We start from the raw sequence: 113,314 nt of genomic DNA, 5'->3' as shown, positions 1-113,314 counted from the left end.
ACACCGCCTTTACGCACGGGCTGCAGCAAATTGGCACGGGTGTTGCTAATACTGCCCCGCGCACCGAACGACGGTTGGCTCACGGTGTGCCAGCGACGCGGCGAAGCATCACGCGCCGTTCGCCGGGCGCCCGTTGCAGAAGCAGACAAAGGAATGAAGCAAACCACAGCGAGGACTACATGAAACTCATTACAGCAATCATCAAGCCGTTCAAGCTCGATGAGGCGCGCGAAGCCCTTTCGGCGATCGGCGTTTCGGGGATCACGGTGACGGAGGTGAAAGGCTTCGGTCGCCAGAAGGGGCACACCGAGCTGTACCGCGGCGCGGAGTACGTCGTCGACTTCCTGCCGAAGGTGAAGATCGAAGCCGCCGTGGCCGACGACATCGTCGAGCAGGCCATCGAGGCGGTCGAACGCGCGGCCCGCACGGGCAAGATCGGCGACGGCAAGATTTTCGTCACCCCGATCGAACAAGTGATCCGCATCCGCACCGGCGAGACCGGCGCCGACGCGCTGTAAAGCCTAAAGAGACCGAGACAAGAGGAAAGAGGAAACCGAGATGCGCAAACTTTTGATGTCCCTGATGATGGCCGGCTCGCTGCTGGCCGGCGGCGTCGGCGCCGCGCTGGCGGACGACGCATCCGCGCCCGCCGCGGCGTCCGCGCCGGCCACCACCGCTTCGGCGCCCGATGCGTCCGCAGCCGCTCCGGCTTCGGCGCCCGCAGCCGACGCGGCTTCGGCCCCGGCAGCAGCAGCCAGCGCACCGGCCGCCGCCGCAAGCGCCCCGGCCGACGCATCGGCTGCCGCAGCCGCCGCGGCGCCCGCCGCACCGACCGCGCCGTTCTCGGTCGATTCGTCGAAGATCAACTCCGGCGACACCGCGTGGATGCTGACCTCCACCGCGCTCGTGCTGTTCATGACGATCCCGGGCCTCGCGCTCTTCTACGGCGGCATGGTCCGCAAGAAGAACGTGCTCGCGACGCTCATGCAGAGCTTCGCGATCACCTGCGTGGTCACGGTGATCTGGACGGTGGTCGGCTACTCGATCGCGTTCACGCCGGGCGGCTCGTTCATCGGCGGCTTCTCGCGCATCTTCCTTGAGGGCATGAACTACATCAAGGGCGACAAGGCGACGACGCTCACCGTGAGCCACCTCGCGCCGACCATCCCGGAGACCGTGTACTTCGTCTACCAGATGACGTTCGCGATCATCACACCGGCGCTCATCACCGGTGCGTTTGCCGACCGCATGAAGTTCTCGGCGATGCTCGTGTTCATGTCGCTGTGGTCGATCATCGTCTACTCGCCGATCGCGCACATGGTGTGGGAGCCGACCGGCTGGCTCGCCAGCGCCGGCATCCTCGACTTCGCGGGCGGCACGGTCGTGCACATCAACGCCGGTGTCGCGGGCCTCGTGTGCTGTATCGTCCTCGGCAAGCGTGTGGGTTACGGCCGCGAAGTGATGGCGCCGCACAACCTCGTGCTCACGCTGATGGGCGCGGCGATGCTGTGGGTGGGCTGGTTCGGCTTCAACGCGGGTTCGGCAGTCGCGGCCGACGGCCGTGCGGGCTTCGCGATGCTCACGACGCAAGTCGCTACCGCCTGCGCCGCACTCGGCTGGATGTTCGCGGAGTGGATCGCCAAGGGCAAGCCGTCGGTGCTCGGCATCGCCTCGGGCGCCGTGGCGGGTCTCGTGGCCGTGACGCCGGCATCGGGCTTCGTCGGCGTGCTGGGCGCGATCGTGATCGGCGTGGTGGCCGGCGTGGTCTGCTTCTGGTCGGCGACGTGGCTCAAGCACAAGTTCAACTATGACGACTCGCTCGACGCGTTCGGCGTGCACGGCATCGGCGGCATCATCGGCGCGCTGCTGACCGGCGTGTTCGCGGTGAAGGACATCGGCGGCGCGGATGGCAGCCTCATCCTGCAAGCCAAGGGCGTGCTCACGACCCTCATCTACAGCGGCGTGGTGAGCTTCGTCCTGCTGAAGGTGATCGACATGGTGATGGGCCTGCGCGTTTCGGAAGAAGAAGAGCGCGAAGGTCTCGACGTGGTTCTGCATGGCGAGCGCGTGGAATAAGCGCGCCGCGTTCGATGGTTTGATCTAGCAGGGCAGCAAGCAGCGACCTGGGCCCGCCGTTTCGGCGGGCCCTTTTCTTTTGCGCGCCCGGGCGGCGGGTGTGGGCCTTGCTCTCGCGCCAGGGAGGGGGCCAGGGCGGAATAAGCACCTCGCCGGCGCGTTCGCATAGTGCCCCTTCAGTGCGTGGGCCCAATTGCGCCCGGCGCCGCGGGCGGTCCAGAATGGATATCCGGCGTGAATATCCGTGCGCGGCACGCTCGATTGACCCTACCGCGCTCAAGGGATTTCACGACCCAGATTCATGAGGGCAATCCCGTCTTGCAACTGGCGCAATCGTCCCCAGATAAACGACCGGTTTCCCTACAATCAAAGCATTTCGTCCGCGAGTCACCCCTTATGGTCCCGCATCTGGTTACGGCGTTGAATGGCCCGCTCCTCGAACTGGAGCAGCGCATCCTCGATGCGACGCCGGCCATCGAGCGCTGGTTCCGCCTCGAATGGCAGGAGCACACGCCGCCGTTCTACGCCTCGGTGGACCTGCGCAACGCCGGCTTCAAGCTCGCGCCGGTCGACACCAACCTGTTTCCCGGCGCCTTTCACTGCCTGCCGCAGGAAGTGCTGCCGCTCGCCGTGCAGGCGGCCATGGCCGCCATCGAAAAGATCTGCCCGGACGCCAAGAACCTGCTGGTGATTCCGGAGATGCACACGCGCAACGCGTTCTATCTGGAGAATGTCGTGCGCCTCGCCACGATCATGCGCCAGGCGGGCCTGAACGTGCGCTTCGGCACGCTCGACGAAACGATCGCCGGGCCGGTGACGATCTCGCTCGCCGACGGCCAGAAGATCGTGCTCGAACCGCTCGAGCGCTCGCAGCGGCGCCTGGGCCTGAAGAACTTCGACCCCTGTTCGGTCCTGCTGAACAACGACCTTTCGGGCGGCATTCCGCCCGTGCTCGAAAACCTGCACGAGCAGTACGTGCTGCCGCCGCTGCACGCGGGCTGGGCGGTGCGCCGCAAGTCCACGCACTTCTCCTGCTACGACGACGTGGCGAAGAAGTTTGCGAAGATGGTGGGCGTGGACCCGTGGATGATCAATCCGTACTTCGCGCACGTGGAAGGCGTGGACTTCGAGGCGCGCACGGGCGAGGAGCAAGTCGCGACCGCCATCGACGCCGTGCTCAAGAAGATCGCGAAGAAGTACCGCGAGTACGGCATCACCGAAAAGCCCTATGTCGTCATCAAGTCCGATGCCGGCACGGACGGCCGCGGCGTGATGACGGTGCACGACGCCTCGGAGGTCGCCGCACTCACGAAGCGCGAACGTGCGAAGATGTCGGCCACGAAGGACGGGCTCGAAGTGCACGACGTGATCGTGCAGGAAGGCGTCTACACGTTCGAGCACATCGGCGACGAAGTGGCCGAGCCGGTCGTGTACATGATCGACCGCTATGTGGTGGGCGGCTTCTACCGCGCGCACGGCAGCCGCGAGCGCGACCAGAACCTGAACGCGCCGGGCATGCACTTCGTGCCGCTCGGCTTCGAGCACACGGCGCTGCCCGACACGCGCGCAAAAGCGGGTGCGGCGCCGCCGAACCGCTTTTACATGTACGGCGTGGTGGCGCGGCTCGGCTTGCTGGCGGCCTCGGTCGAGCTGGAGAAGACCGATCCCGAGGCGATCCAGGTCTGATCCGGCCGTCATCATTCACACAATCGAACGCAGCGCCCGCCACCGTGCGGGCGTTGCCGTCATGAAAGCAGGCGCGCCACCAGGCGCCACGCAGCGACAGGACAGGGACAAGGCAGAGACGATATGGACATTCTCTTCATCGCCGATCCGCTCGAGCGGTTCAAGATCTACAAGGACTCGACCTACGCGATGATGGCCGAGGCCGCGAAGCGCGGCCACCAGCTCTTCGCATGCGAGCCCCAGCACCTCGCATGGGTGAACGGCCAGGTGGAGGCCGACGTGCGGCGCTTCACGATCATCGGCGATACGGCTGACCTGCATCGCGAAACGTGGTTCGAAGCCACGGCCGATTCGCGCGCGCTCACCGGCTTCGATGCCGTCGTCATGCGCAAGGACCCGCCGTTCGACATGGAGTACGTCACCTCGACGTGGCTGCTGGAGATCGCCGAGCGCGCGGGCGCGAAGATCTTCAACAAGCCGCAGTCGATTCGCGATCACTCGGAGAAGCTCGCCATCGGCGAGTTTCCGCAGTTCGTCGCGCCGACGCTCGTGACGCGCAGCGCCGCGCGCCTGCGCCAGTTCCATGAAGAGCACCAGGACGTGATCCTCAAGCCGCTCGACGGCATGGGCGGCATGGGCGTGTTCCGCGTGAAGGCGGACGGCATGAACCTCGGCTCGATCATCGAGATGCTGAGTCACGACGGGGCGCGCAGCGTGATGGCGCAGAAGTTCATCCCCGAAATCAAGGCCGGCGACAAGCGCATTCTGCTGATCGGCGGCGAGCCGGTGCCGTTTTCGCTCGCGCGTATTCCTCAGGGCAATGAAGTGCGCGGCAATCTGGCGGCGGGTGGGCTCGGCGTCGCGCAGCCGCTCACCGGGCGCGACATGGAGATCGCCAAAGCGCTCGGCCCGACGCTCGCGGCACGCGGCCTGCTGCTTGTCGGGCTCGACGCCATCGGCGACTGGCTCACGGAGGTCAATGTCACGAGTCCGACGTGTTTCCGCGAAATCATGGAGCAGACGGGCTTCGACGTGGCCTCGATGTTCATCGACGCGCTGGAGCGCGCGGCGGCCTGAATCCGGCCGGCGTCCGGCTTCGAAACGGCGACCGGGTGCATTTGAAGCCCGCACCTGGAGCGCGGACTTGAAAGCCGCGTGTATGGCGGCATTTGCGGGATGTGGGGGCCTTGCAGGGTGGGCGCCCCATCGAGACCTTGACTGGCGGGCAGTTGCGGACCACGAAAGGTCGAGCGCGAGCGCGGAGCCTGTAAATCGCGCGCGACATCTGTCGCCGCTGTGAGCAGAACCGCCTCGCGTGCGCGAAAATGACCCTGCTACAATGCCGCGAGCCCGCGTTCCGGGCTGGCAGGCGGGCGTCGACAAGACGTTCCGGCTGCTGCGCGGCGCGTGTTCCGACCCTGCGAGCTCACGGCTGGCTGCGGGATCGGCGCTGCAGGACGCGATCTACGGGTCGTCCGAGCATCAACCGGAGCCGTTTTTTGCAGTCAAGCTGACATGGCAGGGATTCTGATCATTGCGCACGCACCGCTCGCCACCGCGCTACGCGAGTGCATCGCGCATATCTATGGCGGTTGTCCGGCGCGCATCGGCGCGCTCGACGTGCTCCCCGACAGCGACCCGGCTGAAGTGGTCGCCAAGGCGAATTCGGAGATCGAGCGCCTGCGCGAAGACAACGGCGCGCTCGTGTTGACCGACATGTTCGGCGCCACGCCTTCGAACATCGCGGCGCGCCTCGCCACGGTGCCCGAGGTGCGCGTGCTGGCCGGCGTGAATCTGCCGATGCTGGTGCGGGCCGTGTGCTACCGCGCAACGCCGCTCGACACGCTGGTCGAAAAGGCGCTGGCCGGCGCGAGCAAGGGCGTCCAGACCATCGGTCCGACCATGCCGCCCGTTGCGCCCGCGAGCGAATGCGCTTGCCCGCCCACGCCCTGCACCGAAGCCACCGCCGACGCGGCAAAGCAGGCCGCGAATCCGGTAGCGGGCCAGAGCGCGAGCCAGCCTGCCGCCGCGACGCGGGGCGCGGCTTGCACCGGCGGCGTAGCGGCCGGCGTATTCAGGCCGGCTGGCAGCACCTGAACCGGCGGCGCGCCAGCGAAAGCCAACAACAAGGCAAAGCGAAACAACCCAGTCACACTTCCACACACCGCGTCCGGATCGACCTATGCTGCAACAAGAAACGACCATCGTGAACAAACTCGGCCTGCACGCGCGGGCGTCGGCGAAGCTGACACAGCTCGCAGGCAACTATCAGTCGGAAATCTGGATGAGCCGCAACGGCCGCCGCATCAACGCCAAGAGCATCATGGGGGTCATGATGCTGGCCGCAGGCATCGGCAGCACGGTGATGATCGAAACCGAAGGCCCGGACGAGGCCGACGCCATGAGCGCGCTGCTCAAGCTGATCGCCGATAAGTTCGGCGAAGGCCAGTAAGACGCGCGCAGTCAACGCGCCTTGCCCGGAACGCCGCGGTTTGCCGCGGCGTTTTTATTTGTGGGCGGCGACTGCTGCACAAGGCCGCAGTCATGCACGGACAGGTGCGCATGGCTACATTCCGCCGCGCTGGAATTTATAATCATCGCCGGGGTCTGAGAGAGCGCATTGCAGCGGTTTGCCGCAGCATCAAATAACCAGAGGAGGTGCGCGTGCCGTTCACGCTGCATGGAATTCCCGTATCACGCGGTATAGCCATCGGGCGAGCGTATCTGATCGCCCCGGCTGCACTCGACGTCGACCACTACCTCATCGAGCACGCGCAGATCGAAGACGAAATCGTGCGTTTTCGCGCGGCGCTGCAGGCCGTGGAGCACGAGCTCGACGCGCTGCGCGCCGACCTCGCCGCCGACGCCCCTTCCGAAATGGGCGCATTCATCGGCGTACACCTCATGATCCTGAACGACGTGATGCTCGTGCAGGAGACCATCGACCTCATCCGCACGCGCCGCTTCAATGTGGAGTGGGCGCTTACCGAACAGCTCGAACGCCTCTCGCGTCACTTCGACGACGTCGAGGACGAGTACCTGCGCGAGCGCAAGGCCGATATCGAGCAGGTCGTGGAGCGCGTGCTGAAGTCGCTCGCGGGCGCCATGCCGCCTTCGCTGCACGGCGGCTGCGACGAGATGATCGTCGTCGCGCACGACATCGCGCCGGCCGACATGCTGCAGTTCAAGGGGCAAACCTTCCAGGGTTTCGTCACCGATCTGGGCGGGCGCACCTCGCACACGGCGATCGTCGCGCGCAGCCTCGGCATTCCGGCGGCGGTGGGCGTGCAGCAGGCGAGCGCGCTGATCCGCCAGGACGATCTCATCATCGTCGACGGCGACCATGGCGTCGTGATCGTCGATCCCGCGCCGATCGTGCTCGAGGAGTACACCTACCGCCAAAGCGAGATGGCGCTCGAGCGGCGCAAGCTGCAGCGCCTGAAGTTCTCGCCCACGCAAACGCTGTGCGGCGCGAAGATCCAGCTCTACGCGAACATCGAGCTGCCCGACGACGCGCAGGCCGCGCTCGACTCGGGCGCGACGGGCGTGGGCCTCTTTCGCACAGAGTTCCTGTTCATGAACCACAAGAACCACTTGCCGGAGGAGGACGAGCAGTTCGCCGCCTACCGCCGCGCGGTGGAGCTCATGAACGGGCTGCCCGTGACGATCCGCACGATCGACGTGGGCGCGGACAAGCCGCTCGACGCCATGAATGCGGGCGACGGTTACGAGACGGCCGCGAACCCGGCGCTCGGCCTGCGCGCGATCCGCTGGAGCCTGTCCGAGCCGCAGATGTTCCTCACGCAGCTGCGGGCAATCCTGCGCGCCTCGGCGTTCGGTTCGGTCAAGATCCTGATTCCGATGCTCGCGCACGCGCAACAGATCGACCAGACGCTTGACCTGATCCGCGAGGCGAAGCGTCAGCTCGACGACGCCGGTCTCGCCTACGATCCCAACATCCAGGTCGGCGCGATGATCGAGATTCCGGCGGCCGCGCTCGCGTTGCCGATGTTCCTGCGCCGGCTCGACTTCCTCTCGATCGGCACCAACGACCTGATTCAGTACGCGCTCGCCATCGACCGCGCCGACAATGCGGTGGCCGACCTGTACGATCCGCTGCATCCGGCCGTGCTGCAGCTGATCGCGCATACGCTGCGCGAGGCGAAGCGCGCGGGCGTGCCGGTTTCGGTGTGCGGGGAGATGGCGGGCGACCCGTCGTTCACGCGTTTGCTGCTCGGCATGGGTCTCACCGAGTTCTCGATGCACCCGAGCCAGTTGCTCGTGGTGAAGCAGGAAATCCTGCGCTCGCAGCTCAAGACGCTGGAGAAGCCGGTGGCGGAGGTGCTGGCCGCTTACGAGCCCGAGGAGCTGCAGGCCGCGCTGCAGCGTGTGGCCCAGGCCTGAGCGGCCGCCCGTGCAGACGCGAAAATGCAAAAAGCCCCGGCATGTCCGGGGCTTTTTTTCTTGCCCTGGCTCGCGCGGGCTTCAGGCGTGCCGGTGACGCTCGCCGCACACCGGGCAATCCGGCTGCCGCGCCACGCGCATCGTGTTCCATTCCATGCGCAGCGCGTCGAGCATCATGAGCCGCCCGACGAGCGGCGCGCCGATGCCGCCGATCACGCGCAGCGCCTCGGCCGCCTGCATCGCGCCGATGATGCCCACCGTGGGCGCGAACACGCCCATCGTCGAGCACGCCACTTCCTCGAATGGCTGGTCTTCGGGAAACACGCAGGCGTAGCAGGGCGAGGCGTCGTCGCGGAAATCGAACGTGCTGATCTGTCCGTCGAAGCGCAACGCGGCGCCCGAGACGAGCGGCACGCCGTGCTTCACGCACGCGCGGTTGATGGCGTGGCGCGTGGCGAAGTTGTCGGTGCAGTCGAGCACGACCGTCGCGCCCGGCACCTGCGCGTCGAGCCACGCATCGTCGATGCGTACTTGCAGCGCGTTCACCTTCACCTCGGGATTCAGGCGCGCGATGGCGTCGCGGCCCGACTCGGCCTTCGCGCGGCCGACCGACGCCGTCTCGTGCATGATCTGCCGCTGCAGATTGGTGAGGTCGACGGTGTCGTTGTCGACGAGCGTGAGCGTGCCCACGCCCGAGGCCGCGAGATACATCGCCGCTGGAGACCCCAGGCCGCCCGCGCCCACGACGATCGCATGCGCGTCGAGAAAGCGCTGCTGCGCCTCGATGCCGATCTCGTCGACGAGGATATGGCGGGAATAGCGGAGGAGTTGGTCGTCGTTCATCGCGATGCGCTGGTTCGATGGCGCTGCGATGGACCTCGAGAGCCTGAATGGCCCTGAATGGGGGAGCGCGCGCCGGGGAAATACCGTGCCGTTATTGTAACGACGCCAGCGGCTGGAGGAGGGGCGGCCTCGCGACCGGCGCACGAGGCGCGCGAGTCGCGAGGCGGGTCGGCGTGTTACTTCGCCGGTGCCGGAGCGGAGGCCGGCGCGGCCGCGGAGCCCGGAGCCGGCGCCATGATGAGCGCGCCCGGCTTCACGGCGATCGGCGCGGAAGCCGAGGTAGGCGGCTTCTGCTGCGCGAGGCGGCGCTCCATCGGCGACTTCGATTCGGCCACCGGCTTGCCCTGGAGCTTGTTCAGCGCCTGCTGGAGCATGTAGTCGTCGGTGGAGCCGAAGTCGACCGGCTTGCGCTCACGATCCTTCTGGCGCTGCTCCGGCGTCTTCTTGTCGTTCTGCTCCTCGAGCTGACGCAGCATGTCCATGCGCTCCTGCTCGCGCACTTCCTGCTCCTTCTTCTCGTCCGGATCCTGCGTGTTGGCTAGGTGGTTCTGATAGTCCACTTCGCGCGTGACGAGTGCGTCATCCGGATCGCCGTCGGCGTACTGGTCGACCGCGATATCAGGACGGATGCCCTTGTTCTGGATCGAGCGGCCGCTCGGCGTGTAGTAGTACGCCGTGGTCAGGCGCAGCGCCGTGTCGGCCGTCATCGGGCGCACGGTCTGCACCGAGCCCTTGCCGAACGTCGTCTTGCCGACGATCAGCGCACGCCTGGAGTCCTGCAGCGCGCCCGCGACGATTTCCGAGGCCGACGCCGAGTAGGCGTTGGTCAGCACGACCATCGGCACGGTCTTGAACTCGGCCGCCTCGCCCTTGAGCGGGTCGCCGTCGAACGACGGCAGGCGGTAGTTCTCGTAGGTGTCGCGGTAGACCTGCTTCGAGTCCGGGATCTGGCCGTTCGTCGAGACGACGACCGAATCCGGCGGCAGGAACGCGCCCGCCACGCCCACGGCGCTTTGCAGCAGGCCGCCGCCGTTGTTGCGCAGGTCGAGGATGATGCCCTTGAGGTTCGGCTCCTGGCGCGCGATATCCTGCAGCTTCTGCGCGAGGTCGGGGACCGTGCGCTCCTGGAAGCTCGTGATGCGGATATACGCGTAGCCCGGCTGCAGGATCTTCGACTTCACGCTCTGCACCTTGATGATGGCGCGCGTGATGGTGAGCGGGAAGGTGCGGTCGTCGGTCTTGCGGAAGATCGTGAGCGTGACCTTGGTGCCCGGGTCGCCGCGCATCTGCTTGACGGCCTGGTCGAGCGTCATGCCGCGCACCGGCTTGTCGTTGATGCGCGTGATGAGGTCGCCCGGACGGATGCCGGCACGGTACGCGGGCGTGTCTTCGATCGGCGAGATCACCTTGATCAGGCCGTCTTCCGACGAGATTTCGATGCCGAGGCCCGCGAAGCGACCCTTGGTCTGCTCCTGGAGCTCCTGGTAATCGGTCTTGTCGAGATACGACGAGTGCGGGTCGAGGCTCGACACCATGCCCTTGATGGCGGCGGTGAGGAGCTTCTTGTCGTCCACCGGCACGACATACTCATGCTTGATTTGACCGAACACTTCGGCGAAGAGCCTCAGCTGGTCGAGCGGCAGCGGTTCTACGACCGTCTGCTGGGTTTGCTGCGCCTCGGCGGATATCTGCAGGGTGGCAAATACGCCGGTCGCGAGGCCAGCGGCGATCAGGCCGATGTTTTTCAGGTTCTTTCGCATAGAGTATGTTGCGTGCGGTCGAAAAGGCGCGTGGCAGCGTCTATTGGAAAAGCGACGGACAAGTATAACTGCACACCCGCCGTGGCTGTGTATATGGCGCGTACGATGGGACTAAGACAGTGCTGCAGCCGCCTGGTTCGCAAACCGTGTGCCGCAATTTCACTCTGGCACGGTGCTGGCAGGGCGCTGGCAATCCTGCCAGCCAGGCCCGGAAAAAGGCAGAAAAGGGGAATGTGCAACGAATTTCCAGGGCGGCCAGGGCGGCCAGGGCGAACCCGCACGGCGCCCGCGTGGCCGCAGGGCTGGCCCGCGCACATGCCGCCGGCCCGACGGACCGGCGGCTGCCTGAATCGACAAGGCACGGCCACGTGGCAGCCGATGCCGGGCGGCGCTAAGCGTCAGCCCGCCTTCTTGCCCTGGTTCGCCACGGCGGCCTGCGCCTTCGCGATGGCTTCGGCGTCGCCCAGATAGTAGTGCTTGATGGGCTTGAGGCTCTCGTCCAGCTCATAGACGAGCGGCACGCCGTTCGGGATGTTCAGGCCGACGATGTCGTCATCCGAAATGTTGTCGAGGTACTTCACGAGCGCGCGGATCGAGTTCCCGTGCGCGGCGATCACCACCTTCTTGCCCGCCTTGATGGCCGGCGCGATCGACTCGTTCCAGATCGGCATCACGCGCGCGACCGTGTCCTTCAGGCACTCGGTAAGCGGCAGTTCCTCGCGCGGCACCTTCGCGTAACGCGGGTCGTTGTACGCCGTGCGCGAGTCGGTCGGCTCGAGCGCCGGCGGCGGCGTGTCATAGCTGCGGCGCCAGACCAGCACCTGCTCGTCGCCGAATTTGGCCGCCGTTTCGGCCTTGTTCAGGCCCGAAAGCGCACCGTAGTGACGCTCGTTCAGGCGCCACGAGTGGACCACGGGCAGGTACATCTGGTCCATCTGGTCCTGCACGTGCCAGAGCGTGCGGATCGCGCGCTTGAGCACGGAGGTGTAGGCGATGTCGAACGTGTAGCCGGACTCCTTGAGCAGCTGGCCTGCCTGCTGCGCTTCGCGGTTGCCCTGCTCGGTGAGGTCGACGTCCACCCAGCCGGTGAAGCGGTTTTCCTTGTTCCAGGTCGATTCGCCGTGGCGGATGAGTACGAGTTTGTACATGAGGATGCCGGTCGGTAGTGAAGGAAGCGGTAATCGGGGACGGAGGACGCAACACGGCAGCAGCGCCATGGCGGCGGTCCAGGCCCGGAGGGCGGCACGCCCGGGCTGGGGGGCGGTAACCCTGCGACAAACGGTTATTTTATAATGAGCGGATTGTCCGAATCCGATTTCGCACGATTTCTCCGACTTTCCCTTTTTCCGGCGGACCCTCCGTGACGTTCTTCACCAACTACATCAACCTTGTACTCATCGCGATCGTCCTCATCTCAGGAGGGTTGCTCCTGTGGCCGACGCTCAAGCGCGGCGGCCGCGGCGGGGTTTCCACCGCCGAGGCGACGCAGCTCATCAACCGCCGCAACGCGGTGGTGGTCGACCTGCGTCCCGCGGGTGAATTCGCGAAGGGTCATCTGCCCTCGGCGCGCCAGGTCGAATTTGGCGAACTCGAGACGAAGATCGGCCAGCTCGTGAAGAACAAGAGCAACCCGGTGTTGCTGGTCTGCCAGACGGGCCAGCAGTCGCACAAGGCGCTGCGCCTCGTGAAGGACGCCGGTTTTGCCGAAGTCCACGTGCTGGACGGCGGCGTGAACGCCTGGCAGCAGGCCGGCATGCCGGTCGTGAAACAAGGAGGTTCGAAGTGAGCAAAGTGGTCATGTACAGCACCCAGGTGTGCCCGTATTGCCAGATGGCCGAGCGTCTTTTAAAGTCGCGCGGCGTCGAACACATCGAGAAAGTGCTGATCGACCGGGACCCGGCGCGGCGCGAAGAGATGATGACGCGCACCGGCCGGCGTACCGTGCCGCAGGTTTTCATCGGCGAGACGCACGTGGGCGGTTACGATGACCTCTCCGCGCTCGACCGTGCGGGCGGCTTGATGCCGCTGCTCGAAGCCGCCTGAGGTTACTCGGGCGGATTCAAGGCCTGATTCGCAGCCCGATAGCCGTGCGGCCTCGGTCCGCAGGCGGGCTGCGCAGCGTGACGTAGCGACGCAGGGTTTCGGCCCGCGCGAGCCAGTGAGGCTCGCGCGGGCCTGTTGCCGTTCATTGCCGTAGCGCGGCGCATTTTCGGGACTTCGAGACGTCACGACGATGCCGCCGCGATCCATTCAATCAGGGAAGCCATACACCATGTCTGACGAGAACAACCAGCCGTTCTTCAATATCCAGCGCATCTACCTCAAGGACATGTCGCTCGAGCAGCCGAATTCGCCGGCCATCTTCCTTGAGCAGGACATGCCTTCGGTCGAAGTGGAAGTCGACGTCAAGGCCGAGCGCCTCGCCGAATCGGTGTTCGAGATCATCGTCACCGGCACCGTCACGGCCAAGGTCAAGGACAAGGTTGCGTTCCTGATCGAAGCCAAGCAAGCCGGCATTTTCGACATCCGCAACATCCCGGCCGAACAGGTCGATCCGCTCGTCGGCATCGCATGCCCGACCATCCTGTTCCCGTACCTGCGCTCGAACATCGCCGACGCGATCACGCGCGCGGGCTTCCCGCCGATCCACCTGGCCGAGATCAACTTCCAGGCGCTCTACGAGCAACGCCTGCAGCAACTCGCCCAGCAAGACGGCGCAAGCAGCGCAACGCACTAAAGCGTACGTTGATCGTTTCCACGAACTACCGGTGCGGAGTATCGGAATGAACATCGCCGTTCTCGGCGCCGGAGCGTGGGGCACCGCGCTGGCGGGGCATCTCGCCCAGGCGCATCACACGCTGTTGTGGGCGCGCGATGGCGCGCTCGTCGACACCTTGCGCAAGACGCACGAAAACGCCCGCTATCTCGCAGGCGTCGCGCTGCCTGAAACTCTCCAATACGAAACGGATCTCGCCGCCGCGCTCGACCATGCGTCGGGCGAGGCGGATCTCGTCGTGCTCGCCACGCCCGTGGCGGGCCTGCGCGGCATGCTTTGCACGCTGCGCGACATGGGCCGCGTGCCCGCGCACTTCGTCTGGCTCTGCAAGGGCTTCGAAGCCGAAACGCAGTTGATGCCGCATCAGGTCGTGGCGGCCGAACTGCCGGGCCACGCGAGCAACGGCGTGCTGTCGGGGCCGAGCTTCGCGCGCGAAGTGGGCGAGGGCCTGCCCGTCGCGTTGACGGTGGCGAGCGCCTCCGCCGCTTGCCGCGAGCGCACGCTCGCGGCGTTCCATCACCGCGCGATGCGCATTTATACCGGCGACGACGTGGTCGGCGTGGAGGTGGGCGGCGCGGTCAAGAACGTGCTCGCGATCGCGACCGGCATCGCCGATGGCCTGGGCCTCGGCCTGAACGCACGCGCGGCGCTCATCACGCGCGGCCTCGCCGAGATGACGCGCCTTGGCGTCACACTCGGCGGGCGCGCCGAGACCTTCACGGGACTGACCGGCCTCGGCGACCTCATCCTCACCGCCACGGGCGACCTCTCGCGCAACCGCACCGTGGGCAAGCAGCTCGCGAGCGGCCGCACGCTCGACGACATCCTCGGCGCACTCGGCCACGTTGCCGAAGGCGTACGCTGCGCGCAGGCCGTGCTGGCGCTCGCGCGCGCGCATGGCATCGACATGCCGATCACCCAGGCGGTATGCGCCGTGCTGTTCGACGGTGTCACGCCGCGCGACGCCGTGAGCGCGCTGCTCCGGCGCGACGCGAAGGCGGAGTAGGGCGCTTCGGTCCTGCTGCGCCTGGCTTGAAGCTCGCACGCTTTGCGTGCGACCGGAGCGCAAAGGAGGACCGTATGCTGACCATCGGAAACTGCCGCATCGAAGCGCAGGCCGTCGACATCACCACGTTGAAGGTCGATGCGATCGTCAACGCCGCGAACGAATCGCTGCTCGGCGGCGGCGGCGTGGACGGCGCGATTCATCGCGCCGCCGGGCCGGACCTGCTGCGCGAATGCGAGACGCTGAACGGCTGCCCGACCGGCGACGCCAAAATCACCGGCGGCTATCGCCTGCCCGCCAAACACGTCATCCATACCGTGGGGCCCGTCTGGTACGGCGGCGGCCGTGACGAAGCGCATCTGCTCGCTTCCTGCTACCGGCGCTCGCTCGAGTGCGCGCGCGAGGCGGGCGTGACGAGCATCGCGTTTCCGGCAATCAGTTGCGGCGTCTACCGTTTTCCTGCCGACGATGCCGTGACGATCGCCGTCGCGACCGTGACCGACGAGCTATCGAAATACCCGACGCTCGAGCGCGTGATTTTCGCGTGCTTCGACAATGCGATGCTCACGCGCTATGAGCGTGAGCTGGCGGCGCGCGGCAACGCGTAGGGCAAGGCGTGACAACGCACTCGCCTCATTCGCCACCTTCGAACCCCGCCTGACGCCACGCTTCGAACACCACGACCGCGACCGTGTTCGAGAGATTCAGGCTGCGATTGCCGGGCCGCATCGGCAGGCGCACGCGCTGTGGCGTCTCGAAACGCTCGAGCACCGCGTCGGGCAGGCCGCGCGTTTCCGCGCCGAACACGAACCAGTCGCCCGGCTGGAACGCATGCGCATGAAAGCGGCCCGATCCGCGCGTCGTGAACGCGAACATGCGCGACGGGTCCGGGGCTTCTTTGGCGATGAAGGCATCCCAGTCGGCGTGCACGTGCATCTGCGCGTACTCGTGGTAGTCGAGCCCCGCGCGGCGCATTTTCGCGTCGTCGAGGGGAAAGCCGAGCGGTTCGATCAGATGAAGCCGCGCACCGGTGTTCGCGCACAGGCGGATCACGTTGCCGGTGTTCGGCGGGATTTCGGGTTCGACGAGAACGACGTTGAACATGACGATGAAACTCTCTCGATGTCTTGAACAGGGTGAGGCCGATCAGTCCTTCGGCGTGCGCAGCGCGACGAAATTCGTCACGCGCCTTGCGCCAGCGGCCTTGAGCGTATGCGCGAGCGCGTCGAGCGTGGCGCCCGAGGTCATCACGTCGTCGACCACACCCACGTGCTGGCCGGCAAGCGGCCGCGTGAGCGCGAAGGCCCGGCCGACGTTGCGGCGGCGCGTCTCGCGATCGAGCTTCGATTGCGGCGCCGTATGCAGGATGCGTCGTACGAGCGTGGCGTCCGCTTGCGTGCCCAACCGGCGCGCGAGCGGCCGCGCGATCTGCCAGGCCTGGTTGTAGCCGCGCTCGATGAGGCGCTCGCGCGAGAGCGGCACCGCCACGACGAGCTCCGGCATGCCGTGCTCATCGCACAGATCTTGTGCGGCCAGCGCGAGGCGTCGCGCAAATTCCTCGCCGAGTGCGAGGCGCGCGCGAAACTTCAGGCCGCGCGCGAGCAGGTCGAGCGGCGCGCGATAATCGGCGAGCGCGAGCGTGGCGTCGAATGCGGGCGGTGCGTCGGTGCAGGCCTCGCAGCGGTAGCGCGCGTGTCCCGCCGCACCGCGTCTGTGCGTGAGCGGCATCGCGCAGACCGTGCAGCGCAGGCGCGGCTCATTCCAGTACGCGGCGTCGCAGCACACACAGAGCGTGGCTCGCGACAAATTGCCGCATAATGGGCACAGATTGGGCAGCACGAAGTGGGCAAGCCGTGACGGCAGCGCCCGCGCTTTTCGACAGACGCGCGCAACGCCCGCAAGACGAGTGCGGTGCGAAGCGGGCGGTGTGACGCGCGCTGCATTGCGTGCATCACGTGAAGAAGGGCGCGGCGGCATCGAAGGACGGCCCGGGCAGCGGGCTCGCGTGACTGAAAGGAAAGGAGTGAGCGAGTATACTTCGCAGACTTCGCCAATACGACCGACATGTCCCCGTCTTCCGCAAGAACTGGCCGTCCGGATTATGACACCCGGCACCTTCGGCGCATCTTCGATCGCCGTGCGGCGACTTTCGACGACGTTGCCTTCCTGCCGCGTGAAATCGCGCAACGCATGCGCGAGCGCCTCGAGTACATCAAGGTGAAACCTGCGGCCGTGCTCGACATCGCGTGCGGCCAGGGCGACGACCTGCCCAGCTTGCGCGAGCGCTTTCCCGAAGCGCCCGTGTTCGGCACCGATCTCTCCCTCGCCATGCTGCGCCGTGCCCGCGAGCACGACGCCCCCGACACGAGCTGGCGGCGTTTTCTGCCCGCATCGGTTGGCCGCGCGCTCGGTTCGCGCGGTCCGCGGGTTGCGCAAGCCGACTTCGCCGAACTGCCGTTCGCGCACGGCGCGTTCGAGCTGCTGTGGTCGAATCTCGCACTGCACTGGCATCCGCGCCCCGACCTCGTGTTCGGCGAGTGGCAGCGCGTGCTTAAAGTCAACGGCCTGCTGATGTTCAGCACGCTCGGTCCCGACACGCTCAAGGAGCTGCGCGGCGCGTTCGCCGAAGTCGAGGCCGCGCACGGCGTACCGTCGCGCGCGCACGTCATCGATTTCGTCGACATGCACGATCTGGGCGACATGCTCGTCGAGAACGGTTTCGAGATTCCGGTGATGGACCAGGAAACGCTCACCATCACCTACAAGACGCCGGAGAAGCTGCTCGCCGACGTGCGCCGCTGGGGCGCATATCCGTTCGAGCGCAACGGCGATGGCGAGGGCGAGAACGGCGGCACCGCGCGGCGCCTGCACCGTGCGCTCGTGGCCGCGCTCGAGGCGCGCCGCTGCACGGACGGTCCGCACGCGGGCACGATCCCGCTGACCTTCGAGATCATCTACGGCCACGCGTGGAAGGCCGTGCCGCGTACGACCGCCGAAGGCCATGGCATCGTGCGCATCGAAGACATCGGCCGGGGTCCTGCAAGGAATCGGTAACGTGGTAAGGGGGCTTTCGTTATGCCTGAAATTAGCGCCTGAAAAGCCCCGGGGAAATGCCTGATAAATCGCTGCAAGGCCCGTCTGATATGGGTTTGCGGGCGATTGGGCCTTGCTTGTGAGGGCAGGGGATCGCGCCTATAATGCGTCAGTTTGCTGCACGGAAGGGTCCCCAAAATCCATTGTGGCAAGTCCAGATGTTCCCGTAGTTGTGCGAGGCGCGACGCGGCGATAGTCTGGCGAGGTTGCAAGTGGGGGAAGCGAGCGATGCAGGCGTCTGATCTGCTGGCGAGTCCGGAACCGGTCCTGAAAGACTGGACCATGAAGCGCAACTGTTCGGTTTCGCCCAGGCAATTCGTGTTCTTCTATGTTTCGCTGGCGCTGGTTTCCATCGCGATCGCCGTTCTGTTGTTGATCCACGGCGCCTGGCTGGTTTTGCCGTTTACCGGTATCGATCTGTTGGTAGTAGGCGGCGCTTTTGTCATCTATGCGCGCCATGCTGTCGATTACGAACGTATCAGGCTTTATCCGAACCGGCTGGTGATCGAACAGATGAGCGCCGACGCGCTCACGCAGTTCGAATTCAATCCCCGCTGGGTCCGGGTCGAGCCGGGCGCGACCCCACGCGACCCGGTGCGTCTCGTGTCCCGCGGTCAGGCGGTCGCTGTCGGGTTGCATCTGCCGCAATATCGGCGTGCGCAGTTCGCGCGGGAACTGCGTGCCTGGCTTGCGCGCGCGCCTTGATGCGCGGCGCGTGAGTTTGCCGGTTGGCGGTACGAGCGTCCCAGGGGGCGCCCTGGTTGCAAAACCTTCCTGCGGGGTCGAGGGTTTGAATGGAAATTATGGGTAAGGAAGCTATGAAAACAATCAAGCGAGCCCTCCAGGGCGTGCTGGCGTGCAGCGGATTCCTCGTCGCCGGCGCGGCACTCGCAGTCGGAGACAGCCCAGGCGGCCCTGCGGTGAACGAGATCAATTTCCAGCCGCCCGTCACGCGCATCGCCGAAGAGCTTTACAGCCTCCATATGATGATGCTGCTCTTGTGCGTCGTGATTTTCGCCGGCGTGTTCGGCGTCATGTTCTATTCGATCTACGCGCACCGTAAGGCGAAGGGCCACAAGGCCGCTCACTTTCATGAGAGCACCACGGTCGAAATCATCTGGACGGTGGTGCCGTTCATCATCGTCGTGCTGATGGCGCTGCCCGCCACCAAAGCGGTCGTCGCGATGAAGGACACCTCCAACGCCGACCTCACCGTGAAGGTCACGGGCTACCAGTGGAAATGGGGCTACGACTACGTGAAGGGCCCGGGCGAGGGCATCAACTTCCTCTCCACGCTCAGCACGCCGCGCTCCGAGGTGAACAACCGCGTGCCGATCACCGATACGTACCTGCAGGAAGTCGACAATCCGCTCGTCGTGCCGGTCAACAAGAAGATCCGCATCATCACCACGGCCAACGACGTCGTGCACTCGTGGTACGTGCCCGCGTTCGGCGTGAAGCAGGACGCGATTCCGGGCTTCGTGCGCGACACGTGGTTCAGGGCCGACAAGGTCGGCACCTATCGCGGCTTCTGTACCGAGCTATGCGGCAAGGAGCACGCGTTCATGCCGGTCGTCGTCGAGGTGCTCTCCGACGAGGACTACGCAAAGTGGGTCGATACGCAAAAGGCGAAGATGGCCGCCGCCAACGACGACCCGAACAAGACCTACACGCTGGCCGAGCTCAAGGAGCGCGGCGAGAAGGTCTACAACTCGAACTGCGCGGTGTGCCACCAGCCCACCGGCAAGGGCGCGGGCGCGTTCCCGGCGCTCGACGGCAGCAAGGTCGTTCAGGGTCCGCTCGCCGGGCACGTGAGCATCGTCCTGCACGGCAAGAACGCCATGCCTTCGTGGGCGCCCACGCTCAATGACGTCGAGATCGCTTCGGTCATCACGTTCGAGCGCAACTCGTGGGGCAACCACACCGGCGACATTCTGCAGCCGCGTCAGGTGGCCGACGCGCGTAACGGCAAGATGCCCGAGGGCGGCGGCACGACGGCGGCAGCGGGCGAGGGCGGCGCGAGCGGCGCGGCCGCGGCAAGCGGCGCGGAAGCCGCCAGCGGCGCGGCCGAAGCGAGTGCGGCAAGCGGTGCGGCGCCCGCAAGCGGCGCGGAGCAGGCGTCGGGCGCAGCGGCGCCGAGCGCAGCAGCTGCGCTGCCGGCAAGCGTCTACTTCGAAGTGGGCAAAAGCACGCTGCCCGCCGACGCGAAGGACGCCATCCAGGCGGCAGCCGACTACGCGAAGGCGCATCCGGATGCGAAGTTCACGCTCTCGGGCTACACCGATTCGAGCGGCAACGCCAGCACCAACGCCGACCTTGCCAAGCGCCGCGCGCAAGCGGTGCGCGACGCGATGAAGGCGGCAGGCATTGCCGAAGACCACATCATTCTGAAGAAGCCGGAAACGATCACGGGCGGCGCGAACGCGAAAGAAGCGCGCCGGGTGGAGATCAGCGCGGCGGCCTGAGCGGGCCCGCGCCATAAGAACAAGCAGCAAGAGACGCAAAAGCGATTCGCTTCAGCATTTCAATTGCATGGGGCTGGAGTCAGGCGCCAACGCGCCAACTCCGGACCGACAGGAGATAAGACATGTCTAGCATCGGACACGATGTAGCTGGCGGGCACGGTCACGTGCATGGCGACCACGCGCACGCCACGCCCCACGGCTGGCGCCGCTGGCTGCTCGCGACGAACCACAAGGACATCGGAACGCTGTATCTGCTGTTCTCGTTCGTGATGTTCCTCTCGGGCGGCGTCATGGCGCTCGCCATTCGTGCGGAGTTGTTCGAGCCGGGCATGCAGATCATGCGCCCCGAGTTCTTTAACCAGCTCACCACGATGCACGGTCTCATCATGGTGTTCGGCGCGATCATGCCGGCGTTCGTGGGCTTCGCGAACTGGATGATTCCGCTGCAGGTCGGCGCCTCGGACATGGCGTTCGCGCGCATGAACAACTTCAGCTTCTGGCTGCTGCCCGCCGCCGGGTGCCTGCTGGTCGGCTCGTTCTTCTCGCCGGGCGGCGCGACCGCCGCGGGCTGGACGCTCTACGCGCCGCTTTCCACGCAGATGGGCCCGGGCATGGACTTCGCGATCTTCGCGCTGCACATGATGGGCGCCTCGTCGATCATGGGCGGCATCAACATCGTCGTGACGATCCTGAACCTGCGCGCGCCCGGCATGACGCTCATGAAGATGCCGATGTTCGTGTGGACGTGGCTCATCACCGCCTACCTGCTGATCGCCGTGATGCCGGTGCTCGCGGGCGCCATCACGATGCTGCTGTTCGACCGTCACTTCGGCACGAGCTTCTTCAACGCTGCCGGCGGCGGCGACCCGGTGATGTACCAGCACATCTTCTGGTTCTTCGGGCACCCCGAGGTCTACATCATGATCTTGCCGGCGTTCGGGATCGTTTCGCAGGTGATTCCGGCGTTCTCGCGCAAGCCGCTGTTCGGCTATAGCTCGATGGTGTACGCCACGGCGTCGATCGCGATTCTCTCGTTCATGGTCTGGGCGCACCACATGTTCGCCACCGGCATGCCGGTCACGGGCCAGCTGTTCTTCATGTACGCGACGATGCTGATCGCCGTGCCGACAGGCGTGAAGGTGTTCAACTGGGTCGCCACGATGTGGCGCGGCTCGCTCTCGTTCGAAACGCCGATGCTGTGGGCCGTGGGCTTCCTGATCGTGTTCACGTTCGGCGGTCTCTCGGGCCTGATGCTCGCCATGGCGCCGCTCGACATCCAGTATCACGGCACTTACTTCGTGGTGGCGCACTTCCACTACGTGCTGGTGGCGGGGTCATTATTCGCGTTGTTCTCAGGGTGGTACTACTGGGCGCCCAAATGGACCGGCTGGATGTACAACGAGACGCGCGGCAAGATCCACTTCTGGTGCTCGCTTATCTTCTTCAACCTCGCGTTCCTGCCGATGCACTTCGTCGGTCTCGCCGGAATGCCGCGACGCTATGCCGACTATCCGGCCCAGTTCACCGACTGGAACCAGGTGATCACGATCGGCGCCTTCGGCTTCGGGCTTTCTCAGGTGTACTTCCTGTTCTTTGTCGCGCTGCCCGCGTATCGCGGCGGCGGCGAGCTGGAAAAGGCCGGCGACAAGCCGTGGGACGGCGCAACGGGCCTCGAGTGGACCGTGCCGAGCCCGGCGCCGTTCCACACGTTCGAGAATCCGCCGACGGTCGAGTGAGCCGTTGAGTCTGTGGCGTCCGGCTGTGCGCAGCCGGACGCGAGCGAAGTCCGCGGTCTTCACGCAGTCTTCATCGGAGCACGTACGAGAGGCGATTGACGATGCAAGGAGAAGCCGCGGCCAGCCGCGCTGAACGCATGACCCGGGATCCACAAAAAAGACGCACGCCCGAGCAGATCCGCGCGGGCAATCTACGGCTCGGCCTCATCTTGCTGGCCGTCGTAGTCGGTTTCTTTGTGGCTGCCGTCGTCAAGCAGGTGTATTTCCCCGGTCACTGACGCGCAGGGCGTTTGCCGGAAGATCGTTCGAGGAAGTTCGATGTCCACGCAAGCTGGAAATGATCGCGCGTTCAACCGGTCGATGCTCATCAAGCTCGTCGTCGTGGCGCTGCTGATGTTCGGGTTCGGCTTTGCGCTCATACCGATGTATCGCGCGATCTGCCAGGTCACGGGCATCAACAACCTGGTGCAGCGCGACGCCACGGAGCGCGAGGCGCGCAACACGCAGGTGGACATGACGCGCACGATCTCGGTCGAGTTCGACGCGAACGCACGCGGGCTGCTCGGCTTCAGGCCGGAGCAGACGAGCCTCGACGTGCATCCGGGCGAAGTCATGACGGTGATGTACGACATTTCGAACAACGAAGGACGCACGATCGACGCGCAGGCCATTCCGAGCTACGCGCCGAAGCAGGCGACGGAGTACTTCCGCAAGATCGAGTGCTTCTGCTTCACGCAGCAAACCTTGAAGGCGAACGAGACGAAGCGCATGCCGGTGGTGTTCGTGATCGACCCGAAGCTGCCGAAGGACGTGAAGACGATCACGCTGTCGTACACGTTCTTCGAGCTGAACAAGCCGGCCGTGCCGCCGCCGCCGAAACAATCGGCGGGCGCGTGAGGCTTCAGCGCCGGAGTCAACGATGCCAGGAGGCGAAAGGCGCATGAGCGACGAACGTGGCGGAGCGGGGCCGGCGAAGAAGAAAGGCGGCATCCTGCAGTTGATGAAAGCGGTGGCGTGGTCCTTTCTCGGCGTGCGCAAGCGCGCAGACCTCGAAGACGACGCCGCGAACCTGCACCCCGTGCAGTTGATCATCGCGGGCATCATCGGCGCGGTGCTGTTCATCGTCGTGCTGCTGTTGATCGTGCACGCGGTGGTGGGATGAGCGAGTGCGCGCAACGCTGCGCGCGAAGCAGTGAATAACGAGGACACACTCGGACAAATGCAGCCGGCGATGTCCGGTGCAACTGGAAACTGGAGAAACAGGCATGAGCGGCCAAAACGATAGCCCGTACTACTTCGTACCGCACCCGTCGCGGCATCCGATCAGCGCGTCCATTGGGCTTGTGGTCATGCTCGGGTCGCTCGCCTCGTGGATCAACGGCGAGTCGTGGGGGCCGATCGGCGTGCTCGTCGGCCTTCTGTGGCTGCTCTTCACGCTCTGGCACTGGTTCGGCGACGCCATCGCCGAATCCGAGGGCGGCATGTACGGCAAGCGCGTCGACGTGTCGTATCGCTGGAGCATGAGCTGGTTCATCTTCTCCGAAGTGATGTTCTTCGGCGCGTTCTTCGGTGCGCTCTTCTACGCGCGCGCGATCGCCCTGCATCAGCTCGGCAGCCTCGACTACAAGCTGATCTGGCCGGACTTCTCTGCGGTGTGGCCGAACAACGGTCCCGCAGCGCTGGTCTCGCACTTCCGCTCGATGACGCCGTGGCCCGTGCCGACCATCAACACGGCGCTGCTGCTTTCTTCGGGCGCGACGCTCACCGTTTCGCACCACGCGCTGCGCGACAACCATCGCTCGAAGGCCATCGCGTGGCTCGCCGCGACGATCGTGCTGGGCGTGTGCTTCCTCTTCCTGCAGGCGTTCGAATACATCCACGCGTACGGCGAACTGAACCTCACGCTCGCTTCGGGCATCTACGGTTCGACGTTCTTCCTGCTCACGGGCTTCCACGGCTTCCACGTGTTCCTGGGCGGCACGATGCTGACCGTCGTGATGATCCGGCTCATTCGTGGCCACTTCACCGCGGAGCATCACTTCGCCTTCGAAGGCGCGGCATGGTACTGGCACTTCGTCGACGTGGTGTGGCTCGGCCTCTACGTCGTCGTGTACTGGCTGTGATGCGTGGTGCGCCGCGCGGGCCGCGGCGCGGGAGACGGGAATGCAACAAGGCGCCGCCCGACCTCGTCGGCGCGGCGCCTTGTGTTTTCCGGAATGCGGTTTGCGCGGCGGTGTTCGGTGATGGTCAGCGGCGCTCAGCGACCGTAAGGAATCCCGGTGGACTGGATCCAGCCCATCCAGTGCGCGAACAGGATGAACAGAAAGAGCGAGATGGAAAGGCCCACGCGCGTGGCGAGCGACCAGACCATCCGCTTGGTGCGGCCCCGGTCGTGCATCATGAAGTAGAGCGCGGAGATCATGCTCGCGATGATCAGCGCGAACGCAACGGGGACGAGTATGTGCATGAAGTTCACGGAATTTGGCATGCCTGAAAACGTCTGTCTCATTATCGCACCACGCTGCGTGGCGCGGGGTTCGATCACCGGTATCTCTCGCATCGGTCGTGCCCAATGAAAATCCGGCTCGTCCCCACGCTGCTGATCCTGATCGTGATGGCCGTGACGATCCGGCTCGGCTTCTGGCAGCGCGACCGCGCGCATCAGAAGGAGGCGCTGCAGGCGCAAATCACGCAGTACGAATCGTCTGCGCCGCAACCGGTGGGCGCCGCGCCGCTCGCGCTGAAGGAGATCGAGTTCCATCGCGTGCGGGCGACGGGCACCTTGCTGCCCGAGCGCGTGGTGTATCTCGACAATCGTCCGTATAACGACCAGCCGGGTTTTTATGTCGTGATGCCGCTTAAACTCGAAGGCGGCGGCTACGTGCTGGTCAATCGCGGCTGGCTGCCGCGCAACATCGCGGACCGCACCGCGATCGCGCCCTATGTCACGCCGCCCGGGCCGGTCGTCGTGGAAGGCATCGCGCGCGCCAACGCCTCGCGCGCGTTCGAACTCGGTGCGGGTGGCTCTGCAGCGCATCAGAAGATACGGCAGAATCTCGGCGTCGCTTCCTACGCAGCGGAAACCGGGTTGCCGCTGCAACCGTTCGTGATCCAGCAGACCGGCTTCGTGCCGGCCTTCAAGGACGGGCTCGTGCGCGACTGGCCGGTGCCGGATACCGATGTCGAGCGCAACTACGGCTACATGCTCCAGTGGTGGGGTATGGCGCTCGCGGCCCTCGGTTTCGGTCTGTTTGCGGCCCGTAAAGCGGCGAAAAGCGCTGCGAAAAGCGCTGCGACAAAAGCGCGCACCGAAGGCGAAGCCGGGCGGCACGCCGAAGAGCCCGAAGGGCAAGACGCAGGCAGCGCGAAGGACGCCTGATGATCCGTCGGACGAATCAATGCGATCCCGACATGATCCGGACAACGGCGCTGCGCATGCAGCACATGGACAAACGAAAGCGACAGAAGCGAGGTTCCACGAGAGTGTCGACGCAATCCCCCCGTTCCGCCCAGGTCGCACAGCCGGCCGCCACCCCCGCGCAGCAACACGCGAAGCGGCGTGGCCGCTGGACGCTGCTCATCATCATGCTCATCTGCGGCGCACCGATCGCGATCTCGTACTTCACGTACTACGTGATCAAGCCGAAGGGCGGCACGACGAGCTATGGCACGCTCATCGAGCCGCAGCGGCCCATTCCCGGCGCGCTGATGGTGACGGGCGACGACGGTCATGAAGTGCCGCTCGCCTCGCTCAAGGGCCGCTGGCTGATGATCTCGGTGAATCGCGGCGCCTGCGACGAAGCCTGCGCCACGAAGCTCTATTTCATGCGCCAGGTGCGCGCGACCCAGGGCCAGGAGCGCGAGCGCATCGTCACGCTCTGGCTGCGCACCGACGACACGAGCGTCCCGGCGAAAGTGAAGGGCGCCTATGCGGATACGCGCATGCTGCGCGCCGATCCGGTCGCCGTCGCCGCGTGGCTGCCGGCCACGCAGACGACGAACGACACCGACCACATCTATCTGGTCGATCCGAACGGCAACCTGATGATGCGATTCCCGGCGCAAGCCGATCCGTCGAAAATCAAACAAGACGTCACTAAACTGCTCAAGTGGTCCCGCATCGGTTAAGGTGCGCAGCGCGAGTCTGACAGAGAAGAGTAAGAGAGATGTTTATCCTGGAGCTGGGTCTGATCGGCCTGTGCATCGCGTTGCTGCCGCTCTCGTGGGTCTGGGTCAAGGCCGACGACAACAAGTTTCGCAAGCTCGTGTGGCTCACGACGTTCATGACGCTCGACCTCGTGATGTTCGGCGGCTTTACGCGTCTGACCGACTCGGGCCTCGGCTGTCCTGACTGGCCGGGCTGCTATGGCACGTCGTCGCCGTTCATCGCGCATGTGCAGATTGCCGCGGCGCATCTCGCCATGCCGAGCGGCCCCGTGAGCATGACGAAGGCATGGATCGAGATGATCCACCGCTATTTCGCCATGGCGATCGGTGTCCTGATCATCGCGCAGATGGCGATTGCCTGGCGCGCGCGCATCAAGCGCCTGCCGCTGCATGTGTCGCCGTGGTGGCCCACCGCGCTGCTCGGGCTGATCCTCGTGCAGGGCGTGTTCGGCGCATGGACGGTGACGATGAAACTGCAGCCCATCATCGTCACCACGCACCTGCTGCTCGGCCTCACGCTGCTCGGCTCGCTCGCGTGGCTCGCCGCGCGCATGACGCCGCTGCCCGCATACGAGCCCGACGCCGCGCGCTGGCGCGTGGCCGCGTTGGCGGCGCTCGTGCTGCTCGTCGTGCAGATCGCGCTGGGCGGCTGGGTGAGCACGAACTATGCAGTGCTGGCTTGCACCGACTTCCCGACCTGCAACGGCGCGTGGATTCCGCCGATGGATTTCCATCACGGCTTTCACCTCTGGCGCGCGCTCGGCATGGACGGCAACGGCGACGTGATCACGCAGGACGCGCTCGTCGCGATCCACTGGACGCACCGCACGTTCGCGTTCGTCGTGATCGCTTATCTGGTATGGTTCGCCCTCAAGTTGCGACGCTATGCCTCGCTGCGACGCCCGGCAAACTGGATCATGATCGTGATCTTTATCCAATTTCTGACCGGGCTATCCAACATCGTGCTGCAGTGGCCGCTGCCCGTGGCAGTGGCGCACAACGGTGGCGCGGCGATCCTGTTGCTTTTGGTCGTCGTGCTAAACTTTCGAATCGCTTGTAGCCGCCCCGGCCGCGCCGTTCTCCCTGCGCGCGACACCGCTGCGGTGTGATCCCGCCCTATGGAAAGTACAACCCTATCCCAGACGCCCGGTAGCCGGATTTCCCAATATCTCGCGCTCACCAAGCCGCGCGTCACGCAACTCGCCGTGTTTTGCGCCGTCATCGGCATGTTCCTCGCCGTGCCGGGCATGGTGCCCTGGAAGCCGCTGATCGGTGGCACCGTCGGCATCTGGCTCACGGCTGGCGCGGCCTTCGCGATCAACTGTCTCGTCGAGCAAAAGGTCGATGCGCGCATGCGTCGCACTGCCTGGCGTCCTTCGGCGCGCGGCGAGATCACGAGCACGCAGATCCTGATCTTCTCGGCGGTGATCGGCGGCCTCGGCATGTGGGTGCTGTACACGTTCACCAATCCGCTCACCATGTGGCTCACGGTCGCGACCTTCATTGGCTACGCGATCATCTACACGCTGCTGCTCAAGCCGGCCACACCGCAGAACATCGTGATCGGCGGCGCCTCGGGCGCCATGCCGCCGGCGCTCGGCTGGGCCGCGGTGACGGGCCACGTGCCCGGCGACGCCTGGATTCTCGTGCTGATCATTTTCGTGTGGACGCCGCCGCACTTCTGGGCGCTCGCGCTCTACCGCCGCAAGGACTACGAAAACGCCGGCCTGCCGATGCTGCCCAACACGCACGGCGAGAAGTACACGCGTCTGCATATCCTGCTCTACACCGTGATCCTGTTCGCGGTCACGCTGATGCCGTACATCTCGGGCATGAGCGGCGTGCTGTATCTGGCTTCGGCCGTGCTGCTCGGCGCCGTGTTCCTCGCCTACGCGTGGAAGATCTACGTCGAGTATTCCGACGCACTGGCGCGCAAGACCTTCCGCTATTCGATCGTCTACCTCTCGTTGCTGTTCGTGGCGCTGCTCGTCGACCATTACGTGCATGCGCTCATCGCGGCGTAACGACATGGCCCACCGCACGCTTGCGCGCTTCGTGCGCGCCACGGTCGTCGCGCTTGCCGCTGCAGGCGCACTCGGCGGCACGCTGGTTCTCGAGGGCTGTGGCCAGCAGCCGCCCGCGTTCTCGAACCTCGACATCACCGGCAATACCCAGTTCGGCAAGGACTTCGCACTGCCCGACACCAGCGGCAAGACGCGCACGCTCGCCGACTTCAAGGACAAGGTGGTCGTGCTGTTCTTCGGCTACACGCACTGTCCGGACGTTTGCCCGACCACCATGGCCGAGCTTTCGCAGGCGCTCCAGCAGCTGGGGCCCGATGCGGCGAAGCGCGTGCAGGTGCTGTTCGTCACCGTCGATCCCGAGCGCGACACGGCGCAGATCCTGGGCCAGTACACAGCCGCGTTCAATCCGACCTTCATTGGGCTGCGTCCGGCCAGTGAGGACCAGCTCAAGCAGGTGGCGAAGGATTTCCGCGTGTACTACGCGAAGGTGCCCGGCAACACGCCGGATAGCTACACGATGGACCACACCGCCGCGAGCTACGTGTTCGACACGACCGGCAAGCTGCGCCTCTTCGCGCGCGACGGGCAGGGCGTCACGCCCTGGCTGCACGATCTGAAGATCCTCCTCGGCTCGAATCCCGACTAAGGGAAGCCCGGCGTGTTCGCCTCGAGAGGCGAACACGCGCCGCGCGCTTCAGGGCCGCGCGGGCATACCAGTATGCGAATTCATTATTTCCCGCAACCGGTTCCATATGAGACGATTTATATCGTCCGGCAGATGGCGCACAACGCCGCGGAACCGGAGCAATACCAAAACCACGCAGGAACATCATCTCCATGCAGCGCAGAAATCTGATTAAAGCACTCCTCGCCGGCGTCGCCGCCACCACGCTCGCAGCCAGCTTCTGCGCACGCGCCGACGACCAGGTCATCAAGGTCGGCACCGTTTCGGGTCCGGACGCGCAAGTCTGGGCCGTCGTCCAGAAGGTCGCCAAGCGCGAAGGCCTGAACGTCAAGGTCGTCGAATTCAACGACTACGTGCAGCCGAACGCCGCGCTCGACGCCGGCGACCTCGACGCCAACAGTTTCCAGACCGGCCCGTATCTCGACAGCCAGATCAAGCAGCGCGGCTACAAGCTCGTGAACGCCGGCCTCACGTACATCTCGCCCATCGGCGTGTACTCGAAGAAGCTCAAATCGCTGAACGATCTGCCGCAAGGCGCGAAAGTCGCCGTGCCGAATGACCCGTCGAACGAAAACCGCGCGCTGCTGCTCCTGCAAAGCAAGGGCCTGATCAAGCTGCGGGCTGGCGCTGGCGTCAACGGCAACAACGCGACGCCGCTCGACCTCGCCGAAAACTCGAAGAAGATCAAGCTCGTCGAACTCGACGCTGCGCAGCTTCCGCGCGCGCTCGGCGACGTGGACGCCGCCGTGATCAACACGAACTACGCGCTCGCGGCCGGCCTGCAGCCGACCAAAGACGCGATCGCCATCGAGGACATCCATAGCCCGTACGCGAACCTGATCGCCGTTCGCACCCAGGACAAGGACAAGCCGTGGGTGAAGAAGCTGGTGGCCGCCTACCAGTCGGAAGACGTGCGCCAGTTCATCAAGAACGAGTTCAAGGGCTCGATGGTTCCGTCGTTCTAAGGGAACCTTCGAGAAGCGGCTGTCTGCGTCCAATTGACGCGGGAGCCCGGCAGGACCCGAACGCCGTGGCGATCGCCACGGCGTTTTTTTTGCGCGTGCACTCTCGGAGCCGCGCGCTCTTCCTGCCGAAGTCGCGAGCTGGTCCTACGGCGGTACTACGGTGGGCTATGTCAGATAACCTGTTGATGCCACTCTGGTCCCATTGTGGGGCCCCCGGATACCGCGCCAGGGTAAATCCTGATGCCAGGCTGCGCCCCGTTTGAGCCTTATGTGTTCGTGCAATGCATTGATTTTTAACGATAATTTTCGATGTGCCGCGGCGAGGCTGCATCTGTTGACTGGTCTTATTGTGGTTATATAATGGGCTCGCTTTCACACCGGACCAGTCTGCACCACCGGCACTGCCACGCAGCGTGCCCGTCCGGCCCCCCACGATCGTCCAACCGCTGGCGCCAAGTCCATGGAAACCCGTTGGTCTGCCCTGATGCCCGATGCGCGCAATGTGACGCCGCTCTATCTGCAGCTGGCGCGCAACCTTGCCACGGCCATTCACTGCGGCGTGTGGTCGGCCGGCGAGGCGCTGCCCTCGGAGCGCACGCTGTCGGACGCCATCGGCGTGTCGCGCATCACCGCGCGCAAGGCGATCGAGCTGCTCGTGGAGCAGGGGCTGATCCGGCGCGCACGCGGCGCGGGCAGCTTCATCACGCCGCGCGTGGAAGATCCGCTTTCGCGCCTCACGGGTTTCACGAAGAAAATGGAGCAGCGCGGCTTCACGCCCGACTCGGTGTGGCTCGCGCGCGAGGTCCGGCCGGCGCACCGCGAGGAGATCGTGCAGCTCGGCCTCTCGCCGGGCGCCTCGGTCGCGAGCCTGCGCCGCCTGCGCCGCGCCGACGGCACCGTGATGGCTGTCGAGCATTCGGCGCTGCCCGTGTCGATCGTGCCGGACCCGGAAGCCATCGAGGGCTCGCTGTATGCGTATCTGGAGCAGCACCGCGTGCCCGTGGTACGCGCCCTGCAGCACTTTCGCGCGGTCAACGCGACGGGCGAGATCGCCGCGCTGATGGGCGTCGAGCCGCGCGCGGCGCTGCTCGTCATCACGCGGGTGGGCTTTTCCGCCGATCAGCGCGCCATCGAGCTGACCGACACCTATTGCCGCGACGGCTATTACGACTTCGTTGCGGAGCTGCGCCAGTGAACGCCGCCGCAGTCTCTCTCATGCACGTCACCGAAACGTCCTACCGCGCTTCGATGCGCCTCATCGGAAAACTCTCATGCTGAGCGGAAACATACTCACCCCTGAAGGCTGGATCCACGGCACGCTGTCGTTCGAGAACGGACGCATCACCGCGATCACGGGCGAGGCCACCGATCCGGCGAACAACGACGCGCCCTACATCCTGCCGGGCTTCATCGACCTGCACGTGCACGGCGGCGGCGGCGCCGACGTGATGGAAGCCGGCGACGCGATCGAAACCATCGCGCGCACCCACGCCCGCTACGGCACCACGAGCCTGCTGGCCACCACCATGACCGCCCCGCGCGAGGAGCTGATGAACGTCGTCGCGGGCCTCGGCAACGTCACGCGCAATCGCACGGCGGGCGGCGCGCGCGTGCTGGGCGTGCACCTCGAAGGCCCGTACATCAACCCGGGCAAGCTCGGCGCGCAGCCCGACGCCGCCGTTTCGGCCGTGCTCGACGAAGTGCTCAAGTACCTCTCGATCGCGCCGATTCGCGTGGTGACGGTGGCGCCCGAGATCGCGGGCCATATCGAGATCATCGGCGAGATGGCGGCGCGCGGCGTGCGCGTGCAGATCGGCCACTCGCTCGCGACCTACGACGACGCCGTGGCCGCGCTCAAGCACGGCGCCTGCGGCTTCACGCACCTCTTCAACGCGATGTCGCCGCTGCATCATCGCAACCCGGGCGTGGTCGGCGCGGCGCTCGCGCATGCCGAGTACGCGGAGATCATTCCCGACCTGCTGCACGTGCATCCCGGCGCGATCCGCGCCGCGCTGCGCGCCATTCCGCGCCTCTATGTGGTGACCGACAGCACCTCGGCCACCGGCATGCCCGACGGCGAATACCGCCTCGGCAGCCAGCACGTGACGAAGTGCCTTGGCGGCGTGCGTCTCGCCGACGGCACGCTCGCGGGCAGTACCCTCACCATGGACCAGGCGCTGCGCAACCTCGTCTCGATCGGCCTGCCGATCGCGGACGTGTCCGCGCGCCTGTCGCGCTATGCCGCAGACTACCTCGGCATCGAAGACCGTGGCCGCCTCGCGCGCGGCGCATGGGCCGATGTCAACGTGTTCGATCGCGAACTGGCGCTCACCGCGACCTACGTCGAAGGAGAATCGATTGTCGAATATGCTTAAGGAAGCGCTGGCCTCGGCCAGCGTCGTCGCCGCGCAGCTCGCGGACACCTCGCGCGTCGAGGTGCTCGCCCGCGCGCTGGAGGCCGAACCGCGCCACGTCGCACTCACCGTCGCGCGCGGCAGTTCGGACCACGCGGCGAGCTACTTCGCTGCGCTCACCATGAGCCGCATCGGCATCCCGGTGGCCACGCTGCCGATGTCGATCGCGACGCTCCAGCAGGCGCCCTTACGTGTACGTGGCCAGTTTGCCCTTGCTTTCTCCCAATCGGGTAGGAGTCCTGATCTGGTCGCGACGATCAAGGCGCTGCGCGAAGCCGGCGCGCTGACGGCGGCGATGGTCAACGTCGCGGGCTCGCCGCTCGCCGAGGCCGCCGGCACGGAGCTGCCGCTCCTCGCCGGTCCCGAGTTGAGCGTGGCGGCCACCAAGAGCTATATCGCGATGCTCGCGATGTCGGCGCAGCTCGTCGGTTTCTGGCAGCGCGACGCCGCGTTCCTCGACGCCGTGCGCGCGCTGCCCGACGCGCTCGATCGCGCAGGCACGCTCGACTGGTCGAAGGCCGTCGAAGAATTGCGCGACGTGAAACAGATGATTGTGATCGGCCGCGGTCCGGGCCTCGCCGTTGCGCAGGAGGCTGCGCTCAAGCTCAAGGAAACCTCGGGCATTCAGGCCGAAGCGTTTTCGAGCGCCGAAGTGCGCCATGGCCCGATGGAGCTGATCGACCGCGATTACCCGCTGCTCGTGTTCGCCCCGCGCGGGCCGGAGCAGGCAGGCCTGATCGAGTTCGCCCGCGACATGGAAAAGCGCGGTGCGCGCGTGCTGCTCGCGGCGCCCGCCCACGTGGCCGGCGCGGCGCTGCCGCTCGAAACGGCTGCCGATGCGGCACTCGATCCCATCGCGGCCATTTTGTCGTTCTACGTGATGGCGGCGGGCCTTGCCGCCGCGCGCGGCCGCAATCCTGACGAGCCGCGTTACCTGAACAAAGTCACCGAAACCCACTAGATTGGAAAGCGAATGGAACGCATCGAGGAGTCTCGCCTGATGGATCCGCATACTCGCGTCGAGGGGCACATCGTACTGGTCTCTCCGCTCACCGGGCCGGTCGTGCCGCTCGCGTCGGTGCCCGATCCGGTGTTCTCGGAAGGGTTGTTCGGCGACGGCATCGGCGTCGATCCGCTCGTCGGCCGCGTCGTCGCGCCGTGCGACGGCATCGTCGTGCATCTCGCGCGCACCGGCCACGCGGTCACGCTGCAATCGGCCGAAGGCGCACAGGTGCTCGTGCACGTCGGCATCGACACCGTCGGGCTCAACGGCAAGGGCTTCACGCCGAAGGTTGCGCAGGGCGCCCAGGTGCGGCTCGGCGAGACGTTGATCGAGTTCGATCTCGACGTGGTGGCGTGCAATGCACCGAGCCTCGTTTCGGTCGTCGCGATCGCCAATTCGGATGCCTTCGAAGTGATCGAGCGCGCGGGCGCGGGTCACGTCGAAGCGGGCAAGTCCGCGCTGCTCGTGCTGCGCGTGCGCGACGGCGCGGAGATCGCGGCCGCCCACGAATTGATTGCGAACGAAGTGCGCCGCAACGTCACGCTCACGCATGCGGGCGGTCTACATGCGCGGCCCGCGGCGCGGGCGCGCGAAGCGGTGCGCGGCGTCGACGCGCGCGTCGAGGTCCGCTTTGGCGAGCGCAAGTCCGCCATCGAGAGCGTCGTTGGCCTGCTCGCCCTCGGCGCGGGCGAGGGCGCGACCATCGAACTCGTCGGCATCGGCCTTGAGGCGCAGCGCGCCGTGGACGCCGTCGCGAACGAGCTCCTGCGCGAAGCGCCCGGCGAGGGCGGCGAAGCGCCGGCGCGGCAGCAGTCGCCCGCGCCCGTGATGCAGGAAGCCGCGGCCGCCGTGGCGTCGTCCGCCGAGCCGGGCGTGCTCGCGGGCGTGTGCGCGGCGCCGGGCGTCGCGGTGGGCAAGCTGGTGCGCTGGGACGAAGCCGAACTGACGCCGCCTGAACTCGCGAGCGGCCCGTCGGCCGCGGAAAGCCGCGCGCTCGACAAGGCGATCGCCGCTGTCGACGCCGAGCTGAACCAGAGCGTGCGCACGGCTTCGCAGCGCGGCGCGATCGGCGAGGCGGGCATCTTCACGATGCACCGCGTGCTGCTCGAAGACCCGACGCTCGTCGACGCCGCGCGCGACGCGATCAGCCTCGGCAAGAGCGCGGGCTACGCGTGGCGCGAAGCGATCCGCGCGCAGATCGTGGTGCTCGGCAAGGTGGACGATCCGCTGCTCGCGGAGCGCGCCGCCGACCTGCGCGACCTCGAAAAGCGCGTGCTGCGCGCGCTCGGTCTGTCGAACGCGGCCGCGCGCACGCTGCCCGAAGAAGCCGTGCTCGCCGCCGACGAATTCACGCCTTCCGATCTCGCCTCGCTCGACCGCAAGCGCGTGATGGCGCTCGTGATGGCGCGCGGCGGTGCGACCTCGCACGCCGCGATCATCGCGCGCCAGGCCGGCATTCCCGCGCTCGTCGCGCTCGGCGACGCGCTGCATGCGGTGCCGGAGGGCACCGAAGTCGTCATCGATGCGAGCGCCGGCCGCTTTGCGTACACGCCGAGCGCGCTCGACATCGAACGCGCGCGCAGCGAAAAGCAGCGCCAGGCCGGCGTGCGCGAAGCGAACCGCCGCACCTCGCACGAAGCTGCAGCCACGCGCGACGGCCACGCGGTGGAAGTCGCCGCGAACATCGCGACGCTGGAGGACGCCAACACGGCCGTGGATAACGGCGCGGACGCCGTGGGCCTGCTGCGCACGGAGCTGCTCTTCATCCATCGCCAGGCCGCGCCGACGGTGGAAGAACATCTTCAGAGCTACCAGGCCATCACGGACGCCCTCGCGGGCCGCACGGCGATTATCCGCACGCTCGACGTCGGCGCGGACAAGGAAGTCGACTATCTCACGCTGCCGCCCGAGCCGAATCCGGCGCTGGGTCTGCGCGGCATCCGCCTCGCGCAGGTGCGGCCCGATCTGCTGGACGACCAGCTGCGCGGACTCGTCGCCGTGAAGCCGGCGGGCAAGGTGCGCATCCTGCTGCCGATGGTGACCGACGTGGGCGAACTCGTGCGTCTGCGCGAGCGCATTGACACGTTCGCACGCGAAGCGGGCCGCACGGAGCCGATCGAGGTGGGCGTGATGATCGAGGTGCCCTCGGCGGCGCTGCTCGCGGACCAGCTCGCGCGCCATGCCGATTTCCTCTCGATCGGCACCAACGACCTCACGCAGTACACGCTCGCGATGGACCGTTGCCAGCCCGACCTCGCGGCGCAGGCCGACGGTCTGCACCCGGCCGTGCTGCGTCTCGTGGCGGCGACGGTCGAGGGCGCGAACAAGCACGGCAAGTGGGTCGGCGTGTGTGGCGCGCTGGCGGGCGATCCGCTCGCGGTGCCGCTGCTCGTCGGCCTCGGCGTGACGGAGCTTTCCGTCGATCCGGTTTCGGTGCCCTCGATCAAGGCGCGCGTGCGCAAGCTCGATTACAACGACTGTTGCCAGCGCGCGCAGAACGCCCTCGCACTCGAATCGGCGCAAGCCGTGCGTGCGGCAAGCCGCGAAAGCTGGCCGCTCGATTGACGATTTCTGTTTCACGCACCCTGAGTAATCCTTAGAAACACGCCGGCGTGCGCAGCGATCGCGCGCCGGCTTCTCTCACCCACACACGTCAAGCAAGAGATAGAGACTGGAGGCAGTTCAATGGATGGCAATCCGTTTCTCAAGATTCAAAGCCTCGGCCGCGCGCTGATGCTTCCCATCGCAGTGCTGCCGGTCGCCGGCATCCTGCTTCGTTTCGGCCAGGCCGACATGCTCAACATCAAGATCATCGCCGACGCGGGCGGCGCGATCTTCGATAACCTGCCGTTGCTGTTCGCGATCGGCATTGCGGTGGGCTTCGCGAAAGACAACAACGGCGTCGCCGGCCTCGCGGGCGCGCTGGGCTATCTGGTCCAGATCGCCGTGATGAAGGACATCAACGACAAGCTCAACATGGGCGTGCTGTCGGGCGTGGTGGCCGGTGTCGTCGCGGGCATGCTGTACAACCGCTTCAAGGACATCAAGCTGCCCGAGTTCCTCGCGTTCTTCGGCGGCAAACGCTTCGTGCCGATCGTCACGGGGCTCACGTGTCTCGTGCTGGGTATCGTATTCGGCTACGTCTGGGGGCCGGTGCAGGGCGTGATCGACACCGCCGGCCACTGGCTCACCACGGCGGGCGCGATCGGCACCTTCGTGTACGGCTTGCTCAACCGGCTCCTGCTCGTCACGGGTCTGCACCACATCCTCAACTCGCTCGTGTGGTTCGTGTTCGGCTCGTTCACGCCGGCAGCCGGCGGCGCGGCCGTCACGGGCGACCTGCACCGCTTCTTCGCGGGCGACCCCACGGCAGGCAGCTTCATGGCCGGCTTCTTCCCGGTGATGATGTTCGGCCTGCCGGCAGCGTGTCTCGCGATGCTGCACGAAGCCCCGAAGGACAAGCGCGCAATGGTGGGCGGCCTGCTGTTTTCGATGGCGCTCACCTCGTTCCTCACGGGCGTGACCGAGCCGATCGAGTTCACGTTCATGTTCCTCGCTCCCGTGCTCTACGCGATCCACGCGGTGCTCACGGGGCTGTCGCTCGCGATCTGCTCGCTGCTAGGCATCAAGCTCGGCTTCACCTTCTCGGCGGGCGCGATCGACTACGTGCTGAACTACGGGCTCTCCACGCACGGCTGGTATGCGATTCCGCTCGGCGCGGTCTATGCGGTCGTGTACTACGGGCTGTTCCGCTTCTTCATCCGCCGCTTCAATCTGCCCACGCCGGGCCGTGAAGCCTCGGCGGGCGATACGGCAATCGCCTCGTCGATGTCGGGCGTTGCGGTGGCGGCCGGCGGCGCGGCCGCGGCATCGCTCTCGCGTGCTGCGCGTTACATCGATGCACTGGGCGGCGCGGCCAACCTCAAGGTGGTCGATGCCTGCACGACGCGTCTGCGTCTCACGGTGGCCGACCCGGCGCATGTTTCCGAGCCGGCCTTGAAGGCGATCGGCGCGCGCGGCGTGCTCAAGCGCGGCGGCGAAAGCGTGCAGGTGGTCATCGGGCCGGAGGCGGACATCATCGCCGATGAGATTCGCGGTGAGATCGCACGCGGCGGCGCGGCGGCTGGCAAGGCGACACCCGCGGCGCAGCCTGCGGTTCAGGCCGTCCAGGCTGCTCAGGCGAGCGCGAGCGCGGATGTCGCGCAGGGTCCGCTCGATCCGAATCCGTCGCGCTGGCTCGCGGTGTTCGGCGGCGTTGCCAACATCGTCTCGCTCGACGCGGTGGCGGCCACGCGCCTGCGCGTGATCGTGCGCGACCCGGCGGCCGTTGATCGCGAGAAGCTCGGCGCGCTCGACGTGGTGTGGACTTCGGCGGATACGCTGCACATCGTGGTCGGCGACGCCGCGCCGCGCTATGCACGCGAGCTGGCGCTCCAGCCGGCCTAACCGATTCGCTTTATGCCTGTGAAAAACGCCGCGGCATTTGCCGCGGTGTTTTTGTTTCCAGCGCCGCTAAATCGCCTGGGCGCTCAGTACAGCGTATGGTGGTTGTCCTGTATCGCGCTGGCGGTGATCTTGCCGCGCATCACGCGATAGACCCACGCGGTGTAGCCGAGCACGATCGGCAGAAAAATGATGACGGCCACCAGCATGATCTCGAGCGTCATCTTGCTCGAGGTCGCGTCCCAGACCGTGAGGCTCGAACGCGGGTCGAGCGAGGAGGGCATGATGAATGGGAACATCGAGAAGCCCGCAGTCAGAATCACGCCGACGATCTGCAGCCCCGTGCTCAAGAACGCGAGCCGCTCGAAGCGCGAGCCCGCAAGTGCGAACGCGAGCACGCCGCCGAGCACGCCCAGGGCGGGGGCGAGCGCCATCCACGGATACAGCCCGTAATTCGCGAGCCAGAGCCCGGGCCCCGAATCGACGCTTTTCAGGAGTGGATTGGCCACCGTGTCCAAAGGCGCCGGCGACGTGATCGTATAGCCGCCGATGAGTGTCGCCACGAGCGCGCCCGCCACGAGGAACAACACGATCGTGAGCGCCGAGAAAAGCCGCAGCGCCTTCGAAGCGCGCATGGCGACGACGCCATCGGTCTTCCTCTTCAGGAACGCCGCGCCGTGCGCGGTGAGCATGCAGAGGCTCACCAGCCCGCAAACCAGCGCGAACGGATTGAGGAGTGCGAAGAAGCTGCCGTGATACGTCACGCGCAGATCCGTGTCGTAGGCGAACGGCACGCCCTGGAGCAGATTGCCGAACGCCACGCCGAACACGAGCGCGGGCACGAAGCCGCCGATGAAAAGACCGCAGTCCCACCCCTGGCGCCATCTCACATCGACGCGCTTGCCGCGATAGTCGAAGCCCACGGGACGGAAAAACAGCGAAAACAGCACGAGCAGCATCGCGAAGTAGAAGCCCGAGAACGACGCCGCATAGGCGAGCGGCCACGCGGCGAACATCGCTCCGCCCGCCGTGATGAACCAGACCTGGTTGCCTTCCCACGTCGCGCCGACCGCGTTGATGACGATGCGGCGCTCCTCGTCGGTCTTGCCGACGAAGGGCAGCAGCACGGCCGCACCCATGTCGAAGCCGTCGGTGAGCGCAAAGCCGATCAGCAGCACGCCGATCAGCACCCACCAGATCAACTTGAGCGTTGCGTAGTCCATGGCCTGTTTCCTCGCGTCTTTCGGTGTCGTGCAGCGATCACGAGACCTTGCCGCCGGTGGCCAGCGCGGCCGTCTGCTCGTGGAAGTAGCGGCCGGTATGCAGCGACGAGGGCCCGAGGCGCGCGTACTTGAACATCAGCGTGATCTCGATGATGAAGAGCAGCGTGTAGAAGATCACGAAGCCCGCGATGCTCAGCATCACGTCGCCGGGTGCGAGGCTCGAAGCCGAAAGACGCGTGGGCAGCACTTCCGCGATGGTCCACGGCTGGCGGCCGGTTTCCGCGACGACCCAGCCGAACTCGGCGGCGAGCCACGGCAGCGGGATCGCCACCAGCGCCCAGCCGAGGAACCAGCGGCGGCTGTCCTTGAGCAGCGAGCGCTGCGCACAGAACCAGAAGGCGAGTACGAAGGTCACGAGAAAGAGGATGCCGAGACCCACCATCACGCGGAACGACCAGAACACCGGCGCGACGGCCGGAATCGCCGTTCGCGACGCAGCCCTGATCTGCTCGGAAGTCGCGTCGACCACGTTCGGCGTGAACCGCTTCAAGAGCAGGCCGTAGCCGAGATCGGCCTTGTGTGCCTCGAACACGTCGCGCGTTTCGGTGTCGGCGGTGCCTTCCTTCATCTTTTGCAGCGCGGCGTAGGCGAGCATGCCATTGCGGATGCGCACTTCGGCGCGGCCCATCAGGTCTTTCAGGCCGATCACGGGCGTGTCGATCGAGCGCGTGGCGATGATGCCCATCAGCCAGGGAATGCGGATCGCGTAGTCGGTGCGTTCTTCCTTCTGGTTAGGCAGACCGAATAGCGTGAAGGGCGCGGGGGCGGGCGCGGTCTCCCATTCAGACTCGATGGCGGCGAGCTTGACCTGCTGCACCACGCCGTCGGTGTAGCCCGATTCGTCGCCGAGGATCAGCACGCATAGCGTGGACGCAAGGCCGAAGCCCGCGGCGATCGCGTACGAGCGCAGGGCGAACTCGACGTCGCGCCGGCGCAGCAGGTACCACGACGAAATGCCGAGCACGAACATCGACGCCGTCACATAGCCGGCCGAAACCGTGTGCACGAACTTCACCTGCGCGACGGGGTTGAAGATCACCGCGAACAGGCTGGTGAGTTCCATGCGCATGGTTTCGTAGTTGAACGACGCGCCCACGGGGTTCTGCATCCAGCCGTTGGCAATGAGAATCCACAGCGCCGAGAGGTTCGAGCCGAGCGCGACGAGAAACGTGGTGAAGAGGTGCGCGCCTTTCGACAGCCGATTCCAGCCGAAGAAGAACACCCCGACAAAGGTCGATTCGAGGAAGAACGCCGCGAGCCCTTCCACGGCGAGCGGCACGCCGAAAATGTCGCCCACGTAGTGCGAGTAGTACGACCAGTTGGTGCCGAACTGGAACTCCATCGTGAGGCCGGTGGTGACGCCCATCGCGAAATTGATGGCGAAGAGCTTGCCCCAGAACTGCGTCATGTCCTTGTAGATCTCCTTGCCGGTCATCACATAGACCGACTCCATGATGACGAGCAGCCACGAGAGGCCGAGCGTGAGGGGCACGAACAGGAAGTGGTAGAGCGCGGTGATGGCGAACTGAAGACGCGAGAGTTCCACCGATTCAATCGTGGGCATGACGGTCTCCTCGCGGGGGCGACATGGTCTGGGATTGGGACGCGGACGGCTTGAGCGCCGTAGACTCGGGCACGGCCAGAATGGCCTGCGCGACAGCGGCAGGCGGCATGTGCATGTCTTCTGCCTGCGGGTGATTGAAGAACGCGTATTTGAGCGCCATCAAGAGGACGAGCTTGACGGCGAGAACGAGGGCAATATCGCGCGCGAAGGTGGGGCCGCGCATCCACTGCAGGATGCGCGTGCGCAGCAGCGACGGTGCGCGCTGGCGTTGACCGGATGCCGGGATCATGACGACGGGTGCCCTCGAACGCGTTACGAGGCCAGACCGCGGCGCGGCGTCTGGCTCACCACCTCGAAATCATCTTAGGGTGGAATCAGCGAGGCCGGTACGAAGGTGCGCAGCTTGCGGGGCGCGCAAAAGAAAAACCCCGTTCGCGGGAACGGGGTTTTCGGTGTGGCGTGAAGACCTGGCGACGCTTACGCGTAGTCGGCGAGCGCGGTGCGCATCTTCTTCATGGCGCTCGCCTCGATCTGGCGAATGCGCTCGGCCGAAACGCCGAACTCGTCGGCCAGTTCGTGCAGGGTCGAGCCGCCCGAACCGTCGTCGTCCACGTTGAGCCAGCGCGCCTCGATGATGCGGCGGCTGCGTGCGTCGAGCGCTTCCAGCGCGCTCGCAATGCCGTCCGACTGCAGGCGGTCGCGCGAACGTGCGGCGAGCACGGCGCTCGGCTCGCTGTGCGAGTCGGCGAGCCAGGCGATCGGGGCGAACGACTCCTCGCCGTCTTCGGTCTGGCCTTCGAGCGCGATGTCGGCGCCCGAGAGGCGCGTTTCCATTTCCACGACCTCTTCGCGCTTCACGTTCAGTTCCTGCGCGAGGCCGTCGATTTCTTCCGGCGTGAACGACTGCAGGCCCTGCTTGTGGCTGCGCAGGTTGAAGAACAGCTTGCGCTGCGCCTTGGTTGTGGCGACCTTCACCATGCGCCAGTTGCGCAGGATGTACTCGTGGATCTCGGCCTTGATCCAGTGCATGGCGTACGACACGAGGCGCACGTTCTGCTCGGGGTCGAAGCGCTTCACGGCCTTCATCAGGCCGATGTTGCCTTCCTGGATCAGGTCGGCGTGCGGCAGGCCGTAACCGAGATAATTGCGCGCGATCGACACCACGAGGCGCAGGTGCGACAGCACCAGGCGGCGCGCGCCTTCAAGATTGTTCTGCTCGCGAAACTCGGTCGCGAACTGACGCTCTTCTTGTGGCGTCAGCATCGGGATCCGGTTCACGGCCTGAATATAAGCGTCGATGTTGCCCAACTGGCCGGGCAACAGGGAAGCATTCGCGAGCGCCAATGAGCCCCCGGCCTTGGCCGACGACGGGCTCAGCGTACTCGGAAGGGTCATGGTCATTGCGTTGCTCACGTAGCGAACTCCTCAGGAATCTTGCAAAAGTCAGACACCGACTCCACGGTGGATGTTAGCACTCTGAATCCCCGAGTGCTAATACTTGGAGTCTGTAGGGGCTTCAAGGTTCCTTGATTCCTATCGAAATGGTTGTATCGATAGATTACACTAAACGCCGGCCGTCAAGCAGGGGCGGGGCCTGGCGCCCGGCGCAGGCCCGCACAGGGCCAGGCCGAAGGAACACTCTAGAACAGGGCAGTAGTCCAGAGCGAGGGCGCAGGAAATAAAGGGTGGAATCAGCGACGCTCGAAGGACCGCGGAGCGCCTGGACCTTGCCACGGAATCTGACAAATAGACATCGGACAAAGACGAAAGTGCTGCGCTGCGACATCCGGGCGCGGCCGCCGGGATGTCGCTGACGCCACGCGCGGTTTTCACCGGGCGCGTGGCGTGTGCCCCATACATGGAGGCGATGTCTTTGATCGCAAGTATCCTTGCGCCAAAACCTGGTATAAATTTCAGCCAGACGTATGCAGAAAATCTTCGGCGTAGATCTGCGCTCAGGCGCGGACCGACGCGCAAGGGGCTCGAGCGATGGCGGCAAAACTAATCGATGCGATTCGCGGACTTGAGCGCGAGCGCTTTCGCGCGATGGTCGACGGCGACGGCACGTCGCTGGACCAGTTGCTGTCCGATCACGCGACCTTCGTGCACACCAACGGCAAACGCGAGACCAAGCAGCAGTTCATCGAGGCGATCACGGCGGGCCGCCGCCGCTACCGCCAGATCGAGATCCAGTCGCAGGATGTGCTGCACGCGAGCAACGAGGCCTGCGTGGTCTCCGGCCGCGTGCTCATCGAGATGGAAGCGAACAACGGTGCGCTGCTCTTTCCGATTGCCTATACGGCGATCCAGACGCAGGAAGGGGGCCACTGGCGTCTGCTCGCATGGCAGGCGACGCGTTGCGCGATCGAGTGACGACCGGTAAGTCCACTCGCTGAAACGCCGCGTAGGCGCTTCAGGCGCACGCCGGCGGCCCGTTTTGCCGCCGGCGCTCAACAATGCCGCCGATTTCCCTGCTCAAACTCAAACTGCTTCGCGCACCGCGCGCGGAAGGTGTCAGGCCGCTGCGCGCCGATCCACTTGCGGCCAGACTGCGCGATTCACCGCGCTGACGACTGCCGCGACGCACGCGTGGGCCGCGTCTTCGCCCACGCCAACACCGTGGCGCAGCGGCTGGCCGCCTACGCGTGCGCCGACGAACACTGCTGTGCCGCCCTGCGACGTGCGCTCGGTCTCGAACGACGTGATTTCAATGTGCTCACTGGCCATTGCCGCGATGGCGGCGGCGACGGCTTGCGCATGCGCCTCGTCGATGCTCGCGGCAGCCGGCATGGCCACTTCACGGCCTTCCCAGCGCACACGACCCGAACCGGCGTTGACAGCCGGCCCGCGCGTTTCTAAGTACTCACGCGCGAAGAGTGCGCAGACCGCGTCGCCCGTGATCTCTTCACCCGACGTATCGGCGACGGTCTGCACGGCGTGGCTGAACTCGATCTGCACGCGGCGCGGCGGCGTGAAGCCCATGCCGCGCTCGAGCAGATAGGTCGCACCACCCTTGCCCGACTGGCTGTTCACGCGGATCACCGCGTCATAGCTGCGGCCAAGATCGGCGGGATCGATCGGGAGATAGGGCACTTCCCAGACGGCGTCGGGCTGCTGCTGCGCGAAGCCCTTGCGGATCGCGTCCTGGTGGGAGCCCGAAAACGCGGTGAACACGAGGTCGCCCGCGTACGGATGGCGCGGATGCACGGGCAACTGGTTGCAGCGCTCGACCACGCGGCGCACGGCGTCGATGTCGGAGAAGTCGAGGCCCGGGTCGATGCCCTGGGTGTAGAGGTTCATCGCGAGCGTGACGAGATCGACGTTGCCGGTGCGCTCGCCGTTGCCGAAGAGGCAGCCTTCGATCCGGTCCGCGCCCGCGAGCAGCGCCATTTCGGCGGCGGCCACCGCCGTGCCGCGGTCGTTGTGCGGATGCACCGACAGCACGATGCTGTCGCGGTACGCGAGATTGCGGTCCATCCACTCGATCTGGTCGGCGTAGACGTTGGGCATCGCCGCTTCGACGGTCGCCGGGAGATTCACGATCATCTTGTGATCGCGCGTCGGGCGCCACGTCTGGGCCACGGCGTCGCAGACTTCGCGCGCGAAAGTCAGCTCGGTCATGCTGAAGGTTTCCGGCGAATACTGGTAAGTCCAGTGCGTTTGCGGGTTTTTATCGGCATGTTCGCGGATGATGCGCGTGCCTTCGACTGCGAGTGCTTTTACTTCCTCCTTCGACTGGCCGAACACGATCTTGCGGAACGACGGGCAGATCGCGTTGTAGAGGTGGACGATGGCGCGCGGCACGCCTTCGAGCGCTTCGAACGTGCGCGCGATCAATTCTTCGCGCGACTGCACGAGCACTTCGATCGTCACGTCGTCGGGAATGCGCTTTTCGTCGATCAGCTTGCGCACGAAATCGAAGTCGGTCTGCGAAGCGGACGGAAAGCCGACTTCGATTTCCTTGAAGCCGATCGCGACGAGCATTTCGAAGAATTCGGTCTTCTGCTCGATGCTCATCGGCTCGATCAACGACTGGTTGCCGTCGCGCAGGTCGGTGCTCATCCAGATCGGCGCGCGCTCGACGGTGCGCGTCGGCCATTTGCGGCCGTTCAAACGGATGGCGGGGAAGGGGCGGTACTTCTCGGCGGGATTACGCAACATGACGAGCCTCGTTCTTCATGGTGTCGTTTGCGATGGCGGTCGGCAGCGGGCGGTTGGCGGGCTGGCGACGGAGCACGATGGGCGAAACTTCACGCGTACGGGCGGCAACCTCGGACGCGAAGAAGACGGCCACGGTGACGGCGGTAACCGGCGCGGCGAAAGCGGACGTGAACGATGCCCATGCAACGTGCATTTTGACCTCGCGACTCGTCCGAACGGTAAGCGGACGAATGCAGACGACAAGTTGTAGAGATACAGCGGATTTGGGGTACTGCGAGAACTGCTTTGGGAGGACCGCGGTGACCGGAGGAGGAGGTCGTTGCGGCGCTACACCAGCTTTAGGCCAGGCGTAGCGATAGGGCCGATAGTCGGCCGAGGGTAATTCGGAGGGTGTTCGGGTAGGAACGCATTCGTCCAATGTAAATCAGGGCGGATGCGTGTGTCAACAGCGAATTTGCAGATTGACCGCGTGAAGATGCGTGGAGATGGCCGACGAAGCGTGCCGATGCGCTTGTGGCGGAGCGCGCGGGTCGCCCCCCCGCATGGCTTTCAGCGGCTTGCGCGACGTGTTTCAGGTTCGATCGTCAGCGCTTCGCGATGCGCTTGATCGTCTCGATCTGGCGCGTGATCGCCTCAGGCACCGGCGCTTCGCCGCGCAACACGGCGTCGATCCAGGCGGCCGTCGTGGGCGCGTCGCGGCCTTCAGGGAGATCGATTTCGGGCGCGCCGGGCGACGAGCGCTCCGGTTCGACCAGCGTTTCGCAGATGCCGTCGTGCAGCCAGTCGACCTGCACCTGGCGGCGGGTATCGGCGACGGCTTCGCCCTCGGTGCCGCGCGCGAGCAACGCGCCGCCCACTGCCGCTTCCGGATGCGCCGCGAAGAGGGCGCTCAGGCTTTCGCGGTACGGCGGGTGCGTGTAGTTCACGAGACGCAGGCCGGGCTCGGCGAACGGCTGCAGCAGCTTCACGAGCGTATGCGTGGAGTTGCGCACGCCCATGCGCCGGCGCATCGAGAGCAGGCGCGCGAGTTTGGGCGCGAGCGTTTCGATCGACGAAAACGCCACGCAGCCCACCGCCAGTTGCGCCTCGATTTCGGCGTGATCGCGTGCCTCGGGTCGATTCAGCGCCGCGAAGATTTCCGCGCTCGTGACGCGGCCCGGATCGGTGACGACGCCGTGCACGAGCGTCGGCACGCCTTCGCGCGCGAGCAGCAGCGCGAGTAGCGGCACGAGATTCGGCTGCTTGCGCGCGCCGTTGTAGCTTGGGATCGACACAGGCCGAAAGTCGCCTCGCGGCACCGCGAGCGGCGCGAACGAGGCGTGCGCCGCGCAGAGCATGGCGGCCAGCTCATCCGCGGTTTCGCCCTTGAGGCGGTAGGCGAGCAGCACCGCGCCTAGCTCCAGCTCGGGCACGCGGCCGTCGAGCATGGCGGCGTAAAGGGCGTGCGTGTCTTCGGACGAGAGCGAGCGGGCGCCGTGCGGTCCGCGGCCGATCTCCTTGATGAAGCGGGCGCACGGGAAGATGTCGGTGGAGTCGGCGGTGGTCATGGGCGGGCGCGGTTCGTTCGACGGCGTGCGGCGGGCCGCCGTCGTATTGAAATGGGGATGCGGGAAGTATCGCACGAGCACGCGGTGCCTCGCCGGGCACGCATCGCCGGCCGGCCGCGCCTCGCCGGCCACGCCTTGCCGGCCGCGTGAAGGCGCCGCCGCGCACGCCCACCGCCGCGCGTTACACTCGCGATTGTTCCGGCGGCGCAAGCCGCGCGATCGACAGGCCCGCGTGCTTCGTGCACGCCCCATCACAAAGACGGAGAACTCCATGACGTACGTATTCGAACCGGCGGCGCTCGCCTCGGTGCCGGTGGCCGGCAGCGACACGCGTTTCCCGGTGCGGCGCATCTACTGCGTTGGCCGCAACTACGAAGCGCATGCGCGCGAGATGGGCCACGATCCGAACCGCGAACCGCCGTTCTTCTTCTCCAAGCCAGCCGACGCCGTGCTCTACGTTGCGCCCGGCTCGACCGCCGAATTTCCGTATCCCGCGCAATCGCAGAACGTGCACTTCGAGATGGAACTCGTCGCGGCCATCGGCAAGGGCGGCAAGGACATTCCGGTCGCGAGCGCGCTCGACCACGTGTATGGCTACGCGCTGGGCCTCGACATGACGCGCCGCGACTTGCAGGGCGAGGCGAAGAAGCTCGGTCGTCCGTGGGATACGGCCAAGGGCTTCGACCATTCGGCGCCGATCGGCCCGATCCATCCGGTGTCGAAGATCGGCCAGCTCGAGAAGGGCGAAATCTGGCTCGCGGTCAACGGCGAAGACAAGCAGCGCTCCGATATCTCGCAGATGATCTGGCCGGTTGCCGACACGATCGCGTTCCTTTCGACGCTGTTCGAGCTCAAGGCCGGCGACCTGATCTACACGGGCACGCCCGAAGGCGTGGGCGCCGTGGTCAAGGGCGACCTGATGACGGGCGGTGTGGCAGGAATCGGCGAATTCGCCGTGCGGGTCGTCTGAGGGGCGCGGCCCGCATCAGGATAAGAGGAGCAAGAGAGGAGCATGAAGCTTTACAGCTATTTCCGCAGTTCGGCGTCGTATCGGGTGCGCATTGCGCTGAATCTGAAGAACCTGTCGTACGAGTACGTGCCGGTTCACCTCGTTCGCGACGGCGGCGAGCAGCTCAAGCCCGCCTACCGCCAGGTGAATCCCGACGCGATCGTGCCGTCGTTCGTCGATGACCAAGGGCACACGCTCCAGCAGTCGCTCGCGATCATCGAGTATCTCGAAGAGACGCATCCCGAGCCGCCGCTGCTGCCGAAGTCGCCCGTCGATCGCGCTCACGTGCGCTCGCTCGCGCTGCAGGTGGCGTGCGAGATTCATCCAGTGGACAACCTGCGCGTGCTCAAGTACCTGAAGCACACCGTGGGCGCGGACGACGCGACGAAAGACGCGTGGTACCGCCACTGGATCGAGGCGGGTTTCGCGACGCTCGAACAGCGGCTCGCCAGCGATCCGCGCACCGGCAAGCTTGCTTTCGGCGACACGCCGACCGTCGCCGATCTTTGCATCGTGCCGCAGGTCTACAACGCGAACCGCTTCAAGATCGACACGACGCGTTACCCGACCATTCAGCGCATCAACGACTACGCGCTCACGCTCGACGCGTTCGCGCGCGCCGCGCCGGGCGTGCAGCCGGATACGGAGTGAGTGTTTGACCGGCTAACGCCGGCCACACCAATGAAAAAGGGCGTCGTTCGCGAGAGCGACGCCCTTCGTGCATCTAAATTCGGGTAAAGCGCGCTTTCAGCTGCCAAGCAGCGCGTCGGCGAATTCTTCGGCCACGAACGGCTGCAGGTCTTCGACCTTTTCGCCCACGCCGATGAAATACACGGGAATCGGCCGCTGCCGCGCGATCGCGGCGAGAATGCCGCCCTTGGCGGTGCCGTCGAGCTTCGTGACGATCAGGCCTGTGAGGCCGAGCGCGTCGTCGAAGGCCTTGACCTGGGCGAGCGCGTTCTGGCCCGTGTTCGCGTCGATCACGAGCAGCACCTCGTGCGGCGCGCCGTCGAACGCCTTGCCGATCACGCGCTTGACCTTCTTCAGCTCGTCCATCAGGTGCAATTGCGTGGGCAGGCGGCCCGCGGTGTCGGCCATCACCACGTCGATGCGGCGTGCGCGCGCGGCGCTCACGGCGTCGAAGATCACCGCCGCCGGGTCGCCGCTTTCCTGCTGCACGACCGTCACGTTGTTGCGCTGGCCCCAGATGGCGAGTTGTTCGCGCGCGGCGGCGCGGAACGTGTCGCCGGCGGCGAGCAGCACGCTCTGGTCGAAGCTTTGCAGATGCTTGGCGAGCTTGCCGATGCTCGTGGTCTTGCCCGCGCCGTTCACGCCCGCGATCATCATGACGAGCGGCTGGGCGCGGCCGAGCATGAGCGACTTTTCGAGCGGCTTGAGCAGGCCGATGAGCAGCTCGCGCAGGGCGTTCTTGACCTGCTGCGCGTCGGTCAGGCGCTCGGCGCGCACCTTCTGGCGCAGCGTTTCGAGCAGATATTCGGTCGCGTCGACGCCCGCATCCGACATCAGCAGCGCGGTTTCGAGCTCTTCGTAGAGATCGTCGTCGATCTTCGCGTTGACGAAGATGCTCTGGATGTTCGAGCCGGTTTTCGAGAGCCCCGACCTCAGGCGCTTGAGCCACGATTGCCTGGCTTCGGGCTCGAGCGCGGGTGGCGGGACGATTTCGACGGCTTCCGGTTCGTCGTCGTTGTCGTTGGCGGCTTGCTGCGGCGTGATCGGAGCGGTCACGGCCGGTCGAGCGGACGGCGCAGGCGGTATTTCGCGCACCGTGCTGGTGGGCTCATCAACGGCCTCGTCCGGCGCCTCGAGGGTGGCTTCGTCCTGCGCGTTCTCGGCCGGCGCGTTCTCGGCGTCCTTCGAGCCGCGGAATCGTTTGAAGAAACTGAACATGGTCTGGGGTGGGTCAGGCGCGCTGCGGGTCGGACCGAGGGGCGGTCAGCGACGGCATGGGAAGAGGTAACGCGCGGAAAACATGGCATTTTATCAGGCGCGTTAGCCGGAGTCGCTGCGGCATTGCCGTGGGAGCGTTGCGGCGCGCACGCGGCACCTGCGCGGCCCTGTGGTAACGTGCGCGCATTGGAGGGCGCGATGCGAAAGCGTCGAACCCCACAGTCGAGTTCCGCCGGCAGGTTGACTGCCGGCGGTCAAATGCACGCAGAAGTACGACCCAACGCATGAGCCGTTCCTCACCTTCACGTGGCCAAGCCGGCCGCACCCATCAGCCCGATCCCCGCGCACGTGGCGGTGGCGGTGCGCACACGATCCGCATCATCGGCGGCGACTGGAAGCGCACGCCGCTGCCGGTGCTCGACCTCGATGGTCTGCGCCCGACGCCCGACCGCGTGCGCGAAACGCTCTTCAACTGGCTCGGCCAGCGTCTCGACGGCCTGCGTTGCCTCGACCTGTTCGCGGGCAGCGGCGGCCTCGGCTTCGAGGCGGCCTCGCGCGGCGCCGCACGCGTCGTGATGGTGGAGCGCAGCGCGCGCGCCGCCGCGCAACTGCGCTCGAACCAGGCGCGCCTTGGTGCGCGCACGATCGAAATCGCGGAAGCCGATGCATTGCGCCTCGCGGCTAATCTGGCGCCAGGCTCGTTCGATGTGGTGTTCCTCGATCCGCCGTTCGGCGATACCGCGCTGCTCGAGCGCTCGCTCGAGCTGGCTGCGCCGCTCGTCGCTCCGGACGGCTGGCTTTACGTCGAATCGGGCGAGCGCATCGAGCCCGCTGCGCGGCCCGCGTTGACGGGCTGGAGCGTCGTGCGCGAGGGCCGGGCGGGTGCGGTTCACTATCATTTGCTGCAGCGCGAAAATGAGGAATAATGCGCGTTCGATAAGAAGCGGCGGGCGGCCTGGCCGTCACGCACGCACGTGTGCATGCGTCGCCACGGCACCGCATTGCGCCCCATTTCCGTTGAGAGGAGAAGCCTCATGGTAGTCGCCGTGTACCCCGGTACCTTCGACCCGCTCACGCGCGGCCACGAAGATCTCGTGCGGCGCGCGTCGAGCATTTTCGACACGCTGGTAGTCGGCGTTGCGGACAGCCGCAACAAGAAGCCTTTCTTCTCGCTCGACGAGCGGCTCGAGATTGCCCACGAGGTGCTCGGCCACTATCCGAACGTGCAGGTCATGAGCTTCAAGGGGCTGCTGAAGGACTTCGTGCGCACCAACAACGCACGCGTGATCGTGCGCGGGCTGCGCGCGGTGTCGGACTTCGAGTACGAATTTCAGATGGCGGGCATGAACCGCTACCTGCTGCCTGACGTCGAGACGATGTTCATGACGCCTTCGGACCAGTATCAGTTCATTTCGGGCACGATTGTGCGCGAAATCGCCCAGTTGGGCGGCGATGTGAGCAAATTCGTGTTTCCGTCCGTGGAAAAGCGCTTGCAGGACAAGGTGGCCTCGATGGGCGGCCCGGTTTAGAAGGCGTGAACGCGCGGCGAAAGCAGCGTAAACTATAGGGCTAAGCAACGTGTGAGCCGGCCCTCGTGCCGGCAGGAAGTGAGACCAGCATGGCCCTGATGATTACCGACGAGTGCATCAATTGCGACGTGTGCGAGCCCGAGTGCCCGAACGACGCGATCTCGATGGGCCCGGAAATCTACGTGATCGACCCGAAGAAATGCACCGAGTGCGTCGGCCATTTCGATGAGCCGCAATGCATCCAGGTGTGTCCGGTGGAGTGCATTCCCAAGAATCCGGAGCACGTCGAGTCGCCCGAGCAATTGATGCAGAAGTACCACGCGCTGACCGCGGCGAAGAACAACGCCTGAATCGCGCAACGCAATCCTCCGGAAAATAAAAAAAACGCGCCAACTGGCGCGTTTTTTATTTCATCTCGCCGTCTTCTTACGCGACGATGGCCTTCAACGCATCGACGAGCGTGTCGCACTCGGCATCGGTACCGATCGAGATGCGCAGATGCTGGTTCACGCGCGGCGCGTTGAAATGGCGCACGAAGATCTCTTTTTCGCGCAGCTTGGCCGCAATTGCCGCCGCGTCGTGCGCAGGATGCTTCGTGAACACGAAATTCGCCGCCGAGGGCACCACTTCGAAGCCGAGCGCCGTGAGCGCGGCCGTCAGGCGCTCGCGGCTGGCGATCACGCGCGCGCTCGTCGTCTTGAGCCACTCGCCGTCTTCGTAAGCGGCGGTCGCCGCGGCTTGCGCCAGGCGGTCGAGCGGGTACGAGTTGAAGCTGTCCTTCACGCGGTTCAGCGCATCGATGAGATCGGGGTGACCGAACGCGAAGCCCACGCGCATGCCCGCGAGCGAGCGCGATTTCGAAGTCGTGTGCACGACCAGCAGGTTCGGATAGCGGTCGATCAGCGCGATCGCCGATTCGGCGCCGAAATCCACATACGCTTCGTCGATCACCACCACGGATTCCGTGTTCGCCGCGACGAGCCGCTCGATTTCCGCGAGCGGCAGCGCGTGACCCGTGGGCGCATTCGGATTCGGGAAGATCACGCCGCCATTGGGCTGGCGGTAGTCATCGATACGAATCGTGAACTGCTCCGTGAGCGGCACGGTGCGGTACTCGACCTCGTAAAGCCGCGCGTAGGTCGGGTAGAAGCTATAGGTGATGTCGGGAAAGAGGATCGGCTGGTCGTGCTTGAGCAGCGCCTGGAATGCGTGAGCGAGCACCTCGTCCGAGCCGTTGCCGACGAACACCTGCTCCGCGCGAATGCTGTGATGCGCGGCCACGGCGGCGCGCAGACGCTTCGCGACGGGGTCGGGATAGCGGCGCAGCGATTCGCCCGTCTCGCCCAGCTCGTGGCGGATCGCCTCGAGCACGCGCGGGGAGGGCGCATACGGATTCTCGTTGGTGTTGAGCTTGACCGGCTTCGCGAGCGCGGGCTGTTCGCCCGGCACGTAGGGCACGAGCCGGTTGACGATGTCACTCCAGTAACGACTCAAGACGCTCTCCTTGTTTCAACCGTTGCGATGCAGCTGCATCACCGCGCGTTCGGCCTCGCCCTTCACGAACGTCGGCATCACGGCGAGCGCGCGTTCGATCGAGGCGTCGATCACTTCCTGCTCCTCGCGGCGCGGCGGCTTGAGCACGAAGTTCGCGACATCGGGCTTCGCACCGGCGCGCGCGCCTTCGGGAATCAGGTCGCGTGGATGGCCGATGCCGATGCGCAAACGCCAGTACTGCTGCGTCGACAGATGCGCGGAGATGTCCTTCAGGCCGTTGTGGCCACCGCTGCCGCCGCCGAGCTTGAGCTTGACGGCGCCGGGCGGCAGATCGAGCTCGTCGTGCGCGACGAGGATCTGGTCGGGCAGGATCTTGAAGAACGCCGCGAGGGCGACGACCGATTGCCCCGAGCGGTTCATATAGGTCTGCGGTTCGAGCAGATGCACTTCCTCGCCGTAGAGGCGCGCCTTCGCATAGTGGCCATGGAAGCGCCGCTCGTCGCGCAGCGTCGTGCCGGCTTCGCGCGCGAGCTGGTCCACGAGCCAGAAGCCCGCGTTGTGGCGCGTCGCCGTGTATTCGGCGCCCGGATTGCCGAGCCCGACGATCAACCTGATCATTGTGGTGTTCCGCCTGCGTAAATCGATGAACTGACCCGCAAGTGTACGAAAAAGTGCGAAAAAAAACCCGCCGGGGCGAACCGCGGCGGGTCACGTCGTCCGTTTCAGGGAAACGGATCGAGAGGATCGGCTCTTTGAAGCCGCTGCGATTACTCTGCAGCCGGTGTTTCTTCGCCTTCAGCTGCCGCCTGGGCGCCAGCCGGCACGGGTGCCGACACGATGACCGGGTTTTCCGTTTCAACGTGCTGAACCAGCGTCACGCCTGCGGGCAGGGTGATGTCCTTGGCATGCAGCGATTGACCGGCTTCGATCTTCGCGAGGTCGACTTCGAGGAATTCCGGCAGTTGACCCGGCAGGCACTGGACTTCGATTTCAGCCAGAACGTGCGAGATGATCGCGCCACCCGTCTTCACAGCCGGGTTGGTTTCCTGGTTCATGAAGTGCAGCGGCACCTTCGTGTGGATCTTCTTGTTCGGATCCACGCGCTGGAAGTCCACGTGCAGCACGAGCTGACGGAACGGGTGGTATTGCACGTCGCGCAGCAGCACTTGCTGCGACTTGCCGGCCACTTCGAGGTCGAGGATCGACGAGTGGAAGGCTTCCTTCTTGAGGGCGTGCCACAGCGCGTTGTGATCGACTTCGATCAGTTGCGGCTCGGCGCCGACACCGTAAACGATGCCAGGGGTCTTGCCAGCAATGCGCAGGCGGCGGCTCGCACCCGTACCTTGCAGGTTACGCTCGAAAGCGATGACTTTCATTTGATTCTCCAATGCACTGCCCGCGACCAGGCAGTAAAACGGGGCCTTTTCAGCACAATGCCTGCCTTCGGGGCCCCCAGCGATGCAGCGCGAACCATCGTCCGTTCGCGCCGATTACGTGCAAAAGCGCGGCGTCCTTGCGAACACCGCGCCTTGCGCGTCAATTCTTGTTAGCTTTCCGCGAACAGCGACATGACCGAGTCGCCGCGACGGATACGCGAAAACGTTTCGGCGAGAAGGCCTGCGCTCGTGAGCGAGCGGATCTTCGCGCACGAACGCGCTTCGGCGCCCAGCGGAATCGTGTCGGTCACGACGAGTTCGTCCAGAGCCGAAGCGGCGATACGCTCGCCTGCGCCACCCGAGAGAACCGGGTGCGTGGCGTAAGCGAACACCTTCTTCGCGCCGCGTTCCTTCAGCACTTGCGCTGCCTTGCAGAGCGTGCCGGCGGTGTCGACCATGTCGTCCATGATCACGCAGGTGCGGCCTTCGACTTCACCAATGATGTTCATCACTTCGGCGACGTTCGCCTTCGGACGACGCTTGTCGATGATGGCGAGATCGCAGTTCAGCTGCTTGGCGAGCGCACGGGCGCGCACCACGCCGCCGACGTCCGGCGAAACGACCAGCAGGTTCTCGTGATTCTGCTTGCGCAGATCGCCGAGCAGCACGGGCGTTGCGTAGATGTTGTCGACGGGAATATCGAAGAAGCCCTGAATCTGGTCGGCGTGCAGATCCATCGTGATGATCCGCTCGACACCGGCGATTTCCAGCATGTTCGCCACGACCTTCGCCGAGATGGCGACGCGCGCCGAACGGGGGCGGCGGTCTTGACGGGCATAGCCGAAGTAGGGGATAGCTGCGGTGATCCGGCCTGCGGATGCGCGCTTGAGCGCATCGACCATGATCATCAGTTCCATCAGGTTGTCGTTGGTCGGCGCGCAAGTCGACTGAAGGACGAAGACGTCCTTGCCGCGCACGTTTTCCTGGATTTCGACCTGGATTTCACCGTCGGAAAAGCGGCTAACCATAGCCTTACCGAGGGGAATACCGAGGATCTTGACGACTTCCTGGGCAAGCGCGGGATTTGCGTTGCCAGTAAAAACCATCAGGCCGTCATGGCTGCTCATCATGCACCTGCTGCGGACTTTGAGGGGGCGAGAGGAACTACTTAGGCGAACTGCCCTGGGTAACCCACAGAGCGAACTGCCTGGAATTTTTGGCAGGGGAGGAAGGACTCGAACCCTCGCATGCCGGAATCAAAATCCGGTGCCTTAACCAACTTGGCGACTCCCCTACACTCAACTTTGAGCCTGACTGACCGGTAGGACGATCAGCCACGCAAAACTATGCCGCGAAAGCGAAGAGTGGATGCTTGTTCAGACTCGAGGCTACCGCGCTTCTCCAGTCCGGTTGTTCCGCAAGCAGTCTGGCGCGTGCCGATTCTGCTTCGGACCGACTGGCGAATGCTGCAAAAACGCTGGCACCCGATCCGGTCATCCGCGCTGGTGCGATGCTGTTCGAAACACTTTCAAACCATCGAAGCACCTGCGCTACTTCCGCGTATTTTCCTGCGACAACCGCTTGCATATCGTTATGACCGAAGCTGTCTGGCCATTCCTGATGCGTTGCTTGCTGTGCAAGAAAGACTGCTATTGTGCAGGTCTTTGTGTCCCTTGTCAATGACTTTTCCGAAAAAATCTCGGCAGTAGGAACATGAACCCGCGGCGTCACGACCAAAAAATGACGCGGGGGCAATTGTACAGCCTCGAGAGCTTCGCCAACACCCTCCGCGAACGCATTTTTTCCGAACACGAAGAAGGGCACGTCCGCGCCCAGCTTGAGTGCGAGCGCCTGCAATTCCTCGCGCTGCAGGTTGAGCTTCCAGAGGCGGTTGAGCGCGAGCAGCGTCGTGGCGGCGTCGGAACTGCCGCCGCCGAGACCCGCGCCCATCGGTAGACGCTTTTCGATATCGATCTCGACACCCTCGCTCGTGCCCGTGTGTTCCTTGAGCAGCGTCGCGGCGCGCACGGTGAGGTCGTGCTCGGCAGGTACGCCTTCCACCTCTACGGTGCGCGTGATGCGGCCATCGTGGCGGCGCGTGAAATGCAGCGTGTCGCCCCAGTCGAGCAACTGGAACACGGTCTGCAGATCGTGATAGCCATTGGGACGGCGGCCCGTGATGTGCAGGAAGAGATTGAGTTTCGCGGGCGCGAGGCAGTCGCGCAGCGAGTCCTGGGTTTCGATCATGATGCTCTTGGGATGATGCCTGGATTCTGGCCGGCGCGTGCCGGCCAGATATTGCTGATGTGGGACCGCAACCGGCCCGCTTACTGGTCGAGTACGAGCTTGATCTGAAGCGGCGGGACATCGCGCGTGAGATTGACGCGCTTCACGCCATTGGCCGGCGCGTCCGCGTAGGCGACGTAATCGATGGTCCAGCCGTCCTGCTCGATCTGCGAAAGCCGCTGCGGATTCTGCGCGTCGGGCGTGGTGCGCGCGTGCGAGGTGGGCGCAACCGATGGCTGCAGCCAGTAGCGCAGCCCTTCCACGGGCAGTGCGAAGCCGAGCGCCTGCTGCATGAGCGTACTCACGTTGTCGGCCGTGAGCGGCTGGCGGTTGGGCAGTTCCAGCGTGGCTTGCGATGGTGCGGAGGTGACGAGCGCGAGCGTCTGGCCGAGCGGATTGAGCAGTTGCAGCGTCACCGTCGAATCGGTCTCGTGCCAGTCGAAGTTGCCGTACGCATTGCGCTGCTGGCCGTTCTGGTCGACGTACTGCACGGCGAAGCGGCCATGATAGGCGCGGTTCGTCTGCGTACTGAGCGAGGTCGTGGCGTTCGAGGTGGACGGCTGGCGCGGCGGCTGTTGCGTCGCGCAGCCCGCGAGCACGAGGAGCGCGGCCGCCGCTGCGCCAAGCGACGCGCGCCGTACAAGGCGGGCGGCGCGCGCAACGGGGAGGGCCTTGGGGGAAACCGAAGTGAAAAAATCTGCCATCAGAGATCGTTGACCTGGAGGCGCTTGAGCGTCTTCAGGAGCGTGTCGTTGTCGGGTTCGAGCTTGCGGGCCTCGCGCCAGGCAGCGCGTGCGCCGTCCTGGTCGCCGTTTTTCCAGAGCACTTCGCCGAGGTGCGCGCCAATTTCCGCGTTCGGCTGGAGGCTGTAGGCCTTGCGCAAGAGCTTGATCGCGTCGGCATTGTCGCCCATGCGGTACTTCACCCAGCCCACGCTGTCCATGATGAACGCGTCGTCCGGTGCGAGCGACGAGGCTTTTTCGACCAGTTTGTCGGCTTCCTGCAGGCGCTGGTTGCGGTCCGCGAGCGAGTATCCGAGCGCGTTGTAGGCCTGCGGATTATCGGGCTGCGTCTTGATCAGCTTGCGCAACTGCGCTTCCATGACGTCGTAATGGCCGGTTTTCTCCGCTGCCATTGCGTAGTCATAGGTGAGATCCGGGTCGTCCGGGAAGTCGGTGGTCGCCTTCGCAAGGCGTGCCTCGGCTTCCGGGTAGCGCTTCGCGTCGAACAGGATCGCGGCGTCGGTGCGCGCGATCAGCGCCTGGTCGCGCGGATCGTCGGCCTGGATGCTCGCGAGCTGGCGGCGCGCGTCGTCGGTCTTGCCTTCCTTGTCGAGGATCTGCGCGCGCGTGATCTGGGCCGGCACGTACTGCTGGCTGCTGGGCTGGATCTTGTCGAGCCACTTCTGCGCACCGGCGTCGTCCTTCTGCTCGACCGACAGTTGCGCGAGGTAGATATAGGCCTGACCGGGGTCGGCGGCCGGATTCTTCTCGGCAATCTGCGCGTATTGCGTCAGATACTTCTGCGCCGCGTCGAGCTTCTTCTGCTGCACGCTGATGAGCGCGAGCGCCATGAGCGGCATCAGGTCGGTCGCGTTGTCCTTGTGCAAGGTCTCGAACTGCTTCTGCGCGTCGTCGAGGCGGTCGGCAGCGAGATAGGTCTGTGCGAGCGCAAGCCGGCCTTCGCGCGACTTGGGGTTCTGCTGGACGTACTTTTCGATCGATGCAATGCCTTCGGCGCGCTCCTCCGGGCCCATCTGCGCGAGCATCAGCGCGGCGGGAAGGTAGTCGGGCTTGAGCGCGAGCGCCTGCTCGAACGACTTGCGCGCGCCGGGCGCGTCGTCGGCGAGCAGTTGCTGGCGGCCGATCGCGAGCTGCGCCTCGGGACGGTTCATGTCGTCCTTGAGCAGCGCTTTGAGCACATTCAGGCCGCCCACGCGATTGGGGCCGCGCGAAAGCAGAAGCTGCAGCGAGAGGATGGCCTGACCGCGGCTGTCGGCCGGTACCTTCGCCAGTTCGCGCGCGAGCAGCGGCTGGGCGTCGTCGGGCTTGCCGGCGAGCACGAGCAGCGACGCGTCGAGTTGCGCGGCGCGCTCGGAATCGGGTGCGTACTGCTGCCAGAGCTGGACCGCAGTCAGGGCGTCGGACGGGCTTTGCGCCGAGAGCGCGATTTCGGTCGCGCGCTGCGCCATGCGCGGGTCGTGCGTGTCGCGCGCGAGCGCGAGATACGTTTGAAAGGCCGGTGCTGGCTGGTCGCGCTGCAGCGCGATCTCCGCGGCGAGCACCTGGAAGACGATCTGGCTCGACAGCGGAACGCCCGGCAGAGCCTTCTTCTCGTCGGGCGAGGCGGGACCGAAAGCGTCCGGCATGGTGACGGAAGTGTCGTCCGTGTCGGGGGACGGATCCTGCGCATACGCGCTCGACGTGGTCAATGCCCAGGCGGCGAGAACCGCGGCGCCAACGAGGCGACGCGCGAAGGCTGCAGGCACGCGGGGCGTCGCGGGACGCTTCGCGAACAGCTTAACGAAAGACAGTTCCATGGAATTCCGTCGAATGTTTCGGTCGATTGTAACGCGCTGGCTACAATACGCGCACAACGCGCACACACGTTTACGCAAGTTGCAGACCAACCCGGACCAGCATCCGAATCAGGCCGTCAGATATGCCAGAGTTGCCAGAAGTTGAGGTTACCCGAAGGGGGATCGAACCGTGGGTCGCCGGCCGCCGCGTCGAGCGTGTGGAGGTGCGCAACCCCGCATTGCGCTGGCCCGTGCCGGCTACGCTCGCCCGTACGCTGCGCGGCCGCACGATACGTTCGGTCGGGCGGCGCGGCAAATATTTGCTGTTCGAGGTCGACGAGGGCTGGTTCATCGTGCATCTCGGCATGACCGGCACGCTGCGCGTGCTGCGCAATCTGCCGAAGCCGCCGGCCGCGGAAAAGCATGATCACGTCGACTGGTTCTTCGACGACTTCACGCTGCGCTTTCGCGACCCGCGCCGTTTCGGCGCCGTGCTCTGGCACCCGCGCGAGGCCGGCGACGTGCTCGGCCATCCGCTGCTGGCGGCCCTCGGCATCGAGCCGTTCACGCCGGCCTTCGACGGCGCGCTGCTGTTTCGAGAGACCCGCGGCCGCAAGGTCGCCGTCAAGCAGGCGCTGCTCGCGGGCGATATCGTGGTGGGCGTTGGCAATATCTACGCGTCGGAAAGCTTGTTCCGCGCCGGCATCCGGCCGACGACCGCGGCGGGCCGCGTTTCGCTTGCGCGCTACGAACTGCTCGCGGACGCCGTGCGCGCCGTGCTCGCCTCGGCCATCGAGAAGGGCGGCAGCACGCTGCGCGACTTCGTCGGCAGCAACGGCCAAAGCGGCTATTTCCAGCTCGAATACTTCGTTTATGACCGCGCGGGCCAACCCTGCCGCGTGTGCGGCACGCCGATCAAACAGATCGTGCAGGGCCAGCGTTCCACTTATTTCTGTCCGCGCTGCCAGCGCTGAGCGCCAAGTATTTCCATGTACCGAACTTCGTCTACTTCCGCGCCGCTACCGGCTGGCGCGTATCCCACTGAACTGCTCACCGGTTTCGCGCCGCGCCTGATCGCCTGGCAGCGCGAGCATGGCCGTCACGACCTGCCGTGGCAGAACACGCGCGACCCGTACCGCATCTGGCTCTCTGAAATCATGCTGCAGCAGACCCAGGTCTCGACCGTGATTCCGTACTACGCGCGTTTTCTCGAGCGCTTTCCCACGGTCGAAGCGCTTGCCGCGGCGCCCGACGACGACGTGATGGCGCTCTGGGCCGGCCTCGGCTATTACTCGCGCGCGCGCAATCTGCACCGCTGTGCGCAGGTCGTGGCCGATACCCACGGCGGCAAGTTTCCGTCGACGGTCGAGGCGCTCGCGGAGTTGCCCGGCATCGGCCGTTCGACGGCGGCGGCGATCGCGTCGTTCGCGTTCGGCGCGCGCGAGACGATCCTGGACGGCAACGTGAAGCGCGTGCTCGCGCGCGTGTTCGGCGTGGAAGGCTTTCCTGGCGAAAAGCGCGTGGAGAACGCGATGTGGACGCTCGCCGAAACGCTCGTGCCGGGTGCCGAAGCGAGCGACGCCGACGTGAGCGCGTACACGCAGGGTTTGATGGATCTTGGCGCGACGCTGTGCGGGCGCGGCAAGCCCGACTGCGCGCGCTGCCCGTTCGCGGACGACTGCGTGGCGAAGACGACGGGACGTCAGCGCGAACTGCCGGCCGCGCGTCCGAAGAAGGCCGTGCCCACGCGGCGCACATGGATGCTCGTGCTGCTCGACGGCGATGCGGTCATGCTGGAGAAGCGTCCGCCATCGGGTATCTGGGGCGGCTTGTGGAGCTTGCCCGAAGCCGCGGACGAACCCGCGCTCGCCGAGCGCGCGAGAGATTTCGGCGTGACGCCGGAGGGCGCGGCGTCGAGCTTCGCACTCATGCCGCTCGCGCATACGTTCACGCATTTCAAGCTCGACATCGAGCCGCGCGTGATCGAACTCAAGCGCGATGCCGCGCCGCTCGAAGCCAACGATGGACAGACCGCGTGGGTGTCGCTCGGCAATATCGACGCGTATGGCGTACCCGCGCCGGTACGCAAGCTGCTCGACGGTTTGCGTGGACCGCTGGTCTGAGTCAGCAAGAGAGCCGCATCAGCGCCTCAAAGCAACTGATGCTGCTGCATGTAGTGATGGACGATTTCGATACGTGCGCCCGCGTCGTTCAACTCCATGAGCTTCTGACGCGCGCGCAGCGCGATCGGCAGCACCTCGGCCAGACGGTTCGATACCCACGAGGGATCGTCGAAGCGGAACGGCTCCGCAAACGGCAGGCTCGCGGGGTCGCGCTCGCGGATCGTCGCGATGATGCGCTCGAGTACTTCCGCACACGCGCCGAATTGCGCGAGCTGTTTACCGCCTTCCAGCGGAATATCTTCGGGGATCAGTTCGGCCATGCCCACGAGCAGGCCGTCGGCTTCCACGCGATGCGAGAGTAGATGAAAGCGCTGCGTGCCGTGAGCCTGGATGTGCAGCATGCCGACGGTCTCGACATCGCATTGCTCGATGAGCGCGAGGCAGCCCACGGGTTCGGGCACGGCAGTCGTCTCGTCGGGCTGCGCGACTTCCGCGCCGCTTTTGAGCAGACACACGCCGAACGGCGTGTGCTCGCGCAGGCACTCGCTCGCCATGTCCAGGTATCGCGCTTCGAAGATCTTGAGCGGCAGCAGGCCGCCGGGGAACAGCACCGTATGTAGCGGGAACAACGGCAAATCGGCAAGCACGGCAGGAGACGAGGACATGGCGCAACGCTTTCGGTTAAGGGCCGCGCGATGCGCAGCCGGTTAGGCGATCAGCCGTGACGACTCTCCGACATCGAGAGGCGCGTCGCGGTGACGCACGATAACGTTCGACTCGCCCGCAAAGCGCGTGGCGAGCGTCTGGGCGATATACACCGATCGATGTTGTCCGCCCGTGCAGCCGATCGCAACGGTGAGATAGCTGCGGTTGTCGGCGCGAAAATGCGGCAGCCACTTCGCGACGAACGCGTAGACATCGTCGATCATTTCGTGGACGGCCGACTGCGCATTCAGAAAATCGATCACGGGCTGATCGAGCCCGGTGAGCGGCCGCAGGCGCGCGTCGTAATGCGGGTTCGGCAGCGTGCGCACGTCGAACACGAGGTCCGCGTCGAGCGGCACGCCGCGCTTGAAGCCGAACGATTCGAACGTGAGCATGAGCGAGCCTCGCTCGCCTTCGACGAACACCTTCACCCACTGGCGCAGCGCGTTGGAACTCAGGTTGCTCGTGTCGACCTGATGGCCGAACTCGGCGAGGTTCGAAACGAGTTCACGCTCGTGCTCGATCGCTTCTTCGAGTGACTTGAGCATGCCCACGTTCGCGTCGTGCGCAGCAGAGCCCGACAGTGGATGGCGGCGCCGCGTTTCCGAGAAGCGCTGGATCAGCGACTGCGTACTCGCGTTGAGGAAGAGCACGCGCACGTCGTGGCGAAGAGCCAGGTCGCGGATCATCTCCGGCATGTCGTCGAACGACGAACTCGAGCGCGCATCGATAGCGACGGCGAGGCGTTCGTAGCCGTCGTCGCTGAGATATTGGGCGAGTTGCGGTAGAAAGCGCGGCGGCAGATTGTCGACGCAATAGTAGCCGACGTCTTCGAGCGCGTTGAGCGCCACTGACTTGCCGGAACCCGAAATGCCGGTGATCAGGATGATACGCATGGGAGAGTCGATGAACCCGATTGGGTCATCATAGCATCCGATCCGCGCGCCTGTATTGGCTCTCCGGGCCGCAGGCGCCCGTTTCGAAGCCGCGCGCCTCGCCGGCCGCGCCTCGCCGGCCGCGCGGCTACGAGCGTCAGATCAGCTTGCCGGGAAACTGGCTGTCGGGGTCCTGCATGGCGAGACGCTGGCGGTCCATGAAGTCGCGCAGGGTGTCGATACCGCGCAATTGCAGGATCGTGTTGCGCACGGCGGCCTCGACCAGCACGGCGAGGTTGCGGCCCGCGGCCACCTGGATCGTGACCTTGCTGATGGGCAGGCCGAGCACGTCGACGGTCTGGCTCTCCAGCGGCAGACGCTGGAACTCGCCGTCCGGGCGGCGCACGAGCTGCACGATGAGCTTGAGCTTCATCTTCCGGCGCACGGCCGTTTCACCGAAGATCGTCTTGATGTCGAGCAGACCGAGGCCGCGCACTTCGAGCAGGTTCTGCAGCAGCGGCGGGCAGCGGCCCTCGACGAAATCGGGGCCGAGGCGCACGAAGTCCACGGCGTCGTCGGCCACGAGGCCATGGCCGCGGCTGATCAGCTCCAGACCCAGCTCGCTCTTGCCGAGACCCGAGTCGCCCGTGAGCAGCACGCCCATGCCGAGAATGTCGAGAAACACGCCGTGCAGCGTCGCGCGCGGCGCGAGAATGCGCGACATGTAGAGGCGCAGGCTGTCGATGACGGTGGCCGCCGACATCGGCGTGGTGAAGAGCGGCGTGGAAGAGCGCGTGCAACGCAGCACCAGTTCCGGCGGCGCGGTCATGCCGTCGGCGACCACGAGGAACGGCGGTTCGAGTGCGATCAGCTCGGCCATGTGGCGCGAGCGGTCTTCGTCGGTCTGGCGCTGGTAGTAGTGGATTTCGGCGTCGCCGAGCACCTGGATGCGGTTCGGGTGGATCAGGTTCAGGTGGCCGACGAGGTCCGCGCTCGCCGTGGCCGTGGCCACCGTTTCGGTCGAAAAGCCGCGTTCCCAGCCTTCGTGCCCCGTCAGCCAGCTGAGCTTCAGCGTGGTGGCGTTGTCGTCGAAGATGCTTTGGGCGTTGATGCTGGAAGTGTCCATGAGTCGGTGACTCCGCGAGATGACTCGCTTAACGGCTGACTGAATTGCTGGCTAAATGAACCGCGCGACCTGGGTGCGCTACCTGGGTAGTTAACGGCTGCCGGCGCCTTACGCTTCACCCCTGCAACGAGCGTCGAGCGCGCGCTGTTCGGCCGCGCGTACCGCGGCCGGGCAACGCAAGACGCCGCACACTACATCAAGGTTGCCACTGGGTGAGCAGGCGATGCAACGTTTCGCGGTCTTCTTCCGTATGGAGCCGCTCACGCGTTTCGCGATCCGACAACAGTTGTGCGATCTCCGACAGGATTTCAAGGTGCTGCTGCGTGGCCTGTTCGGGCACGAGCAGGAAGATCAGGAGCGAGACGGGCTGACCGTCTGGCGCTTCGAAGGCGATCGGCTCGGCGAGGCGCACGAAGGCGGCCTGCGGCTGCTTCAGGCCCTTGATGCGGCCGTGCGGGATCGCGACGCCTTCGCCGAGGCCCGTGGAGCCGAGACGCTCGCGTGCGAAAAGATTGTCGGTAACCGTGCTGCGGGCGATGCCGTTCTGGTTTTCGAAGATCAGGCCAGCCTGCTCGAAGACGCGTTTCTTGCTGGTGACGGACAGGCCGACGACGACGTTCTCGATGGGAAGTATTTTGGCTAAACGATTCATGTTGGCAGGCGAAAACGTGGCCTGAATGCTCCACACCCCGACAGCTGCCCGCTTTGGCGGAAGCTTTGGATCTGGCGACGAAGCCCGGTGCCGGGACCGTGGGGACCTGTTGGCGCGTTAGACCCCGTAATACGACTGGACCATTATAGAACAAGCGTCCACGCCGATGGTGCGATGCGCCGCGCATGAGCGCAACCCTCGTTGCCCGGTTGCACCCAGCGGTAAAACCCTGCATTGCGCGTACTCACGAAAAAGCCGCCCGGTTTGGGCGGCTTCGCTTCGAGGGGTGGAGGATGAACTATCGACTCCAGCCCCGGTTCATGGCGTGAATCGCCACACAGGACACTGTGGGATCACTGCGGCGGGATTTCGATGATGGGCGCAGGCTGGTGCTTGATCGCCTCATGTTGATGTCCCTGCACGCGGTCCTTGTGACGTACGACCTGGCGGTCCAGCTTGTCGACCACGAGATCGATGGCGGCGTACATGTCGCCGTTCGCGCTCTCCACAAATATGTCCTTGCCTTTCAGATGAAGGTTCACTTCGACCTTCTGTCTCTTATCCTTTTCCTTATGGTTGTCGACCGAGAGGACCACATTGCCATCGATTACCTGATCGAAATGTCTTAGCACCCTGTCCAGTTTGGTGATCACGTATTCTCGCAACGCTGGCGTTACTTCGAGATGGTGTCCACTGATCTTCAGATTCATAGTGCTTCTCCAGGCTAATGGCCGCGTGACGCGTGAAGTGCGGCAATGCCGGTCGACTGTCTGCCTGTGCGCGGCTCCCCGAAAGGCCTGCGACGGCGGGCTAACTCGGCCGGCCATGTCCGCCAACGGGCGTAGCGGCCGGAAAACGCCTGCTCCGAAAAAGCCGGAACAGGCTAAAGAGACTTGCGCAGATTGACCGCTGGAATCTTCAGTGCCTCGCGATACTTCGCAACGGTTCGTCGCGCGACCACGAAGCCCTGTTCCGCCAGCAGTTCAGCGATGCGGCTGTCTGAAAGAGGAGATTTGGTGTTCTCGGCTCCTATGAGTTGCTTGATGAGGGCGCGGATGGCGGTGGACGATGCAGCGCCCCCGGTGTCCGTCGATACATGCGATCCGAAGAAGTACTTAAATTCAAGTGTCCCGAATGGAGTCAGCATGTATTTACCGGTTGTCACACGCGAGACAGTAGATTCGTGTAGGCCCAGCGTATCAGCAATCTCCCTCAAAACCAAGGGGCGCATGGCGATTTCGCCGTGCACGAAAAAGTTCTTCTGACGCTCGACGATAGCCTGCGCGACACGCAGGATCGTCTCGAAGCGCTGCTGGATATTCTTGATGAGCCAGCGCGCTTCCTGCAGCTGCTGGCGCAGCGAACCGCTGCCCGGATCGCCACGGTTGTTGCGCAGGATATTCGCGTACAGGTGGTTGATGCGCAGCTTCGGCACCACCTCGGGGTTCAGTTCCGCATGCCAGTTCTGGCCGGCCTTCTTCACGATGATGTCGGGCACCACGTAATCGGCTTCGGCCTTGCCATACGACGCACCCGGGAACGGTTCGAGCGAACGGATCAGCGCATGCGCATCGCGCAGCTCGTCATCGCCCGTCTTCAGTTGCTTGCGCAACCGCGTGAAGTCGCGCGCCGCGAGCAATTCGAGATAGTTCGACACGATCTCGAGCGCGAGCGTGCGCGTGGGCGACGCATTGACGCGCAGCAACTGCAGCTTGAGGCACTCGGAGGCCGAGCGCGCGCCTACGCCCGCAGGGTCGAAGCTGTGCAGCAGCGCGAGCGCCGCATTGAATTCGTCGGCGTCGACTTCGAGTTCTTCGGGAATATCGGCAAGAATTTCCTCGCAGGTCGCGCTGAGGTAGCCGTCTTCGTCGAGCGATTCGATCAGGAAGGTGATGAGCGCGCGGTCGCGCTGGCTCGCGTTCGTTTCGCGCAGCTGCGCCATCAGATGGTCGCGCAGCGTGGTGGTCGATTCGTGGATCTGCAGCGGCGGCAGGTCGTCGTCGTCGGAGGCGTTGCCCGAGCGGCCGTAGTCGTCCAGGTTCCACTGGCTCGCGTCGCCGTTCGCGTCGCCGCCAAGGCCGTCGTATTCGTCCACGCCGCGCGGCTCGCTCTCGCTGTTCTCGCCGCTGCCGTTGGACGCCGAGGTGGAGCTGTTCGCGCCCTGCATCGGCTCGGCGCCGGAGGGCGTGGGCGGCTGCGCGATGACCGAGCCGTCCGCGGCCACGCGCAGCGGGCTCGCGATCCAGTCGTCCTCGTTCTCGAGCAGCGGGTTCTGCGAGATCGCCGTCGCGACCTCTTGCTGCAGTTCGAGCGTCGACAGCTGCAGCAGCCGGATGGACTGTTGCAGTTGTGGCGTGAGCGCAAGATGCTGCGAGAGGCGGAGTTGGAGGCTGGCTTTCATGGCGGTGTGCGAACCATTGTAAAGAGTTTGCCACGCGGACGAAACCACGGGGCATTCGCAAAAACGAGCGTGCGCCACGCCGGTGCGTGCCCGGAATTTGGTGCGCAAACAGGGACGCTGCCCGGCCTGCCATGCACCGTTTTGGGGGCACGGTCGATACCGCGGAGTTACACGGGGAAATGCGAAAGATGAGGCCGGAAAAACGCGACAGCGGATCGCGCGCGCCCGGGTGGGCGCTGCGGGACGGCGGTGAGCGGGCACGCGCGAGGCGCGCCCGGGGCTTACATGCGGAAGTGCTCGCCGAGATAAACGCGGCGTACGTTCTCGTTCTCGATGATCTCGCCGGGTGCGCCGGCCGCGAGCACGCTACCGTCGCTGATGATGTACGCGTGATCGCAGATGCCGAGCGTCTCGCGCACGTTGTGGTCGGTGATCAGCACGCCGATGTTGCGCTGCTTGAGGAACTTCACGATCTTCTGGATTTCCAGCACGGCGATCGGGTCGACGCCCGCGAACGGCTCGTCGAGCAGGATGAAGCTCGGGTCGGTAGCGAGCGCGCGCGCGATTTCGACGCGCCGGCGTTCGCCGCCCGACAGCGACAGGGCAGGATTCTCGCGCAGATGCGCGATTTGCAGCTCGTCGAGCAGCGCTTCGGTGCGCTCGGTGATGACGTCTTTCGACAGACGTTTGCCGTTGCCGTCGACCTGCAGTTCAAGCACCGCGCGGATGTTTTCCTCGACGGTGAGCTTGCGGAACACCGAGGCTTCCTGCGGCAGGTACGAAAGACCGAGCGCCGCGCGCTTGTGGATCGGCAGAAGGCTGATGGAGCGGCCGTCGAGGTCGATCTCGCCGGCGTCGAGCGGCACGAGACCCACGATCATGTAGAACGAGGTGGTCTTGCCGGCGCCGTTGGGGCCGAGCAGCCCGACCACTTCGCCGCTTTTCACATCGAGCGAAACGTCCTTGACGACGGTGCGCGAGCCATAGCGCTTCTTCAGGTTGCGCACGACGAGCGTGCTCGTCTTGCCGGCCAGCTGGCGGCCGTAGCTTTGGGTGGCGGTGGCGGTATTCACTGTGGCGGCGCTTCCTGCAGCTTGGTGGACGGCGTGAGGGCGGCCGGGGCGCCGGCAGACGGCTGTGCGCCGGTCGTGGTGTTGCGCGGCGAGAGCATGGCGCGAACGCGGCCACCCGGGTTGCCGGGGCCTGCGACGTCCTTGCCGGAGCGTGCCGTATAGAAGTCGTTCTGGCCGTCGTACGTGACGACGCTGCCGTGGACCTGATCCATCACGGTCGAGAGGCCTTGCAGGCGGCGCACCGTGGCGCGCGTCGTGAGCGTGGTGAGGTCCTGCTTGCCGTCGTAGTCGATGCGCTCGGCCGTGCCGTCGACGTATTCGTCGAGGCCTTCGCGCTTCTGGCGGAAGTAGGCGAGCTTGTCGGCGGGCGTGCCCGGCGCGACGGTGCCGGTCGCGAACTGGTAGCCCTGCGGATCCTGCGTGACGACGAGCTTGTCGGCCTTGATGAGGATCGTGCCCTTGGTGGCGACCACGTGGCCGGTGAAGACGGTCTGCTGCTTCAGATCGTCATAGGTCATGTTGTCCGCTTCGATATTGAGCGGCTTGTCCTTGTCGGCGCGCTCGGCGTGGGCCGCGGGCGCGAGGCCGGCGAACAGCAGCGCGCTGGCGAGCGCCATCAGCGCCGCGAAGCGTGCGCGGCGGGCTTCAGGCGAACGGCCGTTCAGTGGACGGGGGAGCGAATCGTTCATGCAATCGTGCCTTGCGTGGACGGCCCGGCGTTCAGGACGAGCCGCCGGAGTCTGCCGGGGCGATGGCTCCACGGACGTTGCCGAAGAGCTGGATGACCCGGGAGACATTGTTGTAGTTCATGCCGCTGGTGGCCGTCATGACCGACTGGCCGCGTCGAAGTTTAACCGGCTTTTCGGTCAGGATCACATCGTCGTTCACGAGCACTTTGAAATGCTCGGAATCAGCCTGCATTTCGGGGTCGCCGGCGCCGGCCGCGCGCAGAATGCGCGCGTTGTCGTACAGATTGACGATCGAGGCGTCGGCGTTGACCGTGCCGCGCAGCCCGGTGGCCGTGACGATCGGCTTGCCGGGCTGGAATGCGCGCACAGCCGGGTTCGTGAGGTCGCTGTTCTCGTCGTCCTCGTAGTGAACCATGTGCGTGGCCGTGAGCCGGTACTGCGTGGCGCCCGACTGGTCGAGCTCGGACACCGAGAAGTCGTCGGCGAAGTAGTCGGGCGTATGCGTGAGCGGACGCGGCGCCGCCTCCTTCTCGCGCGGCTGGACGGCCTGCAGCAGCCACCACGTGAAGCCGGCGAGCGCGGCGACGCATACGAGCGGCACGAGCGAAGTGAGGCGGAACTTCTGGTTCATCGCGGCATCCCGGCGAGCGGCGCGCAGGCCTCGGCGAGCAGCGCGTCGTAACGGTTCTGCGCGCGCAGGATCAGATCGGTGACTTCGCGCACGGCGCCGTGGCCGCCCACCTTGTCGGACACCCAGTGGGCGCGCGAGAGCACGTCCGGATGGGCGTTCGCGGGCGCGGCCGCGAAGCCGCACTGGAGCATCACGCCGAGGTCGGGCCAGTCATCGCCCATGTAGCCGCACGCCTCGGGCGCAATGCCCGTTTGCGAGAGCAGCTCGGCGAACGCGACGCGCTTGTCTTCCACGCCTTGCCACAGGTGCGTGATCTTGAGTTCCTTCGCGCGCACGGCGACGATCTCCGAACGGCGCCCGGTGATGATGGCCGTGTCGATGCCGGCTTCGCGCAGGAGCTTCGCGCCGTGGCCGTCGAGCGAGTTGAACGCCTTCATCGTGTCGCCCGCGCCGGTGAAGAGCAGGCCGCCGTCGGTGAGCACACCGTCGATGTCGAAAATCATGAGGCGCACACGCGCGGCGCGCGCGGTTGCGTCGAGTGGGCTAGCCATCAGATCACCTTCTTGGAGAACAGGTCGTGCATGTTGAGGGCGCCGATCAGCGTGCCCTCGGCATCGACGACCAGCATCTGATTGATGCGATGGCGCTCCATCAGTTCCACGGCTTCGACAGCAAGTTGGTCCGGACCGATCGTGCGCGGGCCTTTCGTCATGACCTGCGCGATCGGCAGGTCGCGGAAATCGCCCACGCGCTCGAGCACGCGGCGCAGGTCGCCGTCGGTGAAGATGCCCTGCACGTGGTCGTCGGCGTTGACGACCGCCGTCATGCCCATGCGCTTGGCCGTGAGTTGGAAGAGGGCGTCGCGCACGGTGACGTCGTCGCGCACCTTCGGAATTTCGTCGCCCGTGCGCATCACGTCGCGCACGTAGGTGAGCAGGCGCCGGCCGAGCGCGCCGCCCGGATGCGAGCGCGCGAAGTCGTCGGCGCCGAAGCCGCGCGCGTCGAGCACCGCGACTGCGAGCGCGTCGGAGAGCGCGAGCGCCGCCGTCGTGCTGGCGGTGGGCGCGAGGTTCAGCGGGCAGGCCTCCTTCTCCACGCCGGCGTCCAGATGCACGTCGGAGAGCTGGCCGAGCGTCGACTGCGGCCGATTGCCCGTCATGCCGATGAGCTTCGCGCCAATGCGCTTGACGAGCGGCAGGATCGCCACGAGTTCTTCGGATTCGCCGGAGTTCGACAGGCCGATGAAGACGTCGTCGGCGGTGACCATGCCGAGGTCGCCGTGGCTCGCTTCGGCCGGATGCACGAAGAACGCGGGGGTGCCCGTGGAGGCCAGCGTGGCCGCGAGCTTGCGGGCAATGTGGCCCGATTTGCCGATGCCGGATACGACCACGCGTCCGCGGCAGCTGAGGATAAGGTCGACCGCGCCGACGAAGTTGTCGTCGAGCCGGTCGCGAAGCCCGCGCACGGCGTCCGCTTCGATGTCGAGCACGTTGCGAGCGAGCTTCAGCGCCCGGTCGCCATTGATTTTCGCTATCATCCGCGGAGTATAGCAAAGGCGTCTGCGCGCCGCGCCAGCGCCCCCAGCGCCCAAACCCCGTGCGCGAGCCGCCTGGCTTGTCCAGCCGTTTCTCCGTAGCCCTTCCCAATTAGCCCGTTATTAATGTAAACAGGCCCTAGCCGCCCCTGCGTCGATGATCGACCCGGCGCGGGGCAGAATTTGCATCGCCGGTAACGACGCAGACGAACGAGGACGCTTCACACGATGATCTCCCCGCTGGAAATGACGCTGTTCCTGCTGCTCGCCTCGGTGGTTGGCGTCGTGCTGTTTCGTTATCTGAATCTGCCGCCGATGCTCGGCTACCTCACGGTGGGCATTCTGGTGGGCCCGCGCTCGCTCGGCATCGTGCCGGACACGCATGGCGCGCAGAACCTGGCCGAGTTCGGCGTCGTGTTCCTGATGTTCTCCATCGGCCTCGAGTTCTCGCTCTCGAAGCTGCGCGCCATGCGCCACGCCGTGTTCGGCCTCGGGCTTTCGCAGGTGCTGGGCACGATCGTGGTGGCGCTCCTGCTCGGGCTCGTGCTGGAGCCGTGGGTGCATATCACGTGGCAGGCCTGCGTGGCGCTGGGCGGCGCGCTCGCCATGTCGTCCACGGCCATCGTCAGCAAGATGCTTTCCGAGCGGCTCGAGATCGAATCGGAGCACGGCCGCAACATTCTCGGCGTGCTGCTGTTCCAGGATCTGGCCGTGGTGCCGCTTCTGATCGTGATCGCGGCGTTCGGCGGCTCGTCGGCGTCGCTCGTCGAGTCGCTCGGCACGGCGGCCGTGAAGATCGTGCTTGCGCTCGGCATTCTGCTCATCGTCGGCCAGAAGTTCATGACGCGCTGGTTCACCGTGGTCGCGCGCCGCCGCTCGCAGGAGCTGTTCGTGCTCAACGTGCTGCTCGTCACGCTGGGCGCCGCGTTCATCACCGACAAGTTCGGCCTCTCGCTCGCGCTCGGCGCCTTCATCGCGGGCATGCTGATCGCCGAAACGCCGTACAAGCACCAGGTGGAAGAGGACATCAAGCCGTTTCGCGACGTGCTGCTCGGCCTGTTCTTCGTGACCACGGGCATGCTGCTCAACCCGCACGTGATCTGGCAGCACCCCATCATGGTGGCGGCGTTCTTCCTCGGGCCGGTCGTGCTCAAGGCCGTGCTCATCACCGCGCTCACGCGCATCTTCGGCGCTTCGCCGGGCGTGGCCATGCGCACGGGTCTCGGCCTCGCGCAGGCCGGCGAATTCGGCTTCGTGCTGCTGAACCTCATTCTCGACAAGCATCTGGTCGACGCCACGCTGCTCCAGGCGATCCTCGCGGCCATGCTGCTGTCGATGCTCGCCGCGCCGTTCCTGATCCAGAACGCCGACCGCATCGTGCTGCGCCTTTCCTCGACGGAATGGATGCAGCAATCGCTGATGATGACGCGCATCGCCACGCAAAGCATCAAGCAGAGCGGCCATGTGATCGTGTGCGGCTACGGCCGCGCGGGGCAGAACCTCGCGCGCATGCTCGAATACGAAGGTCTTTCGTACGTCGCGCTCGACCTCGACCCCGACCGCGTTGCAGCGGCTGCGGCGGCGGGCGAGTCGGTGGTGTTCGGCGACGCCGCGCGGCGCGAGTCGCTCGTCGCGGCGGGCATCCACCGCGCGGCCGCGGTGGCGATCACCTATGCCAATACGCAATCGGCGTTTCGCGTGCTCCATCACATTCACGAGCTGGAGCCCACCTTGCCCGTGATCGTGCGCACGGTGGACGACGCCGATCTCGAACGCCTGCTCGCCGCGGGCGCGACCGAGGTGATTCCGGAGATCGTGGAAGGCAGCCTGATGCTCGCCTCGCACATGCTGGTGCTGATGGGCGTGCCGATGCGGCGCGTGGTGCGCCGCGTGGAGGAACTGCGCGACGAGCGCTACAGCCTCCTGCGCGGCTACTTCCACGGCACCGACGATGTGGGCGAGGACGGTCACGAGCAGGTGCGGCTACAATCCGTACCGGTCGACGAGCGCGCCGACGCCGTGGGCCGCACGCTCGCCGAACTGGGCCTGTACGAGCTCGGCGTCGAGGTGACGGCGATCCGCCGCCACGGCATTCGCGGCGTGGAACCGGACCCATCGACCAAGCTGCGCGAGGCCGACATCGTCGTGCTGCGCGGTCTGCCCGAGCAGCTCGCGCAGGCCGAGGAGCGGCTTTCGCGGCATCGCAAGCCCGGTGCGGCGGGCGCGGGTGCGGCGGCGGCCTGATACGCCGTCGTCGGCGCAATCGCGAGACCGCGCCAAAGGTTCCCGCCCCGTTTAAAACACTCTGCCGTTCTTTATCTAGCCACTACCCGGAGAAATCATGTCCAACGCACCTGCGAACCCGAGCGCCGAAGCCGCCCAGTTCGTGAAAAGCCTGATCCGCACGGTGCCCGACTGGCCTCAGCCGGGAGTGCAGTTCCGCGATATCACGCCGCTCATCGGCCATCCGAAGGGCCTGCGGGTGCTGATCGACCTGTTCGTCGAGCGCTATGTCGATGCGAAGCTCGACTACGTGGCTGGGCTCGACGCGCGCGGTTTCATCATCGGGCCGATCGTCGCGTATGAGCTGAACGTGGGCTTCATTCCGATCCGCAAGATCGGCAAGCTGCCGTACAAGACCGTTTCCGAGACCTACAAGCTCGAATACGGCGAAGCGACCGTCGAGATTCACGAGGACGCCTGCGGCAAGGGCGACCGCGTGGTGATCGTCGACGACCTGATCGCCACCGGCGGCACCATGATGGCCGGCAAGCTGCTGCTCGAACGCCTCGGCGCGAGAGTGGTGGAGGGCGCCGCGATCATCGACCTGCCGGATCTGGGCGGCTCGAAGCTGCTCACCGATGCCGGCCTGCCGCTCTTCACCGTGACCGCCTTCGGCGGCCACTGAAACAACCCGAACGCCCACCGTCACGAGTCGATCTCATGCCGAATTTCGCGCTCTTTCTTGCCACCTCCATCGCCATCACGTTCGCGCCCGGTCCCGACAATCTCCAGGTGCTCGCGCGCGGCATTTCGCAAGGCCGCGCCGCCGGTCTCGTAGCCGCGCTCGGTTTCGCCGCGGGCGTGACGTTCCACACCACGCTCGCGGCACTCGGCGTGGCCGCCGTGCTGCGCTCTTCGCCGCTCGCGTTCCAGATCCTCAAGCTCGCCGGCGCCGCGTATCTCGTGTGGATCGGCGTGAAGGCGCTGCGCAGCCAGGGCCTCGCCGCCGCCGGCGACAAGCCGCGCCAGCCGCTCTCCGCGATCTTTCGCCAGAGCGTGATCGGCAACATCATGAACCCGAAGGTGACGCTGTTCTTCGTCGTGTTCCTGCCGCAGTTCGTCGACCCGCATGGCGCGCAGCCCGTCACGCTGCAGATGCTCGAGCTCGGCCTCGTGTTCATGGCGCAGACGGTCGTGGTGTTCTCCCTCTTCGGGCTGTGCGCGGGCACGATTGGCGGCTGGCTGAAGCGCCGCCCGCGCGCGGGCGTGTGGCTCGACCGCCTCGCCGGCGTCACCTTCATCGCCATCGGCATTCGCGTCGCCTTGCGTGACTGATCTACGGAGTCCTGATCGATGACCTTGCCTTGCATTACCGACGCGCGGCGCTTCGATGCCGGCGCGCATCTGCCGTTTCATATCGGTGACGAGCGCGTGGGCTGGATACGCGAGAACGACGTGGCGCTGCTCGCGCGCTGGCCCGACGTGTTCGAAATCGACGGCGATGCGCACAGCGCCCGCGTGACGCTCGCCCCGCACTTCGACAACGTCACGACGCGCAGCGCGGCGCTCGGCTCGGTGATCGGCGCACTCGCGGCGGAAGGGCACATTCCGGGCTGGCGCAACGAAACCTACGCGATCCGCAACGCCTTCGATGCGCCGCCGCTCGCCTTTATCGAGCGCGCGGCCTCGCGCTTTTTCGGCACGATGACGTACGCGGTGCATCTGAACGGCGTCGTAGAATACGCGGATGCCGGTGCGGCCGGCGTAGGTGGGCCCTGCGCGCCGCAATTGTGGATCGCGCGGCGCAGCGACACCAAGGCCACCGACCCCGGCATGCTGGACAACGTCGTGGCGGGCGGCATCGGCTGGGGCCTCGGCATCGAGGCCACGCTCGTGAAGGAATGCTGGGAAGAGGCGGGCATTGCCGAGGAGCTGGCGCGCGCGGCGCGCGCGGGCCGCACCGTGCACGTGCTGCAGTCGCTGCCGGAAGGCACGCAGGCCGAGCAGATCTTCATCTACGATCTCGTGCTCCCGGCCGACTTCGTGCCGCACAACCAGGACGGCGAAGTGGGCGAGCATCGCCTCGCGCGCATCGACGAAGCCGCGCGCTGGATCGAGGAGGGCGCGATGACGGTCGACGCGAGCCTCGCGACGCTCGACTGCCTGCTGCGCCGCCAATGGATCGACGAAGACGCGTGCGAGGGCATTGCCGTGATCTTCGAACCGCCGACGCTGTGAAAGGGCGCCGGTTCTCTTAGCAAGGCCCCAAGCCCTTTTAGCAACAGCAAAGTATTGACGGGAGTTACCAAGGTCATGTCGACCGATCACAGCTTCATCCTCAAACTGTCGTGCGCCGACCGGCCTGGCATCGTGCATGCCGTGTCGGGCTTTCTGTTCGAGCGCGGCAGCAATATCCTCGACTCTGCCCAGTTCGGCGACAGCCACACGGGCGAGTTCTTCATGCGCGTGCACTTCCAGCAAGTGGGCGGCGACCCGGGCCTCGACGGCCTGCGCAGCGCGTTCGAGCCGCTCGCGCAAGAGTTCGGCATGCGCTGGGAGATGCATGACGCGAACGTGAAGCCGCGCGTCGTCATCATGGTCTCGAAGATCGGTCATTGCCTGAACGACCTGTTGTTCCGCTATCGCACCGGCCAGCTGCCTATCGAGATTCCGGCGATCATCTCGAATCACAAGGACTTCTATCAGCTCGCCGCGAGCTACAACATTCCGTTCCATCACTTCCCGCTGCTCGGCGGCACCGAGGCCGACAAGGCCGCGCAGGAAGCGCGCGTGCTCGAAGTGGTGAACCGCGAAGGCGCCGATCTCGTGGTGCTCGCACGCTACATGCAGATCCTCTCGCCGCAGCTTTGCAAGGCGCTCGAAGGCCGCGCGATCAACATCCATCATTCGTTCCTGCCGAGCTTCAAGGGTGCGAAGCCGTACTATCAGGCGTTCGATCGCGGCGTGAAGCTGATCGGCGCAACGGCGCACTATGTGACGTCCGATCTAGACGAAGGCCCGATCATCGAGCAGGAAGTCGAACGGGTGGATCACAACATGACGCCGGACCAGCTCACCGCCATTGGCCGTGACGTGGAATGCGTGACGCTCGCGCGCGCGGTGAAGTGGCACGTGGAGCATCGCATCGTGCTCAACGGGCACAAGACGGTCGTGTTCCGCTGATCTTTGGTTGATCACGTGCGACACCATGCCGTAGCGTGTTTCATGACACGCTACGGTTTTTCGAACTAATCTTATTGCTCTCCGGCGCGTTCGCATGCATGCGATTTTTCTTCCGCGCCAACTCGCTCCCGCGGTACTACTCCTTAAGTTCTAGTGGCGCATCGTCGCGCACTCCCTGCGGAGAATAGTCCGCACCTTTCGTCTTTCCTACTCTTGTCACGTCAACTAAACGACAAGAGGGAAATTCATGAAAGCCGCCCTATCCCCGCAGGCGGAACCCGTCGCCGATAGCCGTGCCTGGCGCGTGCTGGGTTCGAGTACCTTTGCGTTCACGATCTGCTTTGCCGTCTGGATGATGTTCGCGATCCTCGGCATTCCGCTCAAAAAACAGCTTCACCTCACCGATACCGAGTTCGGCCTGATTGCCGCGATGCCCGTGCTCACGGGCTCGCTCGCCCGCGTGCCGCTCGGCATCTGGACCGACCGCTTCGGCGGGCGCATCGTCTTCTTCATCACCATGCTCGTGACCGTCGTGCCGATCTGGCTCGTCTCGTACGCGACGCAACTGTGGCAATTCCTCACGCTCGGCCTGTTCGTGGGGTTCGCCGGCGCCTCGTTCTCGGTGGGCACGCCCTATGTCGCGCGCTGGTTCCCGAAGTCGCGCCAGGGGCTCGCCATGGGCATCTTCGGGGCGGGCAATTCGGGCGCCGCGCTCAACAAGTTCGTGGCGCCGGTGCTGATCGTCGCGGCCGGCACGTGGACCATCGTGCCGAAGGTCTACGCCGTCGCGATGCTCGCGACCGCGTTGCTGTTCTGGATGTTCTCCGCGAGCAACCCGGCGCACCGCGTGCCCGGCAAGGAGAGCGTAGCGGACCAGCTGCGCGTGCTCGCCGACCCGCGCGTGCTGCGCTATGCGCAGTACTACTCGGTGGTGTTCGGCGGCTATGTCGGCCTGTCGCTATGGATGCCGCAGTACTACGTGAACCAGTACGGCTTCGACATCGAGCATGCGGCGTTTCTCGCTGCGTGCTTCTCGCTGCCCGGCGGCGTGCTGCGGGCGGTAGGGGGCTGGCTCTCCGACCGCTACGGCGCCTATCGCACGACGTGGGCCGTGATGTGGGTCGCGCTCGCGTGCTTCTTCCTGCTGAGCTATCCGCCGACCGACTTCACGATCCACAGCGCGCATGGCCCGCTCGGTCTGCATATCAGCACGGGACCGGTGTTCTACACCGTGCTGATGTTCGTCGTCGGCATTGCGATGGCGGTGGGCAAGGCCTCGGTCTTCAAGTTCATCGGCGACGAGTACACCGACAACATCGGCGCCGTCTCCGGCATCGTGGGGCTGGCGGGCGGTCTCGCGGGCTTCGTGCTGCCGATCCTGTTCGGCCTGCTCGTCGACCTCACGGGCGTGCGCACCACCTGTTTCATGCTGATGTTCGGCGCCACCCTGGTGAGCCTGCTGTTCATGCACTTTTCGTTCCGCCCCGAAGCGCTCGCCCTGGGCAGCGCGAAGCTCGCGCGCAAGGCTGGCGCCGCGACGCCGGCGCCGCAGGAAACCACGTACTCCGAATGATCCAACTCGCGCCGCGTCTGCGGCGCCTACTGAACGAGCACAACCATGTCCAAGTATCTCCTGACCCAATGGGAGCCCGAGAACACCCGGTTCTGGCAGGCTTCCGGCGAGCAGATCGCCACCCGTAACCTGTGGATTTCGATTCCCGCGCTGATGCTGGCGTTCGTGGTGTGGTCGCTGTGGAGCGTCACGGTCGTCAATCTCGACAAGGGCGGCTTTCACTTCACCAAGAACGAACTCTTCTGGCTCACGGCGCTGCCTGCGCTTTCGGGCGCCACGCTGCGCATCTTCTATTCGTTCCTCGTGCCGATTTTCGGCGGCCGCCGCTTCACGGCGATCTCCACGGCGAGCCTCCTGATTCCGGCCTTCGGAATGGGCTTCGCGCTGCGCGATCCGTCCACCTCGTATACGACGCTGCTCGTGCTCGCCCTGCTGTGCGGTCTCGGCGGGGCGAACTTCAGCTCGTCGATGGCGAACATCAGCTTCTTCTTTCCGAAGGCGCGCAAGGGTTTTGCCACCGGCCTCAATGCGGGCATCGGCAACCTCGGCGTCTCGCTCGTGCAGTTCGTCACGCCGATCGTCATCTCGACGGCCGTGTTCGCCGGCCTGCTCGGCGACGGCCAGACCTGGGTGAAGGACGGCGCCGAGCACAGCATCTGGCTGCAGAACGCGGGCTTCGTGTGGATTCCGCTCATCGTCGTCTCTTCGTTTGCCGCGTGGTTCGGCATGAACGACATCGCCGATGCGAAGGCCTCGTTCCGCGAGCAGGCCGTGATCTTCCGCCGCGCGCACAACTGGATCATGTGCTTTCTCTATGTCGGCACGTTCGGCTCGTTCATCGGTTTCTCGGCCGGCCTCGCGCTTCTCACGAAGGCCGAGTTTCCCGCCATCAACCCGACTGCATGGGCCTTCCTCGGGCCGCTCGCTGGCGCGCTCACGCGCCCCGTTGGCGGCTGGATCTCGGACAAGCTCGGCGGCGCGCGCGTCACGCTCTGGACCTTCCTCGCGATGATCGTCGCGGTGATGGGCGTGATCGCGTTCCTGCCGGGCGGCGCGCTGGGCGGCGCACAGGGCAGCTTTGCCGGTTTCCTCGCGATGTTCGTCGTGCTGTTCGCGCTCACCGGCATCGGCAACGGTTCGACCTTCCGCATGATTCCCGTGATCTTCCTGACGCACCATCAACGCGCCGCGAAGGGCAACGGTGATGACGTGCAGCGCAGCGCGCTCGCCGAAGCGGGCAAGGAGTCGGCGGCGGTGCTCGGCTTCGCGGGCGCAATGGGCGCGTACGGCGGCTTCTTCATTCCGAAGAGCTTTGGCTCGTCGCTCGAAATGACGGGCTCACCGGTCGGCGCGCTCGTGTGCTTCATCGGCTTCTATGTGGTGTGCGCGGTGGTGACGTGGTTCTTCTACGCGCGCCGCAACGCATCCACACCTTGCTGAAGCGAACTAGTCCTTTGGGAGTAGTGCGAACTCTCCCGTTGATGAATGGGCAGGCACGGGCCTGCCCGCCATACTCGGAACGATACGGCTGCCTGTCGCCACGCGTGCCACGCAAGCGGGCGGCGACAGGCGTGATCGATCGATTCCAGCAGCAGTCCCGGAGAACCTGATGAGTTATTTTCTGGACCGGTTGAAGTTCATGTCGCGCGTGAAGTCGACGTTTTCGAAGGGTCACGGCGCGGTGGTGAACGAGGACCGCAAGTGGGAAGACGGGTATCGCAGCCGCTGGCAGCACGACAAGATCGTGCGCTCGACCCACGGCGTGAACTGCACGGGCTCGTGCTCATGGAAGGTTTACGTGAAGAACGGCCTGATCACGTGGGAAACGCAACAGACCGACTATCCGCGCACGCGCGCCGACCTGCCCAATCACGAACCGCGCGGCTGCCCGCGTGGCGCATCGTATAGCTGGTACGTGTATTCGGCGCAGCGCGTGAAGTACCCGATGATCCGCGGGCGCCTGATCGAAATGTGGCGCGAGGCGCGCAAGACGCTCGACCCGGTCAAGGCATGGGCTTCGATCGTCGAGGACCCGAAGAAGGCGGCGCACTACAAGCGCGCGCGCGGCCAGGGCGGCTTCGTGCGCGCCGGGTGGGACACGGCCACCGAGATGATCGCGGCGGCCAACGCCTACACCATCGGCAAGTACGGTCCCGATCGCGTGGTGGGTTTTTCGCCCATTCCGGCAATGTCGATGGTCTCGTACGCCGCAGGCGCGCGTTATCTGAGCCTGATCGGCGGGGCGTGTCTGTCGTTCTACGACTGGTATTGCGACTTGCCGCCTTCCTCGCCGCAGGTGTGGGGCGAGCAGACCGACGTGCCCGAATCGGCCGACTGGTACAACTCCACGTATCTCATTGTGTGGGGCTCGAACGTGCCGCAAACGCGCACGCCCGACGCCCACTTCTACACCGAGGTCCGCTACAAGGGCACGAAGACGGTGGCGGTGTCGTCCGACTTCGGCGAGATGGTGAAGTTCGGCGATATCTGGCTTGCGCCGAAGCAGGGCACCGACGCGGCGCTCGCGCTCGCGATGGGCCACGTGGTGCTCAAGGAGTTTCACGCAACGGCGAAGTCCGCGTACTTCCGCGACTACGTCAAGCAGTACACCGACATGCCGATGCTCGTCACGCTCGCGAAGCGCGATGGCGCGCTCGTGCCGGACCAGTTCCTGCGCGCGTCGCAACTCGCCGCGAATCTCGACGAAGCGAACAACCCGCAGTGGAAGACGCTCGCCATCGATTCGACCACGGGTGACATCGTCGCGCCGAACGGCTCGATCGGTTTCCGCTGGGGCGAAGGCGAGCACGACGGCGGCAAGAAGGTGGGCCGCTGGAACCTCGAAATGAAAGACGGCGGCAGCGGCCGCGAAATCGATCCGCTGTTGTCGCTCATTGACAGGCATGACGAAGTGGTCGAGGTGGGCTTCCCGTACTTCGGCGGCGAACATGGCGCGCTGCTCGCGCGTCGCGTGCCCGTGAAGCGCGTGGCGCTGGCCGACGGCACGAGCGCTTTGGTCGCGACCGTCTTCGACCTGCAGATGGCCAACTACGGCGTCGACCAGGGCCTGGGCGGTCCGAACGTCGCGTCCTCGTATGACGACGACGTGCCCTGCACGCCCGCCTGGCAGGAGAAGCACACCACGGTGCCGCGCAAGCTCGTGATCCAGGTGGCGCGCGAGTTTGCCGACAACGCCGACCGCACGCGCGGCAAGAGCATGGTGATCGTCGGCGCGGCGCTCAATCACTGGTACCACAACGACATGATCTACCGCGGCATCATCAATCTGCTGATGATGTGCGGCTGTATCGGCCAGAGCGGCGGCGGCTGGGCGCACTACGTGGGCCAGGAAAAGCTGCGTCCGCAATTCGGCTGGGCGCCGCTCGCGTTCGCGCTCGACTGGTCGCGCCCGCCGCGCCAGATGAACGGCACGTCGTTCTTCTACAACCACACGAGCCAGTGGCGCCACGAGAAGGTCAGCCTCGATGAGATCCTCGGCCCGGGCGCGGACCGCGAACGCTACAAGAACCTGTCGATGCTCGACCTCAACGCGAAGTCCGAGCGCATGGGCTGGCTGCCTTCGGCGCCGCAACTGGGCGACAATCCGCTCGACGTCGTGGATGCTGCGCAGCGCGCGGGCGTGCAGCCGGTGCAGTACACCGTCGATCAGCTGAAGTCGGGCGCATTGAACTTCGCCTGCGACGACCCCGACAATCCCGCAAACTTCCCGCGCAACATGTTCGTGTGGCGCTCGAACATCCTGGGCAGCTCGGGCAAAGGTCACGAGTACTTCCTCAAGTACCTGCTCGGCACGCAGAACGCGCTGTTCGGCGACGAAGCCGACGCGATCAAGCCTTCCGAAGTGAACGTGCGCGAAGCGGCCGAAGGCAAGCTCGACCTGCTCACGGTGCTCGACTTCCGCATGAGCACCACGTGCCTTTACGGCGACATCGTGCTGCCCTCGGCCACGTGGTACGAGAAGGACGACCTCAACACGTCGGACATGCACCCGTTCATCCATCCGCTTTCGGAGGCGGTGCAGCCGTTGTGGGAGAGCAAGACCGACTGGGAGATCTACAAGGCCATCGCGAAGAAGTTTTCGGAGATCGGCGGCGCGCATCTGGGCAAGCGCACGGACCTCGTGTGCACGCCGCTCATGCACGACACGCCAGGTGAACTCGGTCAGGCGTTCGAGCCGAAGGACTGGCGCCTTGGCGAATGCGATCTGATCCCGGGCAAGACCGCGCCTTCGATGACGCTCGTGGAGCGCGACTATCGCGAGATCTACAACAAGTTCACCTCAGTCGGGCCGCTGCTCGAAAAGCTGGGCAACGGCGGCAAGGGCATCAACTGGAACACCGTGCACGAGGTGGGCGAGTTCGCTCAGCTCACGGGCATCCAGCAGAACCGCGGCGCGGCCGAGGGACGCCCGCGTCTGGAAACGGCCATCGACGCCGCCGAGATGATTCTCACCTTCGCGCCGGAAACCAACGGCCACGTCGCGGTGAAGGCGTGGGACGCGCTCTCGAAGATCACGGGCCGCGATCACACGCATCTGGCCGAAGGCCGCGAGCACGACAAGATCCGCTTTCGCGACGTGCAGGCGCAGCCGCGCAAGATCATCTCCGCGCCCACCTGGTCGGGGCTCGAATCGGAAGAGGTGAGCTACAACGCGGGCTATACGAACGTGCACGAGCTGATCCCCTGGCGCACGCTCACGGGCCGTCAGCAGTTCTATCAGGATCACCGCTGGATGCTCGACTTCGGCGAGGGCCTCTGCAACTACAAGCCCGCCATCGATACGAAGACGACCTCGCCGATGCTCGGCGCGAAACCCAACGGCGAGCACGAACTCGTGCTGAACTGGATCACGCCGCACCAGAAGTGGGGCATCCACTCCACGTACACGGACAACCTGCGCATGCTCACGCTTTCGCGTGGCGGCCCGCACGTCTGGGTCTCGGAAGCCGAGGCGAAGGAAGCGGGGCTCGTCGACAACGACTGGGTCGAAGTGTTCAACGTGAACGGCACGCTCACGGCGCGCGTCGTGGTGAGCCAGCGCGTGCCGCGCGGCATGTGCCTCATGTATCACGCACAGGAAAAGATCATCAACGTGCCGGGCGCGGAAACGAGCGGCATGCGCGGCGGCATTCACAACTCGGTCACGCGCACGGTGCTCAAGCCCACGCACATGATCGGCGGCTACGCGCAACTCGCGTATGGCTTCAACTACTACGGCACCGTCGGCAGCAATCGCGACGAGTACGTGATCGTGCGCAAGATGAAGAAGGTCGAGTGGCTGGAAGGCCCGATGAAGGAAGGAGCAGCATCATGAAAATCCGCGCCCAGGTGGCGATGGTCCTGAACCTCGACAAGTGCATCGGCTGCCATACGTGCTCCGTCACGTGCAAGAACGTGTGGACATCGCGCGATGGCGTCGAGTACGCGTGGTTCAACAACGTCGAGACGAAGCCCGGCATCGGCTATCCGAAGGAATGGGAGAACCAGGAGAAGTGGAACGGCGGCTGGGTCCGCAACCCGAACGGCAAGATCGAGCCGCGCCAGGGCCCGAAGCTCAAGGTGCTGGCCAACCTGTTCGCGAACCCGAATCTGCCCGGCATCGACGACTACTACGAGCCGTTCACGTACGACTACGAGCATTTGCAGAAGGCGCGCCTCTCGCAGACGCCGCCCACCGCGCGCCCCGTGTCGGTCATCACCGGCAAGAAGATGGACAAGATCCATTGGGGTCCCAACTGGGAAGACGACCTGGGCGGCGAGTTCGCCTCGCGCAGCCGCGACAAGCTGTTCGAGAACGTGCAGAAGGAGATGTACTCGACCTTCGAGAACACCTTCATGATGTATCTGCCGCGCCTGTGCGAGCACTGCCTGAATCCGGCGTGCGTGGCGTCGTGCCCCTCGGGCTCGGTGTACAAGCGCGAAGACGACGGCATCGTGCTCGTCGACCAGGACAAGTGCCGCGGCTGGCGCATGTGCATCTCGGGCTGCCCGTACAAGAAGATGTACTTCAACTGGAAGAGCGGCAAGGCCGAGAAGTGCATCTTCTGCTATCCGCGCATCGAGGCGGGGCAGCCCACCGTTTGCTCGGAAACGTGCGTGGGCCGCATCCGCTATCTCGGTGTGATGCTTTACGACGCGGATCGCATCAGCGAGGCGGCCTCGGTTGAATCGACGCAGGATCTGTATCAGTCGCAACTCGACGTGTTCCTCGATCCGCACGATCCCGCCATCCAGGCCGAGGCGCGCCGCCAGGGCGTGCCGCAGAGCTGGCTCGACGCCGCCGTGCGCTCGCCCGTGTACCGCATGGCGGTCGAGTGGAAGATCGCGTTCCCGCTGCACCCCGAGTACCGCACGCTGCCGATGGTCTGGTACGTGCCGCCGCTTTCGCCGATCCAGTCGGCCGCGGACGCGGGCCATATCGGCATGGACGGCGTGATTCCCGACGTGGCGAGCCTGCGCATTCCCATGCGCTATCTCGCCAACCTGCTGACCGCCGGCGACGAAAAGCCCGTAATCTCGGCGCTCAACCGCATGCTGGCGATGCGCGCCTACAAGCGCACCCAGGCCGTGGACGGCGTGAACGACAACGCGGTTCTTGCGCGCGCGGGCCTCACGCCCGAGCAGGTCGAGGACATGTACCGCACCATGGCGATCGCGAACTACGAGGACCGTTTCGTCGTGCCGTCGTCGCACAAGGAAATGGTCGAGGACTCGTTCAACGAGAAGGGCAGTTGCGGCTTCTCGTTCGGCAACGGCTGTTCGGGCGGCGTTTCCGAGGGCTCGCTGTTCGGCTCGAAGGTCGAAGGCAGCGTGGTGTATGCCGATATGCCGAAGTCGCGTCGCAAGACGCCGTCTGAAGCTTGAGCGGGAGGACGCCATCATGTCGATTTATCCCATTCTCTCCGCGCTGCTCGATTATCCCGAGCAGCCCTTGCTCGACGCGCTCGACGAGATCGAAGCCGCGCTCGAAGCCCTGCCGAACGGCGCATTCGCAGTGCACGAACTGGCGCCGCTCATCGCGGCGCTGCGCGAGCGCTCGCTCGTCGAGTCGCAGGAAGCGTACGTGGCCACCTTCGACCGCAATCCGCGCCACTCGCTGCATCTGTTCGAGCACGTGCACGGCGAGAGCCGCGCACGCGGCCAGGCGATGGTCGATCTGCTCGACGAATACCGCAGCCATGGCCTCGACGTCGCGACGAGCGAACTGCCCGACTACGTGCCGCTCTTTCTCGAAGTGCTCGGTCTGATTGGCGACGAAGAGGCGAGCGCCCTGCTCGGCGAGGCGATTCACGTACTCGCGGCGCTCGGCAATCAGCTCGAGAAGAGTGAAAGCCCCTACGCGGGCATCTTCACGGTGCTGTGCGAGCTGACCGAGGTCGAGCCGCTGCCGCTCGTGGGCGCGCCCGTGCGCGACATGGACGAGGCGCTCGAACGCTTCGGCACTGGCGCGGACGGCGTGGAGCCGCTCATGCACGCGTTCGGCGCGAGCAACTCGCCGCAGGTCGTTCAGTTCCACCCGCGAGCGCAGTTTGCCGCGGCCACCGCGACCACTCTGGCTGCCTGCGCAAAGGAATCGCCATGAACACGCTCAACCAGTTTTTGTTCGGCATCTATCCGTATATTGCCGCCGCCATCTTCCTGTTCGGCAGCCTCGCACGCTTCGAGCGCGAGCAGTACACGTGGAAGGCGGACAGCTCGCAGCTGCTCTATCGCGGGCATTTGCGGCTCGGCAATATCCTCTTTCACGTCGGCGTGCTCGGGCTTTTCTTCGGGCATCTGTTCGGTCTGCTCACGCCCGTCGCGGTGTGGGACTGGCTCGGCGTGCCGCACGCGGTCAAGCAGCTCGTGGCGATGGTCGCGGGCGGCGTGATGGGCTCGATGTGTCTGGTGGGCCTCGCGATCCTGCTGCACCGGCGGCTTTCGAACGCGCGCGTTTCGGCCGTGACGCGCGTGGGCGACAAGGTGCTGCTGTTGTGGCTGCTCGTCACGCTGTTGCTCGGGCTGAGCACCATCGGCGAATCGGCTAGCCACATGGACGGCGCGATGATGGTGCGGCTCATGACCTGGGCGCAGCACATCGTCACGTTCCGCGGCGACGCGGCGAGCTTCGTGTCCGACGCGCCGCTCATCTTCCGCATGCACCTCTTCATGGGCATGACGCTGTTCGTGATCTTCCCGTTCACGCGGCTCGTGCACGTGTGGAGCGGGTTCGCCTCGATCACCTATCTCTCGCGCGCCTGGCAGCTCGTGCGCAGCCGCTAGCGGCCAACGTTTGCCTCTGGACGGCCGTGGGGATGGCCGTTCTTCGCGGGGAGCGAGCACGCTCGCCTTCCCCGCTTTTTTCACGATGTGCGCAAGCTGGCTCACCGTGACTCGCCCGGGAGGCAGGCGAACTGACGCATAGTGTCGCAGTTGGCCGTGCAGACCGCGACATAGCGCGCGATCGGCCGCGCTCCGTCAGATAATGTCGGTATAGGCGCCGCCGTTTCGGCGTAGCCGATTCCCGGTCCCGGCCATGACTCCGTCTTCCGATTCCGCAGCCGCATCCGCCGCTTCTGCCGGATCTTCCGGCGCGCAGGAAGCGCCTTTCCCGAGGCGGCTCTCCACGCGCATCGTTGTGCTTTCCACGGTCGCGCTCGCGCTCGTGCTCGCGATGATCAGCGGCACGCTCTGGCTTTCCTGGCAGCTCGAAGGCGGCGCCGCCGCGATCAACGACGCGGGCAGCCTGCGCATGCGCGCGAACGCGGTGGCGATCTCACTGTGGGAAGCCCGCACCGGCAAGCCTTCGCAAGTCGACGCCCAGATGCGCCAGCTCGACGAGACGCTGCGCGAATTGCGCGACGGCGATCCGGCGCGGCCGCTCTTTCTCCCCGCCGATGCCGGCATCCACGCGCAGTTCGATCGCGTCGCGACTGCCTGGAACCAGACGCTCAGGCCCGCTGCGCTGAGCGACCTCGCCGCCAGCGGGGGCGAGCCCTCGACGTACATCGGCCTGCTGCCCGGCTTCGTCGACGAGGCGAACCGGCTCGTCAGCCTGATCGAGCGCGAGAACGCGCGCAAGACCGCGTGGCTGCGCATTTCGCAGGTCGCGCTCGCGGCGCTGTCGTGCGTGGGCACGCTGGCGATCGTCTATCTGCTTTACCAGTGGTTCGTGGCGCCCGTGCAGCGCTTGCAGGACGGCCTCGCGCGCATCGAGGCGCGGGAGTTCGACACGCGCTTGCCGGTGGAAACGTACGACGAGTTCGGTCATCTCACGCAAGGCTTCAACCGCATGGTCGCGGAGCTGCAGGCGCTCTATCAGGACCTTGCGGAGCGTGTGGACGCCAAGACCGCGCAACTGGCGGCGCAAAACCGCGAACTCGCCACGCTCTACGAGATGGCGGCGTTTCTCAACACGCCGGGCCCGGCGGAAAGCCTGTGCCACGATTTCCTCACGCGCGTGATGCGCGAATTCGACGCCGATGGCGGCACGGTGCGCGTCGTTTCGCCTGACGACGGCAATCTGCATCTGCTCGTTTCGGAAGGCATGCCCGAATCGATCACGCGCGCGGAGCAGTGCATGCCCGCGGCCGACTGTGCGTGCGGGGGCGCGACGGCCGAGGCGCCGGTCGTATTCGGCTTGATGGCGCAGCCGGGCGCGCGCACGGCCGGTGGGGAAAGCGGAGAAAGCGGCCTGGGCGGGGCTTTCACGCAGCGCTGCCTGAAAGCGGGCTTCGTGAGCGTCGCGGTGTCGGCCATCGTCGCGCAGAACGAGACGCTCGGCACGTTCTCGCTGCACTTCCGGCGCGAGCGGGAGATTCCGCCGTCGGGCGTCCAGCTGCTCCAGACGCTCGGCCGCCACCTGGGCGTCGCGCTCATGAACCGGCGGCTCGTGGCGCTCGGGCGCCAGCTCGCCGTGTCCGAGGAGCGCAACCTCGTCGCCCAGGGGCTGCACGACAGCATCGCGCAAGGCCTGAGCTTCCTGAAGATGCAAGTACACCTGCTCGATGGGGCGGCGCAGCAGGGCGACCTCGACGAGATCCGCGAGATCGTGCCGCTGCTCGCGGGCGGCGTCGAGGAAAGCTACGACGACGTGCGCGAACTGCTGCTGAATTTCCGCACGAAGCTCGGCCCGGGCAAGCTGCGCCTCGCCGTGGAGGACACCGTGGCGCGCTTTCGCCGCCAGTCGGACGCCGAGCTGACGCTCGACTATCGCGACGAAGACGGGCCGCCGCTGCCGCCCGACCAGCAGCTGCAGGTACTCTTCGTGCTGCAGGAGGCGCTCTCGAATGCGCGCAAGCATGCTGAGGCGCTGCACGTTCAGGTGAGTGTCGTGAACGCGCGCGACTTCCGCCTGACGATCGAAGACGACGGCGTGGGCTACGATCCCGCCGATATCGCTTCGCGCGGCGAATCGCACGTGGGCTTTCACATCATGCATGAGCGCGCGAGACGTCTTGCCGCCGTGCTCACGCTACAGAGCGCGCCGGGGCGCGGCGCACGCGTCGAACTGGTGCTGCCCGCCACGAGCCGCATGGCCGCGTGAATGCGGCCAACGAACCTGGCCGACGGCGTTACGATCAGAACCGCAAGACATCGCGACAAGACAACGATCCCCATGACCATACGCATCCTGCTCATCGACGACCACACGCTCTTTCGCTCGGGCGTGAGCGCGCTCCTGCAGCGCCAGCCTGACCTGGAGGTGGTCGGCGAGGCGTCGGACGGCGTGGAAGGCGTCAAGCGCGCGAAGCAGCACCTGCCCGACGTCATCCTGCTCGACTTCAACATGCCGGGCCTCTCGGGGCTCGAAACGCTGCAACTGCTGGTGGAAGACCTGCCAGACACGGCGGTCGTGATGCTCACCGTCTCCGAGGAAGCCGACGAGCTCACCGCCGCGATGCGCGAGGGCGCGCGCGGCTTCCTGCTCAAGAACATCGACGCCGACGCGCTCGTCGCGTCGATCCGCAAGGCCGCGAGCGGCCAGCCGGTCATTACCGAGCACATGACGGCGAAGCTCGTGGAGCAGATGCGCAAGCCCGCGCAGTCGACCGGCGGGACCGGCACGACCGGCGCCGCGCGTGCGAGCGCGGAGACGCTCACGGCGCGCGAGCGCGACATCGTGCGCGAGCTGGCGCGCGGCGCGAGCAACAAGGAGATTGCGCGTACGCTCGACCTGGCGGAGAGCACGGTGAAGATTCACGTGCGCAACATTCTGCGCAAGCTCAATCTCACGAGCCGCGTGCAGGTGGCGATCTACGCCATGGGGCACGACGGCATGACCGACGTGCCCGGCGAGCCGCGCGGGCGTTGAAGTCCGCGCGCGGGTCTTGGCGAAAGCGGCTCAGACGAGCCGCAGATAAATCAGTTCGCGCTTGATATACGCGTAGAAAATCGGCGCGGCGATCACGCCTTGAATGCCGAACGCGGCTTCCATCACGAGCATCGCGACCAGCAGCTCCCACGTGCGCGCCTCGATCTGGCCACCCACGATGCGCGCGTTCAGGAAGTATTCGAGCTTGTGGATCAGGATGAGAAACACGAGCGCCGTGACCGCCGCGGGCAGACTCACGGTGAGCGCGATGGCGACGATCAGCGTGTTCGAGATCAGGTTGCCGATCACGGGCAACAGGCCCACCACGAAGGTCACCACGACCAGCATCTTCGCGAGCGGCAGCGGCGCGTGAAACAACGGCAGCGCGAGCAGGAGGAAGAGGCCGGTGAACACCGTGTTGATCGCGGAAATCTTCACCTGCGCGAACACGATGCGGCGGAACGCGTCGGCGAAACGCGACACGCGCGCGACGAACGCCGTGGAAAGCGGCAGCCGCGTGGCGTTCTTCTGCGCGCCAATGGCGATGATCGCGCCGATGATCATGCCGATCACGATATGCCCGAAGATGCGCGCGGCGTTCTTGCCGCCCTGGCCGAGCTGGGTGGCGTGCTCGTGCATGAGCGCGAGCGCCTTGAGCTTCATCTGGGCGACGTCAACGGGCAGATAGGCGGCGATGGACTCGGGAATGCGCCCGCGCGCCTGGTCGACGAACGTCATCATCTGCGCCATGACCTTCTGCACGCTCGGCACGTCGTTTTCGAACTGCTCGATGACGCCCACGGTGAGCCCCGTGAGCACCCCCACGATCACGATCGAAACCAGCACCACGGAGAGCCAGCGTGCGCGGCTACTCGACATGCGCCGCTCGATGAGCGGCGAAATGGTATGAACGAGCTGGAAGACGAGCATGCCCGCGAGCAGTGCGCCGAGCAGGTTCAGGTGCAGCACTGCCAGCATGCCGGCGAGCGCAGTCACATAGCTGCCGATTTCCACTGCCGAAAGCTTCGGCAGGCTCATATCGCTCGTGAGCCTGACCGGCCGTGGCCGCAGGTCGCGCACCTGTTTATCTTCGGTCGCTTCGTTGCGCTTGACCATGTTGGGTGTATTCCGTCTCCAAACTTTCGGGGGTGCACGCGCCCCCGACCCGTTGTTGCTGCAGCTATTTCTACTGCTAAATTTCCGGCCCGCTTGTCAGCCCGCCTGGCGGGTTACTTGCCCGAGGCCGTGTCCAGCGCGGCGATCTGGCGCTTGAGCAGCGGCGCGAGATAGCGGCCCGTGAAGCTTGCCTTCGACTTCGCCACCTGTTCGGGCGTCCCCTGGGCCACGATCTGCCCACCGCCCGCGCCGCCTTCCGGTCCCATGTCCACGACCCAGTCGGCGGTTTTGATTACATCGAGATTATGCTCGATGATGACCACCGTGTTGCCCTGATCTCGAAGCCGGTGAATCACTTCGAGCAAAAGCGCGATGTCGTGGAAGTGCAGGCCCGTGGTCGGCTCGTCGAGTATATACAGCGTGCGGCCCGTGTCCCGCTTGGAAAGTTCGAGCGAAAGCTTCACGCGCTGCGCCTCGCCGCCCGAGAGCGTGGTCGCCGACTGGCCGAGGCGGATATAGCCCAGGCCGACATCGAGCAGCGTCTTGAGCTTGCGCGCCACCACCGGCACCGCCTTGAAGAACTCGTAGGCGGCTTCCACCGTCATGTCGAGCACTTCGCTGATGTTTCGGCCCTTGTATTGAATCTCGAGCGTCTCGCGGTTGTAGCGCTTGCCGTGGCAGACGTCGCAGGGCACGTACACGTCGGGCAGGAAGTGCATTTCCACCTTGAGCACGCCGTCGCCCTGGCAGCTTTCGCAGCGCCCGCCCTTCACGTTGAACGAGAAGCGGCCCGACTCGTAGCCGCGTTCCTTGGCGGCCGGCACGCCCGCGAACAGTTCGCGGATGGGCGTGAAGAGGCCCGTGTAGGTGGCCGGGTTCGAGCGCGGCGTGCGCCCGATCGGCGACTGGTCGACGTTGATGACCTTGTCGAAGTGCTCGAGACCCTCGATCGCCTCGAACGGCGCCGGTTCCGCCGACGATCCATACAGATGCTGCGACACGGCGTGATAAAGCGTGTCGTTGATGAGCGTGGACTTGCCCGAGCCCGAGACGCCCGTCACGCAGGTCAAAAGACCGACGGGCAGGTCGAGCGTGACGTGCTTGAGGTTGTTGCCGTGGGCCTCGACGATGCGCAGGCGGCGCTCGCCGGGCTCGATGCGCTCGTCGGGATAGTCGATGCGGCGCGCGCCCGAGAGGTACTGGCCCGTCATCGAGGCCGGATCGTGCTCGACTTCCGCTGGCGTGCCCTGCGAAATCACCATGCCGCCGTGCTCGCCCGCGCCCGGACCCATGTCGACCACGTAGTCGGCCATGCGGATCATGTCTTCGTCGTGCTCGACGACGATCACCGAATTGCCGAGGTCGCGCAGATGCTTGAGCGTGGAGATCAGGCGGTCGTTGTCGCGCTGGTGCAGGCCGATGGACGGCTCGTCGAGCACGTACATCACGCCCGTGAGGCCCGAGCCGATCTGCGAGGCGAGGCGGATGCGCTGCGCCTCGCCGCCGGACAGCGTCTCGGCGCTGCGCTCGAGCGAGAGATAGTCGAGCCCGACGTTGTTGAGGAACATGAGGCGCGCGACGATTTCCTTGACCACCTTGTCGGCGATCTCGCGCTTTGCACCTTCGAGGTGCAGCGTCTGGAAGTAGCCGAGCGTGTCACGCAGCGGCCAGCCGCTCACTTCATAGATGGCCCGCGCCTCCTCGCCCGCGCCGATGCGCACGAAGCGCGCTTCGCGGCGCAGGCGCGTGCCTTCGCAGTGCGGGCAGGCCTGGTTGTTCTGGTACTTCGAAAGCTCCTCGCGCACGGCGGCCGAGTCGGTCTCGCGGTAGCGACGCTCGAGGTTCGGGATGATCCCTTCGAACACATGCTCGCGCACCGAAGTGCGGCCGCGCTCGTTGATGTACGAGAACGGAATCTCCTGCTTGCCGGAGCCGTAGAGCAGGATCTTGCGCACTTTCTCGGGCAGGTCTTCGAACGCGGTATCGATGTCGAAGTCGTAGAACGCGGCCAGGCTCTGGAGCATCTGGAAGTAGAACTGGTTGCGCCGGTCCCAGCCCTTCACGGCGCCCGCCGCGAGCGACAGCGACGGGTGCGCCACCACGCGCTTCGGATCGAAGAACGTGATCTGGCCCAGACCGTCACACTCGGGGCATGCGCCCATCGGGTTGTTGAACGAGAAGAGGCGCGGTTCCAGCTCGGGCAGCGAATACGAGCAGATCGGGCAGGCGAACTTCGAGCTGAAGAGATGCTCGCGGTTCGTGTCCATTTCGAGCGCGATGGCGCGGCCGTCGGCCAGGCGCAGCGCGGTTTCGAACGACTCCGCGAGGCGCTGCTTCATGTCGGGGCGCACCTTCAGGCGGTCGACCACCACGTCGATGGTGTGGCGCTCGCTCTTCTTGAGCTTGGGCAGCGACTCGACCTCGTAGATCTTCGCTTCCCCTTCGTTGGCGGTGCCGCCGCCCGAGCGCACCCGAAAGCGCACGAAACCCTGCGCCTGCATGTCGTCGAACAGCTCGGCGTGCTCGCCCTTGCGGTCCACGATCACGGGCGCGAGGATCATCAGCTTCGTTTCTTCGGGCAGGGCGAGCGCGGCGTCCACCATCTGCGAGACGCTTTGCGACTCCAGCGGAATTTCGTGGTCCGGGCAATAGGGCGTGCCGATGCGTGCGTAAAGCAGCCGCAGGTAGTCGTGGATCTCGGTGACGGTGCCGACGGTCGAGCGCGGGTTGTGCGACGTGGCCTTCTGCTCGATGGAAATCGCCGGCGACAGACCCTCGATCAGGTCGACGTCGGGCTTCTCCATGAGCTGCAGGAACTGGCGCGCGTAGGCCGAGAGGCTTTCCACGTAACGGCGTTGGCCTTCCGCGTAGAGCGTGTCGAATGCCAGCGAGGACTTGCCCGAGCCGGAAAGCCCGGTGATCACCACGAGCTTGTGGCGCGGCAGGTCCAGATTGACGTTCTTCAGGTTGTGGGTTCGGGCCCCACGGATACGGATCTGTTCCATGAACCTGCGGGAGAAAGGGAAACCAAACCTGCTACTATAACGACTTTTCCAGACCGCCGTTACGGCTTGCTGACGGTCTTTGAAAGGGCCCGGAGCGGCAAGTGCAAGGGCCTCGAAAGAGGCGCGTCAGGGGGCGTCCCGGTCAACAAACGTGCGGGCACTTGCGGTCCGAACACATAACGCTCCGATGTCCTCCAATTCACCCGCTACATCCTCGCGCATGAGCGCGCCCGAGTTGCGCGCGACCGTCTCGCTGGCGGCGATCTTCGCGCTGCGCATGCTCGGTCTGTTCATGATCATGCCGGTGTTTTCCGTCTACGCGAAAACCATTCCCGGCGGCGACAACCTGCTGCTGGTCGGCATCGCGCTCGGCGCATACGGCGTCACGCAGTCGCTTCTCTATATTTTCTACGGCTGGGTTTCGGACATGGTGGGCAGAAAGCCCGTCATCGCCACGGGCCTCGTCATCTTCGCGATCGGCAGCTTCGTCGCGGCGGGCGCGCACGACATGGTGTGGATCATCGTCGGGCGGGTGATCCAGGGCATGGGCGCGGTATCGTCGGCCGTGCTGGCGTTCATCGCCGACCTGACCGCCGAGGAGCACCGCACCAAGGCCATGGCGATGGTGGGCGGCTCGATCGGCATGTCGTTCGCCGTGGCCATCGTCGGCGCGCCGATCGTGTTCCACTGGGTCGGCATGAGCGGCCTGTTCACACTGGTCGGGGTGTTCTCGATTCTCGCGGTGGGCGTGGTGATCTGGGTCGTGCCCGACGCGCCCAGCAAGCCCGTGCACGTGCGCGCCCCGTTCGCCGAAGTGCTGCACAACGTGGAGCTGCTGCGCCTGAACTTCGGTGTGCTCGTGCTGCATGCCACGCAAACGGCGCTCTTTCTCGTCGTGCCGCGCCTGCTCGTGGACGCGGGCCTGCCGGTCGCGTCGCACTGGATGATCTATCTGCCGGTCATGGGCCTCGCGTTTGTCATGATGGTGCCCGCCATCATCGTCGCGGAGAAGCGGGGCAAGATGAAGCCCGTGCTCGTTTCTGCGATCGGTCTTATCCTGATCGGCCAGCTTTTGCTCGGCTCGCTCGCGCATACACTTGTCATCGTGGCGGCCGTGCTGTTCGTGTACTTCCTGGGCTTCAACATCCTGGAGGCTTCGCAGCCTTCGCTCGTGTCGAAGCTCGCGCCGGGCAACCGCAAGGGGGCGGCCACGGGCGTGTACAACACCACGCAGTCGATCGGGCTCGCGCTCGGCGGCGTGGTGGGCGGATGGATCCTCAAGCACGAGGGCGCGAGCGCCGTGTTTTATACGTGCTCGGGGCTCGTCTTGTGCTGGCTTATAATCGCGGCCAATATGAAGGCGCCGCCCAAGCGGGCAGAAGCCAAGCGGGCTTGACCCAGGCGGGCCTGAGTTAGAACCAGCGGTTCACAGCAACGCAATTCGCGGAGGCGGTCCGCGACCGGCGAAGGCGCATGACACATCAGGCGCTCGCCGGCGCGCACCGCGCGGCCGCTCCTCGCAACGGAATCAAACAGGAGAAATTCATGGCATCCGTGAACAAGGTGATCCTCGTCGGCAACCTCGGCGCCGATCCGGAAGTGCGCTATCTGCCGAGCGGCGACGCCGTGGCGAACATTCGCCTCGCCACGACCGACCGCTACAAGGACAAGGCGTCCGGCGAGTTCAAGGAAATGACCGAATGGCACCGCGTGTCGTTCTTCGGGCGCCTGGCCGAGATCGTCTCGGAGTACCTGAAGAAGGGCTCGTCGGTGTATATCGAAGGCCGCATCCGCACGCGCAAGTGGCAAGCGCAGGACGGCACCGACCGCTACTCGACGGAAATCGTCGCCGACCAGATGCAGATGCTGGGCGGCCGCAGCGGCGGCGCCTCGATGGGCAGCGACATGGGCGACGACGGCGGCTACAGCCGTGAGCAGTCCGCGCCGCGCGGCGGCGGCCGCGCTTCGGGCGGCGGCGGCGCGCCGCGTTCGAGCGGTGGCGGTGGCGGTGCCGGCGGCGGCGCGGGTGGCGGCCGTTCGAACGCGCCGGCCGGCGGCGGCTTCGACGAGATGGACGACGATATTCCGTTCTAAAGCCTCCGAATGCATCGGCAGGACCTGAAGCCCCGGCTCGACCTCACGGTCGGGCCGGGGCTTTTCATTTGCGCGCGCGGACCGAGCGAACTCAGCAAGCTGAGCGAGTCGAGCGCCGACCTGCTGCGACGTTTTCGCACACGCAGTCGCTTCTCCGCCTCGAGCGGACACGTTTTCTGATTTTTGTCACGGCAAAACTCCCGCCGGCGCGCGACCATTTAAAAGATGCATTGATTTTGCATCTTACAAGACTGCTCGCGCCGTCACCCCACAAGGAAAAGGAGAAAGCCGTGTTTTGCTATCAATGTGAACAGACCGACCGCACCCAGGCCACACCGGGGTGTGCCTCGGCCAAGGGCAACTGCGGCAAGGACGCCACGACTGCGGATCTGCAGGATCTGCTGATCTACGCAGCCAAGGGCATCGCACAGTATGGCGCGCTCGCGCGCGGCCTCGGCAGCCCCGATCGCGAAGCCGACCGCTTCATGCTCTACGCGCTGTTCACAACGCTCACCAACGTCAATTTCAACGCCAGCCGTTTCGTGGCAATGCTGCGCGAGGCCGCGCAACACCGCGATCGCGTGAAGTCGACCTGCGAGGCGCTCGCGCTCGCGCAAGGCGTCGCTGCTGCGCAGCCGGGCGGCGCCGCGCTCTGGCAACCGGGCGACGATCTCGCCGAACTGCAGGCGCAGGCGGCGCTCGTCGGCATCAGGGCCGGGCTGCCGAAGGTGGGCGAGGATGTCGTGGGCCTGCGCGCCCTCGTGCTCTACGGTCTCAAGGGCGTGTGTGCTTACGCCCATCACGCGCGCGTGCTCGGCTACGAGAGCGAGGAGGTCTACGCGGGCGTGGAGGCGGCGCTCGTGTTTCTCGCGAGCGAACCCACGCAAGCCGGCGATATCCTTGAACATGCGCTCGCGCTCGGCAACCTGAACCTCAAGGTGATGGAACTGCTCGATGCGGCGAACACGGGTCGATTCGGCGTGCCCGAACCCACTGCCGTGCGCGTGACGCCGGCGGCGGGCAAAGCCATCCTGGTCTCGGGCCACGACCTCGGCGATCTGGAGGCGCTGCTCGAAGCGACCCAGGGCACCGGCGTGCAGATCTACACGCACGGCGAGATGCTGCCTGCGCATGCTTACCCGAAGCTCAAGGCCTATCCGCATCTGGCAGGCAACTACGGCGGCGCATGGCAGGACCAGCAATCGGACTTCGCGAACTTCCCCGGCCCGATCCTGATGACCTCGAACTGCCTGATCGAGCCGCTGCCGCAGTACCGCCAGCGCATCTTCACCACCGGGCCGGTAGGCTGGGCCGGCGTGCGCCATCTCGAGCATCACGCATTCGCGCCGGTCGTGCAGGCCGCGCTCGCGCTGCCGGGCTTCCGCGAAACGGCGCTGGAGGAAACCATCACCATCGGCTTTGCGCGCAACACGGTGCTCGGCGTGGCCGACAAGGTGATCGACGCGGTGAAGGCCGGCCAGATCCGCCACTTCTTCCTGATCGGCGGCTGCGACGGCGCCGCGCCGGGCCGCAACTACTACACCGAGTTCGCCCAGGGCGCGCCCGACGACACCGTCGTCATGACGCTCGGCTGCAACAAGTACCGCTTCAACCGCCACGCGTTCGGCGACATCGGCGGCATCCCGCGCCTGCTCGATCTGGGCCAGTGCAACGACAGCTACTCGGCGATCCAGATCGCCATCGCGCTCTCGAAGGCCTTCGACTGCGGCGTGAACGATCTGCCGCTTACCCTCGTGGTGTCGTGGTTCGAGCAGAAGGCCGCTGCGGTGCTGCTCACGCTGCTCGCGCTCGGCCTGCGCAACATCCATCTCGGACCGACGTTGCCCGCCTTCCTCACGCCGAACGTCCTCGACATCCTCGTCAAGCAGTTCGGCATCTCGCCGATCGGCGAGGCGCAAGCGGACCTCGCCGCGGCGCTCGCACGCAAGGCCGCTTGAGCGCGGGTGAAAACGTCATGAGTTATCAAATCGAGCTCACCACGCGCGACGGCCAGGCGTTCGGCTTCGCCTGCGAGCCGGGGCAGGATGTGCTGAGCGCGGCGGCGGCGGCGGATATCACGCTGCCCTCGCAGTGCCGGCGCGGCAGCTGCGGCGCGTGCCACGCCACCGTGACCGAAGGGACGTACACGCTCGGCGATCACAATGCGGATGCGTTGCCGTCTGGCGACCCGCAGGCGGTTCTGCTGTGCCGCACGAGACCTTCGGCCGACTTGCGCGTCGCCGCACCGTACGACGGCACGAAGGTGCTGCTGCAGCCGGTTGCCGCGCGCACGGCGCGCATCGCCGCGCTGGACACGATCGCCGACGACACGCGCCGTCTCGAACTGCTGCTCGACGCCGACGACACGAGCGGCAGCGCCGCCGAATTCGAAGCGGGCCAGTTCGCGGAACTGGAGTTGCCGGAAGGCGGCGTGAAGCGCCCGTTCTCGCTTGCCAACACGAGCAACTGGGAAGGGCGCCTCGAGTTCCTCATCCGGCTGCGGCCGCAAGGCGAGTTTTCGGCGTATCTGCGCGAGCGGGCGCAGCCGGGCGACCTGCTTACCGTTCACGGCCCGCAGGGCGGCTTCGGTTTGATCGCCGACAGCCTGCGCCCGCGCTGGTTCGTCGCGGGCGGCACGGGTCTCGCGCCCGTGCTTTCGATGCTGCGCCGCATGGCCGAATTCGGCGAAATGAACGACGCGCGGCTCTTTTACGGCGTGAATCGCGAGAGCGAGCTGTTCCTGCTCGACGAACTGGACGCGCTTCGGGCGGCGCTGCCGCAACTGCACGTCGAGCTTTGCGTGCGCGAAGCGGGTGATGGCTGGCAAGGCTCGCACAGCACCCCCGTCGACGCGCTCGCCGCCGCGCTTGCAGACGGTGGCGCGGCGCCCGATCTCTACGTTTGCGGTCCGCCCGCGATGGTGAGCGCCGCGCAAGCGGTGGCGGCGCGCGCACGCGTGCCGTCCACGCAGTTCGTGAGCGAGCGCTTCACGGTCTGAGCAGCAATGCAGTGAGTCGTGTTTCTTCGTGTCTGATTGACCTCGCCTTCGGGCGGGGTTTTTTTTCGCGCATCGGGCGGCCAGGCACGGCAACTCTGAGCGATCCATTCAAACGATTGACATTCAGTCATTAACTGTCAAAATGTCCAACATCATGATGCCAACCCGCAAACCCCGTTCCGGCCATTCCACTGACGAAAACGCGCTGCTTCTGCGCGAAGGCGAGAAGATCGTCGCGGCGCTCGGCCAGACGCTCGCGCCGCTCGTCGAGGTGGTGCTGCACGACCTCACGCGGCCCGAGCACTCGGTCGTCGCAATTGCGAACAATTTGTCAGGACGGCAAGTCGGCGACGCCGCCACCGAAATGGGTCTCGCGCGCATCACCGACTCCGGCTTCCCCGAAGTCGTGGCCAACTATCCGAACCGCTTTCCCGACGGGCGTCCGGCCAAGAGCACATCCATCGGCCTCAAGAACAGCGCGGGCGAGTACGTCGCGGCCCTCTGCCTGAACATGGATGTGTCGCTGATCGGCGCGGTGACAGCGGGCCTCGGCCAGCTGATCCAGACCAGCACGGCTGCGCCCGTCGCCGAAACGCTCGCGCCGCGCGGCGTGGGCTGCGTGCGCGAGGCGCTCGAACGCTTCGCCGCCACGCGCAACACCACGCCCATCGGCATGACGCTCGCGCAGCGCCGCGAGGCCGTGCGCGAACTCGCGACAAACGGAATGCTGAACCTGCGTCATGCGCTCGCCGACGTGGCCACCACGCTCGGTGTGGCGCGCTCGACCGTCTACACCTACCTGCCAGCCGAAGACCGACCATGAGCACTCTGCCTATTACCTTCGAAGACGTCGCCGCCGCCCACGAACGCCTGCGTGGCGTCGCGCACCGCACGCCGGTTCTGACTTCCAGCACCGCGAACGAACGCACGGGCGCGCAGCTCTTCTTCAAATGCGAGAACCTGCAGCGCATGGGCGCGTTCAAGTTCCGCGGCGCCTATAACGCGATCGCACAGTTCACGCCGGAGCAGAAGGCGGGCGGCGTGATCACGTTTTCGTCGGGCAACCACGCGCAGGCGATCGCGCTGTCGGCGCGCCTGCTCGGCGTGAAGGCCGTGATCGTCATGCCGCACGACGCGCCCGCCGTAAAGGTGGAGGCCACGCGCGGCTATGGCGGCGAGGTCGTCTTTTACGATCGCTATACCGAAGACCGCGAGGCGCTCGGCAAACGGCTCGCGGCCGAGCGCGGCCTCACGCTCATTCCGCCGTACGACCACGCGCATGTGATGGCCGGGCAGGGCACCGCCGCCAAGGAGTTGTTCGAGGAAACGGGCGAGCTCGACCTGCTGCTCACGCCGCTTGGCGGGGGCGGGCTGCTGTCGGGCTGTGCGACTGCCGCGCATGCGCTCTCGCCCGCGTGCACGGTGATCGGCGTCGAGCCCGAAGCCGGCAACGACGGTCAGCGCAGCCTGCAGACAGGTGAGATCGTCCACATCGACACGCCGAAGACCCTTGCCGACGGCGCGCAAACCCAGCATCTCGGCAACCTGACCTTCGCGGTGATCCGCGAGCGCGTGAGCGAGATCGTCACGGTGAGCGACGCGGAACTCGTCGATACGATGAAGTTCTTCGCGAGCCGCATGAAGCTCGTGGTCGAACCCACCGGCTGCCTCGCGGCGGCGGCGGTGTTGCACGGCAAGGTGGATGTGCGCGGCAAGCGCGTGGGCGTGCTCATCTCCGGGGGCAACGTCGACCTGCTGCGCTTTGCCGAGCTGGTTCAGGCTGCAAGCTAAGGCGCCTGAACTTAAGCGAGCAGTTCCCCGAGCGCCGCGCGCGCGTTCGTCACGTGCGCGGACTCGCCCGGTCGGCCCGGCAGCAAATGAAATTCGGCCGCAGGCAGTGCGGGCAGGCCGAATGAAGCCGGGCAGGGCATCAGTCCTTCGCCGATCGACGACTCGTTCAGACACGAGATCCCCAGCCCCGCCTTGAGCGCGAGCTGCAGCCCGGCCACGCCCGAAGCCGAATGCGAAATCAGATAGGGCATGCGCGCTTCGTCGAGCAGCCTCACGACGCGCCGCTGCAACTGGCAGGTCGCCGGCAGCAGCACGAGCGGCCAGGGCGGCGTGAGCGCGGGCCGCTCGCGCAGCGTTTGCGTCGCGCCCACCCACACCAGTTTTTCGCGCCGTATCGACGTGTTCCTGTGCGTACCGCGGCCTTCCTCCACCAGCCGCAGCGACAAGCCGATGTCGTAGGCATTATCGTCCGCGCTGCTGTCGATCACGGCGCTCGGCAGCACGGTCACATGCAGACGCAGACGCGGATGCTGGACCGCGAAGCGCCGGATGATCTCGGCGACGTCGTGCGGCCGGTAATAGTCCGTGATCGCAATGCGCACTTCGCCGTCGAGCGTGCGGCCGAGCATGTCGTCGAAGGCGGCGTCGCAGAGCGCGACGATGCGGCGCGCGTGGTCGAGCAGCTTCGCGCCCGCGGGCGTGGCGGTCATACCCTGCTTGCTGCGCACGAAAAGCGGCTGGCCGACGCGCTCCTCGAGCTTCTTGAGCTGCTCGCTCACCGACGACTGCGAGAGGAACACCCGCTCCGCACCCGCGGAGACACTGCCCGCTTCCGTCACGGCGATAAATGTGCGCAACTGCGCGAGATCGAAACCGCGTGCGTTCATGGTTCAGCTTGACCCGGTGCGTTTCGTGCCATTTCATCATTCGGAAATTCCGAATATACGAATTGGAATTTCCCGCTTTTCCGATAGATGTTGCGCCTCTACGATGCCCTCAGTCAACCGTTTTCTGGAGATCATCATGGGACGCAGTACGACGCGGGGCGCGGCACACCGCTGGAAAGTGCTCGCGGTGGGCGTGGCGGCCAACGCCAGTTTTGCGGCAGCGCTCGGCGGCATTCCCGCGACGGGCGTGTTGATCCGCTCGGATTACCGCATCGGCACGGGCGAACTGGGTATCGTGCTCGGCATGCTTGGACTTGGCATCGTACTGAGCGAGCTTCCCTGGGGACTCCTGACGGACCGCTGGGGCGACCGGCGCGTGCTGCTCACGGGCCTTTCCACGACAGCGCTCGCACTCGTCGCGATGGCGCTCTGGGGCGCCCCGGCGGGCGCGCACACGCCCAGCGCGACGGTGCTCGCGGTTGGCCTGCTCGCGCTCGGCCTGCTTGGCGGAAGCGTGAACGGCTCGAGCGGGCGCGCGGTGATGGCGTGGTTCGCCGCCCACGAGCGCGGCCTTGCGATGAGCATCCGGCAAACCGCCGTGCCGACTGGCGGCGGACTTGGCGCACTCGTGCTGCCCGCGCTCGCCGAGCATGCGGGATTCGCTGCCGTCTACGGCGCACTCGCCGCGATGTGTGTGGTCTCCACCGTGCTTACGATCGTCTGGTTGCACGAACCCGCGCACGAACCGGACGCCGCGCATGTGCCGCTTGTCGCTCACGAAGCGCTCGCGCAGGCACAACGCGCCGTCTCGCCGCTGCGCAGCGTCACCGTGTGGCGCATGGTGACCGGCATTGGCGTGCTGTGCATTCCCCAGGTGGCCGTGCTCTCGTTCGCGAGCATTTTCCTGCATGACGTCGGCCATGCGGGTACGGCGGCAGTCAGCGCGACGCTTGCGGCCGTGCAGGGCGGCGCGGCGTTCATGCGGGTGTACGGCGGCCGTTGGACAGACCGGCACGGCGACCGGCGTATCTGGCTGCGCGGTTGCGCGGCGCTCACCGTCGCGCTGTTCGTCATGCTTGCCGCGTTGACGGCTTTTGCGTCGCCAGCGCATCGTGCCAGCACACCGTTCGTCACGCTGCTCGCCGCGATGATCGTGCCTGGCGGTATCGCCGCTTCCGCCTGGCACGGCGTTGCCTTCACCGAACTCGCGACGCTCGCGGGCAACGGTCGGGTGGGAACCGCGCTCGCGATGGGCAACACCGGCGCATTCGTTGCGTTCTTCGTCGCGCCTTCCGCGATCCCGCTGCTGTTGTCATGGTTCGGGTGGCCGGCGGTCTGGGCGGCCGCCGCGCTCTGCGCCGCGCTGGCATGGCCCGCATTCGCGGCGCCGCGCGAGCGCAGCGACGCCGGGCGCACTGGCGAGCGTCGACAACGCGCTCGCGCGCGTGCCGCGAGTTGAGCGCACGGAACATAAGCCATATTTAACGTTTCGGAAATCTCCGATTTCGACGGCGGCTTTTCAATGGTCAGATGAACGACCTTGTTGATGTTGCGGGTTGCCGATGCGCTCACGCAGCGCATCGGCAACCCGCAAATCCACCTCGAAGGAGATTCAGTGTGAAGCTACGTGTCGTCCTCGCCGACGATCATCCATTCGTTCTGCTTGGCGTTCGCTCGGCGCTCCTCGCGGCAGACGATATCGAGGTCGTGGGGGAAGCGTGCGGCGCGCGAGAGTTGTTGCAGACGCTCGAAACCGTCCCGTGCGACGTGGTGGTCACCGACCTCAATATGCCGCCGGTCTCCGGCGAAGCCGAGGACGGCCTGCGCCTCGTGCAGCGTTTGCGCCGCGACTGGCCCCATGTGCCCGTGATCGTGCTGACCAGCGTTGCGAACGCTGTCGTTCTGCGCGCGGTGGCGCATGCGGGCGCGGTCGCCATGTTGCGCAAAACCGAGCCGATGGACGATCTCGCAGCCATCGTGCGCGGCGCCGCCCAGGGTCTCGCCTATCTCAGCCCGGCCATCGAGCGCGAACTCGCGGCCGCCGCCGGACCGTCCGACCTGTGCTTGCCGCGCCTGACGCCGCGCGAATCGGAGGTGGTCCGCAAATTCGCGAGCGGCAGTTCGATCACGGAAATTGCGCGTGCCCTCGGCCGCGACGTGCGCACGGTGAGCTGCCAGAAGCGCGATGCCATGGCGAAGCTCGGCGTGAGCAACGACGCGGGACTCTTCGCCTATGTCAAGGCGTACGGACTTCTATGAACCCGCTTCCCTCATCGCTGTCGCATCATGCCCCTGCGGGGGCCGCCTCCCAGCGCGCGATGCGCGACCACGACGACCAGCGCGCCAGCCTCGCGGCGCGCAACATGACGGATACGGCCGACCTCGCGGCACCGGTGCGCGTGATCATCGCCGACGACCATCCGCTCGTCGTGTATGCGCTGGAGAGCATGCTCACCCACTATCCCAACGTGCAGGTCGTCGCGCGTGCGCGCAGCGTGTCCGAGCTGTTCGAAGTCGCGGCCCGGAATGCGTTCGATCTCGTGCTGATGGACCTCTACATGGCGTTGCCCGGCGAGCTGGACGGGCCCGAGGCCATCCGCGCCTTTCGCGCCGGGTTCCCGCAAAAGGCCGTGGTCGTCCTCACCATGGAAAGCGAGGCCGCGGTGCTGCGCAAGACCATCGAGATGGAGGTGGATGCGGTGCTCAGCAAGCGCGACCGCATCGACCTGATCCCGGTTGCGATCATGTCGGCGATGGCGCGCGAGCAATACGTCGGGCCTGTCGTGCGCGACCTGCTCACGGAAGCGGCGCGCGCCGAGCGGCGCGACGAGGTGCACCGCATTCTCACGCGGCGTGAATTCGAGGTGATCACGCACTATGCAACCGGGCTCGGCGTGACGGAAATCGCAGGTCTGCTCGGGCGCAGCGTCAAGACGATCAGCGCGCAAAAGTGCGCGGCGATGAAGAAGCTCGCGCTCAGCAACGATATCGAGCTCTATCGCTTCGCGGTCGAATGCGGCGTGACGCAGGGCGAGCAAACCTGAGCGGTTCAAGCCACGCAAGGTCTCCCATGCACGCCATCCGGGTTGGTCGAGACGACGCGCCTCGCACGGGCAAGCCGCTGCGCGTGATCGTTGCCGACGACCACGCGTGCATCCGGCTCGGCGTGGCCAGCCTGCTGCGCGCAACGGATCGAGCCCTCGTCGTCGGCGAAGCCGGCAATACGCTCGAGCTCGCCACGCAGCTCGATACGACCGACTGCGACGTCGTCATCTCCGATCTGTGCATGCCGGGGCTGGACGGCGAATATGGCTCCCTTACCCTGCTGCGGCGCCTCGCGCAAACACGAGACACGCCTGCGATCGTCGTCCTGAGCATGGTGTCGACGCCGCCCGTTCTGACAGGCCTGATGCATCGCGGCCTGAACGTCATCGTCGACAAGCGCGACGTCGTGCACGATCTCCTGCTCGCCGTCGCCGCCGCTCGCGAGCGCACGCCGTTTCTTTCGGGCCACGTACGCGCCACGCTCGCGCGCGCCGGCGCCGCGTGCGCCCCGTGCTCGGGCGTGCCGAGCGCGCGCGAATGGGAGGTCTTCCAGCTTTACGCGCAGGGTATGTCGGTGCGCCAGATTGCGCAGCGGTTTCAGCGCAGCGGCAAAACGATCAGCGCCCAAAAGCGCAGCACGATGCGCAAGCTGGGCCTCGTCACGGAGCGCGATCTGAGCGACTTCGCCATCCAGGTGGGGCTGACCTGATTCATCCCCTGGTGGCGCGCGTCCCCCGGTTATTCCTGCGTTCGCCGGATTTTCTCTCGCCGTGTCTTGCGCAATGCGCCCAGCGTTTTAAGAGTTCTCCTATCTGATTGCCGGAATCGTCTCTCCATAATCCCAAGCTTGACGCATGGCTCGTCAGATATTGCCGACCCGGGAATGCGACCGAACGACGGCCGGGTCGGACCGGGGTCGGGATGTAGTTCGGATCTGGAGATGAAACAATGAAGCTTGGCAGGCGTTTAGCGGTCGAGGGTGCAGGCACCGCGTGGCTCGTGTTCGCGGGTTGCGCAGCCACGGCGCTCAACGCGAGCCCGCCCTCCCAGGGCTTCAACGTTTTCGAGATGGCCGCGGCATTCGGGCTTGCGCTCACGGTGGCGAACTATGCCGCCGCGCGCGCGGCAAGCGCCCACTTCAATCCCGCCGTCACGATCGGCTACGCGGTCTCCGGGCGCTTCCCGGTGCGCGATACCGGGCCCTACCTCGCGGCACAAACCATCGGGGCCGTTTTCGGCGCGGCCTTGCTCGTCCGCGTGGCGAGCGGGCGCCCGGGTTTCTCCGTCGCGGTGTCCGACCTCGGCAGCAACGGCTATGACGATCATTCGCCGACCGGCTACGCCCTCGCCGCCGTGTTTCTGCTGGAACTGGCGGCGACCTTCGTGTTCGTCCTCTTCCATCTCCTGATGTCGAGCACGGTCGCACGCCGCAAGACTGCGGCGCTCGCCGTGGGCGCCTGCCTTGCCGCCATCTATCTGATCGCCATCCCGGTGAGCAACGGCGGCGCGAATCCGGCGCGCTCGACCGGTCCCGCACTGTTCGTCGGCGAATGGGCGCTCGATCAGCTCTGGCTCTTCTGGGCGGCGCCGTTGCTGGGGGGCGCCGCGGCTGGCGTGGTGTACCGCCTCGTGAGCCGGCGCTCGCGCATTTCCGCCACGTCATCTCGCGACGGCGTCTGAAATCCAGCCTGCCGTGCGCCAATGAAGTCGCTTCACCGCATCTTCCGTCTTCGCGCGCGCCCGGCTGCATCGTGGCGGGCGCGCGGACTCGCGTGCGTGTCCGCCTGCCTCGGCGCGCTCGCTGCGGCATGGCTGCTCGCGTTTTCCGCGGCGGCGGCCAGCGCCGCGACTTCGTGTGAGCGGACAAACGAGGGCGTCGAGCTCTCGCGGCAGGTCGCCCCGACGTTGCCGCGAGAGCTCGTCGTCGGCGTGGTCGAGGGGGGGCGGCCGCCGCTCGAAGTGCTCGACGGCGCCACGCTCACCGGCTTCAGCGCCGACTATCTGCGCCTTCTCGCCGGTGCCGGCGTCATGCTTGAGCCGCGCGTCTTCGCAGACATGCCGGCGTTGCTCGCGGCGGCCTGCGCAGGCGATATCGACATCGTGATGAGCGTTGCGCGCACGCCGTTGCGCGAGCGCTGTCTCGCTTTCACGGTGCCGTATCTGAGCGGCACCACGGCATTTGTCACGCGTGCCGGGAATACCGCGCTCGCGACCCAGCCGGCCCGCCTCGCGCGTGCGACGTTTGCAGTCGAGCGCGGCGACGCCCTCGAATCGGTATTGCGCGAGCGCTTCGCGCAGGCACACTTCGAAACCTTCGCGAGCACGCAGGCGGCGCTGCGTGCCATCGCTCAGGGTCAGGCCGACGTCTACGCAGGCTTTTCGCCCGTGGCGCGCTATCAGCTCACGCTCGAAGCATTCGGCGATCTGCGCGTCGCCTTCGAGGAGCGCGAGCGCGTGCGCGAGTTGCGATACGCCGTGCCGGTCTCCAGGCCGGATCTGCGCGACCGGCTGGACCTCCTGCTTGCCGACGTGCGGCCTGCCGCGGCGGCGGCCGAGCGGGCACGCTGGTTCCAGGGCGACGCGCCGGGACAGGCCTCGCCGGCCGGGTTCAGCCTGAGCGCCGACGAGCGCGCGTGGCTGCGTGCCTTGTCGCCGCTGAAAGTCGGCTACGACAGCGGCTGGCTCCCGTTCAGCTTCACGAGCAAGGCCGGCGAATCGTCGGGCATGGCCGTCGACTATCTCGGCTATCTGGGGCGCACCCTCGGCGTGACCTTCGAGCGCGTGCCTGTTTCTCCGTGGACAAGCGCTGGAGACGCAATGCAGCGCGGCGAGATCGCGCTCGCCGCAACCTCGGTGGGCGATGGCGTGTTCGGCTCAGGCGTCGTCTACACGGAAGCGTTCGAGCACTATCCGCTCGTCATGGTGGGGCGCCGCGACGAACCGATGGCGCGCTCGCTGGCCGACTTTGCGGGCCGCCGCATCGTGCTGGCGCCGCACACGCCGGCCATGCAGGAGCTGCGGGGTACGCAGGTCCTGCGCACTGCAAGCCTCGACGCGGGACTCGCCATGGTCGTGCGCCACGAGGCCGATGTGCTGGTGGGCAACGCGGCCGCGCTAGACGCGCCGCTCAGCGGCACCTATCTCGACTCGCTGAAGGTGCTGGGAGCGGTGGGCGTCGACGATTCGACTGCATTTGCCGTGCGCTGCGACCTCGCCCCGCTCGCGCGGCTCATCAATCGCGCGCTCGACGCGATGCCGCCCGTCGAACAGCAGCGCATCCGCAATCGCTGGACCGCAGCCGTCTCCACCCAGGCTGGCGGCTGGAGCGTGAACGCGCTGCGGCTCCTGCCGCTCCTGATCGTGTTCGGCGTGCTGCTGCTCGTCACGCTGCGCGCCTACGTGTTGCTCCAGCGCGAAATGCACCGGCGGCGGCGCGCGGAGCAGGTGCTCGCGCGCCAGGTGGAACTGCAGGACACGATGATGGAGATGATCCCGTATCCGCTCGGTGCGCGGGATCTCGAAAACCGCTACCTCGCGGTCAATCGCGCCTACGAAGAATCGACGGGCCTCGCGCGCGCCCGGGTGCTCGGGCGCACGGGTTCGGCCGTGATGGCGTGGGGGCCCGAAAACAGCCGCCGCATGGACGATCTCTACCGGCTCACGATCGTCGAGGGGGAGAGCCAGCGTGTCGAGTTGACGTTGGAGAGTGCGCCCGGGGAGCCGCGTCATGGCATTTTCTGGACGCGCCTGTGCCGCGACCTCCACGGCGCGCCGTTCTGCGTGCTCGGCACGATGATCGACGTCACCGACATTCGCCGCGCCGAGTTGCGCGAACGCGAATCGGAGCGGCTTCTCTCGGAGGTGACGGGGTCGCTGCCCGCGATCGTGTTCCAGTTGCGCCGCTCGCCCGATGGCCGCTACTCGTTTCCGTACATTGGCGGCGACACGCAGCGGCTCCTCGGCGACACCGTGGAAGAGCTTCGCCGCGCGCAATCGGTCGATCTCTCGCGGGTGGGGCGACATGACCGCGCGCGCCTTGCCTCGCGGCTCGAACGCTCGGCACGCCGGTTCATACCCGTGCACGCCGAGTTCCGCTTTCAGGGCGCGGCCGGGTTCGTGTGGGTGCGCGCGGAGTTCGCGCCGCGCCGCGCCGAGGACGGCGCGATCGTCTGGAGCGGCTATGCGCTTGATGCGAGCGTCGAGCACGCGCGCGCAGACGAACTCGAGCACGCACGCGATATCGCCGAGGCGGCCTCTCGCGCGAAGGACGATTTCCTCGCCATGATGAGCCACGAGATCCGCACGCCGATGAACGGTGTGCTGGGTCTCGTCGAGGTGCTCGAGCGCACGCCGCTGAACCCGGACCAGGCGCAAATGGTCGACATGGTGCACGAATCGGCGGGGGCGCTGCTGCAGATCCTCGACGATCTGCTCGACTACTCGAAGATCCAGGCCGGCCATCTCGTCATCGACTCGCAGCCGTTCGACGTGCGCGAACTCGTCGACAACGCCGTCGGGCTGCTGGCCGCGCGTGCGCACGAGAAGGGGCTGAAGGTGCGCGTGGATGTGGAGCCGGAGGTCGCGGCGCAGTTGCGCGGCGACAGCGTGCGGCTACGGCAGATCCTTTTCAATCTGCTCAGCAATGCGATCAAGTTCACGCCGGCGGGCGAAGTGAGCGTGCACGTTCGCGCTCGCGATGTCGGCGCGCGCGGCGGCGCGCGTGCCTGCCAGCGGCTGTCGATCGCGGTGGCCGACACGGGGATCGGCATTGCGCTCGAAGCGCAGGCGCAGCTCTTCGAGCCGTTCGTGCAGGCCGAGACCTCGACCACGCGACGCTTCGGCGGCACGGGGCTCGGCCTCACGATCTGCCGCAAGCTCGCCGCGCTGATGGGCGGCACGCTCGAACTGGAGAGCGAAGTCGATCGCGGCACCTGCCTGACGCTGCATATCGAACTGCCCGTGGAGGTGCGTAGCGGCGCGGCCGCCGGGCTGCGCGGCAAGCGCGCGCTCGTCGCGTGCGAGGAGGCGAGCATCGCCGCCGCATTGATGCATTTTGGCTCGGCGCTCGGCATGGCAATGCGCCGCGTCGCACCAGCCGACCTCGCCCGCGCCGCGAGCGCGGACAAGGCCGATCTGGTGTTCGTGTCGGAAGCGCTGGCCGGGCGGTTGGGCAAACCCGGTGCGCCTATGCTTTGCCTGACGGACAACCCGAAGCCAAGCGGTTATCGCGTCGCCGAGAGCGGCGTGCGCGTGAGCGTCAACCCGTTGTCCTGGCGGGGCTTGAGCGCCGTTTGTGCGATGGCGCTGGCGGGGCTGCCACTCAAGCCCGCCAGCCCGTCGCGTCCCGCCGCCGATGTCGAGACGACGCTCCCGGCGCCCGATCGCGAGCAGGAACGCGCTGCCGGCCGCCTCATCCTCGTGGCGGAGGACCATCCGGTGAATCAGGAGCTGATCCGTCATCAACTGGCGCTGATCGGGTTCGCGTGCGACGTCGTCGACGACGGTGCGAAGGCGCTCGAAGCGCTGGCCGAATGCGAATACGGCTGCCTGATCACCGACTGTCATATGCCGAATGTATCGGGCTACGATCTCGCGCGGCGCGTACGCGAAATGGAGCACAAGGCGCACCGCGTGCGGCGCTTGCCGATACTCGGCATCACGGCCAATACGGCGCCCGAGAACATGAGTCAGTGCAGCGAAGCGGGCATGGACGATTGCCTCGTCAAGCCCACGCGCGTGGCCACGCTGCGCGAGTATCTCGCGCGCTGGTTCGGCGTGGAGGGCATGCAGCGCACCCTGCAGGACGAGGCCACGCGCGAGGCGGGCGCGAACGGACAAGGGGCGGGGCAAGCCGCGTCGCGGGCGGCGGAGCCGGCTTCGCCGGGGCCCGGCAGTTGCGGCGGAAAGCTCGCGGAAAAGCCGGCAAGCGCACGGACGTTCGAGGCGCTGGATCTCACGCATATGATCCAGGTTTGGGGCGGCGAGGCGACCGTGAAGACCTTGCTCGGCTCGTTCGTTTCGGCGATGCGCGACGACCTCGACGCCTTGCCGCCGCTCCTCGAACAAGCCGATGTCGCGCGCCTGCGCGAATGGCATCACCGGCTCGCCGGTGCGGTGGGCGTGCTGCAGTATCCTGCGCTGCTCGCCGAACTCGAGACGTTCCGCAGTCACATGAACAGTCACACTGCCGGGCAACTGCGCGAGGAGGGCTACGCGCTCATCCGCACTTGCCAGGCGATGCTGGTCGGAATCGAGCAGCAGGCCGCGCTGCTCGCGTGAATGATGTACATCAGGAAATCGATGCGCGCAGGACAATAGCGGGCAAAAAGCAGGCGAAAAAAAACGCGGCCGAAGCCGCGTTCAAGCTTGGAGACCCTTCGATGAAGAGTCACTTCTCGCAGTTCGTAGCTTAGTCGCCGCGCGACGAGAAATCGAGATAAATTCGATCAATTAACTATTACAGGAAGTGCTGGTAATCGCGCTTGTTGCGGCGGTCTCGTGCCGGCGAAACCATTCGACGGTGAAATCCACAAACGAGCGTGTTTTTGCCGGAACGTGGCGGCGGCCGGGGTAGACGAGCGAGAGCTCCTTGTCGGCGTCGCGGATCTCCCACCCGGCGAGCACGTGCACGAGCCGGCCGGTCGCGAGATCGGCGCCCACCTGGTTCGCTGGCAGGATCGTGATGCCCATCCCCGCGATCGCGGCCTGGCGCAGCATCACCGAGTTGTTCACGGCGTATGCCGGCTCGATCAGCACGGGTTTGCGCTCGCCGCCCGGGCCTTCGAAGTGCCATTCGTTGCCGTGAATATCGGCGGACGGCGCAAGCAGCGTGTGGCGGGCGAGATCGGCGGGGCATCGCGGCGCCGCACGGCTCGCGAGGTAGGCGGGGGAGGCGACGGCGACCGGCGCGACGCTCAAAAGCGGGCGGCGGATCAGCGTGCCGCCGCTCACCTGACGCGGCGCCACGATGCCGGCGTCGAATCCTTCCTCGATCAGGTCGACCGGACGGTGCAGCAGCGTCAGCAAGAGCCGGACTTTCGGGAACGCGTCGAGGTAGCACTTGAGCATCGGCGTGAGATCGTGCAGCGAAAACGATGCGTGCGCAACGACGCGTAACGCGCCGGACGGCACCGACACGCCATGCGCGATATGCGTTTCGACGCGCGCCAGATCGTCGAGGACCTGCCGGCAACACTGCGCATAGGCGGCGCCTGCCTCGGTGAGCGACGCGCTGCGCGTGTTGCGGTTGATGAGCCTCGTTTCCAGATGGGCTTCGAGCAACGCCACGTAGCGGGTGACCACCGCGTTCGACAGGTTCAGACTCATCGCCGCGCGGCCGAACGAGCCGTGCTCGGCAACGCTGACGAACACACGCATGGCCTGAAGCTGATTCATGTTTTTGGGGAGCTTGGCCACGAGGGGATGGGTACTGCGATGAAAACCTGGAAGTTGGAACAGACGGACTGGTGTTTGCCGGGACGGATATTAGCGATGCACGTGGGGCGAGCGGAATGGGACTCGTCCGAATGATGCTTTATCCCGAATTGGGGTGTTGCCCGACTGCAACGCTTTATCGGGATACCGAATGGAATGATCGGATAAAGAGAAAAACAAGATAAGTCGTGAGCATTGAGTCACAGGCGTTTGAGGATTTTGCCGCCAGCGGAATCAATTAATTCGAAAAGGCTTTTGTCGAGACGGCGGGTGGCTCGCCAATAGGGCCGCCCATAAACTTCGCTATGCAAATCAATGCGGCGCTTCATTCACCGCGCTGCGGAATCGCCATGCCGGCATGAGGCCGGCGACGGCATTCAGGTTCGCCGAAAGGCCTTGCATCGAAGGAAGCATATGAAAAAGAAACTGGCTATCGCGGCGGCAGTCGCCGCGACTTTTGCATCGGCGTCGTACGCGCAAAGCAGCGTCGCGCTCTACGGAATTGTTGATGCGGGTCTCACCTACACGACCAACATCGACGGCAACCGAGATTTCGCGATGACGAGCGGCAACCTTCAGGCGAGCCGTTGGGGTCTGCGTGGCGTCGAGGATCTCGGCGGCGGCCTGAAGACGATCTTCACCCTCGAAAGCGGCTTCAACGTCGCGAACGGCCAGCTGAACGGCGGCCTGTTCAATCGGCAGGCATACGTCGGTCTGACGCACGACCAGTACGGCACGCTCACGTTCGGTCGCCAGTTCGACTCGATGATCGACTACGTCGCTCCCCTCGCCGCGGTGGGCAGCTGGGGCGGCACCTACACGGCGCACCTGCTCGACAACGATGACCTGAACGGCACGTTCTCGCTCAACAACTCGGTCAAGTACACGAGCCCGAACCTCTCGGGCTTCGAGTTCGGCGGCCTCTACGCGTTCTCGAACCAGGCCGGCGGCTTCGCGGTCAACCGCGCGTATAGCGCTGGTATGAGCTACGCGTACCAGGGCCTGCGTCTTGGCGCGGCCTACACGCAGATCAACGGCGTGAATGCCAACGGCGGGGGCGCTGTCCAGGGTTCGCCGATGGCGAACACGCTCGGCGTGCTCAGCGCGCTCGGCGGGAATGAGCGTCAGCGTAACTGGGGCGCGGGTGCAAGCTACATCTATGGGCCGATGATCGGCGGCGTCGTGTTCACGCAGTCGCGCGTCAACGACCCGCTCGGCAATTCGCTGCGCTTGAACAATATCGAAGCCAATGCACGCTACAACCTGACGCCGGCGCTCGGCATCGGCGCGATGTACACCTATACGAATGCGAACGGCCCGGTGCTCGACGCGAACGGCAGCAACTCGGCGCACTGGCACCAGTTCGCGCTGCAAGCCGACTACGCGCTGTCGAAGCGCACCGACGTGTACCTCGAAGGCGTCGGCATGTGGGGGGCAGGCGCGAACGCCGTGGGCCTGACGCAAGTCGGCTACACGCCGGACGGCGGTGTCTCGTCGAGCAAGAACCAGGGGATCATCACGACGGGTCTTCGTCACCGCTTCTAGGAATTCGGTGGCGTCGTACACCGGATGGCAGGTAGTACTTGGGTTGAAGGGCGCCGTTCGCGGCGCCTTTTTTTGTTGCACGCAGCTTACGTTGGGCCGACATCGGCGCAGCGGACGCGCCCAGCGGATTTGCTCTAGCATGTGAGAGCGCGGTTTTGCGCCTTCTGGTGCAGCGCGCCACAAAAACAGGAGAAATTCCATGAATTTGCTTCGTCCGCTGCAGCTCGCTCTCGCTCTGTGTGTCCTCGCCTCCAGCGCCGCGTATGCCGACACCGTCGCGCTCAAGGCCGATCTCGAACCGTCCAGCGAAGTGCCGCCGCGCGTGAGCCAGGGCCACGGCATGCTCAACGCTACCTTCGACACGTCTACGAAAACGCTGAACTGGACGATCACCTACGAAGGCCTCTCCGGCCCGGCCGCCGCCGCGCACTTCCACGGCCCTGCGCCGGTCGGACAGAACGCTAATGTGCAGGTACCGATTCCGAAGGGCGAGCTGGCGAGTCCGATCAAGGGTTCGGCCACGCTCAACGAGCAGCAGGTGACCCAGCTCATGGGCGGACAATGGTATTTCAACATTCATACGGCGCAGAACCCGTCAGGCGAGATTCGCGGTCAGGTGCTGCCCGCCAATTGACCGGCTCTCGATCGTTCGTCTCACTCGACGTACTGCGCGTGCCGCGCGTTCCCGCGATCGAAGTCTGATTGCGGGAGGCCATCGATCGACCGCCGCCGAGTCCTGGTCCAGGCCGGTTTGAGTGCTGCGGAGGGCTGAGCCGATGAGCTGGCAAAGCAGGCTGATCTGCAGGTTCTTGCGCCGCACTTTTCTGCCGCAAACGCGCAAGTCGATCAACGTCGCACGCGTGCGCATGCTGACGGCGAGACGCATCTGGACGCCGGGCGTGCCGGGCGGCTGGCGTTTGCGCGAGCAGTACGATGCCGCCGATGTTCCGATGCGCGGCGAGTGGCTCATCCGCGAGCGCTCGCCCGCGCAGCGCACACTCCTTTATCTGCATGGCGGCGGCTATTACTTCTGCTCGCCGCGCTCGCAGCGCGCGATTTCGTTTGGTCTGGGCAAG

Annotated in this window: 103 protein-coding genes and 1 tRNA gene (1 of these 104 running past the window's edge); 67 read left to right on the top strand and 37 right to left on the bottom strand. The window is 65.8% G+C overall.

What is annotated here, in order from left to right:
* Positions 1-179 precede the first annotated feature (179 nt).
* The 7 genes from AB4Y42_RS25925 (at position 180) to ptsP (AB4Y42_RS25895) (ending at position 8,166) form a co-directional block, all read left to right on the top strand.
* A complete protein-coding gene (locus tag AB4Y42_RS25925) occupies positions 180-518 on the top strand; it encodes a P-II family nitrogen regulator (RefSeq protein ID WP_028201804.1) in 339 nt (112 codons plus the stop codon).
* Positions 519-558: 40 nt separating this feature from the next.
* On the top strand, positions 559-2,076 hold the full coding sequence (locus AB4Y42_RS25920; protein ID WP_368695744.1) for an ammonium transporter: 1,518 nt from the start codon (positions 559-561) through the stop codon (positions 2,074-2,076).
* Positions 2,077-2,472: 396 nt separating this feature from the next.
* The gene (gene gshA / locus AB4Y42_RS25915) at positions 2,473-3,762 is read left to right on the top strand and encodes a glutamate--cysteine ligase (RefSeq protein ID WP_368695743.1); all 1,290 of its coding nucleotides are present in this window, start codon (positions 2,473-2,475) and stop codon (positions 3,760-3,762) included.
* 123 nt (positions 3,763-3,885) lie between these two features.
* Entirely contained in the window at positions 3,886-4,839 is a 954-nt protein-coding gene (gshB, locus tag AB4Y42_RS25910; protein ID WP_368695742.1) for a glutathione synthase, read from the top strand.
* A gap of 438 nt (positions 4,840-5,277) precedes the next feature.
* Positions 5,278-5,859 (top strand): PTS sugar transporter subunit IIA, encoded by a 582-nt coding sequence (locus AB4Y42_RS25905; protein WP_368692538.1) that lies wholly within the window; start codon positions 5,278-5,280, stop codon positions 5,857-5,859.
* A gap of 85 nt (positions 5,860-5,944) precedes the next feature.
* A complete protein-coding gene (locus AB4Y42_RS25900; RefSeq protein WP_042270095.1) occupies positions 5,945-6,214 on the top strand; it encodes an HPr family phosphocarrier protein in 270 nt (89 codons plus the stop codon).
* 212 nt (positions 6,215-6,426) lie between these two features.
* Entirely contained in the window at positions 6,427-8,166 is a 1,740-nt protein-coding gene (gene ptsP, locus AB4Y42_RS25895; protein ID WP_368692539.1) for a phosphoenolpyruvate--protein phosphotransferase, read from the top strand.
* An 81-nt stretch (positions 8,167-8,247) separates the two neighbouring features.
* Here the strand turns inward: ptsP (AB4Y42_RS25895) and AB4Y42_RS25890 are convergent, their stop codons facing one another.
* The 3 genes from AB4Y42_RS25890 to gpmA form a co-directional block, all read right to left on the bottom strand.
* Complete coding sequence (locus AB4Y42_RS25890) at positions 8,248-9,009, bottom strand: ThiF family adenylyltransferase (RefSeq protein WP_368695741.1); 762 nt, start codon at positions 9,007-9,009, stop codon at positions 8,248-8,250.
* Between the two features lie 176 nt (positions 9,010-9,185).
* Positions 9,186-10,769 (bottom strand): S41 family peptidase, encoded by a 1,584-nt coding sequence (locus tag AB4Y42_RS25885; RefSeq protein WP_368692541.1) that lies wholly within the window; start codon positions 10,767-10,769, stop codon positions 9,186-9,188.
* A 398-nt stretch (positions 10,770-11,167) separates the two neighbouring features.
* Positions 11,168-11,917 (bottom strand): 2,3-diphosphoglycerate-dependent phosphoglycerate mutase, encoded by a 750-nt coding sequence (gpmA, locus tag AB4Y42_RS25880; RefSeq protein ID WP_368695740.1) that lies wholly within the window; start codon positions 11,915-11,917, stop codon positions 11,168-11,170.
* Between the two features lie 212 nt (positions 11,918-12,129).
* Between gpmA and AB4Y42_RS25875 the strand changes: the two genes are divergently transcribed.
* The 5 genes from AB4Y42_RS25875 (at position 12,130) to AB4Y42_RS25855 (ending at position 15,159) form a co-directional block, all read left to right on the top strand.
* Complete coding sequence (locus AB4Y42_RS25875; protein WP_042270087.1) at positions 12,130-12,555, top strand: rhodanese-like domain-containing protein; 426 nt, start codon at positions 12,130-12,132, stop codon at positions 12,553-12,555.
* Positions 12,552-12,812: a glutaredoxin 3 gene (gene grxC, locus AB4Y42_RS25870; protein WP_042270085.1), complete on the top strand. Its 261-nt coding sequence runs from the start codon at positions 12,552-12,554 to the stop codon at positions 12,810-12,812. The genes AB4Y42_RS25875 and grxC overlap by 4 nt, the downstream gene beginning before the upstream one ends.
* Before the next feature lie 229 nt (positions 12,813-13,041).
* The gene (gene secB, locus AB4Y42_RS25865) at positions 13,042-13,506 is read left to right on the top strand and encodes a protein-export chaperone SecB (RefSeq protein ID WP_042270084.1); all 465 of its coding nucleotides are present in this window, start codon (positions 13,042-13,044) and stop codon (positions 13,504-13,506) included.
* A 46-nt stretch (positions 13,507-13,552) separates the two neighbouring features.
* Positions 13,553-14,551: an NAD(P)H-dependent glycerol-3-phosphate dehydrogenase gene (locus tag AB4Y42_RS25860; RefSeq protein WP_368692543.1), complete on the top strand. Its 999-nt coding sequence runs from the start codon at positions 13,553-13,555 to the stop codon at positions 14,549-14,551.
* Positions 14,552-14,625: 74 nt separating this feature from the next.
* Positions 14,626-15,159 carry an O-acetyl-ADP-ribose deacetylase gene (locus AB4Y42_RS25855; protein ID WP_368695739.1) on the top strand — a complete coding sequence of 178 codons (534 nt, stop codon included), beginning with the start codon at positions 14,626-14,628 and terminating at the stop codon, positions 15,157-15,159.
* A 25-nt stretch (positions 15,160-15,184) separates the two neighbouring features.
* On the opposite strand, the gene trmL is transcribed toward AB4Y42_RS25855, so the two are convergent.
* Together trmL and AB4Y42_RS25845 are read right to left on the bottom strand one after the other, a co-directional pair.
* A complete protein-coding gene (gene trmL, locus AB4Y42_RS25850; protein WP_368692545.1) occupies positions 15,185-15,655 on the bottom strand; it encodes a tRNA (uridine(34)/cytosine(34)/5-carboxymethylaminomethyluridine(34)-2'-O)-methyltransferase TrmL in 471 nt (156 codons plus the stop codon).
* Between the two features lie 42 nt (positions 15,656-15,697).
* A complete protein-coding gene (locus AB4Y42_RS25845; RefSeq protein ID WP_368695738.1) occupies positions 15,698-16,528 on the bottom strand; it encodes a ComF family protein in 831 nt (276 codons plus the stop codon).
* Positions 16,529-16,615: 87 nt separating this feature from the next.
* Between AB4Y42_RS25845 and AB4Y42_RS25840 the strand changes: the two genes are divergently transcribed.
* From AB4Y42_RS25840 to AB4Y42_RS25805, 8 genes are all read left to right on the top strand, one after another.
* Entirely contained in the window at positions 16,616-17,605 is a 990-nt protein-coding gene (locus tag AB4Y42_RS25840; protein WP_368695737.1) for a methyltransferase domain-containing protein, read from the top strand.
* 267 nt (positions 17,606-17,872) lie between these two features.
* Positions 17,873-18,349 (top strand): DUF2244 domain-containing protein, encoded by a 477-nt coding sequence (locus AB4Y42_RS25835; RefSeq protein WP_324148383.1) that lies wholly within the window; start codon positions 17,873-17,875, stop codon positions 18,347-18,349.
* Positions 18,350-18,438: 89 nt separating this feature from the next.
* Entirely contained in the window at positions 18,439-20,109 is a 1,671-nt protein-coding gene (gene coxB, locus AB4Y42_RS25830; RefSeq protein WP_368695736.1) for a cytochrome c oxidase subunit II, read from the top strand.
* A gap of 122 nt (positions 20,110-20,231) precedes the next feature.
* A complete protein-coding gene (gene ctaD, locus AB4Y42_RS25825) occupies positions 20,232-21,845 on the top strand; it encodes a cytochrome c oxidase subunit I (protein WP_368692549.1) in 1,614 nt (537 codons plus the stop codon).
* Positions 21,846-21,982: 137 nt separating this feature from the next.
* Positions 21,983-22,123, top strand: coding sequence for a cytochrome oxidase small assembly protein (locus AB4Y42_RS25820; protein ID WP_208867222.1), 141 nt, complete (start codon positions 21,983-21,985; stop codon positions 22,121-22,123).
* 40 nt (positions 22,124-22,163) lie between these two features.
* On the top strand, positions 22,164-22,742 hold the full coding sequence (locus AB4Y42_RS25815; protein WP_368692550.1) for a cytochrome c oxidase assembly protein: 579 nt from the start codon (positions 22,164-22,166) through the stop codon (positions 22,740-22,742).
* A 43-nt stretch (positions 22,743-22,785) separates the two neighbouring features.
* On the top strand, positions 22,786-23,007 hold the full coding sequence (locus AB4Y42_RS25810) for a DUF2970 domain-containing protein (protein ID WP_254314617.1): 222 nt from the start codon (positions 22,786-22,788) through the stop codon (positions 23,005-23,007).
* Positions 23,008-23,110: 103 nt separating this feature from the next.
* The gene (locus AB4Y42_RS25805) at positions 23,111-23,968 is read left to right on the top strand and encodes a cytochrome c oxidase subunit 3 (protein WP_254352550.1); all 858 of its coding nucleotides are present in this window, start codon (positions 23,111-23,113) and stop codon (positions 23,966-23,968) included.
* 134 nt (positions 23,969-24,102) lie between these two features.
* Here AB4Y42_RS25805 and AB4Y42_RS25800 read toward each other — a convergent pair whose 3' ends face one another.
* On the bottom strand, positions 24,103-24,312 hold the full coding sequence (locus AB4Y42_RS25800; RefSeq protein ID WP_028201826.1) for a twin transmembrane helix small protein: 210 nt from the start codon (positions 24,310-24,312) through the stop codon (positions 24,103-24,105).
* A gap of 105 nt (positions 24,313-24,417) precedes the next feature.
* Here AB4Y42_RS25800 and AB4Y42_RS25795 point away from each other — a divergent pair, with 105 nt between their 5' ends.
* The 11 genes from AB4Y42_RS25795 to nagE all read left to right on the top strand — a co-directional run bounded on the left by AB4Y42_RS25795 (position 24,418) and on the right by nagE (position 37,549).
* Complete coding sequence (locus AB4Y42_RS25795) at positions 24,418-25,224, top strand: SURF1 family protein (RefSeq protein WP_368695735.1); 807 nt, start codon at positions 24,418-24,420, stop codon at positions 25,222-25,224.
* Positions 25,225-25,328: 104 nt separating this feature from the next.
* The gene (locus tag AB4Y42_RS25790; protein WP_368692552.1) at positions 25,329-25,973 is read left to right on the top strand and encodes an SCO family protein; all 645 of its coding nucleotides are present in this window, start codon (positions 25,329-25,331) and stop codon (positions 25,971-25,973) included.
* 38 nt (positions 25,974-26,011) lie between these two features.
* Positions 26,012-27,121 (top strand): heme A synthase, encoded by a 1,110-nt coding sequence (locus AB4Y42_RS25785; RefSeq protein WP_368695734.1) that lies wholly within the window; start codon positions 26,012-26,014, stop codon positions 27,119-27,121.
* Positions 27,122-27,130: 9 nt separating this feature from the next.
* Positions 27,131-28,036, top strand: a complete 906-nt coding sequence (gene cyoE, locus AB4Y42_RS25780; RefSeq protein WP_368695733.1) for a heme o synthase — start codon at positions 27,131-27,133, stop codon at positions 28,034-28,036.
* A gap of 4 nt (positions 28,037-28,040) precedes the next feature.
* Positions 28,041-28,682 (top strand): SCO family protein, encoded by a 642-nt coding sequence (locus AB4Y42_RS25775; RefSeq protein WP_368692554.1) that lies wholly within the window; start codon positions 28,041-28,043, stop codon positions 28,680-28,682.
* 191 nt (positions 28,683-28,873) lie between these two features.
* Positions 28,874-29,686 carry a MetQ/NlpA family ABC transporter substrate-binding protein gene (locus AB4Y42_RS25770; RefSeq protein WP_368695732.1) on the top strand — a complete coding sequence of 271 codons (813 nt, stop codon included), beginning with the start codon at positions 28,874-28,876 and terminating at the stop codon, positions 29,684-29,686.
* A gap of 460 nt (positions 29,687-30,146) precedes the next feature.
* Positions 30,147-30,881 (top strand): GntR family transcriptional regulator, encoded by a 735-nt coding sequence (locus AB4Y42_RS25765; protein WP_324148451.1) that lies wholly within the window; start codon positions 30,147-30,149, stop codon positions 30,879-30,881.
* A 76-nt stretch (positions 30,882-30,957) separates the two neighbouring features.
* On the top strand, positions 30,958-32,061 hold the full coding sequence (gene nagA / locus AB4Y42_RS25760) for an N-acetylglucosamine-6-phosphate deacetylase (protein ID WP_368692461.1): 1,104 nt from the start codon (positions 30,958-30,960) through the stop codon (positions 32,059-32,061).
* On the top strand, positions 32,054-33,061 hold the full coding sequence (locus tag AB4Y42_RS25755) for an SIS domain-containing protein (RefSeq protein ID WP_368695780.1): 1,008 nt from the start codon (positions 32,054-32,056) through the stop codon (positions 33,059-33,061). Before nagA ends, AB4Y42_RS25755 begins: the two co-directional genes overlap by 8 nt.
* 12 nt (positions 33,062-33,073) lie before the next feature.
* Positions 33,074-35,668, top strand: coding sequence for a phosphoenolpyruvate--protein phosphotransferase (ptsP, locus tag AB4Y42_RS25750; RefSeq protein WP_368695731.1), 2,595 nt, complete (start codon positions 33,074-33,076; stop codon positions 35,666-35,668).
* A 120-nt stretch (positions 35,669-35,788) separates the two neighbouring features.
* Positions 35,789-37,549: an N-acetylglucosamine-specific PTS transporter subunit IIBC gene (nagE, locus tag AB4Y42_RS25745; protein WP_368692463.1), complete on the top strand. Its 1,761-nt coding sequence runs from the start codon at positions 35,789-35,791 to the stop codon at positions 37,547-37,549.
* Between the two features lie 83 nt (positions 37,550-37,632).
* On the opposite strand, the gene cydB is transcribed toward nagE, so the two are convergent.
* The 4 genes from cydB to rpoH all read right to left on the bottom strand — a co-directional run bounded on the left by cydB (position 37,633) and on the right by rpoH (position 41,806).
* Positions 37,633-38,769 carry a cytochrome d ubiquinol oxidase subunit II gene (gene cydB / locus AB4Y42_RS25740; RefSeq protein WP_368695730.1) on the bottom strand — a complete coding sequence of 379 codons (1,137 nt, stop codon included), beginning with the start codon at positions 38,767-38,769 and terminating at the stop codon, positions 37,633-37,635.
* Between the two features lie 37 nt (positions 38,770-38,806).
* Positions 38,807-40,393, bottom strand: a complete 1,587-nt coding sequence (locus tag AB4Y42_RS25735) for a cytochrome ubiquinol oxidase subunit I (protein WP_342919463.1) — start codon at positions 40,391-40,393, stop codon at positions 38,807-38,809.
* On the bottom strand, positions 40,380-40,682 hold the full coding sequence (gene cydP / locus AB4Y42_RS25730; RefSeq protein ID WP_368692466.1) for a cytochrome oxidase putative small subunit CydP: 303 nt from the start codon (positions 40,680-40,682) through the stop codon (positions 40,380-40,382). Before cydP ends, AB4Y42_RS25735 begins: the two co-directional genes overlap by 14 nt.
* Before the next feature lie 188 nt (positions 40,683-40,870).
* Positions 40,871-41,806, bottom strand: coding sequence for an RNA polymerase sigma factor RpoH (gene rpoH, locus AB4Y42_RS25725; protein WP_069264904.1), 936 nt, complete (start codon positions 41,804-41,806; stop codon positions 40,871-40,873).
* Positions 41,807-42,382: 576 nt separating this feature from the next.
* Between rpoH and AB4Y42_RS25720 the strand changes: the two genes are divergently transcribed.
* A complete protein-coding gene (locus AB4Y42_RS25720; protein ID WP_368695729.1) occupies positions 42,383-42,766 on the top strand; it encodes a nuclear transport factor 2 family protein in 384 nt (127 codons plus the stop codon).
* A 141-nt stretch (positions 42,767-42,907) separates the two neighbouring features.
* On the opposite strand, the gene leuA is transcribed toward AB4Y42_RS25720, so the two are convergent.
* Both leuA and ybiB read right to left on the bottom strand, forming a co-directional pair.
* Entirely contained in the window at positions 42,908-44,554 is a 1,647-nt protein-coding gene (gene leuA, locus AB4Y42_RS25715) for a 2-isopropylmalate synthase (RefSeq protein WP_368695728.1), read from the bottom strand.
* 584 nt (positions 44,555-45,138) lie between these two features.
* The gene (gene ybiB / locus AB4Y42_RS25710; RefSeq protein ID WP_368695727.1) at positions 45,139-46,101 is read right to left on the bottom strand and encodes a DNA-binding protein YbiB; all 963 of its coding nucleotides are present in this window, start codon (positions 46,099-46,101) and stop codon (positions 45,139-45,141) included.
* A 271-nt stretch (positions 46,102-46,372) separates the two neighbouring features.
* Here ybiB and AB4Y42_RS25705 point away from each other — a divergent pair, with 271 nt between their 5' ends.
* Entirely contained in the window at positions 46,373-47,071 is a 699-nt protein-coding gene (locus AB4Y42_RS25705) for a fumarylacetoacetate hydrolase family protein (RefSeq protein ID WP_368692469.1), read from the top strand.
* A gap of 42 nt (positions 47,072-47,113) precedes the next feature.
* On the top strand, positions 47,114-47,761 hold the full coding sequence (maiA, locus tag AB4Y42_RS25700; RefSeq protein WP_368695726.1) for a maleylacetoacetate isomerase: 648 nt from the start codon (positions 47,114-47,116) through the stop codon (positions 47,759-47,761).
* 96 nt (positions 47,762-47,857) lie between these two features.
* Here the strand turns inward: maiA and ftsY are convergent, their stop codons facing one another.
* Positions 47,858-49,018, bottom strand: coding sequence for a signal recognition particle-docking protein FtsY (gene ftsY / locus AB4Y42_RS25695; protein WP_368695725.1), 1,161 nt, complete (start codon positions 49,016-49,018; stop codon positions 47,858-47,860).
* A gap of 284 nt (positions 49,019-49,302) precedes the next feature.
* Between ftsY and rsmD the strand changes: the two genes are divergently transcribed.
* From rsmD to AB4Y42_RS25680, 3 genes are all read left to right on the top strand, one after another.
* A complete protein-coding gene (gene rsmD, locus AB4Y42_RS25690) occupies positions 49,303-49,944 on the top strand; it encodes a 16S rRNA (guanine(966)-N(2))-methyltransferase RsmD (RefSeq protein ID WP_368695724.1) in 642 nt (213 codons plus the stop codon).
* Between the two features lie 108 nt (positions 49,945-50,052).
* The gene (gene coaD / locus AB4Y42_RS25685) at positions 50,053-50,547 is read left to right on the top strand and encodes a pantetheine-phosphate adenylyltransferase (protein WP_133185293.1); all 495 of its coding nucleotides are present in this window, start codon (positions 50,053-50,055) and stop codon (positions 50,545-50,547) included.
* 89 nt (positions 50,548-50,636) lie between these two features.
* On the top strand, positions 50,637-50,897 hold the full coding sequence (locus AB4Y42_RS25680) for a YfhL family 4Fe-4S dicluster ferredoxin (protein WP_069264882.1): 261 nt from the start codon (positions 50,637-50,639) through the stop codon (positions 50,895-50,897).
* 76 nt (positions 50,898-50,973) lie between these two features.
* On the opposite strand, the gene hisC is transcribed toward AB4Y42_RS25680, so the two are convergent.
* The 8 genes from hisC to AB4Y42_RS25640 all read right to left on the bottom strand — a co-directional run bounded on the left by hisC (position 50,974) and on the right by AB4Y42_RS25640 (position 58,242).
* Positions 50,974-52,041, bottom strand: coding sequence for a histidinol-phosphate transaminase (gene hisC / locus AB4Y42_RS25675; RefSeq protein WP_368692473.1), 1,068 nt, complete (start codon positions 52,039-52,041; stop codon positions 50,974-50,976).
* A gap of 15 nt (positions 52,042-52,056) precedes the next feature.
* Positions 52,057-52,659: an aminoacyl-tRNA hydrolase gene (pth, locus tag AB4Y42_RS25670; RefSeq protein WP_069264878.1), complete on the bottom strand. Its 603-nt coding sequence runs from the start codon at positions 52,657-52,659 to the stop codon at positions 52,057-52,059.
* 149 nt (positions 52,660-52,808) lie between these two features.
* Positions 52,809-53,417 carry a 50S ribosomal protein L25/general stress protein Ctc gene (locus AB4Y42_RS25665; protein WP_368695723.1) on the bottom strand — a complete coding sequence of 203 codons (609 nt, stop codon included), beginning with the start codon at positions 53,415-53,417 and terminating at the stop codon, positions 52,809-52,811.
* Positions 53,418-53,587: 170 nt separating this feature from the next.
* A complete protein-coding gene (locus AB4Y42_RS25660; protein ID WP_069265235.1) occupies positions 53,588-54,544 on the bottom strand; it encodes a ribose-phosphate pyrophosphokinase in 957 nt (318 codons plus the stop codon).
* A gap of 90 nt (positions 54,545-54,634) precedes the next feature.
* A tRNA-Gln gene (locus AB4Y42_RS25655) sits at positions 54,635-54,711 on the bottom strand.
* A 50-nt stretch (positions 54,712-54,761) separates the two neighbouring features.
* On the bottom strand, positions 54,762-55,664 hold the full coding sequence (gene ispE, locus AB4Y42_RS25650) for a 4-(cytidine 5'-diphospho)-2-C-methyl-D-erythritol kinase (RefSeq protein ID WP_368695722.1): 903 nt from the start codon (positions 55,662-55,664) through the stop codon (positions 54,762-54,764).
* 80 nt (positions 55,665-55,744) lie between these two features.
* Complete coding sequence (gene lolB, locus AB4Y42_RS25645) at positions 55,745-56,407, bottom strand: lipoprotein insertase outer membrane protein LolB (RefSeq protein ID WP_368692476.1); 663 nt, start codon at positions 56,405-56,407, stop codon at positions 55,745-55,747.
* Positions 56,407-58,242, bottom strand: a complete 1,836-nt coding sequence (locus AB4Y42_RS25640) for a tetratricopeptide repeat protein (RefSeq protein WP_368692477.1) — start codon at positions 58,240-58,242, stop codon at positions 56,407-56,409. Before AB4Y42_RS25640 ends, lolB begins: the two co-directional genes overlap by 1 nt.
* A 122-nt stretch (positions 58,243-58,364) precedes the next feature.
* Between AB4Y42_RS25640 and mutM the strand changes: the two genes are divergently transcribed.
* The gene (gene mutM, locus AB4Y42_RS25635; protein WP_368695721.1) at positions 58,365-59,195 is read left to right on the top strand and encodes a bifunctional DNA-formamidopyrimidine glycosylase/DNA-(apurinic or apyrimidinic site) lyase; all 831 of its coding nucleotides are present in this window, start codon (positions 58,365-58,367) and stop codon (positions 59,193-59,195) included.
* A 15-nt stretch (positions 59,196-59,210) separates the two neighbouring features.
* Positions 59,211-60,344, top strand: coding sequence for an A/G-specific adenine glycosylase (mutY, locus tag AB4Y42_RS25630; protein WP_368695720.1), 1,134 nt, complete (start codon positions 59,211-59,213; stop codon positions 60,342-60,344).
* 26 nt (positions 60,345-60,370) lie between these two features.
* Here the strand turns inward: mutY and AB4Y42_RS25625 are convergent, their stop codons facing one another.
* The 11 genes from AB4Y42_RS25625 to kdsD all read right to left on the bottom strand — a co-directional run bounded on the left by AB4Y42_RS25625 (position 60,371) and on the right by kdsD (position 70,033).
* Positions 60,371-61,009, bottom strand: a complete 639-nt coding sequence (locus AB4Y42_RS25625) for an LON peptidase substrate-binding domain-containing protein (protein WP_368692480.1) — start codon at positions 61,007-61,009, stop codon at positions 60,371-60,373.
* A 42-nt stretch (positions 61,010-61,051) separates the two neighbouring features.
* Positions 61,052-61,945: an RNase adapter RapZ gene (gene rapZ / locus AB4Y42_RS25620; RefSeq protein WP_368692481.1), complete on the bottom strand. Its 894-nt coding sequence runs from the start codon at positions 61,943-61,945 to the stop codon at positions 61,052-61,054.
* Between the two features lie 136 nt (positions 61,946-62,081).
* Positions 62,082-63,050, bottom strand: a complete 969-nt coding sequence (gene hprK, locus AB4Y42_RS25615) for an HPr(Ser) kinase/phosphatase (RefSeq protein WP_028201859.1) — start codon at positions 63,048-63,050, stop codon at positions 62,082-62,084.
* Positions 63,051-63,246: 196 nt separating this feature from the next.
* Positions 63,247-63,702, bottom strand: a complete 456-nt coding sequence (gene ptsN, locus AB4Y42_RS25610; protein ID WP_028201860.1) for a PTS IIA-like nitrogen regulatory protein PtsN — start codon at positions 63,700-63,702, stop codon at positions 63,247-63,249.
* A 353-nt stretch (positions 63,703-64,055) separates the two neighbouring features.
* A complete protein-coding gene (raiA, locus tag AB4Y42_RS25605) occupies positions 64,056-64,412 on the bottom strand; it encodes a ribosome-associated translation inhibitor RaiA (RefSeq protein ID WP_028201861.1) in 357 nt (118 codons plus the stop codon).
* A gap of 173 nt (positions 64,413-64,585) precedes the next feature.
* Entirely contained in the window at positions 64,586-66,103 is a 1,518-nt protein-coding gene (locus tag AB4Y42_RS25600) for an RNA polymerase factor sigma-54 (RefSeq protein ID WP_368692482.1), read from the bottom strand.
* 281 nt (positions 66,104-66,384) lie between these two features.
* Positions 66,385-67,176 carry an LPS export ABC transporter ATP-binding protein gene (gene lptB / locus AB4Y42_RS25595; RefSeq protein ID WP_324153760.1) on the bottom strand — a complete coding sequence of 264 codons (792 nt, stop codon included), beginning with the start codon at positions 67,174-67,176 and terminating at the stop codon, positions 66,385-66,387.
* Entirely contained in the window at positions 67,173-67,865 is a 693-nt protein-coding gene (lptA, locus tag AB4Y42_RS25590; protein ID WP_368692483.1) for a lipopolysaccharide transport periplasmic protein LptA, read from the bottom strand. Before lptA ends, lptB begins: the two co-directional genes overlap by 4 nt.
* A gap of 31 nt (positions 67,866-67,896) precedes the next feature.
* Entirely contained in the window at positions 67,897-68,496 is a 600-nt protein-coding gene (gene lptC / locus AB4Y42_RS25585; RefSeq protein ID WP_324153764.1) for an LPS export ABC transporter periplasmic protein LptC, read from the bottom strand.
* Complete coding sequence (locus tag AB4Y42_RS25580) at positions 68,493-69,047, bottom strand: KdsC family phosphatase (protein WP_368692484.1); 555 nt, start codon at positions 69,045-69,047, stop codon at positions 68,493-68,495. Before AB4Y42_RS25580 ends, lptC begins: the two co-directional genes overlap by 4 nt.
* The gene (kdsD, locus tag AB4Y42_RS25575) at positions 69,047-70,033 is read right to left on the bottom strand and encodes an arabinose 5-phosphate isomerase KdsD (protein ID WP_254314581.1); all 987 of its coding nucleotides are present in this window, start codon (positions 70,031-70,033) and stop codon (positions 69,047-69,049) included. Before kdsD ends, AB4Y42_RS25580 begins: the two co-directional genes overlap by 1 nt.
* 225 nt (positions 70,034-70,258) lie before the next feature.
* Between kdsD and AB4Y42_RS25570 the strand changes: the two genes are divergently transcribed.
* From AB4Y42_RS25570 to AB4Y42_RS25510, 13 genes are all read left to right on the top strand, one after another.
* Positions 70,259-72,274 (top strand): cation:proton antiporter, encoded by a 2,016-nt coding sequence (locus AB4Y42_RS25570; RefSeq protein ID WP_368692485.1) that lies wholly within the window; start codon positions 70,259-70,261, stop codon positions 72,272-72,274.
* Between the two features lie 97 nt (positions 72,275-72,371).
* A complete protein-coding gene (locus AB4Y42_RS25565; RefSeq protein ID WP_368695719.1) occupies positions 72,372-72,938 on the top strand; it encodes an adenine phosphoribosyltransferase in 567 nt (188 codons plus the stop codon).
* A gap of 35 nt (positions 72,939-72,973) precedes the next feature.
* Positions 72,974-73,588 carry a LysE family translocator gene (locus AB4Y42_RS25560; protein WP_368695718.1) on the top strand — a complete coding sequence of 205 codons (615 nt, stop codon included), beginning with the start codon at positions 72,974-72,976 and terminating at the stop codon, positions 73,586-73,588.
* An 18-nt stretch (positions 73,589-73,606) separates the two neighbouring features.
* Positions 73,607-74,491, top strand: a complete 885-nt coding sequence (locus tag AB4Y42_RS25555) for a DUF4743 domain-containing protein (RefSeq protein WP_368692488.1) — start codon at positions 73,607-73,609, stop codon at positions 74,489-74,491.
* Positions 74,492-74,566: 75 nt separating this feature from the next.
* The gene (gene purU, locus AB4Y42_RS25550; RefSeq protein WP_133182234.1) at positions 74,567-75,436 is read left to right on the top strand and encodes a formyltetrahydrofolate deformylase; all 870 of its coding nucleotides are present in this window, start codon (positions 74,567-74,569) and stop codon (positions 75,434-75,436) included.
* 247 nt (positions 75,437-75,683) lie between these two features.
* Positions 75,684-77,009, top strand: a complete 1,326-nt coding sequence (locus tag AB4Y42_RS25545; protein ID WP_368692490.1) for a nitrate/nitrite transporter — start codon at positions 75,684-75,686, stop codon at positions 77,007-77,009.
* A gap of 45 nt (positions 77,010-77,054) precedes the next feature.
* Positions 77,055-78,449 (top strand): NarK family nitrate/nitrite MFS transporter, encoded by a 1,395-nt coding sequence (locus AB4Y42_RS25540; protein WP_368695717.1) that lies wholly within the window; start codon positions 77,055-77,057, stop codon positions 78,447-78,449.
* Between the two features lie 169 nt (positions 78,450-78,618).
* Positions 78,619-82,344, top strand: coding sequence for a nitrate reductase subunit alpha (locus tag AB4Y42_RS25535; RefSeq protein ID WP_368695716.1), 3,726 nt, complete (start codon positions 78,619-78,621; stop codon positions 82,342-82,344).
* On the top strand, positions 82,341-83,894 hold the full coding sequence (narH, locus tag AB4Y42_RS25530; protein ID WP_368692493.1) for a nitrate reductase subunit beta: 1,554 nt from the start codon (positions 82,341-82,343) through the stop codon (positions 83,892-83,894). The genes AB4Y42_RS25535 and narH overlap by 4 nt, the downstream gene beginning before the upstream one ends.
* A gap of 16 nt (positions 83,895-83,910) precedes the next feature.
* The gene (gene narJ, locus AB4Y42_RS25525; protein WP_368692494.1) at positions 83,911-84,612 is read left to right on the top strand and encodes a nitrate reductase molybdenum cofactor assembly chaperone; all 702 of its coding nucleotides are present in this window, start codon (positions 83,911-83,913) and stop codon (positions 84,610-84,612) included.
* The gene (gene narI / locus AB4Y42_RS25520; RefSeq protein ID WP_368695715.1) at positions 84,609-85,292 is read left to right on the top strand and encodes a respiratory nitrate reductase subunit gamma; all 684 of its coding nucleotides are present in this window, start codon (positions 84,609-84,611) and stop codon (positions 85,290-85,292) included. Before narJ ends, narI begins: the two co-directional genes overlap by 4 nt.
* Positions 85,293-85,545: 253 nt before the next feature.
* A complete protein-coding gene (locus AB4Y42_RS25515; protein WP_368692496.1) occupies positions 85,546-87,555 on the top strand; it encodes a type IV pili methyl-accepting chemotaxis transducer N-terminal domain-containing protein in 2,010 nt (669 codons plus the stop codon).
* 72 nt (positions 87,556-87,627) lie between these two features.
* A complete protein-coding gene (locus tag AB4Y42_RS25510) occupies positions 87,628-88,323 on the top strand; it encodes a response regulator (protein WP_368695714.1) in 696 nt (231 codons plus the stop codon).
* A gap of 30 nt (positions 88,324-88,353) precedes the next feature.
* Here the strand turns inward: AB4Y42_RS25510 and AB4Y42_RS25505 are convergent, their stop codons facing one another.
* Together AB4Y42_RS25505 and uvrA are read right to left on the bottom strand one after the other, a co-directional pair.
* A complete protein-coding gene (locus AB4Y42_RS25505; RefSeq protein ID WP_368692498.1) occupies positions 88,354-89,439 on the bottom strand; it encodes an AI-2E family transporter in 1,086 nt (361 codons plus the stop codon).
* A 113-nt stretch (positions 89,440-89,552) separates the two neighbouring features.
* Positions 89,553-92,444, bottom strand: coding sequence for an excinuclease ABC subunit UvrA (gene uvrA, locus AB4Y42_RS25500; RefSeq protein ID WP_368692499.1), 2,892 nt, complete (start codon positions 92,442-92,444; stop codon positions 89,553-89,555).
* Between the two features lie 220 nt (positions 92,445-92,664).
* Between uvrA and AB4Y42_RS25495 the strand changes: the two genes are divergently transcribed.
* The 6 genes from AB4Y42_RS25495 to AB4Y42_RS25470 all read left to right on the top strand — a co-directional run bounded on the left by AB4Y42_RS25495 (position 92,665) and on the right by AB4Y42_RS25470 (position 99,327).
* Positions 92,665-93,840: an MFS transporter gene (locus tag AB4Y42_RS25495; RefSeq protein ID WP_368695779.1), complete on the top strand. Its 1,176-nt coding sequence runs from the start codon at positions 92,665-92,667 to the stop codon at positions 93,838-93,840.
* A gap of 149 nt (positions 93,841-93,989) precedes the next feature.
* A complete protein-coding gene (locus tag AB4Y42_RS25490) occupies positions 93,990-94,538 on the top strand; it encodes a single-stranded DNA-binding protein (RefSeq protein ID WP_368692500.1) in 549 nt (182 codons plus the stop codon).
* A 290-nt stretch (positions 94,539-94,828) separates the two neighbouring features.
* A complete protein-coding gene (hcp, locus tag AB4Y42_RS25485; protein ID WP_368695713.1) occupies positions 94,829-96,496 on the top strand; it encodes a hydroxylamine reductase in 1,668 nt (555 codons plus the stop codon).
* 17 nt (positions 96,497-96,513) lie between these two features.
* On the top strand, positions 96,514-97,536 hold the full coding sequence (locus AB4Y42_RS25480; RefSeq protein WP_368695712.1) for a 2Fe-2S iron-sulfur cluster-binding protein: 1,023 nt from the start codon (positions 96,514-96,516) through the stop codon (positions 97,534-97,536).
* A 154-nt stretch (positions 97,537-97,690) separates the two neighbouring features.
* A complete protein-coding gene (locus tag AB4Y42_RS25475; RefSeq protein WP_368695711.1) occupies positions 97,691-98,359 on the top strand; it encodes a transcriptional regulator in 669 nt (222 codons plus the stop codon).
* Positions 98,356-99,327 (top strand): threo-3-hydroxy-L-aspartate ammonia-lyase, encoded by a 972-nt coding sequence (locus AB4Y42_RS25470; protein ID WP_368692504.1) that lies wholly within the window; start codon positions 98,356-98,358, stop codon positions 99,325-99,327. Before AB4Y42_RS25475 ends, AB4Y42_RS25470 begins: the two co-directional genes overlap by 4 nt.
* 11 nt (positions 99,328-99,338) lie before the next feature.
* On the opposite strand, the gene AB4Y42_RS25465 is transcribed toward AB4Y42_RS25470, so the two are convergent.
* Positions 99,339-100,214, bottom strand: a complete 876-nt coding sequence (locus AB4Y42_RS25465; protein WP_368692505.1) for a LysR family transcriptional regulator — start codon at positions 100,212-100,214, stop codon at positions 99,339-99,341.
* Between the two features lie 136 nt (positions 100,215-100,350).
* Between AB4Y42_RS25465 and AB4Y42_RS25460 the strand changes: the two genes are divergently transcribed.
* From AB4Y42_RS25460 to AB4Y42_RS25435, 6 genes are all read left to right on the top strand, one after another.
* A complete protein-coding gene (locus tag AB4Y42_RS25460) occupies positions 100,351-101,673 on the top strand; it encodes an MFS transporter (protein WP_368695710.1) in 1,323 nt (440 codons plus the stop codon).
* 158 nt (positions 101,674-101,831) lie between these two features.
* Positions 101,832-102,473 carry a response regulator gene (locus tag AB4Y42_RS25455; RefSeq protein ID WP_368695709.1) on the top strand — a complete coding sequence of 214 codons (642 nt, stop codon included), beginning with the start codon at positions 101,832-101,834 and terminating at the stop codon, positions 102,471-102,473.
* A 104-nt stretch (positions 102,474-102,577) separates the two neighbouring features.
* A complete protein-coding gene (locus AB4Y42_RS25450; RefSeq protein ID WP_368692588.1) occupies positions 102,578-103,258 on the top strand; it encodes a response regulator in 681 nt (226 codons plus the stop codon).
* 26 nt (positions 103,259-103,284) lie between these two features.
* Positions 103,285-103,968, top strand: a complete 684-nt coding sequence (locus tag AB4Y42_RS25445; protein WP_368692556.1) for a response regulator — start codon at positions 103,285-103,287, stop codon at positions 103,966-103,968.
* A 239-nt stretch (positions 103,969-104,207) separates the two neighbouring features.
* Positions 104,208-104,939, top strand: coding sequence for an aquaporin (locus AB4Y42_RS25440; protein ID WP_368695708.1), 732 nt, complete (start codon positions 104,208-104,210; stop codon positions 104,937-104,939).
* Between the two features lie 21 nt (positions 104,940-104,960).
* Complete coding sequence (locus tag AB4Y42_RS25435) at positions 104,961-109,538, top strand: transporter substrate-binding domain-containing protein (RefSeq protein WP_368695707.1); 4,578 nt, start codon at positions 104,961-104,963, stop codon at positions 109,536-109,538.
* 171 nt (positions 109,539-109,709) lie between these two features.
* Here the strand turns inward: AB4Y42_RS25435 and AB4Y42_RS25430 are convergent, their stop codons facing one another.
* Both AB4Y42_RS25430 and AB4Y42_RS25425 read right to left on the bottom strand, forming a co-directional pair.
* The gene (locus tag AB4Y42_RS25430; RefSeq protein ID WP_368692559.1) at positions 109,710-110,654 is read right to left on the bottom strand and encodes a LysR family transcriptional regulator; all 945 of its coding nucleotides are present in this window, start codon (positions 110,652-110,654) and stop codon (positions 109,710-109,712) included.
* Between the two features lie 239 nt (positions 110,655-110,893).
* A complete protein-coding gene (locus AB4Y42_RS25425; RefSeq protein WP_368695706.1) occupies positions 110,894-111,022 on the bottom strand; it encodes a hypothetical protein in 129 nt (42 codons plus the stop codon).
* A gap of 85 nt (positions 111,023-111,107) precedes the next feature.
* Here AB4Y42_RS25425 and AB4Y42_RS25420 point away from each other — a divergent pair, with 85 nt between their 5' ends.
* The 3 genes from AB4Y42_RS25420 to AB4Y42_RS25410 form a co-directional block, all read left to right on the top strand.
* Complete coding sequence (locus AB4Y42_RS25420; RefSeq protein WP_368695705.1) at positions 111,108-112,238, top strand: porin; 1,131 nt, start codon at positions 111,108-111,110, stop codon at positions 112,236-112,238.
* Between the two features lie 199 nt (positions 112,239-112,437).
* Positions 112,438-112,872, top strand: coding sequence for a CHRD domain-containing protein (locus tag AB4Y42_RS25415; protein ID WP_069269154.1), 435 nt, complete (start codon positions 112,438-112,440; stop codon positions 112,870-112,872).
* A gap of 142 nt (positions 112,873-113,014) precedes the next feature.
* Positions 113,015-113,314, top strand: the 5' end (the start) of a protein-coding gene (locus AB4Y42_RS25410; protein WP_368692562.1) for an alpha/beta hydrolase. The gene runs 669 nt beyond the window's last position; the window shows 300 of its 969 coding nt (coding positions 1-300); its start codon is at positions 113,015-113,017; its stop codon lies off the right edge, out of view.

The organism is Paraburkholderia sp. EG286B, assembly GCF_040965655.1.
GTDB lineage: Bacteria > Pseudomonadota > Gammaproteobacteria > Burkholderiales > Burkholderiaceae > Paraburkholderia.
The sequence above is the reverse complement of the archived record's forward strand: the minus strand, read 5'-3'. Positions and strand labels throughout refer to the sequence as shown.

What these genes read in the sequence shown, in the direction of transcription:
- cydB (WP_368695730.1), bottom strand. Translation starts at nt 38,769, where the DNA reads ATGGACTACGCAACGCTCAAGTTGATCTGGTGGGTGCTGATCGGCGTG.
- AB4Y42_RS25510 (WP_368695714.1), top strand. Translation starts at nt 87,628, where the DNA reads ATGACCATACGCATCCTGCTCATCGACGACCACACGCTCTTTCGCTCG.
- AB4Y42_RS25545 (WP_368692490.1), top strand. Translation starts at nt 75,684, where the DNA reads ATGAAAGCCGCCCTATCCCCGCAGGCGGAACCCGTCGCCGATAGCCGT.
- AB4Y42_RS25820 (WP_208867222.1), top strand. Translation starts at nt 21,983, where the DNA reads ATGACCCGGGATCCACAAAAAAGACGCACGCCCGAGCAGATCCGCGCG.
- AB4Y42_RS25540 (WP_368695717.1), top strand. Translation starts at nt 77,055, where the DNA reads ATGTCCAAGTATCTCCTGACCCAATGGGAGCCCGAGAACACCCGGTTC.
- AB4Y42_RS25835 (WP_324148383.1), top strand. Translation starts at nt 17,873, where the DNA reads ATGCAGGCGTCTGATCTGCTGGCGAGTCCGGAACCGGTCCTGAAAGAC.
- AB4Y42_RS25680 (WP_069264882.1), top strand. Translation starts at nt 50,637, where the DNA reads ATGGCCCTGATGATTACCGACGAGTGCATCAATTGCGACGTGTGCGAG.
- mutM (WP_368695721.1), top strand. Translation starts at nt 58,365, where the DNA reads ATGCCAGAGTTGCCAGAAGTTGAGGTTACCCGAAGGGGGATCGAACCG.
- AB4Y42_RS25900 (WP_042270095.1), top strand. Translation starts at nt 5,945, where the DNA reads ATGCTGCAACAAGAAACGACCATCGTGAACAAACTCGGCCTGCACGCG.
- lptC (WP_324153764.1), bottom strand. Translation starts at nt 68,496, where the DNA reads ATGAACCAGAAGTTCCGCCTCACTTCGCTCGTGCCGCTCGTATGCGTC.
- AB4Y42_RS25640 (WP_368692477.1), bottom strand. Translation starts at nt 58,242, where the DNA reads ATGGAACTGTCTTTCGTTAAGCTGTTCGCGAAGCGTCCCGCGACGCCC.
- ispE (WP_368695722.1), bottom strand. Translation starts at nt 55,664, where the DNA reads ATGATCGAAACCCAGGACTCGCTGCGCGACTGCCTCGCGCCCGCGAAA.
- AB4Y42_RS25795 (WP_368695735.1), top strand. Translation starts at nt 24,418, where the DNA reads ATGAAAATCCGGCTCGTCCCCACGCTGCTGATCCTGATCGTGATGGCC.
- maiA (WP_368695726.1), top strand. Translation starts at nt 47,114, where the DNA reads ATGAAGCTTTACAGCTATTTCCGCAGTTCGGCGTCGTATCGGGTGCGC.
- AB4Y42_RS25815 (WP_368692550.1), top strand. Translation starts at nt 22,164, where the DNA reads ATGTCCACGCAAGCTGGAAATGATCGCGCGTTCAACCGGTCGATGCTC.
- AB4Y42_RS25755 (WP_368695780.1), top strand. Translation starts at nt 32,054, where the DNA reads ATGCTTAAGGAAGCGCTGGCCTCGGCCAGCGTCGTCGCCGCGCAGCTC.
- cyoE (WP_368695733.1), top strand. Translation starts at nt 27,131, where the DNA reads ATGGAAAGTACAACCCTATCCCAGACGCCCGGTAGCCGGATTTCCCAA.
- AB4Y42_RS25425 (WP_368695706.1), bottom strand. Translation starts at nt 111,022, where the DNA reads ATGAAGCGCCGCATTGATTTGCATAGCGAAGTTTATGGGCGGCCCTAT.
- AB4Y42_RS25860 (WP_368692543.1), top strand. Translation starts at nt 13,553, where the DNA reads ATGAACATCGCCGTTCTCGGCGCCGGAGCGTGGGGCACCGCGCTGGCG.
- AB4Y42_RS25920 (WP_368695744.1), top strand. Translation starts at nt 559, where the DNA reads ATGCGCAAACTTTTGATGTCCCTGATGATGGCCGGCTCGCTGCTGGCC.
- AB4Y42_RS25480 (WP_368695712.1), top strand. Translation starts at nt 96,514, where the DNA reads ATGAGTTATCAAATCGAGCTCACCACGCGCGACGGCCAGGCGTTCGGC.
- AB4Y42_RS25490 (WP_368692500.1), top strand. Translation starts at nt 93,990, where the DNA reads ATGGCATCCGTGAACAAGGTGATCCTCGTCGGCAACCTCGGCGCCGAT.
- AB4Y42_RS25660 (WP_069265235.1), bottom strand. Translation starts at nt 54,544, where the DNA reads ATGAGCAGCCATGACGGCCTGATGGTTTTTACTGGCAACGCAAATCCC.
- AB4Y42_RS25465 (WP_368692505.1), bottom strand. Translation starts at nt 100,214, where the DNA reads ATGAACGCACGCGGTTTCGATCTCGCGCAGTTGCGCACATTTATCGCC.
- AB4Y42_RS25560 (WP_368695718.1), top strand. Translation starts at nt 72,974, where the DNA reads ATGCCGAATTTCGCGCTCTTTCTTGCCACCTCCATCGCCATCACGTTC.
- ybiB (WP_368695727.1), bottom strand. Translation starts at nt 46,101, where the DNA reads ATGACCACCGCCGACTCCACCGACATCTTCCCGTGCGCCCGCTTCATC.
- ptsP (WP_368695731.1), top strand. Translation starts at nt 33,074, where the DNA reads ATGGAACGCATCGAGGAGTCTCGCCTGATGGATCCGCATACTCGCGTC.
- AB4Y42_RS25625 (WP_368692480.1), bottom strand. Translation starts at nt 61,009, where the DNA reads ATGTCCTCGTCTCCTGCCGTGCTTGCCGATTTGCCGTTGTTCCCGCTA.
- rsmD (WP_368695724.1), top strand. Translation starts at nt 49,303, where the DNA reads ATGAGCCGTTCCTCACCTTCACGTGGCCAAGCCGGCCGCACCCATCAG.
- trmL (WP_368692545.1), bottom strand. Translation starts at nt 15,655, where the DNA reads ATGTTCAACGTCGTTCTCGTCGAACCCGAAATCCCGCCGAACACCGGC.
- AB4Y42_RS25840 (WP_368695737.1), top strand. Translation starts at nt 16,616, where the DNA reads ATGTCCCCGTCTTCCGCAAGAACTGGCCGTCCGGATTATGACACCCGG.
- nagA (WP_368692461.1), top strand. Translation starts at nt 30,958, where the DNA reads ATGCTGAGCGGAAACATACTCACCCCTGAAGGCTGGATCCACGGCACG.
- AB4Y42_RS25705 (WP_368692469.1), top strand. Translation starts at nt 46,373, where the DNA reads ATGACGTACGTATTCGAACCGGCGGCGCTCGCCTCGGTGCCGGTGGCC.
- AB4Y42_RS25885 (WP_368692541.1), bottom strand. Translation starts at nt 10,769, where the DNA reads ATGCGAAAGAACCTGAAAAACATCGGCCTGATCGCCGCTGGCCTCGCG.
- AB4Y42_RS25580 (WP_368692484.1), bottom strand. Translation starts at nt 69,047, where the DNA reads ATGGCTAGCCCACTCGACGCAACCGCGCGCGCCGCGCGTGTGCGCCTC.
- AB4Y42_RS25600 (WP_368692482.1), bottom strand. Translation starts at nt 66,103, where the DNA reads ATGAAAGCCAGCCTCCAACTCCGCCTCTCGCAGCATCTTGCGCTCACG.
- AB4Y42_RS25420 (WP_368695705.1), top strand. Translation starts at nt 111,108, where the DNA reads ATGAAAAAGAAACTGGCTATCGCGGCGGCAGTCGCCGCGACTTTTGCA.
- AB4Y42_RS25435 (WP_368695707.1), top strand. Translation starts at nt 104,961, where the DNA reads ATGAAGTCGCTTCACCGCATCTTCCGTCTTCGCGCGCGCCCGGCTGCA.
- AB4Y42_RS25785 (WP_368695734.1), top strand. Translation starts at nt 26,012, where the DNA reads ATGTTTATCCTGGAGCTGGGTCTGATCGGCCTGTGCATCGCGTTGCTG.
- ptsN (WP_028201860.1), bottom strand. Translation starts at nt 63,702, where the DNA reads ATGAATCGTTTAGCCAAAATACTTCCCATCGAGAACGTCGTCGTCGGC.
- AB4Y42_RS25430 (WP_368692559.1), bottom strand. Translation starts at nt 110,654, where the DNA reads ATGAATCAGCTTCAGGCCATGCGTGTGTTCGTCAGCGTTGCCGAGCAC.
- AB4Y42_RS25565 (WP_368695719.1), top strand. Translation starts at nt 72,372, where the DNA reads ATGTCCAACGCACCTGCGAACCCGAGCGCCGAAGCCGCCCAGTTCGTG.
- gshA (WP_368695743.1), top strand. Translation starts at nt 2,473, where the DNA reads ATGGTCCCGCATCTGGTTACGGCGTTGAATGGCCCGCTCCTCGAACTG.
- kdsD (WP_254314581.1), bottom strand. Translation starts at nt 70,033, where the DNA reads ATGATAGCGAAAATCAATGGCGACCGGGCGCTGAAGCTCGCTCGCAAC.
- AB4Y42_RS25905 (WP_368692538.1), top strand. Translation starts at nt 5,278, where the DNA reads ATGGCAGGGATTCTGATCATTGCGCACGCACCGCTCGCCACCGCGCTA.
- coxB (WP_368695736.1), top strand. Translation starts at nt 18,439, where the DNA reads ATGGAAATTATGGGTAAGGAAGCTATGAAAACAATCAAGCGAGCCCTC.
- narJ (WP_368692494.1), top strand. Translation starts at nt 83,911, where the DNA reads ATGTCGATTTATCCCATTCTCTCCGCGCTGCTCGATTATCCCGAGCAG.
- AB4Y42_RS25805 (WP_254352550.1), top strand. Translation starts at nt 23,111, where the DNA reads ATGAGCGGCCAAAACGATAGCCCGTACTACTTCGTACCGCACCCGTCG.
- narI (WP_368695715.1), top strand. Translation starts at nt 84,609, where the DNA reads ATGAACACGCTCAACCAGTTTTTGTTCGGCATCTATCCGTATATTGCC.
- rapZ (WP_368692481.1), bottom strand. Translation starts at nt 61,945, where the DNA reads ATGCGTATCATCCTGATCACCGGCATTTCGGGTTCCGGCAAGTCAGTG.
- AB4Y42_RS25735 (WP_342919463.1), bottom strand. Translation starts at nt 40,393, where the DNA reads ATGCCCACGATTGAATCGGTGGAACTCTCGCGTCTTCAGTTCGCCATC.
- AB4Y42_RS25450 (WP_368692588.1), top strand. Translation starts at nt 102,578, where the DNA reads ATGACGGATACGGCCGACCTCGCGGCACCGGTGCGCGTGATCATCGCC.
- leuA (WP_368695728.1), bottom strand. Translation starts at nt 44,554, where the DNA reads ATGTTGCGTAATCCCGCCGAGAAGTACCGCCCCTTCCCCGCCATCCGT.
- AB4Y42_RS25570 (WP_368692485.1), top strand. Translation starts at nt 70,259, where the DNA reads ATGATCTCCCCGCTGGAAATGACGCTGTTCCTGCTGCTCGCCTCGGTG.
- cydP (WP_368692466.1), bottom strand. Translation starts at nt 40,682, where the DNA reads ATGATCCCGGCATCCGGTCAACGCCAGCGCGCACCGTCGCTGCTGCGC.
- AB4Y42_RS25765 (WP_324148451.1), top strand. Translation starts at nt 30,147, where the DNA reads ATGGAAACCCGTTGGTCTGCCCTGATGCCCGATGCGCGCAATGTGACG.
- AB4Y42_RS25890 (WP_368695741.1), bottom strand. Translation starts at nt 9,009, where the DNA reads ATGAACGACGACCAACTCCTCCGCTATTCCCGCCATATCCTCGTCGAC.
- AB4Y42_RS25475 (WP_368695711.1), top strand. Translation starts at nt 97,691, where the DNA reads ATGATGCCAACCCGCAAACCCCGTTCCGGCCATTCCACTGACGAAAAC.
- coaD (WP_133185293.1), top strand. Translation starts at nt 50,053, where the DNA reads ATGGTAGTCGCCGTGTACCCCGGTACCTTCGACCCGCTCACGCGCGGC.
- gshB (WP_368695742.1), top strand. Translation starts at nt 3,886, where the DNA reads ATGGACATTCTCTTCATCGCCGATCCGCTCGAGCGGTTCAAGATCTAC.
- AB4Y42_RS25775 (WP_368692554.1), top strand. Translation starts at nt 28,041, where the DNA reads ATGGCCCACCGCACGCTTGCGCGCTTCGTGCGCGCCACGGTCGTCGCG.
- lptA (WP_368692483.1), bottom strand. Translation starts at nt 67,865, where the DNA reads ATGAACGATTCGCTCCCCCGTCCACTGAACGGCCGTTCGCCTGAAGCC.
- ftsY (WP_368695725.1), bottom strand. Translation starts at nt 49,018, where the DNA reads ATGTTCAGTTTCTTCAAACGATTCCGCGGCTCGAAGGACGCCGAGAAC.
- AB4Y42_RS25845 (WP_368695738.1), bottom strand. Translation starts at nt 16,528, where the DNA reads ATGCCGCCGCGCCCTTCTTCACGTGATGCACGCAATGCAGCGCGCGTC.
- AB4Y42_RS25665 (WP_368695723.1), bottom strand. Translation starts at nt 53,417, where the DNA reads ATGAAAGTCATCGCTTTCGAGCGTAACCTGCAAGGTACGGGTGCGAGC.
- raiA (WP_028201861.1), bottom strand. Translation starts at nt 64,412, where the DNA reads ATGAATCTGAAGATCAGTGGACACCATCTCGAAGTAACGCCAGCGTTG.
- uvrA (WP_368692499.1), bottom strand. Translation starts at nt 92,444, where the DNA reads ATGGAACAGATCCGTATCCGTGGGGCCCGAACCCACAACCTGAAGAAC.
- pth (WP_069264878.1), bottom strand. Translation starts at nt 52,659, where the DNA reads ATGATCAGGTTGATCGTCGGGCTCGGCAATCCGGGCGCCGAATACACG.
- AB4Y42_RS25720 (WP_368695729.1), top strand. Translation starts at nt 42,383, where the DNA reads ATGGCGGCAAAACTAATCGATGCGATTCGCGGACTTGAGCGCGAGCGC.
- AB4Y42_RS25555 (WP_368692488.1), top strand. Translation starts at nt 73,607, where the DNA reads ATGACCTTGCCTTGCATTACCGACGCGCGGCGCTTCGATGCCGGCGCG.
- purU (WP_133182234.1), top strand. Translation starts at nt 74,567, where the DNA reads ATGTCGACCGATCACAGCTTCATCCTCAAACTGTCGTGCGCCGACCGG.
- AB4Y42_RS25440 (WP_368695708.1), top strand. Translation starts at nt 104,208, where the DNA reads ATGAAGCTTGGCAGGCGTTTAGCGGTCGAGGGTGCAGGCACCGCGTGG.
- secB (WP_042270084.1), top strand. Translation starts at nt 13,042, where the DNA reads ATGTCTGACGAGAACAACCAGCCGTTCTTCAATATCCAGCGCATCTAC.
- AB4Y42_RS25770 (WP_368695732.1), top strand. Translation starts at nt 28,874, where the DNA reads ATGCAGCGCAGAAATCTGATTAAAGCACTCCTCGCCGGCGTCGCCGCC.
- AB4Y42_RS25495 (WP_368695779.1), top strand. Translation starts at nt 92,665, where the DNA reads ATGAGCGCGCCCGAGTTGCGCGCGACCGTCTCGCTGGCGGCGATCTTC.
- lolB (WP_368692476.1), bottom strand. Translation starts at nt 56,407, where the DNA reads ATGGCAGATTTTTTCACTTCGGTTTCCCCCAAGGCCCTCCCCGTTGCG.
- AB4Y42_RS25535 (WP_368695716.1), top strand. Translation starts at nt 78,619, where the DNA reads ATGAGTTATTTTCTGGACCGGTTGAAGTTCATGTCGCGCGTGAAGTCG.
- AB4Y42_RS25925 (WP_028201804.1), top strand. Translation starts at nt 180, where the DNA reads ATGAAACTCATTACAGCAATCATCAAGCCGTTCAAGCTCGATGAGGCG.
- ctaD (WP_368692549.1), top strand. Translation starts at nt 20,232, where the DNA reads ATGTCTAGCATCGGACACGATGTAGCTGGCGGGCACGGTCACGTGCAT.
- nagE (WP_368692463.1), top strand. Translation starts at nt 35,789, where the DNA reads ATGGATGGCAATCCGTTTCTCAAGATTCAAAGCCTCGGCCGCGCGCTG.
- AB4Y42_RS25415 (WP_069269154.1), top strand. Translation starts at nt 112,438, where the DNA reads ATGAATTTGCTTCGTCCGCTGCAGCTCGCTCTCGCTCTGTGTGTCCTC.
- AB4Y42_RS25470 (WP_368692504.1), top strand. Translation starts at nt 98,356, where the DNA reads ATGAGCACTCTGCCTATTACCTTCGAAGACGTCGCCGCCGCCCACGAA.
- AB4Y42_RS25515 (WP_368692496.1), top strand. Translation starts at nt 85,546, where the DNA reads ATGACTCCGTCTTCCGATTCCGCAGCCGCATCCGCCGCTTCTGCCGGA.
- mutY (WP_368695720.1), top strand. Translation starts at nt 59,211, where the DNA reads ATGTACCGAACTTCGTCTACTTCCGCGCCGCTACCGGCTGGCGCGTAT.
- gpmA (WP_368695740.1), bottom strand. Translation starts at nt 11,917, where the DNA reads ATGTACAAACTCGTACTCATCCGCCACGGCGAATCGACCTGGAACAAG.
- narH (WP_368692493.1), top strand. Translation starts at nt 82,341, where the DNA reads ATGAAAATCCGCGCCCAGGTGGCGATGGTCCTGAACCTCGACAAGTGC.
- AB4Y42_RS25460 (WP_368695710.1), top strand. Translation starts at nt 100,351, where the DNA reads ATGGGACGCAGTACGACGCGGGGCGCGGCACACCGCTGGAAAGTGCTC.
- AB4Y42_RS25505 (WP_368692498.1), bottom strand. Translation starts at nt 89,439, where the DNA reads ATGGTCAAGCGCAACGAAGCGACCGAAGATAAACAGGTGCGCGACCTG.
- hprK (WP_028201859.1), bottom strand. Translation starts at nt 63,050, where the DNA reads ATGGACACTTCCAGCATCAACGCCCAAAGCATCTTCGACGACAACGCC.
- AB4Y42_RS25855 (WP_368695739.1), top strand. Translation starts at nt 14,626, where the DNA reads ATGCTGACCATCGGAAACTGCCGCATCGAAGCGCAGGCCGTCGACATC.
- AB4Y42_RS25800 (WP_028201826.1), bottom strand. Translation starts at nt 24,312, where the DNA reads ATGCACATACTCGTCCCCGTTGCGTTCGCGCTGATCATCGCGAGCATG.
- AB4Y42_RS25445 (WP_368692556.1), top strand. Translation starts at nt 103,285, where the DNA reads ATGCACGCCATCCGGGTTGGTCGAGACGACGCGCCTCGCACGGGCAAG.
- AB4Y42_RS25810 (WP_254314617.1), top strand. Translation starts at nt 22,786, where the DNA reads ATGAGCGACGAACGTGGCGGAGCGGGGCCGGCGAAGAAGAAAGGCGGC.